Here is a 113,900-nt window from a genome sequence, read left to right on the forward strand (position 1 = left end):
GTGGCGCTCGAGGCCATGTGGACCCGGTTCCTGCCCCACATGGCGCGCGTCCGGGAGATCATCGAGTCGGGCGTGCTCGGCGAGGTGCGGACCCTGCTGGTGGACCACACCCAGGACCTGCCCGACGACCCCGCACACCGCATCAACGCCCTGGCCCTCGGCGGCGGCTCCCTGCTCGACCTAGGCATCTACCCTGTCTCGTTCGCATGGGACCTGTTCGGCGAGCCGCTCACCGTGCAGTCACACGCCACGTTCAAGGAGACCGGCGCGGACGCCACCATCGCCACGATCTTCGGGTACGACGGCGCACGGGTCGCCACGACCATCTCGGCGTCGGACACCCGGGGGCCCAACCGGGCCTCGATCCTGGGTACCGAGGGCCGCATCGAGATCGACGCCGTCTGGTACAGCCCGGCGGTGGTGCACGTCTACGACGCCGCGGGCACCGAGACCGAGACCTTCACCGGTGAGGTGATCGGCCGCGGCATGCAGTTCCAGGCCGCCGAGGCGGAGCGTCTGGTCGCGGCCGGCCAGCTCGACAGCCCGCTGCTGCCGCGTGCGGAGACGGTGGCGATCATGGGCACGCTGGACACGATCCGCGAGCAGATCGGCCTCAAGTACCCGGGAGAGTAGGGGTCAGTCGAGGGGGTGGAGGACTCGGTCCAGGAAGCGGCGGGTGCGCTCCTCGGCCGGATCGCTGAAGATCCGCGCGGGCGCACCGCGCTCGACGACCACGCCGCCGTCGAGGAACAGCACCTCGTCCGCGACCTGGCGCGCGAACTGCAGCTCGTGCGTCACCACCACCATGGTCCAGCCCTCGTCCGCGAGCTCCTTCATCACGGTCAGCACCTCGCCCACGAGCTCGGGGTCCAGGGCCGACGTCGGCTCGTCGAAGAGCAGCAGGTCCGGCGAGAGTGCGAGCGCGCGCACGATCCCGACGCGCTGCTGCTGACCGCCGGACAGCTCGTGCGGGTAGGCGTCGCGCTTGTCGGCGAGGCCGACGCGGGCCAGCAGCTCCTCGGCACGGCCGATCGCCGTCGCGCGCGGTACCCGCTTGACCTGCGTGGGGCCCTCGATCACGTTCTCCAGCACCGTGCGGTGCGGGAACAGGTTGTGGTGCTGGAAGACCATCGCGGACCGGTCACGCAGGGCGGCGCGGTTCGCCTTCACCGTGCGGGCGGCGGCGCGCCGGCCGGCCCACGTGCGGGACCGGACACCAGCGGCCTCGGCGCCGAAGTCGACGTGGGGTCCGCCGTCGAGCTCGAGCAGGCCGGCGTCCGGCGTCTCGAGGCCGTTGAGCGAGCGCAGCACAGTCGTCTTGCCGCTGCCGGACGGGCCGATCAGCGCGATCACCTCGCCCCGCCGCACGTCCAGGTCCACCCCGCGCAGGACATGGTTGGTGCCGAACGACTTCTGCAGGCCGCGGGCGGTCAGGAGGTTCTCCGTCGTGGCGTCCTCAGTGTGCGACATACCGGTCCAGCCTCTTCTCGAGGGCGTCCTGCCCGGTGGCGAGCACGGTGCAGAACAGCCAGTAGATGAGGGCCGCCTCCAGGTAGACCGTCATGAACTCGTTGGAGAACGCGGCGATCTCCTGGGCCCTGCGGAACATCTCGGTCACCAGGATCAGCGACGCGAGCGACGTGTCCTTGACCAGCGAGATGAACGTGTTCGACAGCGGCGGCACCGACACCCGAGCGGCCTGCGGCAGGATGATCCGGCGCAGCGAGCGGGCGGGCGACATGCCGACCGTCCAGCCGGCCTCCCACTGCCCCTTCGGCACCGACAGGATCGCCGCGCGGACCACCTCGGCGGCGTAGCCGCCCACGTTCATGGAGAACGCGATGATCGCGCTCGGCCACGGGTCGATGCGCACGCCGACCGCCGGCATGCCGTAGAAGATCACGAACAGCTGCACCAGCAGGGGCGTGCCGCGGATCAGCGAGACGTACGCCCGGCCGACCCACGACAGCACCCGGTTCGGGGAGAGCCGCAGCAGCGCCACGACGAGTGCCAGCACCAGCCCGATCCCGAACGACGCCAGCGCCAGCGGGATGGTGCCGGTGAGGCCGCCCAGCAGGAGCGGCCAGAACGAGTCGGCGATGAGCTGCCAGTCCATGTATCCCTTTCGCCGCCCGTCAGCGGAGAAGCGTCACTTCGTGCCTCGTGCGCTGCGTCACTCGTGCCTCACTCGCTGCCTTACTCGGAGACGTCCTCGCCGAAGTACTTCTCGCCCAGCTCGGCGAGGGTACCGTCGGCGCGCAGCTCGTCGAGGGCGCCGTCCACCGCCTGGGCGAGGGCCTCGCGCTCCGGCGTCACGACGAACGCCGACTGCGACTCCTCCTCGGTCTCCGCGGCCACCTTGATGCCGGAGGCGTCCTCGGTGTTCGCGTAGTCGAGGAAGGTCAGGCTGTCGTTGATCGTGGCGTCCACGCGGCCCTCCTCCAGCAGGGCGACGGCCTGCGCCCAGCCCTCGACGCCCTCGATCGCCGCGCCGTTCTCCTCGGCGAGGTCACGCCAGTTGCTCGTGAGCGACTGGGCAGTGGTCTTGCCGTCGAGGTCCTCGAAGCCCGCGATCTCGGTGTTGTCGGCCTGCACCACGAGCACGCCCTTGGACACGGTGTACGGCGCCGAGAAGACGTAGTCGGCCTCGCGCTCCGGGGTGATGGTCACCTGGTTCGCGATGGTGTCGAAGCGGCCGGCGTCCAGGCCCGTGAAGATCGCGTCCCACTGGGTCTCCTGGAAGTCGATCTCCAGGCCCAGGTTCTCCGCGACGGCCTCGGCGACCTCGACGTCGTACCCCACGAGCTCGCCCGTCTCGTCGTGGTAGCTGAACGGCCGGTAGGTGCCTTCCGTGGCGACGGTCAGGGTGTCCCCGGACACGAGCCCGAGCTCCTCGCCCGCGCCGCCGGGCTCGCCAGAGCTGCCGCAGCCGGTCAGGGTCAGGAGGGCGGCCGAGGCCGCGGTGACCGTGATGAGGGCGCGGTTGCGAGACATGGTGAAAGCTCCGTTCGATGGTTGACACACATCGGCCGAATCGATGCGTGCCCCCAAACTAGCCGATAGCAGGACCGAACTCACGTCTGCATCGGCGTCTGTTCCGTCACGTCCGTTCATCACGCCGCCACCGGTCCGGGGTGGTCCCGTACCTGTCCTTGAACCGCCGCACCAGATATGTCGCGTCGCGCAGGCCCGTGCGTGACGCGACGACGCCGAGCGGCAGGTCGGTGTCCCTGAGCATCCGGCGCACCTCGGTCATGCGGCGTTCGGTGATCCAGTCCAGCAGTGTGCGGCCCGTGCGCTCACGGACCACGGTGGTCAGGTAGCCAGGCGTGTAGCCCAGCGCCCGGGCGACGTCGGCTGCCGAGACCCGGTCGCGGAACGTCGCCTCGATCTCGTCGAAGACGCGCGTCACCAGCGGGTCGGGCGGCACGGGGGCCGACGGCGCGAGCCGCGCCGCAGCGATCAGGATCCGGGTCAGCAGGGCCGACGCCGCATCGCGCGCCCCGACCTGGCCGGGGTCCGCCAGCTCCTCCTCGAGCTCCGTCAGCCACGAGGCCCAGCGGGGGCGCTCGGCCTCGGGCACGTTCGCGCTCGCGGCGCGGGACACGGTCGCGGGCTCGGAACCGGTCGTGCGTTCCCCAGCGCCGGCGGAGGCCGTGCCGGCGTCCCCGGCGAATAGCGCCAGGAGCGGGTGGTGCGCCCAGGCGAGGGGTGAGACCGAGGCGAGCGAGGGGACGGCGTCGGGCGTGAAGGCCACGTTCCAGGCCCGGCAGTGCTCGAGGCCGACGATCTCCGCGGCACTGATCGCCAGCCCGGGCGGGACGGCATGCAGGTCGCCGTCGCGCAGCGGGGTGTCCTGGCCGCCGAAGGCGACCGCACCACCGCCTCGCTCGATGTAGACGAGCACGAGGAAGTCGTGCGCGTGCCGGCCGTCGGTCGTCAGGTGCGGACGGTCGACCTCGGGGTCGATCCGGATGACCTGGACCGGCGGCATGCCTGGGCGCGGTGGATACCGGTAGACGGGGGTGCCGTCCGGGCGCACTGTGCGCAGCTGAGCTCGGGACCGGTGCCTGTCCGGGGTGCTGCCCGACGACTGCGGCATCGTTACCGACCTCCTGTCCCCGTCACGGCTTCGTAGCTGATCCGACGCTATCGACGTTCCACCACGTACGGCCAACCGAGGATCGTGCCATCGTCACCGACTTCTGTGCTGTTGCCACATCGCAGGATGTCCAATGCTGGAGAACGGCGGGACCCGCGCAGCGGACCAGCATGGACTACATGACAACCGGCGCAGCATTCGACGGAAGGCACTCCGATGAGCAATAGCAAGACGGTGCGGATCTATGACCATCGCACCCCGGAGGAACATGACCGCGAGTTCCTGCCAGGCATGGGCAAGCCCTGGCTGCTTCCGCTCTACGACGCGTTCTCGCGCCTTTCCGGCGTGCGGCCTTTGCACGACCGCGCGGCGGCGCTCGCGGACATCGCTCCCGGTGAGTCCGTGCTCGACGTGGGCTGCGGCACCGCGAACCTGTCGCTGGCGGTGCTGCGTGCGCAGCCGGCCGCGCGGGTCACCGGCCTGGACCCGGACGCCGGCGCCCTGCGCATCGCGGCCCGCAAGGCATCGCGCCGCCGTGTTCCGCTCACTCTCGTCCAGGGGTTCGCCGACCGCTTGCCCACCGACGACGGCTCGCTCGACCACATAGTGTCCGCCCTCGCCCTGCATCACGTGCCCGACGAAGGACGGATCCTCTTCGGTCGCGAGACCTTTCGCGCGCTCCGCCCGGGAGGGAAGGTGACGATCGTGGACTTCGGGAGCTCGGCTGGGGGCGACGGGGGCCACGGCTCGCACAAGGGGCACGGCCATTCCGCCCTGGCCGCCAACCCGCACACCGCCCGGAATTTCGCGGGCGGCCTGGTCCAGCTCCTCGCGGACGCCGGGTTCACCGACGCCCGGGAGATCGAGCGCGTGGAGCACCGCTACGGGCCGATCACGTTCGTGCAGGCAACCCGTGCCTGAGGGAAGCTGCGCGATCGGGCCGTCACGGGGGAACTGTCACTGCCCGAGAGGGGTAACGGAGAAGTAGCAATGCTCCCTCTCCGTTACCCGTTCCCACGCGCAAACCGTTCCCCGGACCGTCACTAGGCCAGGGTCGGCTACTGCCGGCGTCGCACCCTCGGCTCCGGCAGGGCCGGGGGCGCCGCCGCCGGACGCTCCGCGAGCTGGCGGAACGCCTCGGCCATGCCCGCTTCGAGCTGCGGATCGACGTCGGAGAAGTAGTCAGCCGGCGTATGCCGCACCTCGATGTCGGGGTCGACACCGTGGTTCTCCACGTCGAAGCCCTTGCCGTCGAGCCAGAAGGCGTACCGCGGCTGGGTGATGCCGGTGCCGTCCACCAGCTCGAAACGGCCGTCGATGCCGACGACACCACCCCAGGTCCGCACACCGACGACCGGCCCGACGCCGAGCGCCTGCGCTGCCGCGTTCACGATGTCGCCGTCGGACCCCGCGTACTCGTTGGTGACGAGCACGACCGGTCCGCGCGGCGCGCGGTCCGGGTAGGAGCTCGGGCGGTCGTAGTGCCGGTTCAGGCCCCAGCCCGCGACGCGCGCTGCGAGGCGCGCGATCACGAGCTGCGAGGTGTGCCCGCCGCCGTTGAACCGCACGTCCACGACGATGCCCTCGCAGTCCGCGGCGAGCCGCAGGTCGCGGTGCAGCTGCGCCCACCCGGTGCTCATCATGTCCGGGACGTGCACGTACCCGAGCCGGCCGCCCGACTTCTCGGCGACGTACTGCCGGCGCGACCGCACCCAGTCCTGGTAGCGCAGGTCCGACTCGTTGGCGAGCGGCACCACGACGACGCGGCGGTCCCGGCCGGCTGTCTCGTTGCCTGCCGTATCGCCGTCCGGCTCACCCTCGGTGTTGCTCGCGGGCCTGCGCAGCGTGAGCTCGACCGGGATCTCGGCCGCACCGACCAGGTTCGCCGCCGGGCCGGCCACCGGGTCGACGGGCCGCCCGTCCACAGCGACGATCAGGTCACCGGGTCGTGCGTCGACGCCGGCCGCCCGCAGCGGCGACCGTGCCCCCGGATCGGACGACTCGCTCGGCAGCACTCGCTCGATCCGCCAGCCCTCGGGCGTACGGGTGAGGTCGGCGCCGAGCAGCCCTAGCTTGCGCGCCGTGTCGCCCGGCTCTTGCGGCCGTCGCACGTACGCGTGCGACGTGTTGAGCTCGGCGACCGTCTCCCAGAGCACGTCCTCGAGGTCGTCGTGCGTAGCGATCCGGTCGATGAGCGGACGCCACCGCGCCACCACGCCGTCCCAGTCGACGCCGTTCATGTCTGCCCGCCAGTAGTGGTCGCGCATGATGCGGGCGTTCTCGTCGAACATCTGGTGCCACTGTGCCCGCGGGTCCACCTCGTAGCGGACGCGGGACAGGTCGATGTCGAAGGCGCTCGGGTCGTCGTCGCCGGGCTTGCTCGTGGCCGACTGGGTGCTGAGGCTCGATCCGGACCGGATCACCACGCGCTCGCCGTCGCCCGACACGGCGTAGCTGCTCACCTTCTCCGCGATGTCCGTAGCCTTGCGCGCCTCGAACGACCAGAACTGCAGCGCGTTGGGCACGGGGTCGCCCTCCACCGCGGCGTGCCGTGAGCCGAGCGCACCCGCGTCGTCGGTCTCGTGCACCCAGAGCACACCGCCCTTGGCGGCGTGCAGGTCGCGGTAGCGGCCTGACGTGACCGGGAACGGCACCACGCGCTCCTCGGCGCCGTCGAAGTCGATGTCGGGTGATGACGGCTCGTCGTGCTTGTTCGCGTCCTGCTTCTTGTCGCCGGCTTCGCCGCCGTCCTTGCTGCCGTCCCTGATGTGGTCCTTGTCGTGGTCGCTGCCGTCCTTCCCGTCCGGCTTGCCCAGGCGCCAGCCGTCGGCGCTCGGCCCGAACGGTGCCGGCTCGGTCGCCGCCAGCGGGATGAGCCACGGCCGGGTGGCCGCGCTGAACGACAGGGCGAACTCGTGCGAGTCGTAGGACGGGTCGAACGTGCGGTCCGAGAGGAACACGACGTACTTGCCGTCGTCGCTGAACGCCGGCGAGAAGTCGTGGAATCGGCCTGAGGTCAGCGGGGTCGCCGTCGGGGTCTCGGCGTGCAGGTCCGCCACGAGGATCTGGTGGTGGTCGGCCTCCACGCCGGTCGGGCTGGACCAGGCGAGGTACCGCCCGTCCGGGGAGAATGTCGGGGACTCCGCCTCGCCGTTCGTGGACCGGCCGAGCAGGGTGATGGTGCCCGGCGCGACGGCGTCGGCGTTGCCGCTGGTCTCCCGGTCGGTCTCGCCGGCGGGCAGCGCGACCAGGCTGACCCGGCCGTCGTGCGAGATGGCCGCGACCTTGTCGCCGGAGGGGCTCGCGGCCAGGTGCAGCACCCGGCCGAGCTCTCCGCCCGCGAGGCGCTGCGGCGCGGCGTCCGGGGAGCCGCCGGAGACGCCCGGCAGAGCGTGGATCTCGAGCGCGTCCTCCCTGCTCTCGCCCTCCGCGGTGCTGCGCGGCGCGTCCGTCACGACGACGGCGCGACCAGTGTCGCCGAGGAGCACGGGCTCCCGGACGCGGATCGACGGGTCGGCGACGAGCGCCCTGGCTGGTCCCGCACGGTGGGTGACCCAGAACGCGGTGCCGAGCCAGCCCACGACGCTCGCGTCGCCGGCCTTGTCGACGGCGAGGCCGTCGATGCTGCTCGGCGACGAGTCCGGGTGGGTCGAGTACGGCTGCGGCAGCGCGCCCGTGAGCGTGATGTCGAGCCGGCGTGGTGTGCCGTCGAGCGCGTCGAGCAGCCAGAGGTCGCCGCGGCTGTGCCACACGATGCGCGAACCGTCCGACGCCGCATCGCGGACGTAGCCCTCGGCCTCGGTCTGGGTGGTGAGCTGTCGGGGCTCGGGCGTCTCCGCGCCCGTCGCGAGGCCGTCCCACACCCAGAGGTTCGCCTGCTCGTCGGCGTGGTCGGGGAAGGTGGCCCCGCGGTCGGACGTGAAGACCAGCGCGTCGCCGATCCAGATCGGGTCGTAGGCCCCGGCCTCGTCGTCGGGCAGGGGGCGCTGCCAGTCGTCCGTGCCTCGGTCCAGCCACAGCACCGAGGCCGTGCCGCCGCGGTACCGCTTCCAGTAGGCGGGGGTGCGGTAGCCGGCGGAGACGATGGCTGTCGTGCGCGCGCCGTCCGGACCGTGATGCTCGGCGACGCCCCAGGCGGGCCCGTAGCGCGGGACCTCGACGACGCCGTCGAGCCCGACCGCGCGCACCACCGTCAGCGAGCGTTCGTGCGCGCCGGCGTTTGACGAGACGAGTACCCGGCCGGCGTCGTCCCAACCGAGCACCATCGTGGTGGTGCCGCCGAGCCAGGTGAGGCGCCGCGTGGCGCCGTCGGCCAGCTCGATCACGTAGGCCTCGGGGTGGCCGTCCTTGTGGGACACGTAGGCGAGGCGCGTGCCGTCGGGGGAGAAGCGGGGCGTCGTCGCGGGTGCATGATCGCTGGTCAGACGCCATGCGCGGCCGCCGGACACGGGAGCGAGCCAGACGTCGTCGTCGGCTACGAAGGCCACCTGGTCGCCATGGATATGGGGGAACCGGAGATAGGGCTGGGTCACCGGTTCAACGTACTCGGGGCGTCTGACACCCGTCACCGGAAATCGCTCACGGCAGCGCGTCCATGGGGTGTCCATATCGTGGTCCCACATCATGAAACGGTCTGGTGCGGGCCATGTGACTTCCTGTTCCATTGGCCCATCGAGGGCGCCCGACCGGCCGGAAGGCAGGACGATGACTGAGCACACCTTCGGGTTCCGTACGCGGGCCCTCCACGCCGGCGGTATCCCCGACTCGGCGACCGGGGCACGGGCGGTGCCGATCTACCAGACCACGTCGTTCGTGTTCCAGGACACCGACGACGCCGCGAGCCTCTTCGCGCTCCAGAAGTACGGCAACGTCTATTCGCGCATCGGCAACCCGACCGTCGCAGCGCTCGAGGAGCGGATGGCCTCGCTGGAGGGCGGCATCGGCGCGGTCGCGACGGCGTCGGGCATGTCGGCCGAGTTCATCACGTTCGCCGCGCTCGTCGGCGCGGGGGACCATGTGGTCGCTTCCGCTCAGCTGTACGGCGGAACGGTGACGCAGCTCGACGTCACGCTGCGCCGATTCGGGGTCCGGACGACCTTCGTGCCCGGGACGGACCCAGCGGACTACGCCGCAGCGATCACGCCCGAGACCAAGGTCCTGTACACCGAGGTCGTGGCGAACCCGTCGGGCGAGATCGCCGACCTCGAAGGGCTCGCCGAGGTGGCCCACGCCGCGGGCATCCCGCTCGTCGTGGACGCGACGCTAGCGACGCCCTACCTGGTGCGGCCGATCGAGCACGGTGCCGACATCGTGATCCACTCCGTGACGAAGTTCCTCGGCGGGCACGGCACCACGCTCGGCGGCGTCGTCGTCGAGTCGGGCCGGTTCGACTGGGGCAACGGCAAGTTCCCGCAGATGACCGAGCCCGTCCCGGCCTACGGGAACGTGCGGTGGTGGGCAAACTTCGGCGAGTACGGGTTTCTCACCAAGCTGCGGTCCGAGCAGCTGCGTGACATCGGCCCCGCGCTCTCGGCGCAGTCGGCCTTCCAGCTGTTGCAGGGCATCGAGACCCTTCCGCAACGACTGGACGCGCAGCTGGCGAACGCCCGCGCTGTGGCCGAGTGGCTCGACGCCGACCCGCGCGTCTCCTACGTCCTCTGGGCGGGCCTTCCGTCGCACCCGCACCACGAGCGAGCGCAGAAATACCTGCCGCTCGGCCCGGGTGCGGTCTTCGCGTTCGGTCTACAGGTCCCGGCCGGGGACGGCGGGACCGCGGTCGGGGACGACGGGCGGGTCGGGGTGGGGCCACCGGACCACGTGCCGGTTCTCGACGGCCGCGAAGCCGGCCGGCTGTTTATCGAGTCGCTCCAGCTCGCGTCGCACCTGGCGAACGTCGGCGACTCGCGAACCCTGGTGATCCACCCGGCGTCGACCACGCACCAACAGCTGACGATCGAGCAGCTCGAGGCGGCGGGCGTGCCCGAGGACCTCGTCCGCATCTCCGTGGGCCTGGAGGACGTCGAGGACATCCTCTGGGATCTCGACCAGGCTCTGACCACGGCGACCGGAATGAACAGATGAGCGAGACCTGGCAGGGCCCGGGCGCCCAGGACCGGTTGCGGATCCTGCGTTCGACCAGGTCGATAGCGATCGTCGGGGCGTCGCCGAACCCGGCGCGCGCGAGCTACTTCGTGGCGACATATCTGCTCTCCTCCTCTCCGTACGACGTGTACTTCGTGAACCCGCGGGCGACCGAGATCCTGGGGCATCCCGTGTACCCGAGCCTGTCCGAGCTGCCGGTCGTCCCCGATCTCGTGGACGTCTTCCGGCGGCACGAGGACCTGCCCGGCGTGCTGGCCGAGACGCTGGCGGTGGGAGCCAGGACCCTGTGGCTGCAGCTCGGCTCGTGGCACGAGGACGTGGCGCGCGACGCTGAGGCTGCCGGGCTGAACGTAGTGATGGACCGGTGCATCAAGATCGAGCACGCGCGGTTCTATGGCGGGCTCCACCTGGCGGGTTTTGACACGGGCGTGATCAGCTCCCGCCGGGCGGACCGCTAGAGCCGGATCTCGCCGCTCGCGCGTACGGCGTTGCCGGAGCCCGACGAGATCAGCCATAGAGTCACTGCACGATGAGCACACGCGTAGAACCGGTCAGTGAGGCGCTCCTCGTCGAGCGCGTCGTCGACCTCGTCCTTGCCCGTGCTGACGGGCCGGTGGGGCAGCGGCACAGCGGCACCGCGGTCCGGCTGCTCGTCGACGGCCACCCGTCCACGCACCCGGAGCGGCTGGCCGATGCGCTCGTCGCACCGTTCGAAGCTGCGGGCCGCCCCACGGCACGCGTCAGGGTCAGCGATTTTCTCCGTCCGCGGTCCCTCCGCCTCGAGCGGGGGCGCGAGGACCCGGACAGTCTGCTCGACGGCTGGATCGACGTCGGCTCAATGAACCGCGAGGTGCTGACGCGCGTCGTCGAGCAGCAGGAGTATCTGCCCAGCCTGCGCGACCCCGAGACCGACCGCGCCACGCGTGCCGGCTATGTCCGCGCTGCACCGGGCACCGTTGTTCTGCTCGACGGTGCGCTCGCGATCGGCCGAGGGCTTGCCGTCGACATCTCGGTGCACCTCGCGCTCAAGCGTGCGACGCTCCGGCGTCGGACGCCGCCTGACGAAGCGTGGGTGCTCCCCGCCTACGAGCGGTACACCCAGGAGATCGAGAGCGCGCCCGACCTGGTGGTCCGGGTCGACCATCCGGACCACCCTGCCCTCGTGCACGCGTGACGCACTGTCAGTGAACGAGGCAGAACGGGTGCCCCACCGGGTCGGCGAACACCCGGAACCCGCTGTTCCCGCCCGGCAGGCGGGTCGCGCCGAGCGCAAGCACTGCAGCCTCGCCGGTGTCGAGGTCGGCCACCTCGACATCGAGGTGGACCTGCTGCGGATGCTCGGGATCCGGCCACTGCGGTGCGTTGTAGCCCTCCACGGATTGGAACAGCATCGGCTTGGAGCCGCCGATCATGGCGACCCCGTCGGCGTCATAGGTCACTGGCTCGCCCATGACGCCCGACCAGAACTGGGCGAGCGCGGACGCGTCAGGACAGTCGAAGGTGGTCCCCATGACGGTGATGCCGTCAGCGTCTTCCTTGAGACACAGGTCAAAGGGGTGCCCGGCGGGATCGGCCAGGGTGATCCACTGTTCGTTCTCCCGTAGCACGGTGGCCCCGAGCTCCACTGCTCGGGCGCTCGCCGTCGCAAGATCTGGGACGTACAGGTCGATGTGCGCCTGCTGCGGGCGTTCCTGTCCCGGCCACCGCGGCGCCATGTGATCGGGCGCGAGCTGGAACGCGATGCCCCACTGGTCGGGGGTCACGACGGTGATCCAGTCGTCGTCCTCCGCTGACACGGTGCCGCCTGTCAGGGCCTTCCAGAAGTCCGCCTCGGCGACGATGTCCGGGGTGTCCAGGACGACGGTGTCCAGAGAACCCACCCCACCGGGGGCGGGTCGGGTGGCGTCGGATTCCGCGGGAGTTGATTCGGTCATGGTTCAGCCCTTCGAGTGGTCGTCTCACGAAGAATGCGTCGGACTAGCTACCACCTTGCACCAAGCCACTGACATTCCCCACCGGATAGTCCCCGAGCGACGCGTTTCGCGGCTGTCACCTGCGACGAGACAGTCAGCCTGGTTGTCCACAGGGGTTGTCCACAACCCTGTGAATACGTTGGTCATCGTGCACGGACCGCAGGCACACTGGCCCGGTGCTCGACACCATCACCCTCGCCGAGAAGGCCCTCGCCGCGGCATGGGGCGCGGCACCACTCGACACCGCAGCTCCGACCGCGACACCGCATACCGCCGGGTTCGCCGGCGCGCGCCTCGTGGACCCCGCCGATCTTGGCGGCTCCGCCCGCTCGCGCGTGCTCCGCTGCCGGGTCGAGGCGCACGAAGAGCAACGGGCCGAGCACGCAGCCGCAGGCAAGCAGCTCCCGGCCACGGTGATCGTCAAGCGGTTCCTGTCCGACGACGGCGGGTTCGTGCGCGAGAGCACCGGCCTCGACCTGTGCCCGCGCACGCCGAGCCTGCTCGCGCTGGATCGGGAGCATCGTCTGATCGTCATGTCCGATCTCGGGGACCTGCCCACGCTTGCCGACCTGCTCCTCGGCGACGACCGGGGCGCGGCCTGGGAGGGCGCTCGGACCTGGGCGCGAGCGCTCGGGCAGGCGACGGGCGGCTCCCGCGGCCAGGTCGCCGAGGCTCGGCACCGACTGGCCGACGCCGAGCCCTGGAACGCGGAGGCCGAGCTTCGCAACGGCGTCGACCGCCTCCTCGAAGCCGCGACAGCACGCAGTGCCGGTACCAGTCCCGGCCGCAGCGCCCATGCCAGCCCCACCACCACACCACCGACCAGGTCCGAGATCGAGTCCGAGCTCGCCGCCACCCAGCACCTGCGCACCCCGGGCGCGGCCGCGATCGTCTCGCCCACCGACACCTGCCCCGACAACGCGGTGCTCGGCCCGGACGGCTGGTGGTTCCTCGACCTGGAGGGCACCGACGTGGAGCACGCCGCGTTCGCGGCTGCGTACGCAGCTCTGCCCTTCGCGACGTGCTGGTGTGTGTTCGACCCGCCGCCCGGCCTCACCGACATGCTCCTCACCGAGTTATCGGCAGGCCTCGCCGAGCAGGCGCCTGACATCGTCACTGACCCCGGCTGGGGTCTCGCCGTCCGGCAAGCGTGCGCGGTCTATCTGGTGCTCGTCACCGGCTGGCTGTGGAAAAGCACCGTGGAGGGACGCCCGCTCGTCGGGCCGGCAGGCCAGTCGCCGTCCTACCGGCAGCTCATGGTGTCCCGATGGCGATGGGGAGCCCTCAACCTGCGCCAGGACTTCCCGGCGCTCGCGGCAGCCATGGGCGACGCCGCGGCCTGGGCGCTCGAGACGTGGGGACTTGATGTCGAGCCAACGGGCTATCGCGCCTTTCGCTGACCTTCGCGCCGAGCGCGGTCGCGACGGCGCTCCATTGACGCCAGGCCAGGCGCGGTAGCCCGCGCCGCGCTAGTCCCGCAGGAAGCGGGTCGGCCCCCGACCCCGGCGAAGCCTCCACCGCGTCGATCTCCGCGATCAGCGCCCGCACGCGCGCGGTGATGTCGTCGACGATGCGCTCGACCTCCTCGACCGAGCGGCCCGCCGGGTCGTCCAGGGGCCAGTCGAGGTACCGGCGCCCAGGGTAGACGGGGCAGGAGTCGCCGCAGCCCATCGTCACGATCACGCCGGAGGTCCGCACGATGTCGTCCGTGAGCTCGCGCGGGAACTCGATGAGCCCGTCGAGGCCGCGGCGGGCGAGGACGGTCTCCGTCATCGCGTCGGGCTCGGCCACCGGCCTGGTCCCGGCGGTGCGCACGCGGATGCGGTCGCCCGCGAGGCGCCGGGTGACCGCGGCCGCGATCTGGGACCGGCCCGTGTTGGTGATGCAGACGAACAGCACATCGTGTGGCGAGCCGTGGGTCACCTCGGCCATGGCGGCGAGACGGTCGGTAGCGAGCCACGCGGTGAGCGCCGGCAGGTGCCCGAACGACCCGCCCTGCTTGCTCAGCGCCGAATAGCACTCGCGGACCAGCCGGTCGACGGTTTCCGCGCCCGCGTTGGCGGCGAACCCGGCGGAGAGCGTCTCGGTCAGCCGGGCAAGGAGAGCGTCGTGATCGCGCACGTCGAGCGCCGCTTCGCCCGCGTGGCGTGGGGCCGCGAGGGCCGCAGCCCCGAAGCCGGCGATCCCGCGCGACGACACGCGGTACAGCGGTGCGTTCGAGCGCGAGCGCCGGCAGCGCGACCGGTCGGAGAGCGAACGGTCAGAGAGCGACCGCTCAGCCTGAGCTCCAGGCGGCATCGGCCCGACGAGGGCGACCAGCCCCACCGCGACCAGCGCCTCGAGATCCTGTCCCACGTCCGCTCCGGCCGGCGGGGCGAGATCCTCGGCGGTGGAGCGGCCCGCGGGGTGCGTGAGCATACGCGCCAGCAGACGCAACCGCTCGGGGTTCGCCATCGTGAGCCGCTGCGCGGAGCGCAGCTCGTCGGGGTTCATGGATTCTCCTTGGCCGACGGCGGTGTGGCCGAATGCCAGGAGCGAGGCTACCTCGCCGCTTCGCTGAGCAGCGCACCGAGCCGGTCCAGCGAGCCGGGCACCACCGAGTAGTAGGCCCACTTCCCGCGCTGCTCCCGGGCGAGCAGACCGGCGTCGACCAGGATCTTCAGGTGGTGGCTCACGGTGGGCTGGCTCAGGCCGACGGGCTCGGTGAGGTCGCACACACAGGCCTCGCCGCCCTCGTGCGCCGCGACGATCGAGAGCAGCCGCACGCGAGTGGGGTCGCCCAGCGCCTTGAAGGAGCGGGCGAGGTCGGCGGCCGCAGCCGGGTCGGCCGCCTCACGCACGATGGGGGCGCAGCAGGCGCCCGACGTCGGAGCCGCGGATGTCGCGTCGGACGTCGGATCGGGTGTCGACACGGCCGGTGAGAGCTCGAGCACGATCGTCGTCATGCCCCCATCTTGCCACGCATCGAAGTTTCTGGATATGTTCGGGCTAGCAACGCATCGACGATCTTCGATCTGAAGTCGCCGAGGCACGGGTGACAGGGAAGACGGTGACGGCAAAGATGACGACAGTGGGACAGACGACAGCGCAGAGCCTTCCGGTCGTGGTGATCGGCGCGGGGCCCGTGGGCCTGGCCGCTGCGGCGCACCTCGCCGAGCGTGGGCTCAAGCCCTTGGTCCTGGAGGCCGGCGACGGCGCCGGTGCCGCCATCGCACGGTGGGGCCACGTGCGCCTCTTCTCTCCGTGGCGGTACGACGTCGACGCCGCGGCCCGCCGCCTGCTCGCGGCCGGTGCCGGGGCAGCCGCGAACCCGTGGACCGAGCCCAGCCCGGACGCGCTGCCCACCGGCGCCGAGCTCGTCGAGCAGTACCTCCAGCCCCTGGCCGAGGCGCTCGTCGACCGTGCGGGAGCGCAGGTCCGGTACGGCACGCGAGTGCTCGCCGTGACCCGGGACGGGGCGGACCGCTCCCGTTCCCTGGGGCGCGAGCGGATGCCGTACCTGGTGCGGCTGGCCACCGACCGCGGTGCGGACGGCCCTGCAGGCCGGACCAGCACCGTCGAGGAGGTCCGCGCGCTGGCGGTGATCGACGCGTCCGGGACGTTCGACCAGCCCAACCCGCTCGGGGTCTCGGGCCTGCCGGCGCTGGGCGAGGAGGAGTCGGCGGGATTCCTCGCGGGGGCCCTGCCGGACGTGCTCGGCCGTGACCGGGAGCGGTTCGCGGGACGACACACGCTGGTGGTCGGCATGGGGCACTCGGCGGCGAACACCCTGCTCAGCCTGGTCCAGCTTGCCGAGCAGGACGACGCAGGGCAGAAGACCCGGATCACCTGGGCGATCCGCGGCGGGTCGCCGCGCCGCCTGTACGGCGGCGGGACCGATGACGAGCTCCCGGCGCGCGGCCTGCTCGGCACCCGCCTGCGTGACGCGGTGGAGGCGGGCCGGGTCGAGCTGCTCACGCGGGTGGCGATCGACCGGCTGGAGCCCCTCTCCGGGGAGACCGACGGGGCGAGCGGGACCGGAAAGACGGTGCGCGTTCTCGGCACCGCCCGCCGCGACGGCGAGGACGGCGCGCTCGACCTGACCGTGCACAACATCGCGGCCGCCACCGGGTTCCGCCCCGACCTGACGATGCTGCGGGAGGTCCGGCTCGACCTCGACCCCGTGGTGGAGGCGCCGCGGCAGATCGCGTCGCTCATCGACCCCAACTTCCACTCCTGCGGCACCGTCCCCGCGCACGGCGAGGCCCAGCTGACCCACCCGGATGCCGGGTTCTACCTGGTCGGGATGAAGTCCTACGGCCGCGCCCCGACGTTCCTGCTGGCCACGGGCTACGAGCAGGTCCGCTCGATCGCGGCGGCGCTGGCCGGCGACCGCGCAGCGGCAGACGCCGTGGAGCTGAGCCTTCCGCAGACCGGCGTCTGCTCGTCCGACCTCGCGATGGCGGCCGACGAGAACGGCGTGGTCTCACCGGACGGGCTCGTCGCGGCTGCATCGGGGGAGGGCTCGTGCTGCGGCGCTCCGGCAGGCCCGCAGCAGGTATCGATCGGGGCCGCCCCGGTCGGGGCCGGTCTCGGGTTCGGCACCGGGGTCGTGCACGGCCGCTCCGGCGACTGAACCTGCCGCCGGTCCGTTCTGCCGAGGTAGCCATGACTACCTCGGCAGAACGGTCAGGAGCGACCAGCGACACCCGCCCGGGCCGGGTACAGCACGGTGGCCAGCCCCACGCCGACCGCCCCGCCGACCAGCTGCGCCAGCACGAACGGCAGCACCGAGTCCGGGGCGATGCCCGCGAAGGTGTCGCTGAACACACGGCCAACGGTGACCGCCGGGTTGGCGAACGACGTCGAGCTGGTGAACCAGTACGCGGCGCCGATGTAGGCACCCACCGCCGGTGCGATCAGCGTGTCGCGGCCGGCGCGCAGCAGACCGAAGATCACGAGCACGAGGCCGGCGGTGGCAATCACCTCGGCGAGGAGCGTCGCGCCCGACGCCCGGTCGGTGGTCGCGATGGCCGTCGGTTCGCCGAACATCGCGTTCGCCAGCAGTGCGCCGCCGATCGCCCCCGTCACCTGCCCGGCAATGTACGCGGCCACGTCGCCGAGTCCCGCGCCCCCCGGCTGGCGCCGCCCGAGGAGCCAGTCCACCAGGGTCACCACGGGATTGAAGTGTGCCCCGCTCAGCGGCCCGAGCACGGCGATCAGCACGGCCAGCCCGAGCGCGGTGGCTATCGAGTTCTCCAGCAGCTGCAGTCCGACGTCGTCCGGCGACAGGTTCGCCGCCGCGATCCCGGACCCGACCACTATCGCGACCAGCAGCCCCGTCCCGAGGAACTCACCAGACGTCCGCCGCCACAACGACGCGCTCACGCTCACAGGCGCCGACACGGGGGTGCCCGGGGCCGCGCTCACCGGTGCGCTCACGCGACGGGCTGCACGCCGAGCTCGGCGAGGAGGCCGCGTACGCGCCGCTCGATCTCGTCGCGGATGGGGCGGATAGCCTCGATGCCCTGGCCTGCGGGGTCGTCGAGCTCCCAGTCCTGGTAGTTCTTGCCCGGGTAGTACGGGCACGCGTCGCCGCAGCCCATCGTGATGACGGCGTCCGACGCCTCGACCGCGTCGTTCGTCAGGATCTTGGGCTTCTCGTCGCGGATGTCGATGCCCACCTCGAGCATGGCCTCCACGGCGACGGGGTTGATCTGCTCGGCGGGCATGGACCCGGCGGAGCGCACCTCGACGGCGCCGGCCGACAGGGCTCGGAGGAATCCGGCGGCCATCTGGGAGCGGCCCGCGTTGTGCACGCAGACGAACAGGGCTGACGGCTTGGTCGAGCTCGAGCTGGCGCTCGACGTCTCAGGAACGGATACGGGCACGGGGCTCTCCAGTGTGGTTCGGGGGTTTCTGTTCAGCCGGTAGTTCTGCTGGTAGTTCTGGTTGCCGCCCGAGAGGTTCGCGACGTCCGCGAACCCCAGGTTGCGCAGCACGTTCTGGCCCGCGTTCCCGGTGACTCCCTTGTTGCAGTAGGTGACCGTGGGCAGCGCCGGGTCGAGCTCGCCCGACCGTTGCCGCAGCTCCGCCAGCGGGATGTGCACCGAGTCCGGCACTGCGGACTTCGCGCGGTCCTTCGCGGAGCGCACGTCCACCACCTGGATCGGCTCGCCGTCGGCCCGGCGCCGGTCCAGCTCGGCCGGGGCGACCAGCGGCGCCTGCCCGTGGATGGCGTTGGTCAACGCCATGCCGGTGTAGTGGACCGGGTCCTTGGTGGTGGCGTACGTGGGGGAGTAGGCGAGGTCCAGGTGGAACAGGTCGGCGACGTCGGCCCCGTAGGTGATGGCGGTGGCGAGCACGTCGATGCGCTTGTCCGCGCCGGACGCCCCGATGGCCTGTGCGCCCAGCAGCCGTCCGGTCGCGCGGTCGGCGACCGCCTTGATGACCAGGGGCTTGCCGCCCAGGTACTCCGGCCGGTCGGGCTTGATGTTGTGCAGCACCTCGACGTCGTACCCGGCGGCGCGCGCCTGCCCCTCGGTGAACCCGGTCTGGGCGACGCCCAGGTCGAAGACCCGCACGATCGACGTGCCGAGGATCCCGCGGTGCTCGAGCGGCCCGCCGGTCATCGCGTCGCCCGCGATGCGGCCCATCTTGTTCGCGGTGGAGCCGAGCGGCACCCACACGGGCTCGCCGGTGATGACGTGGAAGGACTCGGCGACGTCCCCGACCGCCCAGACATGGTCAACGCTGGTGCGCTGCCGGCGGTCGACGGCGACGGCGCCTGTCGGGCCGAGCCGCACACCCGCCTGCTCGGCAAGGTCGACGTTGGGCCGGACGCCGACGGAGATGATCACGAGCTCCGCGTCGATGTGCGCCGTGTCTGCTCCCACCCCGCTACCGACCCCGTCGATCTCCACGCCGGCCACGCCGTCGTCGTCGGACGTGATACCGACGACCTTCGTGGCCAGCCGCAGATCCACACCGTGCTTGCGCAGCTCGGCGTCGACCCGGGCGGACATGTCCGCGTCCATGCGGGGCATGGCGTGGTCGAGCGCCTCGACGACCGTCACCGACAGGCCCCGGGCCACGAGCTGTTCCGTCATCTCGAGCCCGATGTAGCCGGCCCCGACGACGACGGCGCTCCGCACCGTCCTGCCCCTCGACTCGCTGTCCTCGATCCATGCGCGGATGGCGCCGGCGTCGCTGGGGGTACGCAGGGAGAACACGCCGGTGGCGCCCACGCCGGGGATCGGCGGAGCGACGGCGCGGACGCCGGTCGCGAGCACCAGCTCGTCGTAGCTGTCGACGAACATGCGGCCGGTGGCCAGGTCGCGGACCGTCACGGTGCGGCCGTCCGCGTCGACCGCGACGACCTCGTGCCCGGTGTGCACGTCGACGTCGTACCGGGCCTTGAACCAGGCCGGGTCGCGCGGCGTCAGGTCGTCGATGTCGGCGACCTCGCCGCCCACGAAGTAGGGCAGGCCGCAGCCGGAGTAGGAGATGTCGTGGTCGCGCTCGTACACGGTGATCTGCGCGGTCTCGGTGTTGCGGCGCGCCTTCGCGGCGGCCGACGTACCGGCCGCCACCGACCCGACGACGACGATCTTCAGATCGGGCTGCACGGGCCGTCTCGGGTGGGGCCTCAGGTCGGGCGAGGTACTCATCGGGTTCCTTCAGTCGTCGGCACAGAGGTCGGCACGGAGGTCGGCACAAAGGTCGGCGGAGGCGTCAGCAGCGATGCGAGCAGTCCGCGCACGCGCCCGTCCAGCTCGTCCCGGATGGCGGCGACCCCGGCCGGGGAGGCGAGGGCGGGGTCGCCCACTATCCAGTCCTCGTACCGCTTGCCGGGCAGCACAGGGCACGCGTCGCCGCAGCCCATGGTCACCACGACGTCGGCCGCGCGGACGGCGTCGTCGGTCAGGGGTTTGGGGTAGAAGCGGGTGACGTCGTCCACCGTGTCCGCGGCGGCCGTGTCGCCGAGCTCCTCGAGGATTGCGCGCACCGCCGCGTGCACGTCGCTCGCGGGCGCGGAACCGGCGGACCGGACCACCACCCGGTCTCCTGCATAGTGCTGCATCAGGGCGGCGGCGAGCTGCGACCGCCCGGCGTTGGCGACGCACACGAAGAGCACCTGTGGCTTGTGCCCGGCGTCCAGCGCCCGCACCTTCTCCGCGTCGATGAGGCGCTGCCGCGCGAAGTGCTCCGTGAGCGCGACCAGGTACGCGGCGTTCCCGCCACGGCGGGCGAGCGCCGCGTACGACTCCCGGACCACGCGGAAGCACTCGCTCTCGGGGGTGCCGGTAAAGCGCTCGGCGAGCGACGCCGCGAGCCGGTCGAGGGCCGGGTCCACGTTGCCGAGGCCGGTCAAGGTGCTCTGCCCGTCCGGGCCGCCGGGCCCGGCCTGGGTGATGTGCGCAGCGCGCGCCACCTCGATCGCGGCCGGGGCGAACCGGTCCAGCAGGGTCGTGACCGCGCCCCGATAGCCGGGCGCGATCCGGTACCAGACCCAGGTGCCGCGCCGGTCGGAGGTGATCAGGCCGACGTCGCGCAGCACCTTGAGGTGGTGCGACACGGTGGGTTGCAGGACGGCGGTCAGGGTCGCGAGCTCGCCCGCCGTAGTCTCGCCGGTGGGCGAGGTGGCGATGGCCGACAGCATGCGGAGCCGCAGCGGGTCGGCAATCGCCTTGAGCGTCGCGGCGAGATCGGCGGCGGCGTCGGCCCCGATCGCGTGCGCCTCGGCCGACGTCGCCGCAGCTATCCCGTCACTCCCGCGCTGTATCGACATATCTCTATGTTGACACTCGTCGATACAGTCCGCAAGCGTGGGTACGCACTCGGCAGCAGGCGTTCAGCAGACCGTCATCGTGGGTCCACCCGCTGGTCGGGCGGGCGCCAGCCCGGCCTCCGATCGTCGTGGGCATGAGTGAGCAGACACCCGGCGCCACGCCGAGCGAGATCATCCCCGGCGAGACGGCCGAGAGCCAAGCGGGCGGCGTCGACCGCCGGACGTTCCTGTCCCTGAGCAGCCTCGGCGCGGCGACCGTCGCGACGGCGGGCGTTGCCGCGCCGGCGTCGGGCGCCACGCTGCTGGGCCGGCACCCGCAGCGTTCGCTGCGGTTCGGGCGGGACGGCAAGTTCAAGATCGTGCAGTTCAACGACACGCAGGACGACGAGAAGATCGACCGCCGCACGCTCGAGCTCATGCGTGCGGTGCTGGACGACGAGCGGCCGGACTTCGTGGTCCTCAACGGCGACAACATCACGGGCGGCTGCGACACCGCGCTCGAGATGCACCAGGCGATGAACAACGTGGTGCAGCCGATGGAGGAGCGGGCGGTGCCGTGGGCCATCACCTTCGGCAACCACGACGAGGACTCGACGCCGGACAGCGGCGTCGACGAGGCCGACATGCTGGCCTTCTACCGGTCGTACCGCTACAACGTGAACGGCCCGACGGCCCGCGGCGCCGACGGCCCGATCACTGGGCAGGGCAACTCGAACCTGCTGATCGAGGGCACGAACGGTCGGCCCGCATTCAACCTCTGGCTGCTCGACTCCGGGCGGTACGCCCCCGACCTGCTGGCCGGCCAGGACTTCGAGGGCTACCCCACGTGGGACTGGCTGCGCATGGACCAGGTCAAGTGGTACTACGACACGTCGGTGCAGCTGGAGCGCCAGTTCGGGCACGCGGTCCCGTCCCTCATGTTCATCCACATCCCGCTGTGGGAGTACCGGTTCATGTGGTTCGGCTCGGTCGACGGGCGGTCCGACGCCGACCACGAGCGCGGCAGGGCGCGGCACCGGATCGAGGGCGAGCGGAACGAGGAGGAGTGCCCCGGGCCGTTCAACTCCGGCATGTTCTCGGCGATCCAGCACCGCGGCGACGTGCGCGGCGTGTTCTGCGGCCACGACCACGTGAACACCTACGTGGGCGACTACTACGGTGTGCAGCTCGGGTACGCGGGCAACACGGGGTTCGGCACGTACGGCCTCGATGGTGCCGAACGGAACCGGCTGCGCGGCGCGCGCGTCTACGACCTCGACGAGTCGGCCGACGGCGTGCTGACCGGCACGCGGATGCGGTTCGCCGGCGAGTACGGCATCGACCTCACCGCGAACGACCAGTGGATGGAGCCGCTCCCCCTGCCGGAAGGGCGCTGATCCCGAGGAGCTCAGCCTGCAGATGAGAGCATGGGCGCATGGCTGAGCTCCTCGCGGTCTGCCGCGTCTACGTGCTCCATCCCGACGCGGGCACCGTGGGTGTCACGGCGATCGACAAGCGTCCGGTCGAGGGGCGGATCAAGGTCCGTCCCCTCGGCCTGTACGCGGACGTGCAGGCCGACCGCGCGAACCACGGTGGGCGTGACCAGGCCGTTTATGCCTACGCGCAGGAGGACGCCGACTTCTGGTCGGCCGAGCTGGGCCGGGAGATCACGCCCGGCCTGTTCGGCGAGAACCTGCGCACCCGTGGGCTGGACGTGAATCACGCGGTGATCGGCGAGCGGTGGCGGGTCGGTTCGGCGCTGCTCGAGGTGACACAGCCACGCGTGCCCTGCCAGACCTTCGGCCGCCGGCTCGGCGAGCAGCGCTGGGTCCGCCGGTTCACGCAGGCGAACCGCACCGGCGCCTACCTCCGTGTGATCGAGAACGGCGAGATCGGTGCGGGAGATGCCGTCGACGTCGTGCACACGCCCGTGCACGGGGTGACCGTCTCCGACTGGTTCGCCGGGCGGTACGGCGTCGCGCGCGGGGAGGGCCCGACGGCGGGCTTGCGGCCGGAGCGCGCGGGCGACCTGGCACCCGTCGTCGGCGACGCAGCCACACTCGTGCCCGACGAGAAGGGCGCCCCCGACCCGGACACCCTGGAGGCACTGGCGCAGCGGCTGCTGAACGCGCACGCCATGGGCGAGATCCGGCTCAGCGTCGACATGCTGCGGCGCAGCGAGCAGGCGGCGGGACGCGCCGTCGTCGACTAGCCCCGCGAGCGGGAACCGGGGAGCTGACCCTGCGGGTGCTCCCGGATCCGACGCTCTACGCGGGAGCAACCGCATGCTCAGCTGCCGGGGTGCACCCCGCTTCGGCGGTCGAAGCGAGCTCGGGCGGCCTCGTGGGCCTCGCGCAGGAGCCGGAGCACGGTGTCCCCCGTCTCACGTCCGGGATTGACGACGGCGATCCAGCCGGCGGACCCGTAGACCGGGTGCGGCTGCACGACGTCGGGCGTGGCGGGGTCGACGGCGACGTCGCTGGTGAGCTCGTGGAACGTGGCACGGTCGACGTGGACGTTCACGCGCCAGCGGCCCGCCGGGTCGAGGTCCGAGGCGGTGTCGTCCGGGTAGTTCTTGGTGACGATCGTCCCGTACGGCTGGACGGTCCTGGGCATCTGCCCGTCCGGAGCGTAGTAGAAGAACGCGTCGCCCCAGGCCAGCTCAGGAAACGCGGGGTCGCCGGCCGCCGGCGCGACGACAAGGGAGCCGTCGAGCCCCCGCACGGTGCCGATGATCTGGTCGATACTCAGGTCGGTGCTCATAGTTCAAGCATCACCTTCAAGTGCTTATGTGGGGTTGGCGAATGGCACAGGACGACCGGCGACCGCTCCGCACGGCCGACGTCGCGCGGGAGTCGGGCTACTCCCTGCAGCAGGTCCGGGACCTGGAGCGGCTGGGCGTCATTCCGCCGGCCAGCCGGTCGGCTAGCGGCTACCGGTCCTACGCGCCGGCGCACGTCCAGGCGCTGCGCGCATACCGTGGGCTCGCGAGCGCGGCCGGGCCGGTGGCCGCGCGGCGACTGCTGGCCGAGCTGTTCGCCGACCGGACGACCGGGAGCCTCGCCGAGGCCGCAGCCGCGATCGGGGCCGTGCACGTCCGGCTGACGCGCGAACGCGAGGAGGCGATCCGTGCGCAGGAGGCGCTGAGCGCCATCCAGGGCGAGGTGGCCGGGACCGACGGCGGCGACCCCGACACCATGACCATCACCGAGCTCGCCGCCGCCCTCGGCGTGCGCACGTCCACGCTCCGGTTCTGGGAGCAGGAGGGACTCGCGGTCCCCATGCGCGTGACCACCCTGCGTGCTCGCCAGTACGGGTCCGCGGCCATCCGCGAGGCGCGCATCGTGGCCGCCCTGCGTGCCAGCGGTTACGGCATCCCTGCGGTCCGGGACGTCGTCGCGACCCTCCGCCGGCCCGACGGCGTCGTCGAAGGGATCATCGAGGCCCGTCGGATCCTCGATCGGCGGCTCGACCAGATCGCCGCCCGTACGGTCGCCCTGCTCCGCGCCGGCGCGGACCTCGCCGCCGTCCTGGAGCCTGCTCCTCCGGCCCGGCCGCCGGGGGCCCGGATCAGTCGTCGCTGAGCTGCTTGCCCTGCTGCACCAGGTCCTGCAGCGTGCGCTGCACCCGCTCGACGTCGGGCACGTCGTCGAGCACCATGCCCGGCTGGTCGGTGCCGTCGGAGATCACGAGGGTGCCGCAGCCCCAGAACCGGTCGCTGAGCTGCTTCTCGAACGTGACGTTGTTGATCCGGTAGAGCGGGATGTCCCGGCCGGTCTGCGTCAGGATGCCGGTGCGCAGCGCGACGCGCTGGTTGGTCACGATGTAGCGCGTGGTGCGCCAGCGCAGGAACGGTCCGATGGCGGCGGCCAGGCCCAGCACCACGAGCACGAGCGTCGCGAACCACAGCACGATCCCGTCGACGGGCAGCGGCAGCGCCCACATGGCGACCAGGACCGCGAGCAGCAGCACGAGCAGGAGGATCGGCTTGACGACCTTCTTCGGGTGGGTGCGGAGCTGCAACACGATGGTCTCGCCGTCGGCGAGGTGCTCTTGCCTCATTCCGCGAATACTGCCCTACTGGGCAGCCAGGTTCCATCCTTCTATCGTGCGGAGACTGTGTCCGTACCCCAGCAGGCAGACGGCGGCGGTGCCCAGCTCGAACCGGGCGCCGAGGCGCGGATCGACGCCGAGCCAGACGGTGGCGAGCACCCGCAGCAGGTGGCCGTGCGCGACGAGCAGCACGTCGCCGCCGGTCCCCGCTGCCGACCCTGCCTGACCGGCGAGCGTCTGCTCCGCCCGGGCCACGACGCGGGCCGCCCGCGTGGCCACCTGGTCGAGCGTCTCGCCCGGTCGGCCCCCGCCGTGCTCGACCGACGGCGGTAGCACACCGACGCCGTCGTCGAAGATGAGGAACTCGCGCCCCAGGATCTCGGAGACGTCGCGCGAGGTGCGGCCGTCGACGGGCCCGTAGTCCCACTCGGCGAGGTCCTCGTCGACGATGGCGTCCGGGTGCCCCGCGAGCTCCGCCGTCCGCCGCGCCCGACCCAGTGGGGACGTGTAGACGGCGGCGAACTCGTAGCCGGCCAGGGTCGCCCCGGCGGACCGGGCCTGCTCCTCGCCCGCAGGGGTGAGCGGGATGTCCGTGCGGCCCGTGTGCTGCCCGCTCGCGCTCCATTCGGTCTCGCCGTGCCGGAGCAGCACGAGCTGCGGGTCGCGCGTGGGCTTCAGTGTCGGGGGCCGGGAGGCGGGCCGAGCCGCCGGGTGGGTGGCCGAGTGGGTCGCGGGCATCGTCTCGTCCGGCATGGCACGAGCATCCCGTGTTCGACGGCTGAGCGCACCCCTGTCGCAGTCGTTTCTCTCTTTCGCGGCCAGGCGCTCACGCTGCACCTACTCTGATCACCGTGACCCGTGCCACACCGGCGTCGCGGGGCGCCGTCGACCACTTCTCCACGCGAGGCCTGCCCACAGCGCGGCGGATCGAGCTGTGGGAGGAGCACAACGCCGACGCCCTGGTGGCGCTGCAGTGCCGCATGCTCGAGGACGCGGTGCTCGAGGCGTCCGAGGCGAACCTCCAGCTGGACCGGCTGCACCTGGCGCACGTCGAGGCCAACCCGCACGCCGTCGAGCGCACGGCGCGCACGGTCCGCGCCCGCCCCACCGAGTCAGTGGCCCTCTACTTCACGCTCGTGGGCGAGGCGTTCTTCTATCACGACGACGGCGTGCGGATGCTGCGCCCCGGCCAGCTCCTGGTCTGCGACGCCGACCGGCCGTTCCTGCGAGGGTTCTCTCAGGGTCTGGAGGAGCTCGCGGTCAAGGTGCCCTACGACGTGTTCCGTTCCGTAGGCGGCACGATGCCGCGCACCGCCCAGGTCATCGACTTCGGTGCGCCGGGTCCAGGACCGGCGTCGGGAGCACCGCGGGGCGCGCTGTCGGCGTCGGACACCAGGTGGGGTACCAACACGTACGCGGCGGCCCTGGCCGCCCTGGTCGCGCGCGCGGTGGGGCCCCGTGGCGACGGCGCGGCCGACGAGCGCGCGGCGCTGGACCTGATCGCAGCGGTGGTCGCGCAGCCTGCGGCGTCAGGCGCGCAGGGCGCCGGCGCGCACTTCGCCGCGGCCGAGCAGTACGTGCGGCAGTGGCTGCGCGACCCCACGCTGTCCGCGCGCCGGATCGCCGACGCGATCGGCCTGAGCGAGCGCCAGCTCTCGCGTGTGTTCGCCGAGCGGGGCACGAGCGTGCCGCGGCTCGTCGCCCGCCACCGCGTGGAGATGGCGGGTCGCATGCTGCGCATGCCGTCCTACGCGGAACACACCGTGGAGGCCATCGGCCTGCGCTGCGGCTTCTCGTCGGCGGCGCAGTTCTCGCGCGTGTTCCGGGAGCAGGCGGGCATGTCGCCGTCGGAGGCCCGCCGGTACGCGTTCCCCGTCCGTACGTGAGACAGGCCGCCGCGAGACACGCCACCTTGAGACTTTCCGCCGACTTCCATGGCCTGCCCTTTTCCCAGGTGGGAGGCCACGCGATCCTGTGCGCATGCCTGAGTTCGACGACGGACAGACCCAGACCGCTCTCCCCAGCAACCCGGCCACCCCGGACCGCGACATAGTCGTCGATACCGACGTGCTGGTCGTGGGATCGGGGCCTGCGGGCGCGTCCGCGGCGCTGTTCCTGTCCAGCCTGGGGGTCGGCAACATCATGATCACCAAGTACCGCTGGACGGCGAACACGCCCCGCGCGCACATCACGAACCAGCGGACCATGGAGATCTTCCGCGACCTGGGCATCGAGGACCAGGTCCTGGCGGACGCCACGCCGCACGAGCTGGTCGGCGACACGGTGTTCTGCACGACGATCGCGGGCGAGGAGATCGGCCGCATCCTCACCTGGGAGACGCACCCCGCGCGCGAGGCGGACGCGCGGCTCGCCTCCCCGTCGCTCACGGTGGACATCCCGCAGACCTACCTCGAGCCGATCCTGGTCAAGAACGCCACCCAGCGAGGCACGCAGTCACGGTTCTCCACGGAGTACCTGAGCCACACCCAGGACGACGACGGCGTCAGCACCCGAGTGCTCGACCGCGTCACCGGCACGGAGTACACGATCCGGTCGAAATACCTGATCGGCGGCGACGGAGCGCGCTCGCAGGTGGCCGCCGACATCGACCTCCCGTTCGAGGGCGCCATGGACATCGCGGGCTCCATGAACATCACCTTCAAGGCCGATCTCACGCACCTCGTGGGCCACCGCCCCTCCGTCCTGTACTGGGTGCTGCAGCCGGGCTCCGACGTCGGCGGGATCGGCGCGGGCCTGGTCCGCATGGTCCGGCCGTGGAACGAGTGGCTCATCGTCTGGGGCTACGACATCGCGGGCGAGCCGCCGCAGCTCGACGACGTCGCCGCGGCCGAGATCGTGCGCCAGCTCGTCGGCGTCGACGACCTGGACGTCGAGATCACCGGCTACTCGCTGTGGGGCAACAACCAGATGTACGCGACGCACCTGCAGCGGGGCCGGGTCTTCTGTGCCGGCGACGCCGTGCACCGGCACCCGCCGAGCAACGGCCTCGGGTCCAACACGTCGGTCCAGGACTCGTACAACCTGGCGTGGAAGATCGCCGCGGTGCTGGGTGGGCAGGCGTCGCCGTCGCTGCTGGACACGTACTCGACCGAGCGCGCGCCCGTCGCCGAGCAGATCGTGCTGCGGGCCAACAAGTCTGGCGGCGAGTTCCGGTTCATGGAGGTGCTCGGTGTCCTGGAGGCCGAGACTCCCGAGGCGATGCAGGCCGCCATCGACGAGCGCAAGGCGAACACCCCGGCGGGCGAGGCCAAGCGCAAGGCGCTCGTGGAAGCCATGGACCTCAAGAACTACGAGTTCAACGCGCACGGCGTGGACATGGGCCAGTTCTACGAGTCTGCCGCGACCGTCTCCGACGGGTCGCCGCGGCCCGTGGACGTCCGCGACCCCGAGCTCTACTACAAGCAGTCCACCGTCCCGGGCGCGCGGTTCCCGCACGTGTGGGTGGCCGACGCCCGCGGCTACAAGCGCTCGACCCATGACCTCACCCCGTACGGGCAGTTCACGCTCGTGACCGGCATCGCGGGCGAGGCATGGGCCGACGCCGCGGCGAAGGTCGCCGAGGAGCTCGGCGTGCCGCTCGAAGCGGTGGTCATCGGGCCGGGCCGGGACGTCATCGACACCTACTACGACTGGGCGAAGATGCGCGGCGTCGAGGAGTCGGGCGCGATCCTGGTCCGTCCGGACTCGCACGTGGCGTGGCGGGCGCCGATCCTCGCCGACGACCCGGCGCGGGAGCTGGGCGACGCGCTGAGGTCGGTGCTCGGCCGGAGCGATCAGGATGGCTGAGCCAGGCCCGGGCGCGGACGAGCAGGCCGCCCGAGAGCAGGAGCTCACCGACCGGGTGGTGGCGTCGTTCGAGGGCGCCGACGACGAGCGGCTCAAGACCGTCCTGCAGGCCCTGACCCGGCACCTGCACGCGTTCCTGCGCGAGGTGCGGATCACCGAGGAGGAGTGGAACCAGGGCATCGAGTTCCTCACCGCCGCCGGCCACATCACCGATGACCGGCGACAGGAGTTCATCCTGCTCTCCGACGTGCTGGGCGCCTCGATGCAGACCATCGCCATCAACAACCAGGCGTATGCGAACGCGACGGAGGCGACGGTGTTCGGCCCGTTCTTCGTGGACGACGCGCCGCGCATCACCAACGGCGGCGACATCGCCGGCGGCGCTCCCGGCCAGCCGTGCTGGGTGGAGGGCACGGTCACCGACACTGCGGGCAAGCCGGTGCCGGGCGCGCGCATCGAGGTGTGGGAGGCCGACGAGGACGGCTTCTACGACGTCCAGTACGGCGATGATCGCATCGCGGGCCGCGCTCACCTCTTCTCCGAGGACGACGGCGGCTACCGCTTCTGGGGAACGACGCCGACGCCGTACCCGATCCCGCACGACGGACCTGTGGGCGCGCTGCTCGCGGCGTCGGGCCGTTCACCCATGCGCGCGGCGCACCTGCACTTCATGGTGACCGCCCCCGGGCTGCGGACGCTCGTGACCCACATCTTCGTCCGCGGCGACGAGCTGCTCGCCGCCGACTCCGTGTTCGGGGTCAAGGAGTCGCTGGTCATGGACTTCGAGGAGCTTCCGGCGGGCACGCCGACACCGGACGGTCGTGCGGTCGAGGGCACCTGGGCCCGCACGCGGTTCGACGTCGTCCTGGCGCCCGGCGACTGAGCTCCTGGCGGATCTCACGGCGGATCTGACGGATCGGTGAGGCCGATGTCACAGGTCCTTCAGTCGACGCCGTGACCAGGTATCGACAAAAATGGTTGATCCGCACAACAGCGGTGAACCACGTGCACCGTAGCCGTACGCCTGCACCGGAGGAGGACCATGACGGACGCCGACGACGCCCAGTACCACTCCATCGCCAACCCTCGCCGGACCACGCTCCTGCATCGGAGTGCCATCGAGGCATTCGCCCCCCAACGCGAGGAACACGAGACCTCGGCGGACGAAGCGCCTGCGGCCTGACCCGTACCGCGCTCGCGCCGAACAGCTGGTCCCTACAACTCAGGGCCCGGTCGCACGCCACCCGGTGGCGCAGCGGCCGGGCCCTCTGCGTTGCCGGCTGAGCGGGATCGTCCCGCGATGCGAGATGCGCCACGTTCTTCCAAAAGTTCACCCCCTGACCGTCCATCGGCGTCGAAACAGCAGGTCCGGGGCCGTGTGGCGGCCACGTTCGATGTGACGGACCTCACTCGCGTTACATTTCGGAAACATATCCGCTAGCCTGGAGGAGGCATGTTCTTCCACAATTCGGTACAGCAGGTCGATGCAGAGGCATTCGACACAGCGAGTACTGCGCGGCAAGCCGCCGGGCAAGGTCCCGCGGCGGCCGGGTATGACGTGGAGAAGGAACGTGCCGGCCGCCTGGTCCCAAGTGGGGACGGGCCGGCGAGAGCGTCCAGTCACCGCACGGCGACATGAACTGAGTGGGGAAACCAGGGATGAACGGCGAATCGATTCGACACTTCACTGACGGACGCGTGCCCGACGCCGGGATCGCGCACCTCTTCAGCGTCGAGAACCGATTCCAGGCGAGGCTCGACGTGGAGGCGGCGCTGGCGCTCGCCGAGGCGGAGGTGGGCCTCATCCCGGAGCCGGCAGGCGAGACGATCGCCCGTGCCGCACAGATCGAGAAGCTGGACCTCGTCCGCGTCGCCGCCGAGACGGTGTCGGCCAGCCACCCCCTGATGCCGCTCATCGAGGAGTTCGCCCGCGTGGTCGGGCGGGAGTACGGCGGCTGGGTGCACTGGGGCGCCACCACGCAGAACATCACCCAGACGGCGGACGTACTGGTGCTGCGTGACGCCCACCGTTCCGTCAAGGACCTGCTCGCCAAGGTGCTGCGCGGCATGTCGAAGCAGGCCGAGGCGTCCGCCGCGGTGCCGATGGCGGGCCGTACGCACAGCCAGCACGCGGTGCCGGTCACCTTCGGCTTCAAGGTGGCGGTCTGGATCGACGAGCTCACCGCCCACACCGACCGGCTCGAGCGCCTCGAGGACCGGCTGTTCCGCGTCCTCATGGGCGGCGCCGTCGGCACGTTCGCGTCGTTCGGGCCCGCCGGGCGCGAGGTCGAGCGCCGGGTCGCCAACCACCTCGGGCTCGGCACCATGCCGGTCCCGTCGCGCGCGATCAACGACGGCATCGTCGAGCTCGTGCTCGTCCTCGGCCAGGTCGCCGGGACTGCCGGCAAGATCGGCAAGGACATCTACTCGATGATGCAGCCGGAGTTCGGCGAGGCGTTCGAGCCCATCCCGGACGGCACCGTCGGCAGCTCGACCATGCCCCACAAGCGCAACCCGCAGCTCGCTCTCGACCTCCTGTCGATGAGCGCTCAGCTCCGCGCCCTCGCCGCCCCCGCTCTGGAGTCGATGCAGCACGACCACGAGGCCAACGGCGGCATGACCGACCTCCTGGAGGAGACCGTCAAGCGCGCCATCGTCCTCGCGGGCGACATCCTGACCCGCCTCGACGTGATCCTGGACGGCCTCGAGCTGGACGAGCAGCGGATGCGCGCCAACCTTGCCCTGAGCGAGGGCCTCATCGGCTCGGAGTCGCTCATGATGGAGCTGGGCGAACGCATCGGCCGGCAGAAGGCGCACGAGGTCGTGTACGAGGTGGCGCAGGAGTCGGCAGTCGGCGACGCGCAGTTCCTCGACCTGCTGGTGCGGAACGCGACGGTCAGCGCGTACTTCGACCGCGACGAGATCCGCCGGCTGATCGACCCCAGCGCGTACCTCGGCGAGAGCATCACCATCGCGCACGACATGGCGCAGCACGCCCGCGCCGTCGCCGACCGGCTCGAGTTCAGCGCCCGTACGGCGAAGCCCGTGCCGCTCTTCGTCCGCGACCTGGCCAAGGAGGAGGACGCCGCCGACCCGGTCACCTCCGGGCGGATCGCCCCCGACGCGCGGACCGCGGACGAGCTGCTGCTCGTCGGCCTGTAGTCCTAGGACCACAGCTCTCAGAAGAGGGTGCCTGACACCCACGTCCGCCCGGCCCCGGTCCCGACCGGGGCCGGCGGCGTCAGAGGCGGGGCGACCTCCCGTGCCTCCACTGTGAAGCCGCCGCCGCGCAGCTCGGCGTCGGGGATCATCCCGGCGTCGGGCACGAGCATCTCGCCGACGCCGCCGCGCCCCGCAGCCCACTCCTCTGCGGCGAAGCCGGCGAGCTGGTCGACCCGCTCGTTGTACGGGTTGCCCACGTGACCGCGTACCCAGTGGAACCGGACGGGACCGGTGCGCTCCGCGACCGCGCTGTCGATGCCCTGCACCAGGTCGAGGTTCGGGACGGGGTCGCCGGACGGGGAGCGCCAGTCGTTGCGCTTCCACCCCTCGGACCACTCCGACACGGACCGGATGGCGTACTGCGAGCTGGACTCCACGAGCAGCGGCTCGCTGCCGGGGTGCGCCTCGATCGCGCGGAGCAGGGCTGAGAGTGCGGCGACCTGGTCGTTGCCCTGGGCCGCGCCGCCCGAGTCGAACTGCCCGCCCGCGTGGTTGATCCACGCCCATCCGATCGCGCCGCTGGGTGCGGCCGACCCGTGCGTGCTGACGATGATCACGGCGTCCATTGTGCATCCTTCTGCCCGAGAACCCGGACGGCAGGCCGGGGAACGGGACGCCGGGAGTCGGCGGCTGAAGGTGTCGCGGAGAGTTCGGTACGGCGAAACCCGGGCCCGGGCGCCACGAAACCCACGCCCGGCGTTCCGTGGGCATGATGACGGTGTGCCTCACCCCTCGTCCGACCCGGCTCCTCGCTCGTCCGGCAGCACGCCCACGCCTGCCGAACGCGCGCAGGAGCTCCACCCGTCCCGCCGTCGCACGCGCTCCGACATCCGGCGGTGGCGGCGGCTGCTCGCCGACGAGCGAGCCGAGGCCGCGGTCTACCGCGACCTCGCGGGCCGGCGCACGGGCGAGGAGCGCGAGATCCTGCTCGCGCTCGCGCGTGCGGAGAAGCGGCACGAGTCACACTGGCTCGACCTCCTGGGTCCCGACGTCGGCGCGCCGGTGCGGGGCGACCTCCGGACCCGCGCGCTCGGGTTCCTCGCCCGCCGCTTCGGCGGCGTCTTCGTGCTGGCGCTCGCGCAGCGGGCGGAGGCCCGCTCGTCGTACGCGCACGACGCCGACGCCACCGTGACCATGGCGGCCGACGAGCAGATCCACGAAGAGGTGGTGCGCGCGCTGGCGACCCGTGGCCGGAACCGGCTGTCGGGCACGTTCCGCGCCGCGGTGTTCGGCGCGAACGACGGGCTCGTGTCGAACCTCGCGCTCGTGCTCGGGATCGGCGCCTCCGGCGTGGCGACCAGCACGGTGCTGCTGACCGGGCTCGCGGGCCTCCTCGCGGGTGCGCTCTCGATGGCCGCCGGCGAGTTCGTGTCGGTGCGCTCGCAGCGGGAGCTGCTCGAGGCGTCGTCGCCGTCGCCGGACGCCGACGCCGCCCTGCCGCACCTCGACGTCGACACGAACGAGCTCGCGCTCGTCTATCGGGCGCGGGGGATGAGCAGCGAGGAGGCGACGGCGCACGCCGACGCCGTGCTCGCTCGGCTCGCTGTCCCTTCCACGGAGTCCCGCGGCCCGATCCTGCAGGACTCGAGTCGCGGGTCGGCGGCCGGCGTCGACGATGTTGCCGGCGGCGATGATCTGGAGACGCACGGAACCGCGTGGGGCGCGGCGGTCTCTTCCTTCTGCTTCTTCGCGTCCGGCGCCGTGGTCCCCGTGCTGCCCTACCTGTTCGGGCTGGACGGGCTCGTGGCGGTGGTCGCAGCGACCGCGCTCGTCGGTCTCGCGCTCCTGGTCACAGGCGCCGTCGTCGGCCTGCTGTCGGGGACGTCTCCGCTCACCAGGGCGCTGCGCCAGATCGCCATCGGACTCGGCGCGGCGGTCGTCACATACGTGCTCGGGCTGGTTTTCGGCGCCACGGTGGGCTGACCCGGGGAAGTTCACCCACGGTTCTTTGGCGGCGAAAAATGGCCCGTATTGACCATGAATGCCCGAGATGTACGGCCTCTTCCGACATAGCCGGGCCCCAAGCACAATATTCTCGATCCGCAAACCGCAGGTATGTAGTTGCCGATCTCCGGGACCGCCCGCAGATTTGCTGTGTACATTTCTGCCGGCTCACTCGGAGCCGGAGAGCGGGAGACCGATGTCGAAGTACGCGCGGCTGAGCACGGGGGACACCCTCCGTCGCCTCGTCGCGCGTGCCGTCGGAACCTTCGCGCTCGGCGCCGCGGGCCTCGCGCTCGGCGTCGCACTCGCCACCCCTTCGAGTGCTGCCGAATCGAGTGCTGCCGAAGGTGGGCCGCTCGCCTCGCTCGTCAGCGACACGGTGGAGGTGACCGTCGGCACCGTCGCGAAGACGACGGGCACGCTCGGGCTGACCACGGTCGATCGGACTCAGGCAGTCGGCAACGAGTTGGAGCCGATCGCGCCGGAGTCCGCGGCTCCCGCGTCCGAGCCCGTGACGAAGACCGTCGAGGGTGCGGTGTCGTCGGTCTCCGACGGCCCGCTCGAGCCGGTGACGAAGCCGGTCCGGACAGCGGTGACGGAGCCCGTGGGCGAGATGGTCACGGAGGTCACCGAGAAGCCCGTGGCACAGGCCGCCGAGGTCGTCGAGCAGGTCTCCGACCCCGTGCTCGAGCCTGTCACGGAGCAGGTGGGCAAGACCCTGACACCGGTGACCGAGCCTCTTGGTGAGCAGCTCGCCCCCGCGACGGGCCTCGTCGAAGAGGTCGTCTCGCCGCTGGCGCCGGTGCTCGACTCGGTGACCGAGCCGCTGGCCCCGGTGACCGGCGGTCTGCTGGCTCCCGTGGTCGACGTCGTCGCTCCGGTGACCGACGTCGTGGGCGGCGTGGCCGCCCCGATCCTGCAGGACCTCGAGCCGGCGACGGCTCCGGTCAAAGACGCCCTTGCTCCGGTGCTCGTCCCTGTCGTCGACGTGGTCGCCCCCGTGGGTGAGGCGCTCGACCCGGTCGTGGAGCCGCTCGCCCCGCTGCCCGGCGGCCTGTTGCCGGACGGGCCCGCGACGGTGCTCCCGACCGAGCCGGTCGAGGAGCACATCGAGCCGACGTACCCGGGGTCGCTGCAGGCCTCCGGTGACGCCGCGGGCGTCGTGGTCTGGACCTCAGCCGTCCGGCACTCGATGCTCGACCTGATGCTGGCGAACGCCCCCGTGGGCCCGACGGCCGCGGACACCGCGCGGGCGCTGAGCGCCGCGACGGCGGGCGTCGTCAACGCGAGCGGTCCAGGCCTCCTCGGCGCGGGCCTCCCGCTCGCCGCCGGTGGCGTGGGGAACGCTGTCGCCGCGGGCGCCGGCGCCCTCCTGGGCGGCGGTGCGCCGCAGCTGAAGGTACCGGGCGGCGGCGAGCTCCTCGCGGTGCTCGCGGCCCTCCTGCTCTTCCGAGCCCACTCCTGGCGAGTGTCGACCGACGAGTCGCGCGCCAAGCTGTCCAGCAGCTACACGGATATCCCTGTCTCTCCTGCCTGACGTGGTTGCGCCGCGCCAACGCGCGCGGCACGACCCGACGGCGAATCTGCCGTCGGCTCCACGCCAGGCAGGGAGAGATCTTTGGACAAGAACTTCCGACGGGCGCTGTACATCGCGCTTGTTGCAGGCGGCCTCGTGGTCGTCGACGCCTCTTCGGCGTACGCCGCCGAGGAAGGTCTCCTGGATCCAGTCACACAGGGGGTCACGGACGGGGTCGAGGGAGCTGCTGCTGCAGGCAGCGCGCTCGATGCTGTCGTCGCTGACGCACCGCAGCCGGGCAAGGGAGTCGACGCGACGGCCGGGGATGGACCGGCCGAGGGCGCACCGAACCTAGACGACGACTTCGCCGACGACGCAGCCCTGCTTGGCGTTCTCGGATCTCTTGCGCGCGCTGACGTCACCTGGGTCGTCGACGGGACGCAGGGCGCGGAAAGTCTGGTCGACGACCTCCTGGAGGGCGTCCTGCCGACCGATATCGAGGTCCCGGGGCCGGATCAGCCGGGGCCGGATCAGCTGGGAACGGATCAGCCGGGAACGGGTGAGCCGGGAGCGGGTGAGCCGGGAGCGGGTGAGCCGGGTACTGACCCCGGCGTCGTCGAACCCGGAACCGACGGTCCGGGTGCGGGCAGCCCTGGGAGCGGTGGTCCGGGAGCCGATCGCCCGGGAGCCAATGGTCCTGGATTCCAGACTCGCGGCGGGGAGACGCGCGGCGTCGCGATGACCGGCCGCACCGGTGCCGCCGCCGTCGGCGCTCCTGGTTACACCACCGCCGGCTATGACACCGCCGCTGTGCCTGATTCCGATGACCCGGCCGACGCTGGTGAGTCCGCCGACGGCCCGGATGCCGACCAAGACCTCCCCGTCGGAGGCGTCGACCTCAGCTGGGGCGACAAGGCGGACGTGGTTCCGGCCGCCTACGACGGAACGATCCTGCCCGGCGGCTTCAGTGACGGCCTCCGCGGCACTTTGACTGGGCTCGATGGGCAAGCGGCGCCGGTGGTTGTCCCCGGCGAAACCCTTGCCCAGACGGGCCCCCTGATCACGGGGCAGCTCGCGCTGGTCTCGCTCCTCCTGGGGCTGGGCCTCGCGGTGCTCCGCACGCGTCGCCGTCGGATCGTGGTTTCTTCACGCATCGACGGTTGACAACGACCCGGGCTCGGTCCTGGTCGCGAGCCATCAAGGTGGATCGTGGCTGAGGGCCGCATAAGTCCCGGGTCGGCAGGTCCGAGGGTCGGGGCGCCGCTGGGGGGCGCCCCGGCCCCCGGGTCGGCAGGTTCGAGGGTCGGGGCGCCGCTGGGGGGCGCCCCGGCCCCCGGACCGGGACCGGACAGAGCGGGGGCTCAGGACATCTGGGGGTGACCTGGGCGCCCGCTCTGTCGTACGCGGCGTACGCCACATCGGAGGTACCCGGTCGGGCGTCGAACCGGGCCTACGATCGGAGCACCATGCGCCATCTGCTCGCCGACACGACGCCGCTGAAGGTGTCGTCCGACTACCGGCGCCTGTGGTTCGGCCTGTCGATCTCGAACATCGGCACGCAGGTGACCATCGTCGCGGTGGGCCTGCAGGTCTACGCGCTGACCGGTTCCACTCTCGCTGTGGGCGTGCTGGGGCTGTTCACGCTGGTCCCGCTGGTGGCGCTCGGTCTGTACGGCGGGGCGCTCGTGGACCACTACGACCGCCGCACGGTGTCGCTCGTGTCGTCGCTGGTGCTGTGGGTGGTCGTGGCGGGCATCGCCGCGCAGGCCTGGTTCGAGCTCGAGTCGGTCGAGCTGCTGTACGGGCTGGTCGCCGTGCAGAGCGCGGCGTTCGCGATCAACAACCCGGCCCGTTCGGCGATCGTCCCGCGCCTGCTCCCCAAGGAGCTCATGCCCGCGGCCAACGCGCTGACGACGCTCTCGTGGAACGTCGCGATGACCGGCGGGCCGCTGATCGGCGCGCTGCTGGTGGCCCAGCTCGGCTACGCCTGGGCCTACACGCTTGACATGGTGCTGTTCCTTGCGGCTCTCTGGGCCGTGTTCCGGCTGCCGCCCGTGCCGCCGGAGGGCAGCGCCGTCGACGGCGTCAGCCGGACCGGCAGGGGCCGAGTCGGCGCCGTCGGGCTGCGGTCCGTCCTGGACGGCCTGCGCTACCTCACCACCCAGCCCAACGTGCGCACCACGTTTCTCGTCGATATCTGCGCCATGGTCCTGTCCTTCCCGCGCGTCCTGTGGCCCGCGGCCGGCGTCATCTACCTCGGCGGTGGCGAGACGACGACGGGCGTGCTCGCCGCGGCCTTCGCGACCGGCGGCATCCTCGCGGGCGTGTTCTCCGGCGGGCTGACGCGCATGCGCAGGCAGGGGCAGGTGATCATCTGGGCGATCACCGCGTGGGGCGTGTCGATCGCCGCCTTCGGGATGGTCCTCGTGCTGGTGGGCCGAGGCTCACCGGACGGGGCGATCGTCTGGGCGATCGTCGCGGCCGGGATCGCGCTCGCGTTCGCTGGAGGCTCCGACAGCGTCTCGTCCGTGTTCCGGCAGAGCATCCTGCAGACCGCGACCCCCGATCACATGCGCGGCCGGCTGCAGGGAGTGTTCATCGTGGTGGTGGCCGGAGGGCCGCGCCTCGGGGAGATGGTCCTCGGCGCCGAGGCGACGTGGTTCGGCGAGGGCTGGGCGGCCGTCGCCGGCGGGCTCACCTGCGTGGTGCTGCTCTGGGTGATCGTCCGGCTGACGCCTCGGTTCTGGCGGTACGACTCGCGGCACCCGGAGCCCTGAGCACTGTGGCCCGCCGGTCGAGCTTGTCGAGGACAGGTTGCGACAAGCTCGACCAACGGGCGGGTGTCAGTCCTTCTTGGTGACGTCGGTGGAGCCGGAGCTGGAGCCGTTCGTCGGGCCCGCGAGGTTCGAGATGAGCTGGTGGATGTCCACGCCGGTGAGCTGCTTGATGACGCCCTGGCCCTCGCCGAGCACGGACGCCACATTCTTCGTGACCGCGGAGGCACCGTCGGTGGAGATCACGGTCATGCCCTGGATCGAGGCGATCGGCTCGGCGGCGGCGCGGACGATGTCGGGCAGACGCTCGATGAGCTCCTGCACCAGAGCGGCCTCGCCGTACTTGCGCAGCGCCTCCGCCTTGGCGTCGATAGCGGTGGCCTCGGCGAGACCCTCGGCCTCGACGGCGATGGCCCGCGCCCGGCCCTCGGCCTCGATACCGGCCGCCAGCGCCACCTGCTTGTCGCGCTCGGCCTCACCGGCTCGGCGCACCGACTCGGCGGAGGCCTCGGCGTCCTGCAGCGCGGCGGTCTTGTTCGCCTCGGCGATGGTGGTGCGCTTGAACGCCTCGGCCTCCGTGGCCGCGTTGTTGGCGTCACGGCGGGCGTTGGCGCCCTGGACCTCCGCGTAGGCCTGGGCCTCGGCGGGCTTGCGGACCTCGATGTCGAGGCGCTCCTGCTCCACGCGGGCCTTCTCGGCCATGGCCTCACGCTCCTGCTGGGCCACGAGGCGGTCCTGCTCGGCACGGGCGAGCTGGCCGGCGGCGTCGGCCTCGGCGTTCGCCCTGTCCGTCTCGGCCTTGATGGTGGCCTTCTTGAGGTCGAGGGCCTTCTGGCGCTCGGCGATCTGCTCGGCCGCCTCGATCACGGCGAACTCCGAGGCCCGGTTGGCCTCCGCCTCCGACACCTCGGCGAGCTGCCGGGCGTTGGCGGCCTCTGCGCGGCCGAGGTTCGCGAGGTAGTCCGATCCCGGCGTCGAGATGTCGGAGATGTTCAGCAGATCGACCTGGAGGCCCTGCTCGGAGAGGTCCGTCTTGGTGGACTCCACCACGCGGTCCGACAGGCCCTTACGGTCCGAGATGATCTGCTCGATGGTCATGTCGCCGACGATCGACCGCAGCGAGCCCTCGAGCGACTCCTTGATGATCTCGGTCAGCAGGTGCTGCTGGGACAGGAAGCGCTGGGCCGCCCGCCGGACGCCCTCCTCGTCGCCGCGCACCTTGAAGTTGATCGACGCCTTGATCGCGATCTTGATGCGGTTCTTGTCGACACCCTCGACGGTGATGCCGATCTGCCGCTGCTCCAGGGAGATCGCGAAGCCCTGCTGCAGCACCGGCCACACGAACGCCCGCCCGCCGACCACCACGCGCTGGCTCGCCATCTGCGCCTCGGACTTGCCCGCGCCGCGGCCCACGATGATCAGCGCCTCGTTCGGCGGCACGCGCCGGATCCGGCTCGCAATGAACGCTAGGACGAGGAAAACAGCGAGGACGCCCGCCACGACGGCAATAACGCCCACCAGTTGTCCGGTCGTTTCCATGTCGGCTCCTGGGGTTGGGGTTTCGGCCGGACCGACAGCGGTCCCAGCCGGATATGCGGTTATAGATGGGTTGGGGGAGATCGGCGGCAAGGGCGAGCGTCAGCGCACCGGCTCGACCTTTACGCGCGCTCCGTGCTGCTCGACGACGGCGATGCGGGTGCCCTGCTCGATCGGCTCGTCGGAGAACGCGAGCCGGGTCTCCAGCTCAGTGGCCGCGTCGAGGGACACCTCGCCGTGCCCGCGGTCCACGTCGGACGTCACGGTGCCCTGCACGCCCACCAGGGAGACGTGCGCGCCGTCGTTGCCGGCATTGAGGCGCCTGATCAGCACGTTGACCATGATGATCACCAGGACGGCGACCGCGAGACCGGCCGGATAGGCCACCCACAGTGGGAGCCCCGAGGAGAGCACCACCATGCCGGTCGCGCCGAACAGCAGCCCGCCTGCACCCAGCGTGGTGCCCGAGAGGGCGCCGTCGGCCAGGTCGATGAAGTCGCCGAGCACGAGTGAGGCGAGTGCGAGCGCGAGCCCGAGAAGACCGATGATGATGAAGACGAGCATCTCGGGTTCCATTCGTATTTGGGAAAGTCGGATGCAACGTATCAGGAAGCCTTTTGCTGCATGCGCGATAGAAGGGTGAATTCTTTCGACGCTAACGCTCCGACTGCCTCCGGAGTGTGCGGCTGGCGGCGAGGGTCAGCAGCGTGGCGAACCAAGCCGCGCCGACGGCGATCAGGAAGCCTGCGTGCGCACCCGCCGTGTCGACGCGCGCCCCGGCGACCGCCGCGCCGAGCGAGGCGCCCATGCCGATCGATGTGCCCACCCACGCCAGCGCCTCGGTGAGCTGGTGCTTGCCGACCATGTCCTGCACCAGGCCGTTGCCCGTGATGACAGTGGGCGCGATCGCCATCCCCGCAACGAACATCACGATCGCCAGCATCCACAGCGAGTCCGCCAGGAGAACCAGGGACACGCCGGGGCCGAACGCCGCCATCCCGATGACGAAGCGGCGCGACGCCCGGCTGGTGAAGTGCCGGGCGCCGTAGGCGAGGCCGGCGACCATCGAGCCGAGCGCGAACACCGCGAGCACCACGCCGGACAGGCCCTTGCTCCCCAGCTCCTCGGCGAACGCCACAGTGGTGACCTCCACCGAGCCGAAGATCATGCCCATCGCCACGAAGACGAGCACCATCACCGGCATGCCGGGGATGAGGATGACCGGGCGGTGCCGCACCTCGGCGTCCGGCACGACGACTGGGGGCTCGGTTGCGCGCTGCGCCACGAACAGGAGGCCGCCCACCACGGTTGCGAGGCCGGCGAGCACCAGGGCCGACGGCGCCGCGACGGCCGTCGCGAGCGTCGTGGCGAGCACCGGGCCCACGATGAAGACCAGCTCGTCGATCGATGACTCCAGTGAGTACGCGGTGTGCAGGCGACGCGGGTCGTCGAGCGCGTGGTTCCACCGGGCGCGGACCATGGAGCCGTACGAGCCCTGGCTCCCGCCGGCGATCGCGGCGAACGGCCACAGCACCCACTCGGGGGCTCCGAGCACGGCCGCGGTGATGAGGCCGCCTAGACCGACGGCGGACACGGCAAGGGTCGGCAGCAGTACCGTCCGCTGGCCGCGCCGGTCCACCCAGCGTGCGATCTGCGGGGCGAGGAACGCCTGGGCCAGCCCCAGTACCGCCGCGACCCGGCCTGCCATCGCGTAGCTGTCGTAGAGACCCTGGACCATGAGCACGGCGCCGATCCCGACCATCGACATCGGGAGGCGGGCGAGCGCGCCGGCTGCGGAAAATCTGAGTGCGCCCGGGGTGCGGAGTACTGCCGCGTACGGGTTGGAGCGGGGTGTAGCAGCGGTCTGGGGCACGGATCGAGTGTCCCATCGACCACTGACACTGGTCCTCCTGTTTCCGCGGAGCCGGCTCACCGTCCCCGGGGCGGCGAGTGGGCGGCGGGGGGCAGATGAGCAGATGTGACACTCGGCAGCTCGGTGGCTCACGATGGGGCCCATGACCGAAGAACCCCAGGTGACAGTGACCGACAACCCCGAGAAGTCGCGGTTCGAGGTGAGCGTCGACGGCACGCTGGCCGGCTTTGCCGTCTACGAGAAGGATCCGGGTGCCGTGATCTTCGTGCACACCGAGGTGTTCCCTGAGTACGAGGGCCGCGGCCTGGCGGGGCAGCTCGCGAAGTCGGCGCTCAGCATGGTGCGCGAGTCGGGCAACAGGATCGTGCCGGTGTGCCCCTTCATCCGCAGCTATGTGCGCAAGCACGCTCCCGAGTACGACGGCCTGCTGCTGCAGCCAGCCGCGGACTGAGGGGCCGTACCGGTGTGAAAAGAAGTTTCACAACTTCTATCCCACCGCAAACTTCACATCCAAGGCGACATGTGCGAGAGTTTCCCCACGGCGCCGCCCGGTGGCATTGTTCGTCACCTCAGTGTTCCCGGATCGGCGCCGGCCAACTTAGCAGCAGCACGACGCAAGACGACGTGACACCACAACACGATGCACCACGGCACCAACCCCCAGCAGCCAGTACCGGAGGCCAAGTACGTGAGGCACCCCGCCCACCAAGAGGCGACACCCATGCCCGCCTATGCGCGCACGGCGTCGCTTCCGCCGGCAAAGTTGTCAGGGGTGATGTCGGGCATCGGCCGCCGTGAGTTCCTCACGATGGCGACGGCGGGCACTGCGGCTGCGGCGATCAGCGTGACCATCGCGGCCCTCGACCCGGCCACGGCGCTCGGCGCACCGGCCATGACGGGGAACGCCACGCCGGAGCCGGCGTCGGACCTGAACCTCAAGCGCGAGCTGCGCGCCATGTGGATCGCGTCCGTGGTCAACATCGACTGGCCGTCCACGAGCGGCCTCGACGCCGCCACCCAGCAGGCCGAGTTCCTGCAGTGGCTCGACGTGGCGGAGGAGAACCGGCTGAACGCCGTGTTCGTGCAGGTCCGGCCCACTGCCGACGCCTTCTACGAGAGCCCGTACGAGCCGTGGTCGCAGTACCTGATGGGCACGCAGGGGCAGCACCCGGGCTACGACCCGCTCGCGTTCATGGTCGAGGAGGCGCACAAGCGCAACATCGAGCTGCATGCCTGGTTCAACCCGTACCGCGTCTCGATGCAGACCGACCCGGTGCAGCTCGTCCCGGACCACCCCGCGCGGCTGCACCCGGACTGGGTGTGGGCGTACGGCGGCAGGCTCTACTTCGACCCGGGCATCCCCGAGGCGCAGGAGCACATCCAGCAGGCGATCCTGCACGCGGTCGAGAACTACGACATCGACGGCGTGCACTTCGACGACTACTTCTACCCGTACCCGGTGGCCGGCCAGACGCTGCCCGACGCCGGGACGTACGAGCAGTACGGCGAGGGCTTCGACACCATCGAGGACTGGCGCCGCGGGAACGTGGACCGCTTCGTCGAGACGATGAGCCGCCGCATCAAGGAGACCAAGCCCTGGGTCAAGTTCGGGATCAGCCCGTTCGGCATCTGGCGCAACTCCTCCACCGACCCGCTGGGCTCGGAGACGGGCGGCTCGGAGTCCTACGACGACCAGTTCGCCGACACCCGCAAGTGGGTGCTCGAGGGCTGGCTCGACTACATCAACCCGCAGATCTACTGGCAGATCGGGCTCGCGGTCGCCGACTACTCGGCCCTCGTGCCGTGGTGGGCGGAGGTCGCCGCGCAGTCCGGCACGCAGCTCTACATCGGCGAGGCCCTCTACAAGGCGACGAGCGGGGTCTTCACCGACCCGGACGAGCTCACGAACCACCTCGACCTGTGCCGCGAGGTCAGCCGCGACGTCGGCCCGATCCACGGCAACGTCTACTACTCAGCGGTGCACGTGCCCGCTGACCCGCAGGGCGCGATGTCGAAGGTGGTCGAGGACCACTACCAGTACCCCGCCCTGGTGCCGCCCATGCCGCACCTGCCGGCGGCGCCCGTGGTCACCCCGGTCCTCGCCAAGGCGCGCAGGGTGTCCGACGGCGTCAAGATCCACCTCGCCGACATCGGCACCAGGGACGCCAGGGCGACGTCGTTCGCGGTGTACCGCGTGGCGGGTGCCGCGGACGCCGTGGACACGAACGACCCGGCGAACCTCGTGGGGGCGTTCCGGTCCGCGGGCGGGCGGATCCAGTCGTGGCTCGATACCTCGGCCGCGCCGGGCACGGATTACACCTATGCCGTCACGGCGCTGGACCGGGTCTGGAACGAGACGGACCCGAGCCAGCCGCGTGTCACGGAGTAGGCGTCAGCGCTCGACCGGGAGCCCCGCGCCCGTCCATGCGATGATGCCGCCGTCGAGGTTCGTCGCCTCGAAGCCCACCGCGTCGTTGAGCCACTGCGTTGCCCGCGCCGAGCGGCCGCCGGAGTGGCACATGACCAGGATCTGCGTGTCGGCGTCGAGCTCGCCGTACCGCGCCGGCAGGTCGCTCAGCGGGATGTGAACGGCGCCCGGGGCGTGGCCGGCTTCCCACTCGTCCTGCTCGCGCACGTCCAGGAGCGTGGACCCGGCGGGGACGGGGGAGGTCGAGTCGAGCTCGCTGGGGTGAACCGAGGGAACCTCGGGCAACATCGGCGGGAACATGGGCTCCAGCCTACGACGACGTCGGCCAGGTCATGGCTGACGGCGACGGACCCGCCCGGTACCTGGCAGTATCGGCTGCATGGATGCGCGTGCCGGAACCCCTGCCCAGCCCAGCGACCTCATCGACGTCGACCAGGTGGTCGGCGCCTACTACGACCTATCGCCGGACCCGGGCGACCCCGGCCAGCAGGTCGTGTTCGGCACGTCCGGCCACCGTGGGTCGAGCCTGGACCATGCCTTCAACGAGGCCCACATCGTCGCGATGACCGCCGCGATAGTGGAGTACCGGCGCGGGCAGGGCACGGACGGCCCGCTGTTCATCGGGCGGGACACGCACGCGCTGTCCCTCCCGGCCTGGCAGACGGCGCTCGAGGTGCTCGCCGCGGCCGACGTCGACGTGATGGTCGACGCGCGCGACTCGTGGACGCCGACGCCCGCCGTCAGCCAGTCGATCCTGCTGCACAACCAGACGCGGTTCGCCGAGGGGACCCCCGGCCTGGCGGCGCCCGGGGCGGGCCTGGCGGACGGGATAGTGGTGACGCCGTCGCACAACCCGCCGCGCGACGGCGGCTTCAAGTACAACCCGCCGCACGGCGGCCCCGCTGACTCCGACGCGACCGGGTGGATCGCGGACCGGGCCAACGAGATCCTGCGCACCGGCGTCGGCCAGGTGAAGCGGGTGCAGCTCGAGGAGGCGCTCGCGGCCGAGAGCACGCACCGCCACGACTTCCTGTCCTCGTACGTGGACGACCTCGCGAGCGTGCTCGACCTGGAGGCCATCCGCACGTCCGGGGTGCGCATCGGCGCTGACCCGCTGGGCGGGGCTTCGGTCGAGTACTGGGGCGCGATCGCCGAACGGTACGACCTCGACCTCACCGTCGTGAACCCTCAGGTCGACCCCCGCTGGGCGTTCATGACGCTCGACTGGGACGGCAAGATCCGCATGGACTGCAGCTCGCCGTACGCGATGGCATCGCTCGTGGAGAAGATGACCGGGCCCGACGCGGGGGCGGCCGGCGAGGCGCCGTTCGACGTCGCGACCGGCAACGACGCCGACTCCGACCGGCACGGCATCGTCACGGCCGACGGCCTCATGAACCCCAACCACTTCCTCGCCGTGGCCATCGAGTACCTCTACGGCGGTGCGCGTCCCAGCTGGCCAACGGGCGCCGCGATCGGCAAGACGCTCGTGTCGTCCGCGCTCATCGACCGGGTGGCCGGCGGCCTGAACCGGCGCCTCGTGGAGGTGCCGGTCGGCTTCAAGTGGTTCGTCCCTGGCCTGCTCTCGGGCGAGGTGGGTTTCGGCGGCGAGGAGTCAGCGGGCGCGTCGTTCCTCCGCAAGGACGGCCGCGTCTGGTCCACCGACAAGGACGGGATCCTGCTCGCGCTGCTCGCCTCGGAGATCATGGCGACGACGGGCAGGTCGCCGTCGGAGCACCACACCTCGCAGGTCGAGCGGTACGGCGAGAGCTGGTACGCCCGCGTCGACGCCGCCGCCACGCGGGAGCAGAAGGCTCGTCTCGGCGTGCTGTCGTCGTCGGACGTCACGTCCAAGACGCTCGCCGGGCAGGACATCACGGCGACGCTCACCGAGGCGCCTGGCAACGGCGCGAAGATCGGCGGGCTCAAGGTCACGACGGCCGACGCGTGGTTCGCCGCCCGGCCGAGCGGAACCGAGGACGTCTACAAGATCTATGCGGAGTCGTTCGTGTCCGCCGAGCACCTCACCGAGGTGCAGGCCGCCGCGAAGGCGCTGGTCGACGAGGCGCTCGCCTGAGCTTCGCTGGTCGAGCCTGTCGAGACCCTGATTTCGGCAGGTCGACCAGCGAGGTGCGAGCTGGTGACCGGTGCCCGACGGCTCAGTCGGCGGTCGTCACGAGGAGGTTGACGAGCTCGGTCAGGACGGCGGTGTCGGGCGCGGCATCGCCGTCCTCCGACGTGGGGTTCGCGGCCACGGCGGCCCGCGCGGAGGACTCGTAGATGCTGAGCAGCAGGTCGACCGCCGTGCGCTCTTCGACCGTGAACCGCAGGCCGCAGCTGTCGAGGATCCGGCGGATCGCAGCGCCGAGCTCGGCCCGGAGCCTCTCCTCCTGGGCGAGGAACGGCCGGCCGATAGCGGGGTCGCGCATCGCGAGCAGCTCGAGCTCGGCGCGCATCAGCGCCCACTGCCGCGCGTCCCCGGGGTCCGTGACCACCACCGAGAGGATGGTGCGGATCGCCTCGTAGTCCACGACGCCGCCACGGATGAGGTCCGGCTCGACCTCCTTGCCGACCGACTCCAGGGAGGCGAGCTGCCGGCGCATCGCCCGTTCGGCGAGCGCGAGGAACAGCTCCTCCTTGCTGCTGAAGTTCGAGTAGAAGGCTCCGCGGGTGAACCCGGCGGCCTCGCAGACCGCTTCGATCGACGCGCCGCGGATGCCGTGGTCCGCGAAGACGGCGAAGGCGGCGTCGAGCAGGCGCTCGCGGGTTCGTTCACGTCGCGGCGTCAGGGCCGTGGCGAGCGCTCGCTCGACCGACGACCCGGAGTCGACGTCGGTGGCGGACTCGGTGGTCACAAGTAGCTCCTCGGGGTCAAGAACTGAGTCTATCAATACGACGCCCGTATTCGATGCACTCATGTATCGGATACAGTGGTGCATCAAAGCGCCCTGCCGTCCCCCGCCTCGTCCCAGGAGTGTGCGTGTCCTCCGTTCTCTACTCGCTCGGCAGATGGGCCGTTCGTGCCCGTCGGCTCGTCCTCGTCGTCTGGGTCGTGGCGCTCGCCCTCGTGGGCGGGGCGGCCGGCCTGCTGCAGCAAGATCTCGACAACGCGGTGACCATCCCCGGCACGGAGTCCCAGGCGGCGCTCGACCGCCTGGCGGCGACATTCCCGCAGGTCAGCGGTGCCTCGGCGCAGGTGATCGTGGTCGCGCCCGAGGGCGAGAGCATCAAGGACGAGCCCATGCGCTCGGCCATCACCGACGGCGTCGAGGCGATCAGCGACGTCTCGCAGGTCGCCGCGGTCACCTCTCCCTTCGACAAGCTGATGCCGGCCTCGGTGTCCGACGACGAGCGCGCCACGCTGCTCACGATCCAGCTCGACGGTGACCAGGGGTCCATCACCGAGGCGACCAAGGACGCGCTCGGCGAGAAGGCCGACGCGCTCGCGCAGGCTCTGCCCGACGGCGCGGAGGCGCAGCTGGGCGGCCAGCTCTTCTCCTCCGAGCTCCCCCAGATGACGCTCACCGAGGGTGTCGGCCTGCTCGTCGCGCTCGTCGTGCTGGTCCTGACCCTCGGCTCGCTCGTGGCCGCCGGCCTGCCGCTGCTCAATGCCCTGCTCGGCGTCGGAGCGTCGATGGGCCTGCTGTTCGCTGCGACGGCGCTCGGCCCGATCAACTCGACCACGCCGCTGCTGGCCGTGATGCTCGGCCTGGCGGTCGGCATCGACTACGCCCTGTTCATCGTGTCCCGGCACCGAGAACAGCTCGGCAAGGGGCTCCCCGTCGACGAGTCGATAGCGCGGGCGACCGCGACGGCAGGCTCCGCAGTGGTCTTTGCCGGACTCACCGTGATGATCGCGCTGGTCGGCCTGGGCGTCGCGGGCATTCCGTTCCTCACCGTCATGGGCGTCGCGGCGGCGGTGACGGTCGGCATCACCGTGCTGGTGTCGCTCACGCTGCTGCCGGCACTGCTCGGGTTCGCGGGGGAGCGGCTGCGGCCCGAGCCGTCACGCCGGGCCCGCCGCGCAGCGGCCAAGGCCGCGAAGGTTCCCGCCGCGGCCTCCGACGATCCCGAGGCGACCGGCCGGCGCGGTGCCGCCGTGGCCCTGCCCGAGCACAGGCCGAACCGGTTCTTCGCCGGGTGGGTGCGGGCAGTGACGAAGATCCCGGCGCTGACCGTCGTGCTGGTCATCGCCGCCATGGGCGCGCTGAGCTACCCCGCGCTGGACCTGCGCCTAGCGCTTCCGGACGCGGGAGTGATGGGCAGGGAGGACCCTGCGCGTGTCACCTACGACCTGGTCTCGGAGCACTTCGGCGACGGCTTCAACGGCCCGCTGATCGTCACGGGGTCCATCGTGACCAGCACCGACCCGGTCGCGCTGATGGACGAGATCGGGGACGAGATCGCGGACCTGCCGGGCGTGGCCGACGTGCCGCTCGCGACGCCGAACCAGTCGGCGGACACCGGCATCATCCAGGTCGTCCCCGAGGGTGGCCCGACGTCCGCCCAGACTGAGGACCTGGTCCGCGAGATCCGGGCGCAGCACGACCACTTCCTCGACGAGTACGGCGTGGACCTCTCCGTCACCGGCTTCACCGCCGTAGGTATCGACGTGTCGGACAAGCTCGGCGACGCGCTGCTGCCGTTCGCCTTCGTCGTGGTGGGCCTCTCGCTGATCCTGCTGACCATGGTGTTCCGCTCGATCGCGGTGCCGATCAAGGCGACCGTCGGTTACCTGTTCTCCGTGGGCGCGGCGTTCGGTGTCGTCTCGCTCGTGTTCGAGCACGGCGTCTTCGCCGAGGCGCTCAACGTGACCCGCACGGGGCCGGTGATCAGCTTCATGCCTATCGTGCTCATGGGCATCCTGTTCGGCCTCGCGATGGACTACGAGGTGTTCCTCGTGTCCCGCATGCGCGAGGACTACGTGCACGGCCGCGACGCCAGGAAGGCGATCGCGACGGGCTTCCAGGCGTCCGCCAAGGTGGTCACCGCCGCGGCGGTCATCATGATCGCGGTCTTCGTGGCGTTCGTGCCCCACGGCGACATGAACCTCAAGCCGATCGCCCTCGGGCTCGCCGTGGGTGTGGCCGTCGACGCGTTCGTGGTGCGCATGATCTTCGTCCCGGCGGTGCTCGCACTCCTGGGCGAGAAGGCCTGGTACATGCCGAAGAAGCTCGACGCGTTGCTGCCGTCGTTCGACGTCGAGGGTGAGGGCCTGACCCGCGAGCTGTCGCTCGCGGACTGGCCCGAGCCGGGAGCGACCGACGCGGTGGCCACCGGTGGCCTCGAGGTGCGCGGCCGGTCGGGCGTGATCGTCGGCCCGGTGAGCGTTCGGGTGCCCGACGGCGGCACGCTGCTCGTGCACGGTGGCGCCACGGCGCCGGTCAGCGCCTTCCTGCTGGCCGTCGCGGGCCGGATCAAGCTGTCGGCCGGCGTGGCGAAGACAGCCGGGCTGGTGCTTCCCGAGCGCGCGTCGTCCGTGCGGCACAGGGTCGCGGTAGTCGACTCGGCGGCCGAGGGCGGGAATCCCGCAGAGGCGGTCCGCCGGGCGCTGCGCGACAGGCCGAGTGTGCTCGTCGTGGACGGCACCGAGACAGTGGGCGACCTGGCGGCGCGGGCCGAGCTGGCGCAGGCCGTGGCCGGCGCGCAGACCGCGGGCGTCGCGGTGCTGCTCGGCTCGACGGGCTCCGCCGCGACCGACCTGGCGCCGTTCGGCACCCCGGTGCTGGACGTCAGCCCTGGCACCCGCACGGAGTCCCCAGGCATAGAACGTGACCAGCAAGCAGACGTGACCGAGCAGGAGGTACGGGCATGACGACCGCGACGAGATGGCTGCGGCCCGAGCCCATCCGTAACCCCTGGCGCGCCGTGGCCGTGGCGCTCCTTCCGCTGATGATCCTGGGACTGCTCATCTCGGCCCTGTGGAACCCGCAGGAGCGGCTCGACACCGTCAAGGCGGCGATCGTGAACCTCGACGAGCCGGTGAAGATCAACGGTCAGACGGTGCCGCTCGGCCGCCAGCTTGCCGCCGGCCTCGTGAGCGGTGGCGAGACGTCCGACGCAGCGGCGGGTGAAGCGGCGGCGGTTCCCGCCTCCGACGCGAGCTACGACTGGGAGATCTCCGACGCCGATAGCGCCGCCGACGGCCTCGCCGATGGCACGTACGCCGCCGTCGTGACCATCCCGGAGGGCTTCTCGGCGGCGGCGACGTCGTTCAGCGGTGAGGACCCGGCGAAGGCACGGCAGGCGACGATCGACGTCGCCACGCCGGCCGACGGCCGCGTGCTCGACGACGCCCTCGCGCAGGTCGTGGCCCAGACGGCCACCGGCGTGCTCGGCAGCACGCTCACCGAGACCTACGTGGACAACGTCCTGGTCGGCTTCTCCACGCTCTCGAAGGAGCTGGGCAAGGCCGCCGACGGCGCCGACCAGCTCGCCGACGGGGCCACCGAGGCGGGCAAGGGTGCGCAGGAGCTGGCCGACGGTGCGCAGCAGACCTCGGACGGTGTGGCCGGGATCGGCGACGGCGTGTCCGGGCTGGCCGGCGGCGCAGGGGAGTGGGCCGCGGGCGCGAACGACTGGGCGGCGGGCGCCGACTCGATGGCGGGCGGCGTGAGCCAGCTGGCCGACGGCGCCGGTCAGTCCGCAGCGGGTGCCGCAGACCTGGCGTCCGGCGCGGACGAGCTCGCGACGGGCACCGAGGGCATTGCGACGGGGGTGAAGGATCTCGCGGGTGGGCTCGCGGAGACCGCCAAGAAGAGTCAGCAGCTGCCGGGCAGCGCCTCGCAGCTGGCGACCGGGGCCACCGAAGTGTCGGGTGGCATCGATGAACTGGTCGGCGGCCTCGAGCAGGCATGCGCTGTCCCGTCACTCGATCCGCGGCTCACTGCCCTGTGCGGTCAGCTACCGGACCTCAAGAAGCTGCAGGCCGGCGCAGCGGAGGTTGCCGGTGGCATGACCGGCCTCGCCGGCACGGGTGGTGCCAAGCCCACGGGCCTCTACGAGCTGACCGCTGGCATCTCCGGACTCTCTCAGGGTGCCGGCGAGCTCGCCGGCCACGCAGAGCAGGTCACGGTCGGCGCCGTATTAGCGGCGGACGGTGCGCACCAGCTCTCGGGCGGCCTCGCGGAGCTGCATGCCGGCGCGGACGAGGCGGCCAACGGCGCGGCCGGCCTGGCCAGCGGCGCGCGTGAGCTCTCCGGCGGTGCCGGTGGCCTCGCGTCGGGTGCGACGGAGCTCGCCAACGGCGTCGGCGAGCTGGAGACGGGCACCAGCCAGCTCGCGACCGGCGTGGACGGCCTGGCGGACGGCGTCGGCGAGCTGGCCGGCGGCGCGAAGGACCTGTCCAACGGTCTGGGGCAGGCCACCGAGGAGATCCCGGCGTACACCGAGCAGGAACGGCAGTCCCTGGCGTCGGTGGTCGCCGACCCGGTGGCCACGGACGGCGCGGTCACCGACCTGGACACCGGTGCGACCGGCCCGATGTTCGCCGTCCTGGCGCTCTGGCTCGGGGCGCTCGCGCTCATGAACGTGTTCACGCCGGTGCCGCTGCACGCTTGGGGCTCCACGCGCAGCGCCCTGCGGCTCACCCTGGAGACGTTCGCTGTCCCGGCCGCGGTCGGCCTGGTCACGGGCCTCGCGACGGGTGCCGTGCTGGCCGGTATCGAGGGCCTGGACGTCGGCGGATGGGCCGCGACCATGGGCTTCGGTGCGCTGGTCTCGGTCGCTTTCGTCGCGTTCAACCAGGCGCTGGCCGCGGTGCTCGGCCACGTCGGCCGGGGTCTGAGCCTGCTGGTCGCGGTGCTCGTCATCGCGACCGGCGTGGTGTCGACGGCGCCAGGCGTACTCGAAGGGCTGGCAGCGGTCCTGCCGGTCGGCGCTGGCCTCGACGGCCTCGTCGGGCTCATCGAGCCTGGTGTGGGCGGCGTCGGGATGGCGGTCGCCGCGATGGTGCTGTGGGGCATCGCGGGCCTGGCCGTGACGACGACAACGGTGGCGCGGCAGCGCACCGTCCGGGTAGCGGAGCTGCTCCGCCCGGCCTGACCTAGCGCCGCGTTGGTCGCGGCACACCGGATGAGATCGGTCCGTTGCCTTGAGATCGGTCCGTTGATGGACCGATCTCAAGGCAACGGACCGAAGTCGTTGAGCTCGCTCATGTCGCCCAGCAGGTCAGACCCGGCGCAGCCGCCCGGCGGTGTCCGGCCAGGGGACGTGCACGGACTCCAGCGGGACGAGCGCCTTCGTCAGATACGCGTCGCGCAGCACGATGCCGGCGGGGGAGAGCTCGCTGATCGTGAGCTCGGCGCCCTCGCCGTCGAGCAGCCAGTGCTCCGCGAGCTCACGCAGACCACGATCGAGCACGAGCTCCTCGGCCGCGTGGTAGTCGCGCACGTCGCCGACGGCGTGGCCGAGGCGGTTGCGCGGGATCACGTCGGCGTAGTCGTCGGTCACGGGTTCGAGGTAGCCAACGGTCTCGCCGTCCTCCCGCGTGACGGCGAGCCAGGTGTCCATCGGGGCGATCTCCGGCGTCGTCATGGACCGACCGTAAGGTCACCGGCTGCCCAGGGGCCTGCTGTTTTCGCCGCCCGGACCGGCCGAGCCCGCCCGGGCCGAGCCGCCCACCCCGAGCGCTACCGATCAGTCGAAGTACTTCTCCACCTCGACCGCGCCGCCCTCCTCGGCGAACTCCTCGTGGACGGCGGCGCGCAGCCCCGCGTCGTACAGATAGTCCAGGGCCGTCGCCGCGAGCCCGGCTGCGCTGTCGATCGCGGCGGACACCGCCGCCGGGGTCGCCGCGGCGGCCGCAAACTCGGCGGTGTGCAGCGCGACGTCCGGGTTCGAGACCTGCACGAGCGGGTGGATGCCGGGGATGCGGAACGAGAAGTTACCGAAGTCCGTGGACGCAGCGAGCGTCTCCGAGAGCACTCCCGCGGGCAGCGGGTCGCGACCCCGGCGCCGCTGGGCGGCGACCCAGCGGTCGGTGAGCGTCCGGTTGGTGCGCACCGGCAGGCTCGGGTGGGCGCCGTCGTCCCAGGTGATCTCGACGTCCGTGCCGGTCATCAGGGCCGCGCCGAGCGCGATGTCGTCGAGGCGGCTGGAGAGGTCGCGCAGGGTGTCCGGGTACTTGGACCGCGCGTACAGGTGCACGACGGCGCGCTCCGTGATGATGCTCGGCCGCGTGCCGCCCTCTGCGATCGTGGCGTGCACGCGGTCCACCGGCGGCATCTGCTGCCGCAGCAGGCCGATGCCCTGGTAGGCGAGGCTGGCGGCGTCCAACGCATTGCGGCCCATGTACGGCTGGGCGGAGGCGTGCGCGGGACGTCCGGTGAACGTCCAGGTCAGGAGGCGGCGGCCGAGCCAGACCTGGTCGGCGACGTCCAGCCCGTACGGGTGCACCATGATCGCCGCATCGATGCCCTCGAGCGCCCCGTTGCGAGCGAGCACCTCCTTGCCGGTGTGCCCCTCCTCGGCGGGCGTCCCGAGCAGGACGACGCGGCCGGCAGGGGCGTCGGCGGAGGTCATGACGTGGTGCAGGGCGAGGAACGCGCCCACGCCGGCCGCCGCGATGACGTTGTGGCCGCAGGCATGGCCGATGCCGGGCAGCGCGTCGTACTCCGCGCAGATCGCGATGGTGGGCCCGGCGGGGTCCCCGACCTCGGCCCGGAACGCCGTCGGCACGCCGTGCGCGCCAAGCTCCGCCTCGACACCGTGCCGCGCGAGCACCTCGACCAGTGTCGCCACGCTGCGGTGCTCCTCGAAGGCCGGCTCGGGGTGCTCGTGCAGCCGCTTGACGATCTCCGCGAGCTCGGGCTCGAGCTGCTCGGCGGCCCGCTCGACGGCGGAGACCAGCGCGGCGGGCGCGCCGCCGTCGGGCAGAGACGTTCCCTGATGGCCGACGGCGCCTCGGCCGCCCGCTGCGACCGTGCCGGTCAGGGCCTCCCGCCGCCCGGAGGTCTCGGCGACCAGATGGTCGAGGTAGGCGGTGCTGGGCGGGGTAGGGCGGCTCATGCGTCCATCGTATGGAAGGTGCCCTGAGCCGAGCCGGGGGTCAGTCCAGGTAGTCCTTCACCAGCTGCTCGGCGAGCCCCGTGTACGTGGCGGGGGTCAGGTCCGCGAGGCGAGCGGCGACGTCGTCGGGCAGGCCGAGGCCTGCCACGAACTCGCGCATGCGCGCGCCGTCCACACGCTGGCCGCGGGTGAGGTCCTTGAGGCGCTCGTACGGGTTCTCCATGCCGGGAACGCCCGCGACGGAGGCCGCGCGCATGGCGGACTGGACGGGCTCGCCCAGCACCTCCCAGTTGGCGTCGAGGTCCTCGCGCAGCAGGGTCTCGTTGACGGCGAGCCGGTCCAGGCCGCGCGCCACGTTGTCGATGGCGAGCAGGCTGTGCCCGAACGCCGGGCCGATGTTCCGCTGCGTCGTCGAGTCCGTGAGGTCGCGCTGCAGGCGGCTCGTCACCAGCGTCGCCGAGAGCGTGTCCAGGAGCGAGCACGAGATCTCGAGGTTGGCCTCGGCGTTCTCGAACCGGATCGGGTTCACCTTGTGCGGCATCGTGGACGAGCCGGTGGCACCCTCCACCGGGATCTGCGTGAAGAACCCGAGCGAGATGTAGGTCCACACGTCGGTCGCGAGGTTGTGCAGGATCCGGTTGAAGCGCGCGACGTCGGCATAGACCTCGGCCTGCCAGTCGTGCGACTCGATCTGCGTGGTCAGCGGGTTCCAGTCCAGGCCGAGGCCCTCGACGAACGCCTGCGACACCGCCGGCCAGTCGGCTGACGGGACGGCGACGGTGTGCGCGCCGTAGGTGCCGGTGGCGCCGTTCAGCTTGCCGAGGAACTCGGCGCCCTCTACCCGACGCAGCTGACGGCGCAGGCGGTGCGCCAGGACCGCGAGCTCCTTGCCGAGGGTCGTCGGCGTCGCCGGCTGGCCGTGCGTGCGGCTGAGCAGGGGCGCCGCGGCGTGCTCGCGCGCCATGCCGGCGAGCTGGTCGACGACGGCGGTCGCGGCCGGGAGCCACACGTCACGGACGGCGCCCCGCACCATCAGCGCGTACGACAGGTTGTTGATGTCCTCGCTGGTGCAGGCGAAGTGCACCAGCTCGCTCGCGGCGGGGAGGCTGGTCGTCCCGAGCACCTCGGGCGCGGCGGAGATGCGGCGCTTGATGAAGTACTCGACGGCCTTGACGTCGTGCACGGTCTCGCGCTCGATCTCGGCCAGCTCGGCGATCTCGTCCGCGCCGAACGTCGCGGGGATCGCTCGAAGGTAGTCGATCTCCTGCGGCGACAGCGTCGGAGCGCCGGGGACCACCGGTGCTTCGATGCCGGGCGCGCCGTTGCACAGCGTGATGAGCCATTCCACCTCGACGTGGATGCGCTCGCGGTTCAGCGCGGCCTCGCTCAGGTGGTCCACGAGCGGGGCGACGGCCTTGCGGTACCGGCCGTCCAGCGGTCCGAGCGCGATGGCCGGGCTCACCTCCGCGAACGCGACGCGGGTGACGGGGCTGGCAGGGGCGGTGGTCTCAGGCACGTGCTCCATTCTCCCACGCGAGTCGCGTGAAGCCTGCTGCGGGGCCTAGCGGCGAGATTCGTCGATGGGCCCTGCAGACCCTCCCGACGGCGTTCCGCGGGTGCGAGCCCGACCACCGGCTGCCTTCTCGACGACCTGTGCACAGGCGACCGTCCCTGGCCGACGGCGGCGTCCGGCTCGCCCCTAGCGTCGTGGTCGACGAGGGACCGGACCGACGGACACGGCCGGACGAGCAGTGAGGGAGCGTCGATGAACGACATGTATGCGCCGCCCGCGCGCGGAGCAGGGGACCCGACGGTGGCGTTCGCGGCCGCGGTGGAGCTCTTGATGCGGGGGATCGACCAGCTGCGGGCTGCCGTCGAGGTGGACTGGGAGGCACCCGCGGCGCAGCTGTACCGGGAGGAGGTCGCCGGGGTGGCGCTCGCCGTCGCGCGTGACCTGTTCCTCCTGAAGGAGGCCATGCGGCGGGCGGACGCCCTCCACGCGGCGGGCGGGCCGGGATGACGCCGTTCGTGACGCCGCCGGAGGGTCCGCGCGCGCCGTCGGACACCGTCACGGTTTTCGGGGGAGCGGGTGCCACCGCCGTCGAGTCGGACTCGGTGCGCCGCGCGGCCGCGCGGGTGGCGGGCGCCGCCGACGACCTGCGGGCCGCCGCCGCGCAGTGCTTGGCGGCGAGCGGCGACGTCGTCCTGCCCGGTTCGGCCTGGCGGCCCGAAGGCAGCACCGCCTGGGCCACTGCCGCGCTCGCACCAGCAGCGCGGGCGCTCGAGGAAGCCGCACAGGACGCGGCGCGGTGCCTCGGCGCGCGCGCCGACCTGTGCGATCTGCTGGGCTGGCGCCTGCTGCGGGCGGCCGGCCTGTACGAGGAGGCGGAGTCGACGGCGGAGCGGGCGGTCGGTGCCCTGGTCACCGCCGGGACGTTCGGTACCGGGGCGGCGGTCGGCAGCCTGGGCTGGGCGGGCCTCGCGGGCGTCGGCGTCGTGGGAGCTGCGGAGGTGGCCGGGCGCCTGGCCGGGGGAATGCTCACCGGTGGCGTCTCCTCGGCGATCACCGGCTGGGCCCTGACCGAGGCGACGCGCGGCCTCGCCCCGTTCTCGGATGAGGCGTTCGCCGGCCTGGGGAGCGGCGTCGCGCTGTCCCAGCCCGCACTCGCTCAGGGCCGCCCGGATGTCTCAGGTGGGGCCGGCGTGCTCGCGCACGTGGCCCGCGAGGTGCCGTTGCTCGGGAACGGCGACCGGGGGATCAAGGTCACGCGGCTCGGTCCCGGGGACTTCGCGGACGGCGCGGTGCCGGCCTGGTCCGACACCGGAGCCGGGTCCGTGCAGGAGGCACTGGCACGGGTCGACGATCTCTACCCGGGCAAGGGCGGCGCACCGGCGGCCACGGTCGCCGTCCAGAAGGTGACGGGCGCCGACGGCACCGTGTCGTGGACTGTGCTGGTGCCCGGAACCCAGTCGGCGCTGCCCGCGGACCACCCCTGGGACGGCCGCACCGACCTCGAGCTGGTCGCGGGCCAGGCCGACGGCGCGACAGCGGCTATCGAGCAGGTGCTGGCGGACTGCGGCGTCGGACCCGACGAGCCCGTCACCCTCGTCGGGCACAGCCTGGGCGGGATCGCGGCCGCCGCCCTCGTGTCGCGCGCGGGCTTCGCGGAGCGCTACCGGGTGGGCGGGCTGGTCACCGCCGGGTCGCCGACGGGACTGGTGCCCACGCCGCCGGGGGTGCCGGTGCTGCACCTCGAGACCCCGGAGGAGCTGGTGGCAAGCACCGACGGCCGCTCCGCCGCAGAGAATCCGCGTACCCGCGACCGGGTGACCGTCGTCCGGTCGCTGCGGGGCTCGACCGAGGCGGGCGACCGGGCGGCGTCGGGCAACGTGTCCCTGGCGCACGCGGTCACCACGCACGTCCGCACGCTGGACCTGGCTATCGGGTCCGCCGACCCGCGCGTGACCGACGTGGCCGACAGGATCGGCGCCCGACTGGACGGAAAAGTCGCGAGCACCGTGTACTACCGGGCCGAACGGGCCGGCCCGTGACCCGGCTCAGCGGGTGGCTGCCGCTCAGCCCGTGATCCGGCTCAGTCCGAGACCCTGTTGGGCAACAACGCCAGCAGGACGATCTGCACTACCGAGATCACGATAGCCGCCAGCACGTACCACCAGAAGCCGCCGGTCACCTCGAGGCCCCAGCTGGTGGTGTCGGAGAACCAGGACTGGTTCGTGATGAGCGTGGTGATCCACAGCATGAGCGCATTGACCAGCACCGACACCAGGCCGAGCGTGAGGATGTAGAGCGGCAGCGAGATGAGCTGGACTATCGGCTTCACGATCAGGTGGACCAGGCCGTAGACGATCGCGATGACCACCGTGGCGAGGATCGTGCCAAGCACGGTGTCGTTGCTGACGATGTCCATGTGAGAGCCGAGGATCAGGGCCGACAGCCAGATTGCGAGTGCGGAGATGAGGATGCGCGCCACGAGCTTCATCTCGTCATCGTGGCATGCTGACCCTCGTGGAAGAAGCATTCGTACCGCTCCGCCAGGCCGTGTCGGCACTCCCCGCCTACGTTCCCGGCGCGCGCGCCGGTGCGGGTGCCCCGATGTGGAAGCTGTCGTCGAACGAGAACCCGTACTCCCCGCTGCCGTCGGTCCTCGCCGCTATCACGCGGGCCGCCGCCGAGGTGAACCGGTACCCCGACATGTACGCCGAAGAGCTCGTCGGGGCGCTCGCGGCGCACAGCGGGGTGGCCGTCGAGAACGTAGTGGTCGGCAACGGTTCCGTCGCGCTGCTGTCGCACGTCCTGAACGCGGTCGTGGAGCACGGGGACGAGATCGTGTTCCCGTGGCGCTCGTTCGAGGCCTACCCCATCGCGGCCGCGGTGTCCGGCGGCAACGCCGTGACCGTGCCGCTCGAGGAGGGCACGGGCCGCCTCGACCTGCCCGCGATGGCGGCCGCGATCACGCCGCGCACGCGCGTGGTGCTCGTCTGCTCGCCCAACAACCCGACCGGCCCCGCAGTGCACGCGGGCGAGCTGGAGACGTTCCTGGCGGCAGTGCCGAAGGACGTCCTGGTGGTGCTGGACGAGGCGTACCTCGAGTTCGTGCGTGACCCGGAAGCACCGGACGGCATCGACGTGTTCAGGCGAAACCCGAACGTGATGCTGCTGCGCACCCTCTCCAAGGCGCACGGGCTGGCAGGGCTCCGCGTCGGCTACGCGATCGCCGAGCCGCGCCTCGCCGCCGGGATCCGCGCCGTGTCCACGCCGTTCGGCGTCTCGCACGTCGCGCAGGCCGCCGCCCTGGCGTCGCTGGAGCCGGCGACGCAGAGCCAGCTCATGGCCCAGGTCGAGGCACTGGTCGGCGAGCGCACCCGCGTCGTCGAGGGTTTGCGCGGCCAGGGCTGGGTGCTTGCGGAGACGCAGGCGAACTTCGTGTGGTTCGACCTGGGCGAGCAGACGCTGGAGCGCGCCGCCGAGGCGAAGGCGGCCGGCGTGCTGGTGCGCCCGTTCGCCGGTCACGGCATCCGCGTGAGCATCGGCGACCCCGAGGCGAACGACGCGTTCCTGAAGGTCGCGGCGTCCTGGCGCTGACCGGCCCTGGCCCGGAACGGACCAGGCGACGGGCCGCCGGTCAGCGCTCCAGGCAGCGCGCGATGTGTGCCCGGGTCGCCGCGGCGGCCCGGGCGTTGCACCACCGCGCCGCCGTTGGTGGAATCCGACAAACGGTCCCGCGAGAGATTGGGTGACATCGCGGCAGACCTACCTACGGAGCCGTAGCCTACGCTTGCGTAGGCTACGAGAGCGTAGGTTGCGGATCGGCCAAATTTGCGGCTGGACCCGTGCCAGGATGGAAAGGTCCCCGGAACGGGCCGGGCGTCTCCGCAACAGCGGGCGCCTCGCGTCCGCAGTTGAAGGAGGAGAGAGTGACTACCACCAACGGCTCCAACGAGGCGATCCCGACGTTGCAGCTACTCGATCCCCAAGGGAACCGCGCCACGACGCGCGGTACCAAGGGTTATCGCGACCGCGCCGCTGCCCTGACCCCGGAAGACCTCCGTGGCATGTATCGCGACATGGTCCTGACTCGCCGCTTCGACGAAGAGGCGACGTCGCTCCAGCGGCAGGGTGAGCTTGCCCTGTACGCGCCCTCTCGTGGCCAGGAGGCCGCGCAGGTCGGCAGCGCCTACGCGCTGCGGCCGCAGGACTTCGTCTTCCCGTCGTACCGGGAGCACGGCGTGCTGCAGGTCCGCGGCGTGGACCCTGTCGACCGGCTGCGGTTCTTCCGCGGATCGGACCACGGCGGGTGGGACCCGAACGAGCACAACGCGGGCGTCTACTCCGTGGTCATCGGTGCGCACACCCTGCACGCCACCGGCTACGCCATGGGCGTCCAGCGGGACGGCACCCCGCACGACAAGCGGGACGGCACCGCCGTGATCGCGTACTTCGGCGACGGTGCCACCTCGCAGGGCGACGTCAACGAGGCGATGGTGTTCGCCGCGGTGAACAACGCGCCAGTCGTGTTCTTCCTGCAGAACAACCAGTGGGCCATCTCCGAGCCCACCATCAGGCAGACGAAGATCCCGCTCTACCAGCGGGGCGCGGCGTTCGGCCTGCCCAGCCTTCGGGTCGACGGCAACGACGTGCTCGCCGTGTACGCCGCGACCCAGGAGGCGCTCGAGCGCGCCCGGATGGGCGAGGGCCCGAGCTTCATCGAGGCGTACACGTACCGGATGGGCGCCCACACGACGTCGGACGACCCGACCCGCTACCGCACCTCCGAGCAGGAGGAGGAGTGGCGAGGTCGCGATCCGATCGATCGCCTCGCCGCCTACCTGCGCGCCGAGGGCGAGCTCGACGAGGCCTTCGAGGCACAGGTCAAGGCAGCGGGGGACGAGATCGGCGCCCACCTGCGCACCGGCGTCCGTGCGCTCGACGGCGGCGCGCCCGTCTCGACGTTCGACCATGTCTACGCCACCCCGCACGGCGTGGTCTCCGCCGAACGGGCCTGGTACGAGGCATACGAGGCCGGTGACCCGCCGGCCCAGCAGTACGCGATCGCGGAGACGACCCAGGGAGGCGCACGATGACAACCATGGCGGAGCGTACGCACACGACGTCCGGCAGCGCCCCGGAAGCGGCGTCGAGCACCAAGACCCTCACGCTCGGCAAGGCGGTCAACGAAGGCCTGCGTGCCGCGATGCGGCACGACGACAAGGTCATGCTCATGGGCGAGGACATCGGCCCGCTGGGCGGCGTCTTCCGCGTGACCGACGGCCTGCAGGCGGAGTTCGGCGAGCAGCGGGTGGTGGACACGCCGCTGGCGGAGTCCGGCATCGTCGGCACCGCGATCGGCCTGGCGATGCGCGGCTACCGGCCGGTCTGCGAGATCCAGTTCGACGGGTTCGTCTTCCCGGCGTTCAACCAGATCACCACGCAGCTCGCGAAGATGCACAACCGCACCCGCGGCGCGGTATCGGTGCCCGTCGTGATCCGCATCCCGTACGGCGGCGGTATCGGCGCGGTCGAGCACCACAGCGAGAGCCCGGAGGCGCTGTTCGCGCACACCGCCGGTCTTCGCGTGGTGTCGCCCAGCAGCCCGCAGGACGCGTACACGATGATCCAGGAGGCCATCGCCTGCCCGGACCCCGTGGTGTTCTTCGAGCCCAAGGGCCGCTACTGGACCAAGGGGCCGGTCGACCTGGACGCGCCCGTCGGGTCGGCCACGCTCAACTCGGCCCACGTGGTCCGGGCCGGCACCGACGTCACGCTCGTCGCGTACGGCCCCTCCGTCGAGACCGCGGTCAAGACCGCCGACGCGCTCGCGGCCGAGGGCCGCTCCGCCGAGGTGCTCGACCTGCGCGCCGTCTCGCCGATCGACACCGCCGCCGTCGTGGCGAGCGTCCGCAAGACCGGGCGTTGCATAGTCATCCACGAGGCGCCGGTGTTCTTCGGGGCCGGCGCCGAGATCGCGGCCCGGGTCACCGAGGAGTGCTTCTACGCGCTCGAGGCGCCCGTGCTCCGTGTGGGCGGCTTCCACACCCCGTACCCGGTCGCGAAGCACGAACGCGAGTATCTGCCGAGCGTGGACCGTGTGCTCGACGCCGTCGACCGTGCCTTCGCGCACTGACCCAGGAGTGAACCGAGAGTGAGCTCGAACAAGCAGAGGTTCCCGCTCCCCGACGTCGGAGAGGGCCTCACCGAGGCCGAGATCGTCGAGTGGCGGGTCGCCGTGGGCGACGCCGTCGAGGTGAACCAGACGATCGTCGAGATCGAGACGGCGAAGTCGCTGGTCGACCTCCCGTCGCCCTGGACAGGGACAGTGTCAGCGCTGCTCGTGGAGTCGGGCACCACCGTCGACGTCGGCACCCCGATCATCGAGATCGAGGTGCCCGGCGTCGGCGGTGCCCCCGCCGGGCCGACCTCGAACGGCGCCGTCTCGGAAGCGGGTGACGGTTCCAGCGGTGTCGCCCCGCCCGATGGTGCTCAGGACGAGGGCTCCGGGTCGGTGCTCGTCGGCTACGGCACTGCCGAGGCGACTGCGAGCGGACGGCGCCGGCGCCACCAGGCGGTTCCGGCCGCGTCGGCGCCTCCGGCCGCGCCGATCGCTACCAGGGCGCCCGAGGCGCCTGCCCCGGTGGCGGCTCCCGCACGGCCTGCGCCCGCCCCCGCGGCTCCGCCGTCGGACACCGGGACCACGACGGCCGTGCGAGCGCGTGTGCTCGCGAAGCCGCCGGTCCGCAAGCTGGCCAAGGACCTGGGGGTGGACCTGGCGGGCGTGCACGCGTCGGGCCCGGGCGGCATCGTGACGCGCGAGGACGTGGTCTCCCACGCCGAGCGCTCGTCGGTGCAGACGCTGACGAACTACGCGGACGACGAGCCGTGGCTCGCCTCGGGCGCGGTCTCGCCGGACGGCCGCCAGACGCGTGTCCCGGTGAAGTCGGTGCGCAAGCGCACCGCTGAGGCCGTGGTGGCCAGTGCCTTCACAGCTCCGCACGTGACCGTGTTCCGCACGGTGGACGTCACCAAGACGATGAAGCTGGTGGCGACGCTCAAGGAGGACCGCGACTTCGCGGACGTCCGCGTGACGCCGCTGCTGCTCGCGGCCAAGGCGGTGCTGCTCGCGGTGAAGCGGCACCCGCAGATCAACGCCTCCTGGGACGACCCGGCGCAGGAGATCGTCTACAAGCACTACGTGAACCTGGGGATCGCCGCGGCGACGCCGCGTGGGCTCGTGGTGCCGAACATCAAGGACGCGCACACGCTCGACCTGCTCGGACTCGCGAAGGCGATCGCCGGGCTGACGGCGACCGCGCGGGCCGGGCGTACCTCGCCCACCGACATGTCGAACGGCACGATCACGATCACGAACGTGGGCGTCTTCGGCATCGACACGGGCACGCCCATCCTCAACCCGGGGGAGGCCGGGATCCTCGCCTTCGGCGCCATCAGCAAGAAGCCCTGGGTGCACAAGGGCAAGGTGAAGCCGCGGTGGGTCACGCAGCTCGGCTTCAGCTTCGACCACCGGCTGGCCGACGGCGAGCTGGGGTCACGGTTCCTGTCCGACGTCGCGCGTGTGCTCGAGGAGCCGGCGCACGGGCTGGTGTGGAGCTGACTCGTCAGACCCCCGCACGACGTGTCAGACCCCCAGGTCACCGAGTGACCTGGGGGTCTGACGCATAGAACGACCGGGGCAGTGCGCCGGTCCGGATCGGTCTGGGAGATCCGCGGTGTGGACCTGCGCACTGCTCCGGCATCTCACGGCGGCTGGACTCGGCCGCCGTGCCTCGGGCAACGTCTGGTGGTCACGTGGCTGTCAGGCCACGCGCATGCCCCCGATCGACCGCGGCCGTCCACGACGACGCTTGCGGCTCCGTACGGTGCCGTCCACGACGATCTCGCCGCCCCAGACACCCCATGGCTCGCGGCGGGCGAGCGCGCCCGCCAGACACTGCGCCTTGAGCGGGCAGACGGCGCACGCGCGCTTCGCTTCTTCAAGGTCCGCAGGATGTTCCGCGAACCAGAGCTCGGGCTGTTCCGAGCACGGCACGGAGTCGTCGGTCTCGGTGATGATGTTCGCGAGGTCCACACTGGTCACAACGCAGAAGAGGGCTAAAGGGTTGGGTTTGGTGCACAATCTGGCCGAACTTTTCCTGAACATCGTCGGAATGCCAGGTTTCGGGCGCCTCGCGGCGTGGTCAGCCGCACATCTGCGTACGGTCAGGACCGCAGCGCAGCGCGCCTAGGCTTGACGCGTGACGACCAGCAGAACTGCCCGGACGAGCACTGCGAGCGGCCCCGCGAGCCCCTCCTGGCTCGTCGCGGCGCTGCCCGCCGCGGCTCTGGTGGCGCTGGCCGCCCTCTTCGCGGCGGGCGCGTTCTCCGGTGCGTTCACCGCGTTCGCCAGCTTCACGGACCCGGGCGTCGTCGTGCGCTGGGGCATGCCCGTCGCGACGGTGACCACCGAGCTGGCCCTCGCGGTGACCATGGGCTCGCTCGCGCTGGCGGCCTGCGTCCTGCCGCGCGGGCCGCTGGTGGACCGGGCCCTCGGGGTCGCGGGCGTCTCCGCCGGGGTGTGGACCCTGGCGGCGCTGGTGCAGCTCGTACTGCGCTTCTCGTGGTCCACTTACCTGCCCCTGGACGCGCCGACGTTCGGGCCGGCGCTGATGGAGTACGTCTCGACCATCGCCGTCGGCCGCACGTACCTGGCGATAGTGATCGTGGCCGCTCTGACGGCGGCCGTCGCGCTGCTGGTGCGCGGCCCGGTGGGCGCCCTGTGCACCATCGCGCTGCCGCTCGTCGCGCTCGGCATGCAGTCCTCGACCGGCCACGCAGCCGGCGCCTCCAGCCACGACCTCGCGGTCTCCGCCCTGTTCCTGCACCTCGGCGGCGCGGCCCTCTGGATCGGCGGGCTGGGCGCCATCGTCCTCGTCGGCCTGCGGTACGCCGCGACCGCCGACGTGATCCGGCGGTACTCCGGGATCGCCCTCTGGTGCTTCGCAGCGGTAGCGGTCTCCGGCCTGGTCAGCGCATGGATCCGGATCGGCTCGCTCGACGGGCTGAGCACCGACTACGGGATCCTGCTGGTGGCGAAGGCAGCGCTGCTGGTAGTCCTCGGCAGCCTGGGCTGGCTGCACCGCAGCACGGTCGTCGCCCGCCTCTCCGCCGGCACCGCCACGAGGAACGAGGCGGTGGGGCTGTTCTGGCGGCTCGCCGCGGTGGAGATCGGGGTGATGGGTGCGGTGTCGGGCGTTGCGGTCGCCCTGGGCTCCACGGCACCCCCCGTGCCTGACGAAGCGATCGCCGACGCCACTCCCGCCGAGATCGTCACCGGCCACCCGCTGCCGCCCGAACCCACCGTGCTGCGCTGGCTCACCGAGTTCCAGTGGGACGTCATAGTCGCCTTCGCGTGCGCGGCCGCCGTCATCGTGTACGTCCGATGGGCGCTGCGCCTGCGGCGTCGGGGGGACGCCTGGCCCGTGGGCCGCACCATCTCCTGGTGCCTCGGCATCCTGGTCCTCTTCTGGGCCACGAGCGGCGGGGCGGCCGCCTACGGGCACGTCCTGTTCAGCGCGCACATGGTGCAGCACATGGTCCTGGCGATGGTCGTGCCGCTGTTCCTCGTGCTGGCCGCGCCGGTCACGCTGCTCGCGCGAGCGGTCCCGGCGCGCAAGGACGACTCGCGCGGCCCCCGCGAGTGGGTCCTGCTGCTGGTCCACTCCGCCCTGGGCCGGTTCATGGCGAACCCGGTCGTGGCCGCCGTCCTGTTCGCGGGCGGGATGGTCGTCTTCTACTTCACGCCCCTGTTCGAGCTGGCGCTGACCACTTACGCGGGCCACCTGTGGATGATCGCCCACTTCACGCTCGTGGGATACCTCTTCGCGAACGCGCTGGTCGGCGTCGACCCCGGGCCGTCCCGCCCCGGGTACCCGCTGCGGCTCGTGCTGCTGTTCGCCACGATGGCGTTCCACGCGTTCTTCGGCGTCACGCTGACCTCGGGCACCGCGCTGCTCGTGCCCGACTGGTTCGGGCTCATGGGCCGCCCGTGGGGCCCTAGCGCCATCGAGGACCAGCAGAAGGGCGGCGCAGTCGCCTGGGGCATCGGCGAGCTGCCGACCCTGCTGCTCGCCATCGGCGTCGCGATCTCCTGGACGCGGTCCGACGAGCGCGAGGCCAGGCGGAGCGACCGCAAGGCGGAGCGCGACGGCGACGCCGAGCTCGAGGCGTACAACAAGATGCTGGCCGAAAAGGCGGACCAGGCGGCAAAACGCGGCGAGGGCTGACGGGCCCCTGGTTGTGGGCGGGATCATTGCGCCTAAAACGGTCTCGTAGCCGTAAAAATCGCGCCCACAACCCGGGGCGCACGTGATAGACGTGTCGCGTGAGCGAATCTCCGCAGACCCCGTTCCACGACCTCGACCACTACGTCGCCATCCCGCGCCTCACCGGCCTCACGGCCAGCCATGACGGCACCCGCCTCGTCGCAGGAGTCCAGACGCTCGACGGCGAGCGCACCGGGTACCGCACCGCCCTCTGGGAGGTCGACCCGGCGGGTGAGGCGCCCGCCCGGCGGCTGACCCGGTCCGCGAAGGGCGAGTCGTCGGCCGTCTTCACGCGGTCCGGCGACCTCCTGTTCACCTCCGCCCGGCCCGACCCGGACGGCAAGGAGGGCGACGACCCCAAGTCCGCCCTCTGGCTCCTGCCGGCGGGCGGCGGCGAGGCCCGCGTGATCGCGGCCCCGCCGGGCGGCGCCTCGGGCGCGCTCACGGCGCGCGACGCCGACACGGTCAGCGTCGCCGCCGCCCTCCTGCCCTCCGCGAAGGACATGCCCCAGGACGCCGAGCTGCGCAAGGCCCGCAAGGACCAGAAGGTCTCCGCGATCCTGCACACCGGGTACCCGGTGCGGTACTGGGACCACGACCTCGGCCCCGACCAGGAGCGACGTTTCGTGGGCGACCTCGCGGCGCTCGCGGACGAGCCGGCGTCGCCGCTGCCCGGGGCCACCGGCGAAACGCCGGACGAGACGCCGGACGAGACGCCGGGTCAGCACCTCGGCCTGCGCGACCTCACCGGCGCCGGCCGGCACCTGCTGAACCACTCCGCCGACCTGTCGGCGGACGGCACGACGCTCGTCACCAGCTGGAGCGTGAACGACGGGGCGGCGGTCCGCAGCACCCTCGTCGCGTTCGACACGGCGACGGGCGAGCGCCGCACGCTCGTGGACGACCCGGACGGCGACGCCGAAGGGCCGCGCATCTCGCCGGACGGCGCCTGGGTCGCCTACGTGACCGAGTCGATCTCGTCGCCGACCGAGGCGCCGGTGATCCGCCTCGCCCTGGTGCCGACCGACGGCTCCGCTGAGCCGGTGGTGCTCGCTGACGACTGGGACCGCTGGCCCGGCCGCCCCACCTGGCTCCCCGACGGCAGCGGCCTGCTGGTCCAGGCCGACGACGACGGCCGCGGCCCGGTCTTCCTGCTCACGTTCTCGGGGGCACTCCCGGGCAGTGACGTGGCCGTCGAGAAGCTGACCAGCGACGACGCCGTCTTCTCGGACCTCTCTGTCACGTCCGACGGCGCAACCCTGTTCGCGCTGCGCACCTCCTACCTGGCTCCGGCCGAGCCGGTGCGCATCGACCTGGCGGCGTTCCTCGCCTCCGGCGCCGCGGGGGAGCGGACGCCGGTCGCGGCGACCGTCCTTCGTTCGCCGGTGCCCGCCCCGGAGCTGCCGGGCACGCTCACCGAGATCGAGACCACCGCCGAGGACGGCACGCGCGTGCGCGCCTGGCTCGCGCTGCCGCACTCGGTGGCGGCCCTACGGCAGTCTCAGGACCCGTCTGTCGAGTCCCAGACGCGGGCCCCGCTCCTGCTGTGGATCCATGGCGGCCCGCTCGGCTCCTGGAACGCCTGGAGCTGGCGCTGGAACCCGTGGCTGATGGTCGCCCAGGGCTACGCCGTGCTGCTGCCGGACCCGGGACTGTCGACCGGGTACGGCCAGGAGTTCATCCAGCGCGGCTGGGGCAGCTGGGGCAAGCTGCCGTTCACCGACCTGATGGCGATCACAGATGCGGCCGAGGCGCTGCCCGAGATCGACGAGACCCGCACGGCCGCGATGGGCGGCTCGTTCGGCGGATACATGGCGAACTGGGTGGCCGGCCACACAGACCGGTTCAAGGCCGTCGTCACGCATGCAAGCCTGTGGGCGCTGGACCAGTTCGGCCCGACCACGGACGCCGGGTACTACTGGGCGCGCGAGATGACGCCCGAGGCGGCCCTGGAGAACAGCCCGCACCTGGCCGTCGGCGACATCCGCACCCCGATGCTCGTGATCCACGGGGACAAGGACTATCGCGTCCCGATCGGCGAGGGCCTGCGTCTCTGGTACGAGCTGCTGACGAAGTCGGGCCTCCCGGCGTCCGACGACGGCGAGACGGTGCACCGGTTCCTGTACTTTCCGGACGAGAACCACTGGGTGCTCACACCGCAGAACGCCAAGGTCTGGTACCAGGTGGTATCGGCGTTCCTCGCGGAGCAGGTGCTGGGCGAGACGCCGGAGCTGCCGACGACCCTCGGCTGACGGACGGTGCTCCGCGGCGATCTTCGCCGTGGTGGAGGCCGAGGTAGAGCGGTCGGACGGCCGCTCTACCTCGGCGTGGCGCGCTCAGCCGGCGCGGACCGCGCCCACGACCCGCACGCGCACTGCGACGTCGTCGATCTCCTCAGGGATCTTGTCCACGAGGCGGGGGTCCGTCACGTTCACCTGCAGCACCCAGCTTCCGCCAGGTCCAGCTACGTGCGCCACCAAGACTTCCTCGGCGAGCACTTCGACGGGCGATCCGCCGGACGTGTCGGGTCCCGCGTGCTTTCGTGCTGGGTACTCGCGTGGTGGCTGTCCGAGTGACGTCGTGAACTCAGGGGCGACGCCAACCCCGATCACACCGTCGAGCCCGGTCACTTTTTGCCGTAATGCGGCTTTTGCCGACCGAGCCTCGTCGAGTGTTGCCATCCAGATCACCTCCTGGTCATCCATTGTGTCCCCCGTGTCTACCCCCTTCCACCGCGTTCGGAGGGGTCGCAGGTCGCTTCTGGGGGCCTCGGGTACCGCCGCAGGTCAGCCGGGTTGCGACGTGCGCCGCGCCGCGAGAACACGCCCATGGTCCAGACCGCCGAAGGCGACACGCCCGGCACTCGAAACGCTGGTGCGCATACCGAACGTCGCCCCGGTGGGCGCGAAAGTCGTCCAGGTGGAAGCGAATGTCACCCGAACGGATGCGTCGGTTCCCTGGCCAGCTCTACCCCCAGGATATCCAGTACCTGGTCGATCGGGTTGGCGTACGTGAGCCCCTTCCCGCTGCGCCCGCCGGACTCGGAGCCGGCGAACAGGAGACCCAGCGCCACGCCGTCCTCCCGGTAGACGAGCGCACCGGAGTCGCCGCCGCGGGAGAACGGGCCGTCGTCGAGGCTCTCGATCTCGATCTGGTCGTCGAAGTTGAGCGCGCCCAGATCCTCGTAGCCCACTATGACGTCGTCCAGCTCGATGGCCGTGACCCGCCCGCGCGTGATCGCCGTCGTGCGGCCCACCTTGCCGACGACCTCACCGCCGAGGGCCCGGGCGGTCTTCACCACGCGTCCCACGGGGTACTCGAAGTCCACCGGGACCCGGTCGAGCCGGGCGATGGCGGCGTCGGTGAAGGACGGCTCGACAGTGTCCAGGTCCACCACCTGCGTGAGCTCGCCGATCCGGTCTCCGGGCGCCAGGCCGCCGTCGGCGGGGCCGGGCTGGAGGACGATGTCGCCCGGCCGTGCCTCCGGGGACCCGGCCAGAACGTGATAGTTCGAGAGCGCATACAGGTGGCCGTCGCGGTCCACGGGGCTCGCGCGGGTCACGAAGGCACCAAGGGTGCCGGCCGTGACGCCCACATGGCCGATGGAGATTCCGGGCCGCAGCGGCCTGCGCCGGTCCGTATCGCCGTCGGCCTGCGACGTCGGCGCGGGCGGTCGCGGGCCGAGCTCGCTCACGGGGCGGATGCGACCGGTGCGGCGGATGTCGGCGTCGGGCCCGATCTCGGCCGAGACCTTGCGCACTATCGAGCGGGCCCGGGGGATCCCGAGCCGGTAGCGGACGGCGATGCCGAAACCACCCTCGGCCTGGGGCACCAGACCGAGCGCGAGTGTGGGGGCGCGCACGACGTCGGCGGCGTGGGCCATCGTCTGCGCACCCACCGACCGCGGCGTTGCCACGACTCCGTGCTTCTCGGCTAGCTCTCGGGCGAAGGCTGCGAGCTGCTCCTTCATCTTCCTGGCCTCGTCGCGGTCCATGCCCTGATCCTCTCCTCACCCACCAACACGACACGGCACACAAGGTGGCGACACGCCGATCTGTCAGTAAAAGTCATCCGATAGATGGATATCGCCGCGTCAGGTTTGCGCGGTACGTTCCTCTGCTACACCCAACCATGGTCGGGTGAAAGCCAGGAAGACCCGAGGTGTCACAAAACATCCTCGTATTCCTCCTAAATCGTTGGCGGCGCCCGCACTGGGCATCGAAGGACACGAAACGGCGAGAATTGATCGGGACGATGGATGAGACGCGGAGCGCGCGGGTGACTCGCGCCGACGTGCGCGCGGCCCTCATGTGGGCCCTCGAGCTGGACCGCGTTGCTCTGCTCGCGCACCGTGCGGCCGTGCACTCCAGCAAGAGCGACCTCACGCGTCGCCGGGCCGACAAGGCCCTGGTCGAGCAGTGGCGTGCTCGCAGGCCGGACGGCGGCACATCGGCCGGGGAGTGACAAGTTCCCGCGGGCAGCAGCGGGCCGTCTACGGCCGCCAGGCGTCGCCGCGAAGAAGGCCGCGTCCAGCCCTGAGGCAGGCGCCGTGAGGTCAGCGACCCCGCTGGCGTGACTCGTTCAGGAGGCCGAGCTCGTGGGCGCGAGCGAGCGCGGCGGCGCGCTTGGAGACGCCGAGCTTCTTGTAGAGGCTGCGGACCTGGCTGCGCACGGTGGTAGGAGCGACGCCGAAGGCGGTAGCGGCCTGCTCGGCGGTCTTTCCGCTGTCCAGGGCCTCAAGGACTGCGTGCTCGCGGCGGGTCAGCCGGACGATCGGGCCCGTGCTCGGCGGGTTCGTGCGGATGGAGACGCGGGTGCGCCTCAGGGGATTGGGCACGCCGGCCAGCCGCGCGAGCTGCTCCAGGTCCTCGCTCGGCGCGGACAGGAAGGGCCTGATGAGCGCCGGGCTGGACCGCAGCCGGACGGCGGTCTCGAAGGTGTGTGCGGCTCGGTCGTGGTTGCCCTCGCGCAGGTGCGCGATCGCCAGGACGAGATGGAGGCTGACCGTGTCCGGCCCGGGGAGGCGTGCCCGGTTGAGTGTCTTCGCCGCGACGCGGATCGCCTGCAGATGGTGTCCGGCGAGCAGGTAGACCCATGCGGCATGGTGCTCGAGGTAGTCCTCGCCGGGGTTCTCTTGTGCGAGGGTGAGGACGCGGTGCCCTGCTTGGGCCCGCAGCAGCAGCTTGGCCTCGGCGTGGAGGGTGAGCCGGTCGGCGATCGACCGACCGCTCGTCGGCGCGTGTGCACTGTGGGCAAAGCGCGCCTCCTGTAGCCGCTGCAGTCCCTGGTGAGGATCGCCGAAGTGGGCGTCGTGGCTGGCGTGCGCGAAGGCGGCGAACGGCCACAGCTCGATGGCCTGTGTAGCGGGTCCCACCGTGACCAGGTGGTACGACGCCCTCTCGGCGTCACCCTCTTCGATGGCGATCTTCGCTCGAGCGATCTTGGCGCCGACGTAGGTCAGGTGCTCGATCCAGTCGGGGACGTCGCCCATCTGGTCGAGCGTCTGGAGCCACCGCCGGGCGAGGTCGAGGTGGCCCTGGAAGGCGGCGAGCATTGCCAGGTTCGCCACCGCGTTGGCTCCCTCGTAGTGCACGGCCGGTGCCCGGCCGACCTCGGCATGAGCACGCGTGTAGTGGTCGACAGCGCTGCCGAGGTTCCCGGCGAGCATCGCGGTGACGCCGCGCTGGCCGGACAGCCAGCCAGGTCTCGCGGCGGTGCCCGTGCTGCCCCACGACAGCATGTGGTTGCCCACCCGTAGTGCGAGCTGCTGGTCGACCCAGGACCCCAGTCGTTCGGATTCTTCGAAGGCGCCACGTATCCGGGCCGAGATGACCGCGAGGGTCCCCGCGGACAGGAGGTCGCTCGGGTCTTGGTACGAGGAGAGCCGACTGGCGAAGCGCCGCCCATAGATGGCGAAGTGGTGGCCAACCTTGCGCAGCTCGGTATCGCCCGTGGTGAAGTGCTGCTGACCGTGAGCGAGCAGGGTCGCGTGCAGAAGGCGGGGTCGCCGGTCGAACTCGTGTGGGCCGAGGCTGCTCGTCGCGCTGATGATCTCGGGAGCAAAGCGGGTCGGCAGGTCGTACCACATCCGGTCGAACAGGTCCTCGAGGTCATCAAGCTTCCCGGAGCGCAGGGCTTGCCGGATGTCCCCACTGCGCGGGGTTCGCTGGTCACCGAGTGAGGTCACTTTGTGAGCGTGCACTCGGAAGTCCTTCTTCGCCTGAGCGCGAAGAGTTTTTTCGGAGGGGGTGAAAAACTCGCCAAATTGAGGAAGGAGTTGATGAACTTTCACGATCCACTCGGCGCCCCTGGCCCCCGACCGGTTCTAGTCAAGACACATGCGCACCGGTGTGCATGAAGCAGAAGGGGGACATCATGCGAACCGGTTTTCCGGACAGAACAGGCGCAAACGGCGCCGGCGGCAGGCGACCGCAGCGAGGCGGCTCGGCCCGACACGGACACAGCCGTCCGGGAACCGGGACGGTGAGGCGTGTCGTCGCGGGTGCGCTCGCGTTCGCGTTGGGGGGCACCGGGCTTGCCGCGGCGGCGGCGGTTCCCGCGGCTGCCGACACGGCGTACGAGGTCACGGGGCAGTGGGAGGCGGGTACGCCGGACACGGCGGGCCGTGGCGACGTGGTCAACGCGGTATGGCGGGTCAACGTCAACGACGACGCTCCGGCCAACGACCCCGTGAACGACGTGACCTTCACTGTCACGCTGGAGCACGGGCTGTTCAAGGAGCTCCCCGACGTCTGCCAGACCACTGACGTGGACCCTGCGTCCGTCATCTCCGACGACGACGCGACGCTGACCTGCAACCTGGGCACGGTCCAGCCCGGCGCCGAGGTCGTGGTCCGGACCCCGGTGATCGCTGATGGGGAGACGGGCGTCGAGATCACCGCTGTGGGCGAGATCGACGGGGAGCAGGCGCAGCTGTCCCCGATCGCGGTCGTGGTGGCTGAGGAGGAGACCTCCGAGGACGCGTCACCGAGTGCGCCGAAGCCGTCCGAGTCCGCGGAGCCGGAGCCGAGCGACGCGCCAGAGTCCGAGGAGCTGCCGGCCCAGAAGTCAGAAGTGTCGGAGAGCGCGGAGGATCCGGAGCCCGCCGCACCCGAGGCAGAAGGCCCGATCACGCCGCTGTCGACGAACCCGACCGACACGTTGATCCGGGTCTCTCAGACCTTCTCCGCGTATGTCGGCCCGGGGGAGAACCTGGACATCGCATTTGAGAAGGTGTTCGACGATGTCGACGGAGTCGATGCCGTCATCACGGTGCGTGGTCCCGACGGCTCCGAGGTGGACTGCACGGTCACCGACGCCGAGCCCGCTGGGTCCGGCTGCGACTGGGCGAACCTGACGTCCGGGACGCCCGGCGTCTGGGAGATCGATTTCGCCACCGCGGGTGGTGCGTCGGCAGATGACCAGTACGCGTGGGACATCACGGTCCAGACCGCTGTCAGCGTCGACGTGCCCGGCCGGGTGTGGTCCGAACACTATTGGATGACCCAGCAGGGCACAGATTCCAGCGCTGATATCGGGTTCTGGTACCTGAGCGAGCAGGGCTTCCTCTATGACGTCGAGTACGACGATTACCACGGCATCGACTCGCTCTTCACCGCCAACGCCACCGGCAACGCGCTGGACGGCACCTGTGTCTCGGCCTACGAGAGCTACGACCTTATTGGACCGTTCGCCGACCCGGAGTTCTACACGCCGACCGATGAGTGTGGACCGCCATTCCGGATCTTCTTCGAGGAGCCGGACTCCTCGATGCCGGCGACCGCCACCACGCCGGACGGCACCACCTGGCTGAATCCAGAGCTCACGCTGCCGAGCCTGGAAAACCTCGACTTCGCCCAGGACCCGGTCTCGGACATCCGGGAGGGCGAGTTCACCGTCGACAGCACGAACTTCGTCGGCAACGCGTCGCTGCAGATCGACGCCAACAACGACGGCGACTACGACGACCCGGTGGACCGGACGATTCCGTTCGGCGTCACGGCCGATGGCAATCAGACCATCCCGTTCGACGGGATCGACGGGCAGGGCAACCCGATCTCTCTGCTCGACGAGATCGGTGCCAGGGTGCTGATCGACCGGGTGGGTGAGATCCACTTCACCAACTTTGACGTTGAGCGGCGAGCCGGCGGCGTCTTGGTGGAGGCGCTTACCGGGCCCGCGGCCGGCACGCCCGACGCGACCACGATCTACTGGAACGACACCAACCTGCTGACCGCGGATCGCGACTGTCTGACCCCTGAGCTCGACGGCGTGGCTGGCGTCGACAGCTCCGGTGGTGTGCACGACTGGGACTGTGAGCCGTTCGCGAGCAACGCCAACGACGGCGTGAACGGATCGTGGGGCGACCAGCGCTGGATCGACGACTGGACGTTCCACCAGGTCGAGCTGCAGGACGAGATGGCGATCGATGAGCCCCATGACTTCGGTGACGCGCCGGACAGCTACGGCACCACGATCGGCGCGGATGGGGCCTTCCACGGGCTGTACGACGGGCTCACGCTGGGTACCGAGCTCGACGACGAGTCTGACGGGCAGCCGTCGGGTGACGCGACAGCTGATGGTGGCGATGAGGATGGTGTGGCTGGGCCGGTCTACGTCGCGGTCGGTGTCGACAGCACCATCGAGGTGACGGCCACCAACGAAACCGACGACCCGGCCACGCTGGCGGGTTGGGTCGATCTCGACAACAGCGGCACGTTCGAGCCGGGTGAGCTGGTGACCGTGCCGGTGCCGGCGAACTCGGGGACGGCGGCGTATTCGTTGTCGTTCCCGGGCGGTGCGACGGCCACGGGCGACGCGTTCGCGCGGTTCCGGCTCTACGCGGGCACTCCCGGCCAGATCGGAGAGATCCTGCCCACCGGCCCCGCCGCCTCGGGTGAGGTCGAGGACTACCTGGTGCAGCTGTACTCCGACGAGGTCGTCAAGGAGCCGGTCGGCGTTCCGTTTGCGAACGCGGACGGCACCCACACCGTGGAGTTCAGCATCACGGTGACCCGGGAGGGCACCGGTCCGGACTACGACCTCAGCGACGTGTTCACGGTCGGCGACTCGATCACACTGAACGAGGTGACCTCGGCCAACACTGAACCCGGCGGCATCACGACGCTGGACAACTGGGACGATGCGTCGAGCACTCTGGAGATCGTGGCGGACGAGCCGATCGCGGACGGTGTGACGCATGAGTATCTGGTGACGGTGAACGCGACGATCGACGGCGAGGCGATGAGCTTCGACGCTTCCGACTGCTCGTTGACCGGCGGCGAGTCGGGCACCGGATTCCTCAACACCGCCGAGCTGGTGTCGGGCGGCAACGTGGCCGAGGACGATGCGTGTGTCGAGGCGACCGTTCCGCAGATCGAGAAGACGGTGTCCTCCGAGCCCACGCCTATGGGCGGTGGGGAGTACGAGGTGGTCTACCAGATCGACGTCACCAACCCGCACGCCGGCGCCACCGAGTATGACCTCGACGACGACCTGATGTACGGCGACGCGGTCACGGTGGTCGGTACGCCGACCGCCGAAGCGATCACCGGCGGACTGAGCTCGCTCGAGAACGACTGGGACGCCTCGACGGAGACGTTGCTGATCCAGACCGACGAGCCGATCGACGCCGCCGCGGACGCGGACTCCCCGACGGTGCACTCCTACCTGGTGACCGTGCGGTTCACGGTCGACCTCGACGAGGTCACGGTCGAGAACAGCGACTGCACGCTGACCGACGGCGAGTCGGGGACCGGTCTGCTGAACTCGTCCAGCATCGAGGTGGACGAGCAGACCTCCACGGACCAGGCGTGTCCCTCGATCCCGTTGATCGGCGTGTCCAAGACGGTTTCGGACGGTCCGGTCGCGAACGGTGACGGCACCTGGACGATCACCTATGACGTGGTGGCGACGAACACCGGTGACGCTGACGGGGTGTACACGGCCACGGACATGATGACCGCAGACGGCGACCTCGTCGTCGAGTCGGGCACGATCGTGTCCGCTCCGGACGGGGTCACGGTGTCGGAGGACTGGACCGGTCTGGGTACCGATCAGAGCGACGCCGAGAACGTGATCGCGGCGGATGTGGTTCTGCCGGCCGGGGGCACCCACACCTATCAGGTGGAGGTCGTCGTCTCCGTCGATGACGCCGATGGTGTTCCGATCCTCACCGACTGCTCGGAGCTGGGTGAGGACGGTCCCGGTGGGCTGTCCAACATCGCCGAGGTCGAGCACAACGAGCTGACCGACGACGCCGAGGCGTGCGTCATGATCGCGTTCATCACGGTCGACAAGACGGTGAGCTCGGGTCCGACCCCGAACGGGGACGGGACCTGGACGGTGCTCTACGACATCGTCGCGGAGAACATCGGCGGGGCTGCTGGTGAGTACGAGCTGGCCGACCGCCTGCTCTTTGGTGAGGGCGTCGTGGTCGAGTCGGCCGACGTCGTGACCACCCCGGACGGGGTGGCCGACCCGGCCGGGTGGACAGGTCAGGGCGCTGACCTCGCCGCGGCGGAGAACCAGGTCGCTACCGGCGTCACGCTCGACGCGGGCGGGGAGCACACCTACCAGGTGCAGGTCGTGGTCTCGCTCGACAGGGCGACTGTCACGCCGGACACCCTGATCTGCCCCGAGCCCGGTTCGGGCGATTCCGGTGGGCTGGCGAACTCGACGGAGCTCACGCACAACGGTGAGGTCCAGGACGACGACGCGTGCGCCACCCTGCCGCTGATCGACATCACCAAGGAGGTTGTTGGTGACCCGGTCGCGGGCGAGGACGGTACGTGGACGGTGACCTACGAGATCACCGCGGTCAACGACGGCGCGGCCGAGGGTGTGTACACCCTGACCGACCGTCTGCGGTTCGGCGCCGGCATCACGGTCGACGAGGCCACGGTGACGGACACGCCCAGTGGCGTCACGGCACTCACGTCGTGGACGGGTCAGGGGGCGGTGCAGGCTTCGCCGGCGAATGTTGTTGCCGACGGCGTCACCCTGGGGGCCGGCCAGACCCACACCTACCGGGTGCAGGTCCTGGCCACGGTGAACGAGTCTGGGACGAACCTGTCCGCGTTCACCTGCCCCGAGCCCGGGTTCGGTGAGCCGGGCGGGTTCGCCAACGTTGCCGGCATCGATCTCAACGACCTGACCGACTCCGCCGACGCCTGTGCAACCCCGCTGGCGGACACGTCCCCGCCCGGGGATACGGCCCCGCCGCTGGCGCCAACCGGCGCTGACGTCGGCTGGCTGGTCGCGGGTACAGCACTCCTGCTGCTCCTCGGCGCAGCCGCAATGATCGTCGCCCGTCAGCGACGCTCCACCGACTGACGTCCGACAGCGAAGGGCCCTGCCCACGACCGGTCATCCGGTCGTGGGCAGGGCCTTCTGCAACACGCCCTACGGGACCAGATCGCTGCAATGCGAAACTGCTGTCATGCCTGCTGCATCAACGAGCCTCCCCCGTGTCCGCGCGTCCGAGCTGGTCGGTCGCGGCTGGCTGAACACCGGCGGCCGCAGCGTGACGCTCGCGGAGCTGCGGGGCAAGGTTGTCGTCCTGGACTTCTGGACCTTCTGCTGCATCAACTGCCTGCACGTCCTCGACGAGCTGCGCGAGGTCGAGGAGCAGCACCGCGACGAGCTCGTCATCGTGGGCGTGCACTCGCCCAAGTTCGAGCACGAGGCCGATCCCGACGCGCTCGCCGCCGCCGTCGAGCGGTACGAGGTGCGGCACCCCGTCCTCGACGACCCGGAGCTGGTCACCTGGGGCGCGTACACCGCGCGGGCCTGGCCCACGCTCGTGGTCATCGACCCCGAGGGGTACATCGTGGCGCAGATGGCGGGCGAGGGGCACGGCTCCGCGATCGCCGCGCTCGTCACCGACCTGATCGCCGAGCACTCGGCGAAGGGCACTCTGCACCGTGGTTCGGGACCCTACGTGGCGCCCGCTCCGGCGTCGGGCACGCTGCGGTTTCCCGCGAAGGCGCTCGCCCTGCCGAGCGGGAACCTCCTGGTCGCGGACGCCGGTCACCACTCCCTCGCCGAGCTGGCGCCGGATGGCGAGACGCTCGTGCGGCGCATCGGCTCGGGCGAGCGCGGCCTGGTCGACGGCGCACCGGACGAGGCGCGGTTCAGCGAGCCGAACGGCCTGTGCCTCGTGCCGGAGGACCTCGCGGCGAGCCTTGGATACGACGTCGTGGTCGCCGACACGGTCAACCACGCACTGCGCGGGGTGCGTCTGTCCGACGGCTCCGTCTTCACCGTTGCGGGCACGGGCCAGCAGTTCATGGTCGGCGGCCAGGAGAACGTCGGCGGACGCGGCAGCGAGCCCCTGGCGCCCTACGAGCCCGGCGCCGCCGTCGCGCCGCTCGCCCTGCGCCTCAGCTCCCCGTGGGACGTCGCGTGGTCGGCGGTGCGCGGCGCCTTCGTCGTGGCGATGGCCGGCAACCACACCCTGTGGGAAGCGGACCTGCTCCAGGGTTCAGCGAGCCTGCTGGCCGGCACCATGAACGAGGGCCTCGAGGACGGCCCGGGTGACAGCGCCTGGTTCGCCCAGACCTCTGGCGTAGTGCAGTCCGTCGACGCCGACGGCAGGGCCGACGGGCACCTGTGGATAGCCGACTCCGAGACGTCGTCGCTGCGCCGCGTCGAGCTGTCCGACGGTGCCGACGGCACGCCCGCCGCGACGATCACCACCGTCGTCGGCCAGGGGCTCTTCGACTTCGGGCACCGGGACGGCGCGGCCGAGCAGGCGCTGCTGCAGCACCCGCTCGGCGTGGCCACGCTGCCCGACGGCTCCGTCGTCGTCGCCGACACGTACAACGGGGCGCTGCGCCGGTACGACCCCGCCTCCGGCGAGGTGACGACCTTGGCGAAGGACCTGGCCGAGCCGTCGGACGTGCTCGTCGAGGTAGCGGCCGGCGCCGTGCACCTGCTGGTCGTGGAGTCGGCGGCCCACCGGCTCACGCGGATCGCGCTCCCGGCGAGCCTCGCCGGCGAGGTGCTCGACGGCGGCGCGCACCGGGTCGCCCGGCCCGCGACCGACGTCGGCGCCGGGGCGCTCCGGCTGGACGTGCCGTTTGCGCCCGCGCCGGGCCAGAAGCTCGACGACCGCTGGGGACCGTCGACGTCGCTCCAGGTCAGCGCCACCCCGCCAGGGCTGCTGCTGTCGGGGGCGGGAGACGGGACCGACCTGTTCCGGGACCTGGTGATCAACCCCGAGGTGACCGAGGGCGTGCTGCACGTGACCGCGAAGGCGGCGTCGTGCGACGAGGTGCCGCTGCTGCCGAACGGCGAGCCGGACCCCGACGTGTTCCCGGCCTGTCACGTGGCGCAGCAGGACTGGGGCGTCCCGGTCCGCGTGGTGCCGGACGGCGGTGCCGAGCTGACGCTCCCGCTGCGGGGCTAGCTACCAGCCAGACTCAGCCGGCGAGCACCCCGGGCAGCTCGGTCAGTGAATCGATGACCGTCGCCCGCGCGGCCTCCGGCCGGAGCGCGTGCAGGTAGCCCCACGGGCCGCGGCGGAGCAGGATCGGCCGCATCCCTGCGTCGGCGGCGGGCAGCACGTCGTTGTCGAGCCGGTCGCCGACGTAGGCGATCTCCTCCGGCTCCACGCCCGAGAGCGCGGCGACCTTGGCGAAGAATCCCGGTTCGGGCTTCTGCACCCCCCACTCGTCCGAGGTGCGGATCGCGCTCGCCGGCAGGCTCATCGCCTCCAGCGCGGCACGCGCCTCCGGCGGCTGGTTCCCGGCGATGACGACGTCGAAGCCCGCCTCGCGCAGTGCTCTCAGGGCGGGGCGGACGTCGGGGTAGAGGTCGTCGGCGTCGAACCCGTTGCGCAGGCCGTCCGGGTCGTCCTGCGCCCAGCGGGCGATCTCGGCCTCGAAGTCCAGCCCCGGCCGGACCATCTCGAACGCGTCCCGGTGCGGCAGGTCGAGGGCGGCGCAGCCGCCGAGCAGGCCGAGGAACGTGAGCGGCGGGACGCCCAGCCGCTCGGCCCAGCGGAGCCAGATCCGGGACTCGTCGATGAGCGTCTCTCCGACGTCGAACACCACTGTGCGCACCATGAGCCCGACCCTAGGGCGTGTCGGACCGACAGGTCACCCGGGCGTCCGACGCGCCCGAGGCACGCGACCGGCCTCACGCCAGGTGGAACAGGGCGTCTCCCGCCTGGACCCGCGTGCCCGGGCGGACCAGCTCCTCGAGGGTGCCGGGGCCCAGGTCCAGGGCGACGACGGGCACCAGGGGCGAGCGGCCGCCGTCGGACACCGCGACGGGGGACCAGGCGACGAGGTCCTGGCCGGCCGTGACGGTGTCGCCCTCGGCGACGAGCAGGGTGAAGCCGTCGCCCTTCAGCTGGACCGTGTCGATGCCGAGGTGGACCAGGACGCCCCGGCCCGCCGCGGGCGCCGCTTGTGCAGGCGACACGCCGGCGGGCGCTCCGGCAGCGGCCCCGTCCGGCCCGGGCGGATCCGCGGGCGGCGCCAGCAGGACAAACGCGTGCGGGTGCAGCTTCACCACGACGCCGGCGCACGGCGCGACGACGCGCCTGCCGAGCTCGGGGTCGGGATCGACGGCGAGACCTGGGCCGACGATGCTCTCTGCGAAGACGGGATCGGGCACGTCGCGCATCGCGACCACCCGTCCTGCGACGGGGGATCCGACGATCAGGGCCTCGGCCATGGGGTCATCTTGTCAGATCGCCGACCCCCACGAGGTCGGCCCTTTGCCTTGAGCGCCTCGAGATCGGTCCGCGCCGTCCCGGCCCGCCGAGCCGCGCCGGCAACCGAGCCTCGCCCGGCCGGGCGGTCGCGTGTAACGTTCCGAGCGCACTCGACGACGAGCCTTAGGGGAGCGTACGTGATGACGAGCGAGAGGCTCACGGGGGTCCCGGCGAGCCCAGGTCGCGCAGTGGGGGTCGTGGTGCGGATGCCGGCCCGCGTCCCGGAGCCGAGCACGAGTCGCCTGTCGGGCTCCGCGGACGCCGCCGTCCGCGCGGTCAAGGAGGCCGCCGCCCAGGTGGAGGCGGACCTCGCGGAGCGTGCCGGTCGCGCGTCGGGCACGGCTGCCGACGTCCTCGCGGTCACCGCGGCCATGGCCGCCGACCCGACTCTCGTCGCAGCCGCCGCCCGCCGCGTCCGGGAGGACCGCCTCACCCCGGAGCGCGCGGTGTGGGACGCCGCGGGCTCCGTCGCGACCCAGCTCGAGGCGCTCGGCCCGCCCATGTCGGAGCGCGCCCGCGACGTACGGGACGTGCGGGACCGCATAGTCGCCGCCCTCACGGGCGCGGTCCCGCCCGGCGTTCCCGACCCGGGGCACCCGTTCGTCCTGGTCGCGAGCGACCTCGCCCCGGCGGACACAGCGATGCTCGACCCCGCGGTGGTCACCGCGATCGTCACGGCGCGCGGCGGCCCCACCTCGCACATGGCGATCCTGGCCCGGGCCCTCGGCATCCCGGCCGTCGTGGCGCTGCCCGGTGCGACCGACCTCGCCGACGGCGAGGAGGTCGTGGTGGACGGCATGGCCGGCACGGTCGTGCGCGCCCCTACCGCGGACGACGTGGAGGGGGCCCGACGCCGGGTCACCGCCGCCACGTTCGACGGCCGTGGCATGACCCGCGACGGGACCGAGGTGGAGCTGGTGGCGAATGTCGCCGACCCCGCGGCGGCAGAGGCCGCGGCGGCCGCCGGCGCGCGGGGCGTGGGCCTGTTCCGCACCGAGTTCTGCTTCCTGGGCCGGGGCGAGGAGCCCAGCATCGAGGAGCAGGTGACCGCATACCGGGCGGTGCTGTCCCACTTCCCGGACCGTCGCGTGGTGGTCCGCACGCTCGACGCAGGGGCCGACAAGCCGCTGCGGTTCCTCACGCCCGAGCACGAGGACAACCCGGCGCTCGGCGTGCGTGGGCTGCGCACCGCCGTCGCGCACCCGGACGTGCTGGACCGGCAGCTGGACGCGATAGCGCAGGCGGCCGCCGCGGAGTCGGCCGAGGTCTGGGTGATGGCGCCGATGGTCGCCACCGTCGACGAAGCCCGCGACTTCGCTGCGGCGTGCGCGGCGCACGGCCTCGAGCAGTCGGGAGTCATGATCGAGACCCCGGCCGCCGCGCTGCAGGCGCGGCACCTGCTGGCGGAGGTGTCGTTCGCGAGCCTGGGCACCAACGACCTCACGCAGTACACGATGGCGGCCGACCGCGACCTGGCCGGCGTGGCCGCCCTGTCCACCCCGTGGCAGCCCGCCGTCCTGGAGCTCGTCCGGGTGGCGTGCGAGGGCGGGGCGATGCATGGTGCTCCCGTGGGCGTGTGCGGCGAGGCGGCGGCTGATCCCCTCCTCGCGCCCGTCCTGGTGGGGCTGGGCGTAACGTCTCTGTCTATGACACCCCGCGCGCTGGCCGACGTCGCGAGCACCCTCGCTGGCGTGTCCCGCGACGAGTGCGCGGAGCTGGCACGGACAGTTCTCGAGTGCTCGACGGCGCAGGCCGCGCGCGACGCGGTACGGGAACGTCTCCTCACCTGAACCTCATCTGAACCCATAGGTCACATCACAGTCACGTAGGCGCTTTAAGGTGGCCCGCATGCACGAACCGATCCGGACCGAACCGCAGGAGCCCCCCGCACCCGATGTGCAGGTGACGCTCTCGACGGCGTCGGTCTTCCCCCGTCGTGTCCCGTTGGCCTTCGAGTCGGCGGCCGAGCTCGGCTACGACGGCGTCGAGGTCATGATCTGGTCCGAGGAGGTCACCCAGAACCCGCGCTCCCTGGCGAAGCTCGCCGCCGACACCGGTATGCCGGTGCGATCGGTGCACGCGCCGACTCTGCTGGTGAGCCAGCGGGTCTGGGGCCGGTCCCCGGTCGCGAAGCTGGAGCGGACCACCGACATGGCCCTCGAGCTCGGAGCCGAGACGGTGGTGGTGCACCCGCCGTTCCGCTGGCAGTACAAGTACGCGCGGCAGTTCCAGGACCAGGTGCGCGCGCTGAGCGAGACGACGGGCATCACGATCGCCGTCGAGAACATGTATCCGTGGCGCGGCGGCCGGCGGGAGTTCCAGGCCTACCTGCCCGGCTGGGACCCGGCGGACCACGACTACGACGCCGTGACCCTCGACCTGTCCCACGCGAGCGTCGCGCAGCAGGACGCGCTGACGCTGCTCCACACGTTCGGCGACCGCCTGCGGCACGTGCACCTCGCGGACGGCAACCACGGCCCGCGGGACGAGCACCTGGTGCCCGGCCGCGGCAGCATGCAGGCCGAGAAGGTGCTCCAGGAGCTGGTGGCGCGCCGCTGGAGCGGCGACGTCTGTGTGGAGATCTCGACCCGCGCGGCGCGCACGGCCGCCGAGCGCCACGACGACCTGGCCGCCTCGCTCCAGTTCGCGCGGGCCTACCTGTCGCCGACGCCGCGCGAGTTCCACACTCCGCCCGGGGTGCACCACCGGGCCCACGACGCCTGGTAGTACGTTCTGTGACCTTGGTCTCGAATGGGTTCGAATCTGCTCCTCGACGCGGTTAGACTGGCGCACGTCGAGAACGTATGGCGCGGCGCTCTGCCGCAGGGACGAAGGAGGTGGCGCGCATGACCCGTAGCGAGCCTCCGAGTAGTCCGAGCCGCAGCTGAGCTGACGGTTCCCCCGCCCGCGGTTTCGCGGGCCCTCGCGCGCCGGTGCGCTCCGCCCTCTTCCAGGGCGTGAGGTCCACCGGTCGTCCGGCCGTCCCTGCTGCGGTGTCCGTTCGCAGTCCTTTTTCCTGCGCTCGACCCCAGGAGTTCCCCATGGCCACGTTCCTGCCCTCCCGCCCTGCCCGTCCGCTGCTGGGTGCGCTGCGCCCGCGCCGCGCCGTCGACGTCGTGCCCGTCGTCGCCCCGCGCCCGGCCGCGCCCGCGCCCCGCTCGTCGGTGGTCGCCGCCGCGGTCTACGACGACGGTGTCCGCACCGCCGCGTACGACAACCTCGCGGAGACGTTCAGCGCGCTCCGCTCCCGCTCCGGCGGTATGGCCTGGATCGGGCTGGAGCGGCCGGAGGAGGCCGAGCTGACGTCGCTCGCGCGCGAGTTCGACCTGCACCCCCTCGCCATCGAGGACGCCATCCAGGCGCACCAGCGCCCCAAGATCGAGCGGTACGGCGACACCCTGTTCGTGGTGCTGCGCGCGGCCCGCTACCTGGACGACGCCGAGGAGGTCGAGTTCGGCGAGCTGCACGTGTTCGTGGGGCCCGACTTCGTGGTGACCGTGCGGCACGGCGCCTCGCCCGACCTCGCTGCGGTGCGCGCCCGGCTGGAATCGGACCGCGAGATGCTCTCGCGCGGGCCCGAAGCCGTGCTGTACGCGATCCTCGACAGCGTCGTGGACGGGTACGCGCCGGTCGTCGCGGGGCTGGACCACGACATCGACGAGATCGAGTCCGACGTCTGGGGCGGGGCCCCCGACGTGTCGCGGCGCATCTACGAGCTGTCCCGCGAGGTCATCGACTTCCAGCGCGCCGTCCGGCCCGAGCAGGGCCTCTGCGCCTCGCTCGCCAAGGGCGCGGACAAGTACGGCGTGGACCCGGAGCTGCAGGCCTACCTGCGCGACGTCGCCGACCACCTGGCCGAGGCCGCCGACCGCATCGAGGTTTTTCGGGCCGCACTGCGCGACATCCTCACCGTGGCCGCGACCCTCGTCGCGCAGCGGCAGAACGAGGAGATGAAGCACCTGTCGGAGGTCAGCATCCGGCAGGGCGAGGAGGTCAAGAAGATCTCGGGCTGGGCGGCCATCCTGTTCGCACCGACCCTCGTGGGCACGGTCTACGGCATGAACTTCGACGTCATGCCGGAGCTCGACTGGGCGTACGGCTACCCGGTGGCCCTGGTCGCGATGCTGGCCGTCAGCGTGGGCCTGTTCGGCGTCTTCCGCTGGAAGCGCTGGATCTGAGCCGGCGCCCCCGGCGAACTGCCTCGGCCCCGCCTCAGGCGGGGTCGAGCTTCTCCGGGTCGGGCAGGGACACGATGTACCGGTGCCCGACGGCGGAGATCATCAGGCCCGCGGTAGCGCCGACGATCAGCGGCGTGCTGTAGCCGTCGCGCGCCAGCAGGCCACCGATCAGCGACCCGAGCGGCATAGCGCCCCACAGGGCGGTGCGCCACGTGCCGTGCACCCGGCCCAGCAGCTGGTTCGGCACCGCGGCCTGGCGCAGCGACATGACCAGCACGTTCCACGCCGTCGTGCAGCCGAACGACACGAAGATCGCGACCGCTCCCACCCAGGCCAGCGGGAACGCTCCGGCCAGGAACCACGCCCCGAGGCCGATGGCGTTCGCGGCGGCCATGACCGGCCCCGTCCCGAAGCGCGTCTTGAGCCGGTTGGTGGCGGCAGCGGCGCTCAGCGAGCCCACGGCGCCGGCCAGCATGAAGGCGCCGTACCAGGCCTCGGGCACGTGCAGCCGCTCCAGGATGAAGAGCACGAGCGTGGACATGATTGCGGCGTGGCAGACGCCGATGAGCACGCTCACCACCCACAGCGGACGCAGCATCGCGCTGCCCCAGATGAAGCGGAAGCCGGTGACCAGTTCGGCGCGCCAGCCGGCTGCCATCGGGGCCGCGCCGTAGCTCGGGCCGCCTTCGGGGGCTTCTGACGCCCCGGGCGTGGCACCCCGGCCCGGCGCCGCGCGTCCGCCGAAGCGACGGCCGGCCAGACCGGACGCGACCGCGGGCAGGGTCAGGGCCAGCCCGCCCGCAACGGCGTACGCGGCAGTGTTGAGCCCGAGCGCCCAGACCGCCGAGAACGCGAGCAGCCACGACGTCAGCGGCTGGGACAGGAACTGCTGCACCACGATCTCCGTGGCCTCGATGCGCGAGTTCGCGCGCGGCAGGTCGCGCCTGCCGACAAGGGACGGGATGACGGCGCGGATGGCGCCGTCGTACACCGTCTCCTGGATGCCGTAGAGGAACACGACCAGCAGGAGCCACCAGATGGTGAGCGCACCGGTGACGTGCAGGGCGAGCAGACCCGCAGCCACGAGGGCACGGACGCCGCCCGCGAGACCCAGCGCGAGGCGCCGGTCGATCCGGTCCACGAGCACGCCCGCTGGGATGGCGAAGAGGAGCCAGGGGAGCAGCGCGGCGACCGCGACGAGCGAGACGAGCAGCGGGTCGTTCGTCAGCCGCGCGGCCAGGAGCGGCGCGGCGACGCGCGCGATGCCGTCGCCGAGGCTCGAGCTGAGGTTGGCCGCGACGACCCGGGTGAACGCGCCACCGAGGGGTCCGGGCGTGGGCTCGGAGTGGGCGGCAGTGGACACGCGCCGAGGCTACCGCTTTTCACCCCGCTCAGGCCCTATGGGTACGGCCTGGCTCAGGCCGGGACGCGCTCCGGCACGCGCGCCCCGACCGCGCGCAGCACGAACGACTCGGCGGCGCGGATGGTGCGTTCGCGCGCTACGGGCTCGTCGGGGATGAGGCGGCCGGACAGGCACGCGTTGACGAGGTGCACCGTGGGCTCGATGTCCTGGGGCGGGAAGGTGCCCGCATCGATCCCCGCAGTGAGGATCCGGCGGAGGATCGCCTCCACGATGTCGGCGTGCTCGCGCAGGCGCTGCTGCGTGGCGCGGGACAGGACCGTACGCAGGTCCGGGCCGGGGGCGAGGTGGAACACGCGGGTGAGCTGGGCCTGCTGGCGGATGTAGGTACGCAGCTGTTCCACGGGGTCGGTCACGCCGTCGAGGGCGCGCTCCAAGGTTTGGGCATACTGCTCGGTCTCGTGCGTGATGAACCCGAGGAGCAGCGCTTCCTTGTCGTGGAAGTGGTTGTAGACGGCGGTCCGGCCGACGTGCGCCGCTGCGGCGATGTCGGCGAGGGTGATGGTGTCGAACCCGCGCTCCGCCATGAGCATCGACAGAGCGGTGAACAGCTTGTGCCTCGTCATCTGGCGGTGCTCGTGCAGGCTCTTGCCGATGATCTTGGGCATGCTGACATCATATGCCCGCGTCGTCAGGTAACTGGAACCCAGGATCGAGGGTGGTTAGGGCTGGAAGGCCGCTTCTACCGACAGGTGATACTAAGCACCGACACATCGCTTTTGCGAAGTTCGGATATCGCCCTCCTCACCCTTCTTGCACTGAGACTCAGTCGCCCCTGAAATGTTTCACGAGGTGCGTGTTTGAGGGGAACCGAACCAGCCCGCCACCCGGGGAAACATGTGCGCGGGCTGTCACGAACGTGTTTCCTCTCGGTAACCTGCCTGCATCATGGGCGAAAGTGCGCGGCAGTAAGGTGCGCGCATGACATTTCTGGCGGGCGTGATCCCAGCGGAACACGCTTCGGGTCACATTCTGATCCTGCCGAGCACCAACGGCCCCGTCGCAGTGAGCGAGCTCGCTGCGGCGTGGTTCTCCGACATCGCGTGGCTCCGAGAGCCGTCCCGTAGCTCCGGATCGCGCCGGCAGGCCGGAGCGCGGTTCCGGGGCATGGCGCAGCCCGACACGCTCGTTCCCGGCGTCATGCGCCTGGGGGACGGGCACATCGCGACCGGCCCGTTCGAGGTAGGCGAGGCGCATCTCGCCGAGCTGGAGATCTCCGCCGCCAAGGCGGAGGCGTACTCGATCGCGCGCGGTGACGGTCTGCGGGACGTGCGCGGCGCGGCCCCGACGTCGTACGACGACCGGGACGGCATCGCTCGCGTCTTCCCGCACGCGCTCCCCCAGGGCGAGGAGCTGCGCATCGTCCAGTGGATGGTCGCGGCCGCCCGCAAGACCGGCGGCGGTGTGCTCGCCGACGGGCGGCAGCCGCTGGTCCCGGACGCTGCCGCGTCCGTCAACCTGTCGCTCTACGCCGCGCACGCCCTCGTGCCGGGCGAAGTGCTGCCCATGCTCCGCTCCCTCATCGCGACCGCCGACGTGTCCGCCGAGCAGGTCACGCCCGACGGATCGCCGCGCTACACGCTCGTGGGCAGCACCGCGTACGACGGATCGCTCGTCATCGACGTGGAGCGCGTCGACCGGGTGCCGCGCGCGCTCGGATCGCTGGACTGGCGTAGCTACGGGCCGTTCGCGTACCGCATGAGCTGGATGCCGGCGGACCCCTACGAGCTCGAGCTGGAGCACGCGTCCGGCCTGCACGTCATCGCCCGGGCGCGCATGCGCGCCTCGCTCGCCCGTCTCGCGGTAGCTCTCCAGAGCCGGATCGCCGGAATTCTCGTGGACGACGGTGGCTTCATCGCCAGCCCGGAGGAGATGGACGGTCGCAACAGCTCGACCGCCGGTGGCGCTTCAGGTTCACGCGCCTGGGTCTGATCCCGCTCGGTTATCCACAGATTTCATCCACAGCCCTGTGTGTTGTGTGGGAATTCCGGGACTGTTCCTGTGGACAGAACTGTGGGTAGCGAGAGGGTGAAAATTACAACGGTGGAGCGGTTGCCGCTCCTGCGACACGCGGATAGAAACGTGGCAATGGTTCGACGATCCGGGTGCAGATGCGGTGCGCTGCAGCAGTACCGACCGGCCTGGACATCGGACACATGGTTGACCGGAGAACGACAGGACTTCCCGTACCGCGGTGCGGGCTGTGGATGACGCCACAGGGGACTGTACGGGGCCGGAAGACCGCCCGTGTCCGAGGTGTCCGTGAAGAACAGGCCTGGCGATCCGGGTCTGACGGGTGCGTCGGGGTCGTGACGTCGACACGACGCCCCTGGTCCTCGCCAAGTGTGGACCACGGGTGCGCGGTTCGCCAGGGCCCCCGGCCTGCCCCGGGGGCCCTGGCCCATACCCCGGGATCTAGGCTCAGCGCATGAGCAATCTCGAGACCCGCCCGGACGAGCAGGTCTGCACCGCGGGCGCGCAGGGTGACGGCGTCGAGCTCCTCACCCCGCGCGACGTACCGCTCGGCGGACCGCGGGCGATGAACGTGCGGCGCACGATCCCCCAGCGCGCCCGGTCCCTCGTGGGGGCGTGGTGCTTCAGCGATCACTACGGCCCCGACGACGTCTCGTCGAGCGAGGGCATGCAGGTTCCGCCGCACCCCCACACCGGGCTGCAGACGGTGAGCTGGCTCTTCGAGGGCGAGATCCTGCACCGCGACTCCGTGGGGTCGCTCCAGACGGTCCGCCCGCGCGAGCTCAACCTCATGACGGCGGGTCTGGGCATCTCGCACTCGGAGGAGTCACCCGAGCAGGGGCGCCCGCCCCGGCTGCACGGCGTCCAGCTGTGGACGGCGCTGCCAGGTTCGGCCCTCGGCATCGAACCGCACTTCGAGCACCACGGCGACCTCCCGGTCGCCCGGTCCGACGGTGCTGTCGTGCAGGTCTTCATCGGCCGCCTCGCGGTGGCCGGCGAGGAGCTGGCCTCGCCCGCGACCACGTACACGCCGCTCGTGGGAGCACAGGTCGACCTGGAGCCGGGCGCGGAGGTGCGGCTCGACGTCGACCCGACGCACGAGCACGCCCTGCTCGTGGACACGGGCGACGTGACGTTCGAGGGTCGCGTGGTGCCGCCGTCGAACCTCGGCTACGCCGGGCCGGGCCGGCCGGCGCTCGTGGTGCGGGCCGGTTCCGGGGGGCCCGCCCGGGTGGTCCTGATCGGCGGGCTGCCGTTCGCCGAGGACGTCATCATGTGGTGGAACTTCATGGGCCGCACGCACGAGGACGTGGTCCGGGCGCGCGACGACTGGATGGCGCAGATCGCCGAGCTCGACCCCTCGGGGCCGGGCGGCGGGGCGACGGGATATGCCGCCGGCGCCGCCGGACGCCGGTTCGGCCAGGTCCAGGGCTACCCGAGCGGGCCGCTGCGCGCGCCGACGCTGCCCGACCTGCGGCTCAAGCCGAGGGTGCGGCCCGACCAGGGCTGACCGGGCGCAGCAGCGGCGGGTGCAGCACGGCCGCCGTCGGGTCGACGCCGGGCGCGAGCCGGTAGAGCTCCGCCGGCCGCCCGGGGCCGCCTCCGCCGAGGCGCCCGGTCGGCTCCAGGAAGCCTGGCGTACCGGTCGCCTTGCGGTGGAAGTTGCGCGCGTCCACCTGCGTGCCCCAGACCGCCTCGTACACGCCGCGCAGCTCCGCGACCGTGAACTCGGGTGGGCAGAACGCTGCCGCGAGGGGTGAGTACTCGATCTTCGCGCGAGCGCGCTCCACGCCGTCGGCCAGGATCTGGCCGTGGTCGAAGGCCAGCCGTTCGTCCTCCTCGCCGACGGGTACCCAGCGCGCCTCGGCCGCGTCGCCGCCGGCTGCCGGCAGCCCGAACGCGGGTGCGAGCAGCAGGTATGCCACCGACAGCACCGGCCCGCGAGGATCCCGGCCGAGCGGGCCGTAGGTTCGCAGCTGCTCCAGGTGCCACGGCCCCGCGCCGGTTGCCCGGGCCGGGACCGTCAGCCCCGTCTCCTCCTCGAGCTCCCGCCCTGCCGCCTGCTCCAGGGTCTCGCCCGGCAGCACGAATCCGCCCGGCAGCGCGGACTGCCCACGGAACGGCTCAAGGAGCCGGTCGACGACGAGGACGTGCAGCGCTCCCGCGCGCACGGTGAGGGCCACGACGTCGACGGTCACGGGGAACGAGCCCGCCGTTTCGGGTACGGCGGAGGAGGCGTGCGCTGTTCGGGCCATGACTCGACCGTACATTCTCGTCACCTTGACGAAAAGCGGAGACGGCGGATATCGTCAAACTGACGACAACCCAATGAGAGGTCGACGATGGCAACGATCAAGCGCTACCCCTGGATCCGTCAGTTCCTGGGCTCCGCGAGCGACTATGTGGTGCACCTCAGCAAGGGCCGCGTACAGCACGAGGGCGTGGGGCAGGCCTTCTGGTTCCGCCCGGACACGTCGGTGCTCAGCGAGGTGCCCGCCACCGACCAGGAGCTCCCGGTCCTCTTCCACGCGGTGACGCGCGACCAGCAGGACGTCAGCGTGCAGGCGAACGTCACCTACCGGTTCGGTGACCCGGTCCTCGCTTCCCAGCGGCTGGACTTCGGCATCTTCCCCGTCACCGGTGCTGGCCAGGAGGCGAGCGGCCGCCAGCAGGTGGGCGCCATCGTGGGCCAGCTCGCCCAGAGCCTCACGGTCGACCTGATCGCCACGCTGGACCTGGCCGACGCGCTCGAGTCCGGCATCGGACGGGTCCGGACGGCGCTCGGCGGGCTCGGTGACGACGCGCGCCTGGCCGCGACCGGCATCGAGGTGCTGGGCGTGCGCGTGCTGGCGGTCCGGCCGGAGGGCGACGTCGAGAAGGCGTTGCGCACGCCGGTGCGCGAGCGGCTCCAGTCCGAGGCCGACCGTGCGACCTACGAGCGTCGCGCCGTCGCCGTCGAGCGGGAGCGCAAGATCGCCGAGAACGAGCTCGCGAGCCAGATCGAGCTAGCCTCCCGGCGTGAGCAGCTCGTCGCCCAGGAGGGTGCGAACAAGCGCCGCGAGGCCGAGGAGGCCGCGGCGGCCGCACTGGTGGCGGCGAAGTCGGATGCCGAGCGTCGCGAGATCGCGGCGGCCGCTCAGGCGGCCTCCCTGCGGCAGCTCGGCGAGGCCGAGGCGGCCAAGGAGGCGGCGCTCATGAAGATCTATGCGAACGTCGGGCGTGACGTGCTCGCGGCTCTCGCCCTGCGCGATGCCGCTGCCCACCTGCCGAACGTGGGCTCGCTGACCGTCACGCCGGACCTGGTGAGCGGGCTGCTGGGCGCGCTGGCCGCACCCGGGGCGCGTGGACCCGCGGTGGACGGCGTCCCGGCCGCGGAGCGCTGACGTGGCGCTCCGTACCCGAGCGGTGCTGGTGCATCGCCGGACCGAGCTCGACGAGCTGCTCGACCGGCACGCCACGCGCGGCCAGGCGGAGTTCTTCCTCCGCACCCGGGGCCGCACCCTCGCGGACGTCGAGTCCCGGCACGAGGCCGCCGTGTCTGCGCGGCGGGCGGTAGCGGCGAGCGTGCCGTCCGACTGGGCTCTCGCGGAGGTGGAGCGGGCAGACCTGGACCGCTTCCTGTTCGCGCCAGAGGACGTCGTGCTCGTGGTGGGCCAGGACGGCCTGGTCGCGAACGCGGCCAAGTACCTGGACCGGCAGCTCGTGGTCGGTGTGGACCCGGAGCCGGGTACCAACCTCGGCGTCCTGGTCCGGCACGACGCCGACGCGGTCGCGGGGATCATTGCCGCCCTGACGAACCCGCCGGGCCGGGCCGGCGCGGCGCCGTCCGCCGTGCGGTGCGACGAGCTCACGATGGTCCGCGCGCGGCTCGACGACGGCCAGGAGCTGCGCGCGGTCAACGAGCTGTTCCTGGGGCACGCGAGCCACCAGTCGGCGCGCTACGTCCTGACCGTCGACGGCACTGCGGAGCGACAGTCGTCGTCCGGCCTGATCGTCAGCACCGGTACCGGCGCCACCGGGTGGAGCGCCTCGATAGCGCACGACCGCGGCGGGCGCAGGCTGCCGGGACCCACCGAGCAGGCGCTGGCCTGGTTCGTCCGGGAGGCCTGGCCGTCGCCCGCGACCGGCGCCACGCTCACGGAAGGCATGCTCGGGGACGACGGCGAGCTCGTGGTCACCGTCCAGTCCGACCGGCTCGTCGTGTTCGGGGACGGGATGGAGGGCGACCGGCTCGAGGTCTCCTGGGGGCAGGAGGTCCGGATCGGGGTCGCCGAGCGGCGGCTCCGGCTCGTATAGGCCGGGGCCGCTCGTCACCGTGACGGAGCGGCCTCAGCTGCCGATGTCGTACCGGAGCATGAACTCGCCGGCGTCGAGCACCACGTGGCTGATCTCGACGGGCGATCCGTCCTCGGTGAACGCGGTGCGCGTGACCGACAGCACTGGCGTGCCGGGCTCGATCCGGAGCTCCTCGATCTCCTCGATCGTCGGCATGCGGCCCACTACGTCCTCGCGGAACTTCACCGGCGCGTGCCCGGCCTCGGTCAGGCGCGCGTGCGTGCCGCCCGGCCCGACCTCCTGGTCAGCGATCGGCGTCCCGGCCGCGATCGACGCGGGCAGGTACGACGTCGCGAACAGCACGGGCTTGCGCTCCCGCAGGTGCAGGCGCTCGCGCACGGTCACCTTCTCGCCCTCGGCAAGGCCGAGTGACGCGCGGATCTTCTCGGACGGTTCGGCCTCCGCTGTGACGGCAAGCGTGCGGACGGTGAGCCCGGCGCCGGTCTCGTCGACCTCGGCGGTCACGGTGGAATCGTCGGCCTGGCCGCCCGTGCTGTCCCGCACGATCGGCTCGAAGGCCCGGACGAACACACCGGAGCCGTGCCGGGTCACGGTCAGGCCCTCGTCCTTGAGCATGGACAGGCCGTGGCGCGCGGTCATCCGCGCCACGCCGTAGTTCGACATGAGCGCTGCTTCGCTCGGAAGACGATCGCCCGGTTTGTAGGTCCCGGAGCGGATCGCGGCACGAAGATCCTTGGCGATGCTTGCGGCAGTCACACGTCCCTCTCTAGACACGGAACCCACCTAACCCGCAGCCAGTGCGTATACGCAACTTTTCGGCGTAGCGGTTGCGACCTCCAGTTAACCCCCAACAGGCTGTCTACGCGCCTAGAGGTAGGTGCAGAGAGGTGGGAGAGATGGCGACGATTGCGGGCAACCTGACCGATTCTGCGGCTGGGGTGACGGCACTGCTGGCGGAGGTCGGGGACGCGCGGATCAAGTGGGTGGAGGTGTTCCGGGATCACCTGGTGGTGCATCCGGCGCGGCAGTCGGAGGGCGCGGCGATCGCCGCGCAGCTCGGCATCACGGTCGCGACGGACTACCCGGCCACGCAGCCCGGCTTCACGATGTGGACCGGTCGGTGGAACGGCATGGACATGTACGTCTACGGCGACCTGCGCGGAAGCACCCGGGCAGTCCGGTCGTGGCCGGTCTGATGGCCTGCTCGTGCACCGGCTTCGGCGACGACAGCTGCCCGACGCCGGGGGCGCACCTCGCCGAGCTCGTCGGGGTCACGGCGCTGATCGCCCACATCTTCGACATCCACACGCTGGACGTCCGGGCGGGCGTGGACCACCTCGATCTCGAGGAGGACGTCGTCGGCGTGCTGACGGTCGACGTCGTCGCGGCACGGGTGCCGGACGCGATGAAGCTTGCCGGGATGCTCCACCTCACCGAACGACTGGGCCACCACGACAGCGATGCGCGGGGGCCCATGGTGTGGCGGTGCTGGAGCGGCTGGGTGCCGGCCGCCGAACGCGGCCTGCCGGTCTCGCTGCACGTGGCTGCGCCGATCCGGGGCTGAGCGCATGTCGGTGGTCAGGGGCAGCATGGGGTTACTGGAACCGACCTGGAGAACGTCATGGCTGACACACCCACTGCTCCCCGCACGTATCCGCACGGCGTGCCCAGCTGGATCGACCTCGAGGTGCACGACGTCGACTCGGCGCTCGGCTTCTACGGCGACCTGTTCGGCTGGAGGTTCGAGGACAAGCTGCCGCCCGAAGCGCCGGGCCGCTACGTCGTCGCGTCCCAGGACGGGACCGACGCCACGGCCGTCGCCGCGATCGCCACACCGGACGAGGGCTTCGACGGCGAGACGGCGTGGCATACGTACCTCGCCGTGGACGACATCTACGCCGCGGCCGGCTGGGTGAGGGACCTGGGCGGCGTCGTGAGCTCGGCACCTGAGGCTGTCGGGCCGCCGGGGCGTCCCGCGGGCCGGATGGCGAGGATAGTCGACCCGCAGGGGGCGCCCAGCAGGCTGTGGCAGGCGGGTACGCGGCTCGGTGCCCAGGTCGTCAACGTGCCGGGCACCTGGAACTTCAGCAACCTGCTCACGCCGGACGTGGACGCCGCGCTGCGGTTCTACGGCCCGCTGCTCGGCTGGGAACGCAGCGACGACCTCGGGGCCGGCATGGCGCGCGTCCCTGGGTACGGCGACCACCTGGCCCGCACGTCTGACCCCGGCATCCACGAGCGGCAGGAGTTCGTGCCACCCGGCTTTGCCGACGTCGTCGCAGGGATCCTGCAGGCGGACGGACCGGCGCGCTGGTCGGTGGCCTTCGCCGTGGCCGACCGTGACGAGTCGGTCGCGGCAGCGGAGCGTGCCGGCGCGAGGGTGCTGGCGACGGAGGACGGCGAATGGTCCAAGGAGGCGACGGTCCGGGACCCGTTCGCCGCGGAGCTCGTGCTCGCGCAGTTCGACCCGCCGGAGTCGTTCCTCGAGGCAGAGGCGCAGGCACGCGAGGGCTGACCCGGCCCCCACTTGAAGCGGACTCCGCATCCCGGCGTCACCCGGTGCTCAATCTTCCAGGTGCTGTTGGCAGAAGTCCTTGCTCTCTTGGTCGACGGTGGTGCAGAGCAGGATCGCCCACTGGACGTCGAACTCGCCGGTGTTCCCGTCGGCCTCCCAGTGAATGGTCAGGTGGTCGGCTCTCGCCGATCTGTCGTCCTGGGCGACTACCTCGATCAGCAGGGTTGCGACCTGGATCGCGCCTGTTTCTCCTTCCGCGCGGCACTTCCGCTCGACCGTGTGGCTGGTTGTGTCCGCGCCCAGACTTTCGAGCCGGCCGCGGAGGCCGCCGATGTCGCTGGGCTCGTTGGCCACGGAGTAGGCCACGACCTCGACGCCGGAGCCCGGGGGCGTCGTGACTGCCGTGATCTCACCAGCTCCGGTGTTCTCGGTGCACAGCGTCACTGTGCCGATCGAGTTGTGCTCCCCGGGTGCCACATCGATGACACCTGACTCGACACGTGACGCGTCCTCAGCCCCCGGTCGCACCTGTGGTCCGGCGGCCGTGCATCCTGACACGGCGGTGGACAGCGCCACCAGCAGCACTGTCCACCGCCACGCCGGGTCGCGGCCCATCACGGCTTCGTGATCACTCGTGCAGATCCGTTTGGGCCGCCGAAGCCCGCGATCAGTGGTGGTGGCGACGACGGTGAGCACGTCGAGCATCCTGCCGCTACCGGTTCGCCGGTGTACACCAACCACGCCGCAGCAGTCAGGTCACCACGCGGGACGGGCTCCGCGTGGTGACCTGGGCCGTCAGCGGATCCACGGCACAGATGAGCCGGACCAAGCGGCGTTTGGGGCCAGATTGGTGCCCCCGCCTCTCCGGCAACCCTCTGGAAACGACGAAGCCCCGGGTCAGGAAACTTCCTCTGACCTGGGGCGGAACCTATGGAGCGGGTGACGGGAATCGAACCCGCGCTATCAGCTTGGGAAGCTGAAGTTCTACCATTGAACTACACCCGCGTCGTCCGGTTCTGTCCGAGTATCTGCTGTTTCGGAATCCCGCTAGGGTTCCCGCAACAGCGCCCGTGAACCTGGCGCGCGACCCGATCATACCCAACCTCGCCCGGATGCCCGAACCAGGTCCCGCGCGAGTGTCGCCGAGCAGCCGGAGCAGCCGTGAGCGAGCACCCCAGCGAGAAGCCGACCGAGCCGATCTACCAGGAGACCAAACCCCTGCCCCCGCGGGCGTCGAAGCCTCCACAGCCGCCGCGGCCGCCGCGCGAGACGCGCGCGATGCAGACGTCCAAGACCCCCGGGGGTACGCCCCTGGGCGGTCCGGCGAACTATCAGCAGCAGTACGACTACGACCGGCCGACCCCGCCGCCGGAGCACGTGCCGGGACGCAAGTCCCGCATCACTGCCGGCCTGCTCGGAATCCTGCTGGGCGTGGTGGGCGCGCACCGGTTCTACCTGGGCTACAAGGGCCTGGGCTGGATCATGCTGCTCATCACGGTGGTGTCACTGGGGCAGGCGTGGTTCGTGCCGGCGATCTGGGGCGCGATCGAGGGCATCCTGTACTTCGTGATGCGCCGGGGCTACTGGTCGGTGGACTCGAAGCACCGGCCCCTCCAGTGGTGACCGCCGTCTGCTGACTCCGCGGCGCCGCCCTGGACGGGGCGGGACGGGGCGGCGCCGCCCCGCAGTGCCCAGTACCGTATCCGGGTGCTCCTCTCCGACCGCGATATCCGTGCCGAGCTCGAGGCCGACCGCGTAGTCCTCGACCCGTACGAGCCGTCGATGCTGCAGCCGTCGAGCATCGACGTGCGCCTCGACAAGTTCTTCCGGCTGTTCGACAACCACAAGTACCCCTTCATCGACCCCGCTACCGACCAGCCCGAGCTGACCCGTCTCGTCGAGGCCGACGACGGCGAGGCGTTCGTGCTCCACCCGGGGGAGTTCGTGCTGGGCAGCACCTTCGAGGCGGTCACGCTGCCCGACGACGTCGCCGCCCGCCTCGAGGGCAAGTCCTCGCTGGGCCGGCTGGGCCTGCTGACGCACTCCACGGCCGGCTTCATCGACCCCGGCTTCAGCGGGCACGTGACCCTGGAGCTGAGCAACGTCGCGACGCTGCCGATCAAGCTGTGGCCGGGCATGAAGATCGGGCAGATGTGCTTCTTCCGGCTCTCGTCGGCGTCGGAGCACCCGTACGGGTCGGACCTGTACGGGTCCCGCTACCAGGGCCAGCGCGGCCCGACGGCGTCCCGCTCCTCGAAGAACTTTCACCGCACTGCCGTGTGACGGACGGGGCCGGCCGGCGCCTCGACGGGCGTCCGCCGGGCGGTAGGCTCCCGGTGCCCGGCGCGAGCCGGGTATCCGGACGTAGAAGGGACACCGATGGCCTCTCCCCAGCTGCCGCTCTTGCCGCGCACGGTCGCGCAGGCACACCAGGCGCGACACGTGCTGACCGTGCCCGGTGATGTGGAGCTGGACGAGATCGAGGTCCTCGCGCTCTCCCGCTTCTCCGCCACCCGCTGGGACGTGGTTCCCGCAGGCATCCTTCCGGGCAACGTGGCAGGTGCTCCGCAGGGCCGGCGCGCGCAGGGCCGGGAGCCGGGCGTGCTGCGGGTCTCCCGGCACGCGGTGATCAACGGGCCGTACCAGCCCTCGGGCGACGGGTTCGACCTCGGCATGCCGCCGGGCGCGGCGCTGGCGTTCGACGTCGTCTGCCACCGGGAGCGCGGGGACGTGCCGTTCCCGGCGGGCGACCGCGACGGCGTCGGGCGGGCCTTCGCCGCCGGGATACCCGAGCGCGAGGAGCGCCGCCTCGTCGAGTGGCTCGTCGCCGTCGCGCGCCGGCTGGGCGGGTCCCTTCGCCTGGACGTCGGCGGCATGTGGGACACCAAGGTCGCCCCGGGCAGCCCGGTCGCGAGGCCCGGCGCCGGCGTCGTGCTCACCCCGGACGCCGGGGCCGCGATCGACATGACCGTGTACTCCGACGTCTGGCTCGACCCCCAGGCCACGCACACGATCCTGCAACGGGTCCACCCGCGCGCGCGTCTGCACATGGACGGCAAGGAGTGGGGCGGGCCGCCGTCAGGCATCGGGGACAAGCCGCTGTTCCCGGGCGAGAAGCTGGATCCCGAGCTGCGCAAGAAGCTGCACGCCGCCGCGGACGACTACGACATCAAGGCACTCACCGGCCCGCGCGTCCTGGACGGGTACGGCCTGGTCGTGGACCTCGGCGTCGACGGGATCGTCGCCGTCGAGATCAGCGGTGAGGAGAAGCTGCCGCGGCTGCTCCGCGGCCTGCCGTGGGCGGAGCAGGGCGCGGTGCGCTACTGGGTGCACTGGGAGCCGCAGGACCTCGTGGAGTCGCAGCGTGAGTTCCCCGCCATGGAGCTGCGGGTCGCGCGCAAGCGCGCCGCTGAGCTGGTGGCGCGGCTCGCGCGCGCGATCCACGACGCCGCTGGAGGCGAGATCGCCGACGAGGATGGCTTTCTGGTAGACCCCGTGGACCTCTGAGCGCCCGGACCTTTACCCGCGTGCTCCTGGCGGCGGGGTCAGAGGTACTGCCCCGGGGTCCGGCGCTCCCCGCCCGACTCGTCTTCCTGGTGGCCCGGCATGCTCGGCCCGCTGGGACCGGCCGGGCCGAATGCCACGCTGCCGGGCGGTAGGGCACGGCGCATCTGCGAGAGCTGCGCCTGGGCAGCCATCTGCTGCGCCACGAGCGCCGTCTGGATGCCGTGGAACAGGCCCTCGAGCCAGCCCACGAGCTGCGCCTGAGCCACGCGGAGCTCGGCCTCGGACGGTGTGGAGTCGTCGGTGAACGGCAGTGTGATGCGGTGCAGCTCATCGACCAGGTCCGGAGAGAGGCCGTCCTCGAGCTCATGGATCGAGCGCTCGTGGATCTCGGCCAGGCGCGTGCGTGCGGCCTCGTCCAGCGGGGCGTCGCGGACCTCGTCGAGCAGCCGCTTGATCATGCCGCCGATGCGCATGACCTTGGCCGGCTCCTCGACCTGGCCGACAACCGCCTCGGCCTCGTCGATCTCCCTGTCGCCGCCGGCGTCCTCGGGCTCGGGCTCCGGCGGAACGGCCGCGCCGTCGGGCGTGACGATCTGGGGGTGCACGGTGGGAGTCCCGGCCTGGGGGCGATCGGAGCGATCGTCGCGTCGCGCGTCGGACAGGGGGGTGGCTCGCTCGTCGGTCATGGGTCCAGTCTTGCCCGAATCGGACGTTGCCCGCATGGCAGCCTGCGCCCTGGGACGAAATTGTCGGCCATGCCTATATATAGGCACAGTTTGATCAGGGGACCAGGAGCACTTTGCCGAAGGCCTCGCCGGACTCCAGCAGGTCGTGCGCCGACTGCGCCTCCGAGAAGGGGACGCGGGCATGCACCACCGGCCGCACCCGGCCGTCGGCCACCAGTGGCCAGACGTGCTTTTCGGTGTCGGCGACGATGCGCGCCTTCTCGTCCACGGGTCGTGACCTGAGCAGCGTTCCCGTGACAGTCCCGCGCCTGGCGAGGAGCGCGCTGAGGTCGAGCTCGCCACGCCGGCCCTGCTGCATCCCGATGACGACCAGGCGGCCGCCGCGGGCCAGGGCGCGGACGTTGTCGCCCAGGGCGCCCCCGCCGAGCAGGTCGAGCACGACGTCGGCTCCTCGGCCGTCGGTCGCCTTCCGCACCTCGTCCACGAAGTCCTGCTCCCGGTGGTCGATGGCGAGGTCTGCCCCGAGCTCGATGCACCGCGCCGTGCGCTCCGGCCCGCCCGCGGTCGTGGCCACGTGCGCGCCCAGCGCCCGGGCGACCTGGATCGCGAAGGTGCCGATGCCGCCGGACCCGCCGTGGATCAGCACCCACTCGCCGGAGCGCAGGCGGCCGACGTCGACGAGGTTGCTCCAGACGGTGCACGCGGCCTCGGGAAGGGCTGCGGCATCGACCAGGTCGACGCCGTCGGGCACCGGCAGAACCTGCGTCTCGCGGACCGCCACCTCCTCGGCGTACCCGCCGCCTTCCAGCAGCGCGACGACTCGGTCTCCGGCGCGCCATCGCGACACGCCGAGTCCGACACGCTTCACAGTTCCCGATATCTCAAGACCTGGCCACTCGGGGGCATTCGGTGGAGCAGGGTAGTATCCGGCCCGTTGTAGCAGGTCAGCGCGGTTTACTCCGGCGGCGGCGACAGTGATCAGAACGTCGCTTTGGCCAGCAATCGGGTGATTCAGGGATGAAAGGGAGAGTTTCCCTGAGGGCCCGCGTCCGGATATCGTGACGGCTCGCACATCGATGAAGCCTACTTCCGTGTGGCCTTACGAGGGTCGCCAGCGGAAACAAGGTGCCGGTAACTTGTACGCACCACCGAGGGTTGTTCGGCGGGCTCACGCACGCCACCCCCTTCCGGATCAGTGATGGAGAGAGGTACGCATGTTCCGCAGGTTGGGAGTGCGCGGGAAAGTTCTTGCGACACTGGTCACGCCTGCCATCGTCCTGGTCATCGCAGCGGCGTACATCATCGGCCTGTCTGTGGTCGACGCGATGCGCGCGCAGCAGACGAGCGATCTCGTCGCCGCGCTGGAGTACCAGGACGCGGCAGGAACGACTTTCGCGCAGGAGCGGTCGTACAACATCGTGGCGATGATCGACGACAGCAAGTCCGGCGACCAGGCCCGTCTCGCCCTTCTGCAGGGGACGCCGGAGCTGGACGAGAACGGCAAGCCGGTGACGGACGACAGCGGCAACCCCGTGTGGGCCGCCCCGGCCGCCCAGGCGCAGACGATCACTGCCCTCGACCAGCGCGACGAGGCGCTGCTGGGCATCGACATCTCGATGCTGGACCAGCGCGTGAAGACCGCCGTCGCCGAGACCATCGAGGACCGCGCGGCCATCACCGAGGTTCAGAAGAAGGTGGCCGACGAGCGCCTCACGGAGCAGGTCGCGACCAGCGCGTACGGCGGGTACATCGACGGCGCCCTCGAGGTGCTGGACGCTATCGCGGACACCTCCGAGGACCGCGACCTGGGTACCCGCCTCGAGGCGTACCAGTCGATGGACGAGCTGATGTTGACGAACACCTACGAGCGCCCGGTCGTCGCCCTGGCCCTGGGCCTCTACGCGAGCCACCCGGACCCTGACGCGTCCCGGAACATGGCGCTGCGCGCGGCGGACCTGGTGAACCTGGGCGACCGCGAGTGGGACGCCACGCAGGACCTCTTCGACCGGATCCCCGGCGACTACCAGGTGCCCGGTATGGACGGCGTGTACGGCACCGTCCGCGGTCAGGTGGCACGCGGGGACCTCTCGACCATCCAGCCGGCGCAGGCCGAGGCGTTCTCGGCCGAGTCGGCCAAGTGGGTCGACGAGGGCCGGATCGTCCGTGACGCGGTCCGCGAGGACGCCTCGGCGTTCGCGCAGGAGCGGGCCGACGTCGCCGCGAACCGCGCCTACCTCACCGGTGGCGTCGCGATCGCGGCCCTCGGCTTCTCGATCATCACCGCGCTCGTCATCGCCCGCCGTCTGGTCTCCCCGCTGCGCCGCCTCACCCAGGCCGCCGGCGTGGTCCGGGACCGCCTCCCCACCCTGGTGGAGCAGGTGTCGGTGCCCGGTCAGGGGCCGAGCATCGACCTCGACCCGATCACCGTCGAGTCGTCGGACGAGATCGGCCAGCTAGCTGCGGCGTTCAACGACGTCAACCGAACAACCATCGACGTCGCCCGCGAGCAGGCAGCGCTCCGTGGCTCCATCGCCGAGATGTTCGTCAACGTGGCCCGCCGCGACCAGGTGCTCCTCAACCGGCAGCTCGCGTTCCTCGACGACCTCGAGCGTTCCGAGGAGGACCCGTCGACGCTGTCGAACCTGTTCCGCCTCGACCACCTCGCGACCCGTATGCGACGCAACGCGGAGTCCCTCCTGGTCCTGGCGGGCATCGACTCCGGTCGTCGCGTGCGCCAGCCCATGCCGGTCTCCGACGTCATCCGTACGGCGTCGTCCGAGATCGAGCTGTACGACCGCGTGCGCCTGAACCTCGTGGTCGACCCGATGATGCTGGGCCACAACGCGCTGAACGCGGCGCACCTGCTGGCCGAGCTTCTCGAGAACGCGACGATGTTCTCCGAGCCGCACACGCCGGTCGAGGTCACCACGGCCCGTGACGAGCAGTTCGTCACCGTCGTCGTCCGGGACCACGGCCTCGGCATGAACCCGCAGGAGGTCGCGGAGGCGAACCGCAAGGTGCTCAGCCACGCCGCGTCGGATGCCGTCGGTGCCCAGCGCCTCGGCCTCTACGTGGTCGGCCGCCTGTCGGACCGCCTCGGCGCCCAGGTGGCGTTCGGCGTCGGCGAGGGCGGCACAGGCACCGAGGTGACCGTCCGCTTCCCGTCGGTGCTGTTCATGCCGGACAACGCGATGCCGCTGCCGATGCCGACGGACCCGCTGGAGGCCAACACGCAAGCGGCCGCCTCGCAGTTCGGCGGCGGTATGGCCACCGGCCCGGGTACCGGCGCGATGCGGGGCGCGGGGGTGCCCACCAACGGCTTCGGCTCGCCCGCCGTCACGGCGGCCTCGCCGGCCACCACGTCCGTCCCACGGCAGAGCGGCATGCCGGTTCCGACCGGCACGTCGCAGATCGCCGCGGCCGCGTTCGCGGCCCAGCCGGCCCCGTCCGCCCAGCAGGTCGACCTCAACGCCCTGACGGACGGTACGACCGCGCTCGGCCTGGCCCGACGTCGCAGCTCGACGGCGGCGCACTCGACAGCGGAGACGACGCCGACCGGCTCGATCGTGCTGCCGGAGATCCAGACGCCGTCGCTCCCGCAGGAGTACCAGGGCGACGACAACGCGTGGGCCCCGCCGTCGAACGTGTCGGAGGGCAGCTCCCTCCCGAGCCGCCAGCGCGCACCGCAGCAGCGCGAGGAACCGGTCGCGCCGGTCTTCGAGGACACAACGCCCGCCGCGGTGGACGTCGACCAGCGCAGCGCGCTCTTCTCGAGCTTCCGCTCGCTGAACACGATCGATCCGGTCGGCTCCACGCAGTCGCTCCAGCTCGACCCCATCACGCAGGACCCGGCCGCGCTGCCGGGGATGTCCGACACCGACGTGATGCGGTTCCCGGCTGCGGGCGACGCTCAGGCGCCGGCGGCCCCCGCCCCCGCCCATAGCTTCGGAAGCACCCAGGCGGGCTTCGGCGGCCCGTTCCAGGGCGACGGCGTGCAGGCGCAGGGCTTCGGGGCAGACGCTCCTGAGGGGCCCGACTCGTCGTTCGAGGCGCTGCCCGCGTTCGAGGAGCTCATGGCGGATCTCCCGAGCCGTCGTTCGACCGGCTCGGGCGCCCAGCAGGGTGCCAAGCCGGCTCAGCAGAGGCGCGGTCTGTTCGGCCGCCGGCCGGGCCAGCCCGCAACCGGCGAGCTGCGTGCCTACCAGCCGCAGGAGCGTCCGGCGTCGCGACCGATCCAGACCGTCGCTCCCACCGCCGGTGTGCCGACCTTCGGCGCGCCGAGCGTCGAGACGCAGGGCTTCCAGGCACAGAACTTCCAGCCGCAGAACTTCCAGGCACCGAGTGGTCCGCCGCAGGGCAACCCAGCCCCGTTGACCGGAGCGTTCCCGGCCCAGGCTCCGCAGCAGCCGACGTCGGACCCGACGTACCAGCGGGGCTACCAGGAGGGCTACCAGAAGGCGGTCCAGGAGTCGCTGACGTCGGCGGTATCGGCCGTGCCGAGCGCCCCGGCGGGCGGCACGGTTCCCGTGCCCGTCGCGCAGGTGTCGGCTCCCGCAGCCCCTCGTCCCGCCGTCACCCCTGGCACCAACCCGTTCGTGGATGCGGCACCCCGCGCGGCGTCGGCCCCGGCGCCCGCTCCGGAGCGGGCGCCCACCTCGTACGAGCAGGCACCCAGCTCGTACGCGTCGGCCCCGGCCACCCAGGCCGTGCCGATGGCGGCCGTGCAGCAGTCCTTCGAGGCTCCCGCCCGGGAGTTCGAGGCTCCCGTCCGGGAGTTCAGCGAGCCGTACCCGACGGGCGCCGTGTACGACCCGTCGTACGGTTCGGCGGCGCCGCTCACCAAGCGGGCGGCCGGCACGGACGGCGACGGGAAGGACCCGCTGGACCCCGAGTACGTACGTGACTCGGTGGAGGCCCGGTCGGAGTGGACGGCGTCGGCTGTCCTCTACGAGGAGATGACGAGCCTCCTTCGTCGGGGAGCTTTCCAGGAAGACGATGTGAAAGAGAACGACTCGTACCGTCCGGCGGCCGTTAACACCGAGGTCGCCAACGGCGGGCTGACCCGCCGCACCCGCGGTGCCTCCGGCACCGGGGCGGACCCAACTGTCGAGCGCCTCTCAGCTCGCATCGACCGTGATCCTGAGCAGCTTCGCTCACGTCTCTCGGCGTTCCAGTCGGCCACCGCACGTGGCCGGTCGGAAACCGTGGACGGGGGCGGATCGGAGCACGAGAACGGCAAGAAGGCCGATGGGGACTCGACGTGGGCACCCTCGACCGTGAATCATGTCCCTGACTCAGCGCCGCAGTCGCGGTGACACGCGCGCGCGTCTGTGGATTCTGACTAGGAGGAACAGAGAGTGACCCTCAGTACCGAAGCTACGAATTTCGGGTGGCTGCTCGACAACTTCGTGCGTACCGTTCCCGGCAGCCGGCACACGCTCGTCGTGTCGGCAGACGGTTTGCTCATGGCGATGTCCGACCAGCTCGACCGCACCAGTGGTGACCAGCTCGCGGCGATCGTCTCGGGCATGTCAAGCCTCACGCGTGGAGCTTCTCGGCAGCTCAACGGCGGTAATGTCCGTCAGGCGATCATCGAGATGGACAACGGGTTCCTCTTTCTGATGAACGTCTCGAACGGGTCCGTGCTCGGTGTGGTCGCGGAGGCCACGTGCGACATCGGCCTCATCGGCTACGAGATGGCTCTCCTGGTGTCCCGCACCGAGGCCACGCTCACGCCGCAGCTGATCTCGGAGATGCGTGGCAGCCTCCCGGTCGACGGGCAGACCCGAGCCGCCAGCGTGGGATGAGGACTCGACCATGACGTACGCACCTTTCGGTTCCCAGGGGCAGGGGGATGTCCGTGAGACGTCCACCGTGCGCCCCTACGCGGTCACCGGAGGCCGGGTGCGGTCGGAGCTGTCCGACCTGCCGCTCGAGGCCCTCGTGGAGGTATTGCCCGGGGCGGTCAGCAGTTTCGGTCTGCCCCCCGAGAAGCGCGCGATCCTCCAGCACGCCGCGCACACGTACGTGTCGATCGCCGAGCTCTCGGCCCTTCTGCGGCTGCCTCTGGGTGTCGTCCGGATCCTTGTGTCGGACATGCAGGAGGAAGGGCACGTCACAGTGCATACCTCGACACCGGTTAACGTCCACACAGGCCACGGCAGCTCGAACTCGGGCCTGTCGCTGAGCGTCTTGGAGAGTGTTCTGAATGGCATTTCCGCCCTCTGACGGCGGGGCCCGTAGCGGTCCCAACTGGGCCCCGGTGTCGGGTAACGCCGGCACCGCGACCGCTTCCTCGAACGCGCCCGCGCGCCAGAGTGTGCTGGGTGGCGGCGGTGGCGCTCCCGCGCCCACCGCGCAGGCGTCCCGTCCGGCGCAGACGCAGCCCGCACCGCCGGTGATGCAGCAGGCGCCGGCCGCCAATGCCGGGGCGCAGAGCGCTCCGGGTGCCCAGCCCGCAGCCGAGCGCACAGCGCCGACGGTCGTCAAGATCGTGGTCGCCGGCGGCTTCGCGGTGGGCAAGACGACGTTCATCGGCTCGATCTCCGACGTCGAACCGCTGAACACCGAGGCCGCCATGACGGAGCACTCCGTGGGCGTGGACGACGCCGGTGGTGTCACCGACCGCAAGACCACCACCACGGTGGCCATGGACTTCGGCCGTGTGGAGCTCCCGGGCAACCTGTGGCTCTACCTGTTCGGTACCCCGGGCCAGGACCGCTTCCTCTTCATGTGGGACGACCTGGTGCGCGGCGCGATCGGTGCTGTCGTCCTGGTCGACACCGACCGCCTGGAGCAGTGCTTCCCGGCGATCGACTACTTCGAGTCGCGCAACATCCCGTTCGTCGTCGGCGTGAACTGCTTCGACGGTGTGGCCAAGCACCGGCTCGAGGATGTGCGGGAAGCGCTGCAGATCCCGGCGCACGTGCCGATGCTCTACACGGACGCTCGTTCCCGTGCAGCGACCAAGCAGACGCTCATCGCGCTGGTCCAGCTCGCGATGCGCCAGCTCCGGTCCGGCGCACAGGCGCAGGGCTGAACCACTCTTCAGCACTCCGCGGACGGCGGGCCTCCCAGAGGGCGGCCCGCCGTCGCTGTGCCGTCGGGCGCTAGACTGTGTGGCCGCGCCGCCCCCGCCCCGGAGCGTGGGTGCGGGCGCGAGGAGGGCTGACAGAGCGGCCTAATGTGACGGTCTTGAAAACCGTTGTGGGGCAACCCACCGGGGGTTCGAATCCCTCGCCCTCCGCTCGCTGGGGACAGGACGATGGCTGGAATCCGACCCGGATTCCAGCCATCGTCGTACTCGGACCCCCACCGCGAAGCTAGCTGATGCCCACGATCGGCAGGCGCAGCGCCGCCGGCGCCGCTTCGGGCACTACCGGGGCGACGGGTCGAACAGGCTCCACGGGCGTGTAGGCCGAGCCGAGGGCCGGCCGCTCGTCCCGCGCGCCGGCGTTGGGCCACAGCGCGCACGCGCGCTCGGCCTGCGCCGCGATGGTGAGCGACGGGTTGACGCCCAGGTTCGCGGTGACGGCGGAGCCGTCCATGACGTGCAGGCCCTCGTGCCCGAACACCCGCAGGTACGGGTCGACGACGCCCCCGGCGGCGTCGGAACCGATGGCGCAGCCGCCGAGGATGTGCGCGGTGAGCGGGATGTTGAACGGGTCGCCGATCGTGCCACCGGCGATGCCTTCCACATCGCCGCCGCCCAGCTTGTCGGCCATGCGGCGTACGGCCTCGTGGCCCTCGGGGATCCAGCTCGGGTTCGGGGCGCCGGTGCCCTGCTTCGACGTCATGAACCGGCCGAAGAGCGTGCGCCTGGTCACCGTCGTCAGCGAGTTGTCCTGTGCCTGCATGACCAGGGCGATGACCGTCCGTTCGGACCAGCGGCGCCAGTCGAGCAGCACGGGCAGCCACTTCAGGTTCTTGCCCAGCTCGCCCAGCCAGCGGACGAACCGGAACGGCCCCCCGTCGACGAGGATGTGCTGCAGGGCCGCCATGACGTTGGAGCCGTGGCCGTAGCGCACGGGCTCGATATGCGTGTTCTCGCTCGGGTAGAACGACGAGGTTATGGCGACGCCGCGGGAGTAGTCGGTCGCGCCGACCTTGTGCGTCATCGCGCCGAGCAGGGCCTCGGAGTTGGTGCGCGTGAGGTGCCCGAGCCGGTCGGACAGCCGCGGCAGCGTGCCGGCGTCCTTCATCGCGTGCAGCAGACGCTGCGTGCCGAGCGTGCCCGCAGCGAACACGACCTGCCGAGCGGTGAACGTCCGCTTCCCCGCCCACCTCTTGCCGGTGCGGTGGGTGCGGATCTCGTAGCCGCCGCCCCGACCCCACGCTTCGCGAGGGCCCAAGGAGTCGGGCAGCGGACGGACGACGTCGGCCGTCGTGAGCGGGTGCACCTCGGCACCCGCGCGCTCGGCGAGGTAGAGGTAGTTCTTGACCAGGGTGTTCTTGGCGCCGTGGCGGCAGCCGGTCATGCACTCGCCGCACTCGGTGCAGCCGGTGCGGTCCGGTCCCACGCCGCCGAAGAACGGGTCCGCGGCCCTGCGGCCCGGCGACGGCTCCTCGGCACCACCAGGGCCGAAGTAGACGCCCACGCGGGTGGGGCGGAACGTGTGGCCCACCCCCATGTCCTCGGCGACGCCCCGGATGATCTCGTCGGCGGGGGATCGGCCGTGGTACTGGACCACGCCGAGCATGCGCTCCGCCTGGTCGTAGTACGGCGCGAGCTCCGACTTCCAGTCGGTGATGTGGGACCACGCCGGGTCCGCGTAGAACGGGTCGAGGGGGCGGTAGAGCGTGTTGGCGTACACGAGCGACCCGCCGCCGACGCCGGCTCCCGTCAGGCAGAGCACGTTGCGCAACAGACTCACTCGCTGGATCCCGTAGCAGCCCAGGGCAGGCGCCCACAGGAACTGCTTGAGGTGCCAGGAGTTCTTGGCGAACTCGTGATCCTCGAACCTCCGGCCGGCCTCGAGCACGCCCACCCGGTAGCCCTTTTCGGTGAGGCGGAGGGCGGCAACGCTGCCGCCGAAGCCCGAACCGATCACCAAGACGTCGTAGTCCATGGCGCGAATGTACCCCTTATTGATGCGGCGTGAAATACGCTGCCCGACGCCGTCCGGGTCTCCTCCGGGGCGGCTCGCCCGGCTCGCGCGCCGCCCAGTATGGGCAGGAAAAACGGCGGTATGACGGCGATGTGGGGTGCCTCGGGGAGCTGCCTGACCCTCCGCTTTGCTCAGCCCGCCGTGCGCCAGGTACCCTGGGCCGCGCGGCATCGCCCTGCCTGGGTAGAAGCTGTCGCGAGGAGACGTCGCATAGTCAGGTCTAGTGCGCCACCCTGCTAAGGTGGTAACGGGGCAACCCGTTCGAGGGTTCAAATCCCTCCGTCTCCGCCAGGAAGGTCCCGGCCGCGCGTGACGCCCGGGGCCTTTTCTGTGGGAGGCTTCGGAACGTCGGTTCGGCTCGCCGGCCGAACCTCCGGAGGGCTGTGACGGAGTTCTCCTCCGTAAGCGCGGATTTGAGTTTGGGCCCGCGCCGAACAGGCGGTAATGTTCTCGTCGGTCGGCCGTGTGAACGGTTGGCCGGTAGCACGCAGTACGACCAGCGCCCGTAGCTCAACGGATAGAGCATCTGACTACGGATCAGAAGGTTGGGGGTTCGAATCCCTTCGGGCGCACAGTAGAAACGAAGCCCTGACCAGCGGAAACGCCGGTCAGGGCTTCGTCGTTTGCGGGCGTCGAGACCGGATTTCGGGTCACTGCCCCCGTTGGGTGCCCCAACAGGGGCCACGGACTAGGGCGTGTCCTGTGAATCGCGGAGCCAGCGGACGATGGCTGTGAGGGTGAGCTCGGCGCGGTAGGAGGCGGCTCGTCTGGGTGTATCGAGAGCGCCGCGGGCGCCCCAGCGAGTTTCACCCGGCCGGACGGCCCCGGGAAATCCCGTGGCCCACCGGCACCCGGTGGCCCACGATGTGCAGATGGCCTTGCCGACACCCGAACTGCATACCTCTCGCCTGCACCTGCGACCCTTCACGGCGGTCGACGCCGACCACCTCTTCGCGCTGCACACAAGCGCCGAGGTGATGCGCTACTGGGACTCCCCGCGCTGGACGGACCGCGCTCGCGCCGACCGTTTCGTCGCGGTCTGCGAGAGACTGGCGGAGGAAGGTTCCGGCGCCCGGGTCGCGATCGACCAGGTCTCTGACGGGGCCTTCGTTGGGTGGTGCGCCGTGACGGGGTGGGACCCCGACTTTCGCAGCGCGTCGCTGGGCTACTGCCTGGACCAGTCCGCGTGGGGTTACGGCTACGCGACCGAGGCGGCGCACGCCCTGCTGCGGTGGGCTTTCGACACGCTGGACCTGAACCGGGTCCAGGCAGAGGCGGACACCCGCAACCTCGCCTCCGCGCGGGTCCTGGAGAAGCTGGGATTCGTACGCGAGGGGACGCTGCGGGAGGACTGCATCGTGGACGGCGACGTGTCCGACAGCTGGGTGTTCGGGCTGCTCCGGCGTGAGTGGCGGCCGTCGGACGCGCCTTTGCCTGCCCCTTAGGTCATGCGCAGGACGGGGCCCAGCCGCCTAGAGCCTCGTCCATCGCGTCAGCGGCGTCCCGGAGCGTCGTGGGCATGACGTGGCTGTACAGGTCCGTCGTAATGCTCATCTGGGCGTGTCCGAGCACTTCATCACGATCCGGGCCGCGACTCCCTGACCGAGCAGCATCGACGCACAGGTGTGCCGCAAGTCGTGGAACCGGATCCGCCGGACCTCGGCCCTGCCCTCGAGCGTGTCGAACAGCGTGTTCACGTAGCGGGGCTCGACTTGGGCTACCCCTGGTGACCGAGACCGACGCGCTATGGGGGCCGAGGGTTCACTCGTGAAGACATTCGCTGCAACTCTTGCCGGTGCATCTCGAAACCAGGACCGCTACGTCACTGGAGACGGGTTCGCCGCAGTGCTGGACGGGGCGACCTCCGTAGCTGGCGATCGATCCCACGACCCTGGCTGGTACGCGGAACAGCTCGCGGACACCATCAAGCAGACGGTGCCGCAAGGCGACTCGCTCGCGGGCGCCGTGGAGGAGGCGATACGCGCCGTGCGCGACGCTCACGGGCTGACCCCTGAGACCACACCCACCAGCACCGTCGCTCTGGCCCGCTGGTCGGACGACACTGTCGAGATGTACATGCTGGGCGACAGCTACGGCGTCATCTTCTACGCGGACGGCACCGAGGCCGTTCACACCGACGACCGCCTGGACTGCGTCGCCGTCAACGAACGGGCCGCCTACCGAAAGCGCCTGGCCGAAGGGCACGGGTACGACGATGGCCACCGTGCCCTGATGCTCGACCTCCAAGCCGAGCAGGCCCGACGCCGCAACCGGCCCAGCGGCTACTGGATAGCCGGAGCCCAACCGGAAGCCGCACGTCATGGGATCACGAGCGTCGATCGCCGAGCGGGAGTTTCAGCGCTCGTGCTCGCAAGTGACGGCGTCGACCCTGCACGCCACCCCGATGCCACGACCTGGCGTGACCTCTACGAGGAAGCGAACGAGTACGGCCCCGCGCGGACGCTCCACCGGATTCACGACGCCGAGACCGACGATGTCGACGGCCGACGCTGGCCGCGCTCCAAGCCCCACGATGACAAGACCCTTCTTGCCATCGAGCTCGGCTGTCATGAAGCCACCTGAACTGGTCCTCCCCGAGGACTTTGGGGAGTACGCCTGGGAGGTAGAGGCGAAGGGCTGGTTCCAGTGCCCGGTTCGGGCTGGTGGCCAAACAGCGAATGTGACGTTCTATGACCCAGCCAGGCTCGCGCAGGACGTTAGCGCTGATCATGCGTCGAGAGTCCCTTTCACCGTCACGCGACTCGTGGTGATCGAGCGTGTAACTGCGGACCTGATGCGCGAAGCGCTGGGACTCCTCCCCGAGGAGTTCTTCGCGGACCCGACATCGAACCAGCCAGATGCCTGACGTGGACGGCCGGGGCATCACCCGTGAGGACTCTCTTTACTGGCTCAAGGCGCGCCTCCGGCGCGCTGGGCCGTCCGGCCGGCTGGGCCCCGCACTGCGGGCGCTTCGTGCCCTCCGCGCACCCCACCGCACCCCGACGGCCTACCGGCCCGGTCCGCCAACCTCCCGCTATGGCAGAAGCGGCAGGCCATGAGGGCGAGCAAATGACAGGCACCGGATGGTCCCGATGACGTTCCGCTACCCCACTGAGAGCCCAGCGGAGAGCGTGGCCTACTGGAGACGCCTGCGGCCCCAAGGCGCGTTCGTGGTCGGTCGCTTCGGTCCTGTTCTTCGCAATCGCAGGCTCGCCCTGGTGGTGGGTTGCGATCGCCATCGCACTCTCAGCTGTCTCAGGTATCCCGGCGTTCACCGTCTGGATCACCGACCGACGCTGGGCGCGCGGCCTAGCTGGCATCGGGGCAACCTGCGACCCCGCTTGATCGCACTGGGCTTCGCCTTCGGAGCCGCGATCCTGCTGCAGGGAATCGTCGGCGTGACACTCGGCACCTGGCCTGCGACAGCCCTTGCACCTGTGGCCTTCGCCGTCGAATTCCTCATCGCACGGGAACGTCTCCGCACACGAGCAGCGAACAAGGACAAGCGGTAGGGCACGGGCCTCCGGCGGGCACCCGGGAATCAAGAGGATCGAGGGACGGCGGTGCCCCTGCCCCTCCGTCATCCATTGGCTTGACCGGGACCCTGACACCGAACCCGCCGTCAGTGCAACAGGTCCCGCCGACACCGAGCACCACCGCACCACACCATGACGGGCGGGACCTGTTGCACTGACGACAGAACCGATGTCTGAGACGTGCCCCGCGCCAACGGATGACGGAGGAACAGGGACCCCCGAAGCAGGAGCATGGTGAGGTCACAGGCCCGCCCGGCCGAGTGAGCGAATCCCCGTCAGTTCCCTCGCCAAATCCTCCCGACCGCTCGCGCGAGCACCAATCTCCCGGGCGTTCCGGGTCAACCGACCCGCAGAAACATGCGGATCGCACCCCCTGCGAGTCCCTACGGATCAGAAGGTTGGGGGTTCGAACCCCTTCGGGCGCACAGTGCAGGAAGAGGGTCCTTGGCCAGGCGGCAAGCCTCGGCAGGGAACTCTTTCGTTCCGCCACGCGGTCCGTCGGTCGGGCGATCCGCACATCGCGATCCGGTCACGGTCGTGACCCAGGCCACTCAGCTGTTGACCGCGGCTCCGAGCGGTCGCTACGTTCACCTGCGGCACACCCGTTCGGAAACGACCAGGGCTTTGCGTCGGAGCTCAACGGTGCACTCCGACGTCGGACCTGTGGAGACCCGGGCGGGCGTGCTGCCCAGGTGACGCCCTCCTCGGTCGCACGTGTGCGAGCTGGAGCAGCCGGCCGGATGCTCGGCCGAGGATGCGAAGCGGACGCGCGGACCGCAGGTAGGACCTCGGATGAGCGAGACCGTTCATGCCGGCACCCGATCGGTGAGTTCGTGCAGTCCCTGGAGCACGGGCTGGCGGTGATCCGCGCGTTCGGCACGGACCGGGCTCGGATGACGCTGAGCGAGGTGGCCCGCGAGGCCGCGCTCAGCCGGGCGTCGGCGCGGCGGTCCTGCATACCCTGGTGGAGCTCGGGCATGCCGTGACCGACCGGCGCGTGTTGGCCCTGCGCCCCCTGGTGCTCGAGCCCGGTACGCCTACCTGTCGAGCCAGTCGCTGCCGGAGGTAGCGCAGCCCCACCTGGACCAGCTCGCTGAGGAAGTCGGGGAGTCGTCGTCGGTGGCCGCTCTCGACGGCGCCGACATCGTCCACGTCTCCCCGGGGTCGCGACACACTGGATCACGCCGGCGGCCATCCAGGTGCGCACGCGGTTCCCGGCGGCGGCCACCTCGATGGGGCGCGCGGTGCCGGCCCATCTGCCTCGCGACGACCGCGATGCCTTCCTGGCCGTCGTCGTGCTGGGGCCGCTCACCCTGCACACGATCACTGACAGGGAGCTGCCCCGCGCCGAGCCGGGCATGGTCCGGGGCGAGGCGCAGCGCACGTCGACGAGGCCTACGGCGTCACGCACCGGGAGCTCGAGGAGATGCTGGGGCCGTGGCTGGGGTCCGTCGGAAGCCAGAGCGGGGAAGCGCCGGGCCCCTGTTCGGGGAGCTCGGCCACGGATGGCGAAATCTGAACCAAAGATTACGCAGACATGGCCGGGCGGCGGGCTTCTTGGCCTGGCCACGCCCATCCGGGCGCTCTGCAGGGCGGCAAAGGCTGTCCAGCATGGCTTCGGACCGGTCGGGGCTGAGGGCTTCTTGGAAAAACATGCGGTGAACAGCGGTTCTGTGTCCGCTGTCACGCGCCCCGGCTTTGACGCACCCTGCCACCTGACGTACTGTTCTGGATGTCAGCCCGACGGGCCGACGGACACGCAGACCGGAAACGGTCCGGGTGGCCGCGCCGGGGCTGGATCCCATCTCTGATGCAGGACAGTTCAGCTGTTCTGTGGGTCATCGGGTGTGGATCCTCTCTTGTAAGTTCGCCAGGCCTTCAAGGCCAGCGGGTTTGCGAGGCGGGTTCGGGTCTGGTAAGTTGAAGAGGTTGCCCCGGATGGGGTCAGCATCCAGCGGATGATGACTCTGACGGTGTGCGTCGGTTGTTTGAGAACTCAACAGTGTGCTTGATAGTCAATGCCAATTGATTAAC

Annotated in this window: 95 protein-coding genes, 4 tRNA genes and 1 pseudogene (1 of these 100 only partly in view); 59 read left to right on the forward strand and 41 right to left on the reverse strand. The window is 71.3% G+C overall.

What is annotated here, in order from left to right:
* Nucleotides 1-633, forward strand: the 3' portion of a protein-coding gene (locus IE250_RS09600) for a Gfo/Idh/MocA family protein (protein ID WP_189669020.1). The gene continues 348 nt to the left of window position 1, outside the view; the window shows 633 of its 981 coding nt (coding positions 349-981); its start codon lies off the left edge, out of view; it ends in the stop codon at nt 631-633.
* 3 nt (nt 634-636) lie between these two features.
* On the opposite strand, the gene IE250_RS09605 is transcribed toward IE250_RS09600, so the two are convergent.
* The 4 genes from IE250_RS09605 to IE250_RS09620 form a co-directional block, all read right to left on the reverse strand.
* Complete coding sequence (locus tag IE250_RS09605) at nt 637-1,470, reverse strand: amino acid ABC transporter ATP-binding protein (RefSeq protein WP_189669021.1); 834 nt, start codon at nt 1,468-1,470, stop codon at nt 637-639.
* Complete coding sequence (locus IE250_RS09610; RefSeq protein ID WP_189669022.1) at nt 1,457-2,116, reverse strand: amino acid ABC transporter permease; 660 nt, start codon at nt 2,114-2,116, stop codon at nt 1,457-1,459. The genes IE250_RS09605 and IE250_RS09610 overlap by 14 nt, the downstream gene beginning before the upstream one ends.
* An 80-nt stretch (nt 2,117-2,196) precedes the next feature.
* Nucleotides 2,197-2,994: an amino acid ABC transporter substrate-binding protein gene (locus tag IE250_RS09615; protein ID WP_189669023.1), complete on the reverse strand. Its 798-nt coding sequence runs from the start codon at nt 2,992-2,994 to the stop codon at nt 2,197-2,199.
* Between the two features lie 106 nt (nt 2,995-3,100).
* Entirely contained in the window at nt 3,101-4,102 is a 1,002-nt protein-coding gene (locus IE250_RS09620; RefSeq protein WP_189669024.1) for an AraC family transcriptional regulator, read from the reverse strand.
* Between the two features lie 216 nt (nt 4,103-4,318).
* Here IE250_RS09620 and IE250_RS09625 point away from each other — a divergent pair, with 216 nt between their 5' ends.
* On the forward strand, nt 4,319-5,023 hold the full coding sequence (locus IE250_RS09625) for a class I SAM-dependent methyltransferase (protein WP_189669025.1): 705 nt from the start codon (nt 4,319-4,321) through the stop codon (nt 5,021-5,023).
* A 137-nt stretch (nt 5,024-5,160) separates the two neighbouring features.
* On the opposite strand, the gene IE250_RS09630 is transcribed toward IE250_RS09625, so the two are convergent.
* Nucleotides 5,161-8,634: a S41 family peptidase gene (locus IE250_RS09630; RefSeq protein WP_189669026.1), complete on the reverse strand. Its 3,474-nt coding sequence runs from the start codon at nt 8,632-8,634 to the stop codon at nt 5,161-5,163.
* Between the two features lie 172 nt (nt 8,635-8,806).
* Between IE250_RS09630 and IE250_RS09635 the strand changes: the two genes are divergently transcribed.
* The 3 genes from IE250_RS09635 (at nt 8,807) to IE250_RS09645 (ending at nt 11,378) form a co-directional block, all read left to right on the forward strand.
* Nucleotides 8,807-10,183 (forward strand): O-acetylhomoserine aminocarboxypropyltransferase/cysteine synthase family protein, encoded by a 1,377-nt coding sequence (locus tag IE250_RS09635; protein ID WP_189669027.1) that lies wholly within the window; start codon nt 8,807-8,809, stop codon nt 10,181-10,183.
* On the forward strand, nt 10,180-10,662 hold the full coding sequence (locus tag IE250_RS09640) for a CoA-binding protein (RefSeq protein ID WP_189669028.1): 483 nt from the start codon (nt 10,180-10,182) through the stop codon (nt 10,660-10,662). Before IE250_RS09635 ends, IE250_RS09640 begins: the two co-directional genes overlap by 4 nt.
* A gap of 71 nt (nt 10,663-10,733) precedes the next feature.
* Nucleotides 10,734-11,378, forward strand: coding sequence for a nucleoside/nucleotide kinase family protein (locus tag IE250_RS09645; RefSeq protein ID WP_189669029.1), 645 nt, complete (start codon nt 10,734-10,736; stop codon nt 11,376-11,378).
* 7 nt (nt 11,379-11,385) lie between these two features.
* Here IE250_RS09645 and IE250_RS09650 read toward each other — a convergent pair whose 3' ends face one another.
* Entirely contained in the window at nt 11,386-12,138 is a 753-nt protein-coding gene (locus IE250_RS09650; protein WP_189669030.1) for a VOC family protein, read from the reverse strand.
* A gap of 215 nt (nt 12,139-12,353) precedes the next feature.
* Here IE250_RS09650 and IE250_RS09655 point away from each other — a divergent pair, with 215 nt between their 5' ends.
* Entirely contained in the window at nt 12,354-13,577 is a 1,224-nt protein-coding gene (locus tag IE250_RS09655; RefSeq protein ID WP_189669031.1) for a hypothetical protein, read from the forward strand.
* Here IE250_RS09655 and IE250_RS09660 read toward each other — a convergent pair.
* Nucleotides 13,462-14,670: an arsenate-mycothiol transferase ArsC gene (locus tag IE250_RS09660; RefSeq protein ID WP_229872293.1), complete on the reverse strand. Its 1,209-nt coding sequence runs from the start codon at nt 14,668-14,670 to the stop codon at nt 13,462-13,464. The two genes, IE250_RS09655 and IE250_RS09660, sit on opposite strands and share 116 nt — an antisense overlap.
* A gap of 47 nt (nt 14,671-14,717) precedes the next feature.
* The gene (locus IE250_RS09665) at nt 14,718-15,122 is read right to left on the reverse strand and encodes an ArsR/SmtB family transcription factor (RefSeq protein ID WP_189669032.1); all 405 of its coding nucleotides are present in this window, start codon (nt 15,120-15,122) and stop codon (nt 14,718-14,720) included.
* 116 nt (nt 15,123-15,238) lie between these two features.
* On the opposite strand from IE250_RS09665, the gene IE250_RS09670 reads away from it, so the two are divergent.
* Nucleotides 15,239-16,792 carry an FAD-dependent oxidoreductase gene (locus IE250_RS09670; protein WP_189669033.1) on the forward strand — a complete coding sequence of 518 codons (1,554 nt, stop codon included), beginning with the start codon at nt 15,239-15,241 and terminating at the stop codon, nt 16,790-16,792.
* Nucleotides 16,793-16,845: 53 nt separating this feature from the next.
* On the opposite strand, the gene IE250_RS09675 is transcribed toward IE250_RS09670, so the two are convergent.
* From IE250_RS09675 to IE250_RS09685, 4 genes and pseudogenes are all read right to left on the reverse strand, one after another.
* Nucleotides 16,846-17,532, reverse strand: a complete 687-nt coding sequence (locus IE250_RS09675) for an aquaporin (RefSeq protein ID WP_189669186.1) — start codon at nt 17,530-17,532, stop codon at nt 16,846-16,848.
* 62 nt (nt 17,533-17,594) lie between these two features.
* Complete coding sequence (locus tag IE250_RS24475; protein ID WP_268247807.1) at nt 17,595-18,047, reverse strand: arsenate reductase ArsC; 453 nt, start codon at nt 18,045-18,047, stop codon at nt 17,595-17,597.
* A 57-nt stretch (nt 18,048-18,104) separates the two neighbouring features.
* Nucleotides 18,105-19,826: pseudogene (locus IE250_RS09680) on the reverse strand (FAD-dependent oxidoreductase); the annotation flags it as partial.
* Entirely contained in the window at nt 19,823-20,947 is a 1,125-nt protein-coding gene (locus IE250_RS09685; RefSeq protein WP_189669035.1) for a metalloregulator ArsR/SmtB family transcription factor, read from the reverse strand. The pseudogene IE250_RS09680 and the gene IE250_RS09685, both read right to left, overlap by 4 nt.
* 134 nt (nt 20,948-21,081) lie before the next feature.
* Here IE250_RS09685 and IE250_RS09690 point away from each other — a divergent pair, with 134 nt between their 5' ends.
* Together IE250_RS09690 and IE250_RS09695 are read left to right on the forward strand one after the other, a co-directional pair.
* Nucleotides 21,082-22,323: a metallophosphoesterase family protein gene (locus IE250_RS09690; protein ID WP_189669036.1), complete on the forward strand. Its 1,242-nt coding sequence runs from the start codon at nt 21,082-21,084 to the stop codon at nt 22,321-22,323.
* Nucleotides 22,324-22,361: 38 nt separating this feature from the next.
* Complete coding sequence (locus IE250_RS09695) at nt 22,362-23,138, forward strand: MOSC domain-containing protein (protein ID WP_189669037.1); 777 nt, start codon at nt 22,362-22,364, stop codon at nt 23,136-23,138.
* Nucleotides 23,139-23,215: 77 nt separating this feature from the next.
* Here IE250_RS09695 and IE250_RS09700 read toward each other — a convergent pair whose 3' ends face one another.
* Nucleotides 23,216-23,689, reverse strand: coding sequence for a DUF6194 family protein (locus tag IE250_RS09700; protein WP_189669038.1), 474 nt, complete (start codon nt 23,687-23,689; stop codon nt 23,216-23,218).
* A gap of 41 nt (nt 23,690-23,730) precedes the next feature.
* On the opposite strand from IE250_RS09700, the gene IE250_RS09705 reads away from it, so the two are divergent.
* On the forward strand, nt 23,731-24,510 hold the full coding sequence (locus tag IE250_RS09705; protein WP_229872295.1) for a MerR family transcriptional regulator: 780 nt from the start codon (nt 23,731-23,733) through the stop codon (nt 24,508-24,510).
* Here IE250_RS09705 and IE250_RS09710 read toward each other — a convergent pair.
* Both IE250_RS09710 and IE250_RS09715 read right to left on the reverse strand, forming a co-directional pair.
* A complete protein-coding gene (locus IE250_RS09710) occupies nt 24,497-24,988 on the reverse strand; it encodes a PH domain-containing protein (protein WP_189669039.1) in 492 nt (163 codons plus the stop codon). The genes IE250_RS09705 and IE250_RS09710 overlap by 14 nt on opposite strands.
* Before the next feature lie 15 nt (nt 24,989-25,003).
* Nucleotides 25,004-25,732, reverse strand: a complete 729-nt coding sequence (locus tag IE250_RS09715; RefSeq protein WP_229872296.1) for a histidine phosphatase family protein — start codon at nt 25,730-25,732, stop codon at nt 25,004-25,006.
* A gap of 98 nt (nt 25,733-25,830) precedes the next feature.
* On the opposite strand from IE250_RS09715, the gene IE250_RS09720 reads away from it, so the two are divergent.
* The 5 genes from IE250_RS09720 to IE250_RS09740 all read left to right on the forward strand — a co-directional run bounded on the left by IE250_RS09720 (nt 25,831) and on the right by IE250_RS09740 (nt 31,948).
* Nucleotides 25,831-26,865, forward strand: coding sequence for an AraC family transcriptional regulator (locus tag IE250_RS09720; protein WP_229872297.1), 1,035 nt, complete (start codon nt 25,831-25,833; stop codon nt 26,863-26,865).
* Nucleotides 26,866-26,959: 94 nt separating this feature from the next.
* Nucleotides 26,960-28,786, forward strand: a complete 1,827-nt coding sequence (locus tag IE250_RS09725) for an FAD-dependent oxidoreductase (protein ID WP_229872298.1) — start codon at nt 26,960-26,962, stop codon at nt 28,784-28,786.
* Complete coding sequence (locus IE250_RS09730; RefSeq protein ID WP_189669040.1) at nt 28,779-29,669, forward strand: hydroxyquinol 1,2-dioxygenase; 891 nt, start codon at nt 28,779-28,781, stop codon at nt 29,667-29,669. Before IE250_RS09725 ends, IE250_RS09730 begins: the two co-directional genes overlap by 8 nt.
* Before the next feature lie 159 nt (nt 29,670-29,828).
* A complete protein-coding gene (locus IE250_RS09735) occupies nt 29,829-29,969 on the forward strand; it encodes a hypothetical protein (RefSeq protein WP_189669041.1) in 141 nt (46 codons plus the stop codon).
* Between the two features lie 476 nt (nt 29,970-30,445).
* Nucleotides 30,446-31,948, forward strand: coding sequence for a class-II fumarase/aspartase family protein (locus IE250_RS09740; RefSeq protein WP_189669042.1), 1,503 nt, complete (start codon nt 30,446-30,448; stop codon nt 31,946-31,948).
* 17 nt (nt 31,949-31,965) lie between these two features.
* Here IE250_RS09740 and IE250_RS09745 read toward each other — a convergent pair whose 3' ends face one another.
* Nucleotides 31,966-32,574, reverse strand: a complete 609-nt coding sequence (locus IE250_RS09745) for a ribonuclease H family protein (protein WP_229872299.1) — start codon at nt 32,572-32,574, stop codon at nt 31,966-31,968.
* A 154-nt stretch (nt 32,575-32,728) separates the two neighbouring features.
* Here IE250_RS09745 and IE250_RS09750 point away from each other — a divergent pair, with 154 nt between their 5' ends.
* The 4 genes from IE250_RS09750 to IE250_RS09765 all read left to right on the forward strand — a co-directional run bounded on the left by IE250_RS09750 (nt 32,729) and on the right by IE250_RS09765 (nt 38,245).
* Nucleotides 32,729-33,931 carry a VIT1/CCC1 transporter family protein gene (locus IE250_RS09750; protein WP_373301646.1) on the forward strand — a complete coding sequence of 401 codons (1,203 nt, stop codon included), beginning with the start codon at nt 32,729-32,731 and terminating at the stop codon, nt 33,929-33,931.
* Nucleotides 33,932-34,148: 217 nt separating this feature from the next.
* Nucleotides 34,149-35,489: a hypothetical protein gene (locus IE250_RS09755; protein ID WP_189669043.1), complete on the forward strand. Its 1,341-nt coding sequence runs from the start codon at nt 34,149-34,151 to the stop codon at nt 35,487-35,489.
* A gap of 81 nt (nt 35,490-35,570) precedes the next feature.
* Nucleotides 35,571-36,632 (forward strand): hypothetical protein, encoded by a 1,062-nt coding sequence (locus IE250_RS09760; protein ID WP_189669044.1) that lies wholly within the window; start codon nt 35,571-35,573, stop codon nt 36,630-36,632.
* A gap of 302 nt (nt 36,633-36,934) precedes the next feature.
* Nucleotides 36,935-38,245, forward strand: a complete 1,311-nt coding sequence (locus IE250_RS09765) for an MFS transporter (protein WP_189669045.1) — start codon at nt 36,935-36,937, stop codon at nt 38,243-38,245.
* A 66-nt stretch (nt 38,246-38,311) separates the two neighbouring features.
* Here the strand turns inward: IE250_RS09765 and IE250_RS09770 are convergent, their stop codons facing one another.
* From IE250_RS09770 to IE250_RS09780, 3 genes are all read right to left on the reverse strand, one after another.
* On the reverse strand, nt 38,312-39,781 hold the full coding sequence (locus IE250_RS09770) for a flotillin family protein (protein ID WP_189669046.1): 1,470 nt from the start codon (nt 39,779-39,781) through the stop codon (nt 38,312-38,314).
* Between the two features lie 99 nt (nt 39,782-39,880).
* Nucleotides 39,881-40,342 (reverse strand): NfeD C-terminal domain-containing protein, encoded by a 462-nt coding sequence (locus IE250_RS09775; protein ID WP_189669047.1) that lies wholly within the window; start codon nt 40,340-40,342, stop codon nt 39,881-39,883.
* Nucleotides 40,343-40,433: 91 nt separating this feature from the next.
* Nucleotides 40,434-41,651, reverse strand: a complete 1,218-nt coding sequence (locus tag IE250_RS09780) for an MFS transporter (protein WP_189669048.1) — start codon at nt 41,649-41,651, stop codon at nt 40,434-40,436.
* A gap of 142 nt (nt 41,652-41,793) precedes the next feature.
* On the opposite strand from IE250_RS09780, the gene IE250_RS09785 reads away from it, so the two are divergent.
* Together IE250_RS09785 and IE250_RS09790 are read left to right on the forward strand one after the other, a co-directional pair.
* The gene (locus IE250_RS09785; RefSeq protein ID WP_189669049.1) at nt 41,794-42,102 is read left to right on the forward strand and encodes a GNAT family N-acetyltransferase; all 309 of its coding nucleotides are present in this window, start codon (nt 41,794-41,796) and stop codon (nt 42,100-42,102) included.
* A 270-nt stretch (nt 42,103-42,372) separates the two neighbouring features.
* Nucleotides 42,373-44,040 carry a glycoside hydrolase family 10-like protein gene (locus tag IE250_RS09790; RefSeq protein ID WP_229872300.1) on the forward strand — a complete coding sequence of 556 codons (1,668 nt, stop codon included), beginning with the start codon at nt 42,373-42,375 and terminating at the stop codon, nt 44,038-44,040.
* Between the two features lie 3 nt (nt 44,041-44,043).
* Here IE250_RS09790 and IE250_RS09795 read toward each other — a convergent pair whose 3' ends face one another.
* On the reverse strand, nt 44,044-44,379 hold the full coding sequence (locus tag IE250_RS09795) for a rhodanese-like domain-containing protein (RefSeq protein WP_189669050.1): 336 nt from the start codon (nt 44,377-44,379) through the stop codon (nt 44,044-44,046).
* A gap of 79 nt (nt 44,380-44,458) precedes the next feature.
* Between IE250_RS09795 and pgm the strand changes: the two genes are divergently transcribed.
* Complete coding sequence (pgm, locus tag IE250_RS09800; protein ID WP_189669051.1) at nt 44,459-46,156, forward strand: phosphoglucomutase (alpha-D-glucose-1,6-bisphosphate-dependent); 1,698 nt, start codon at nt 44,459-44,461, stop codon at nt 46,154-46,156.
* A gap of 82 nt (nt 46,157-46,238) precedes the next feature.
* Here the strand turns inward: pgm and IE250_RS09805 are convergent, their stop codons facing one another.
* Nucleotides 46,239-46,934 (reverse strand): TetR/AcrR family transcriptional regulator, encoded by a 696-nt coding sequence (locus tag IE250_RS09805; protein WP_189669052.1) that lies wholly within the window; start codon nt 46,932-46,934, stop codon nt 46,239-46,241.
* A 125-nt stretch (nt 46,935-47,059) separates the two neighbouring features.
* Here IE250_RS09805 and IE250_RS09810 point away from each other — a divergent pair, with 125 nt between their 5' ends.
* Nucleotides 47,060-49,894, forward strand: a complete 2,835-nt coding sequence (locus tag IE250_RS09810) for an MMPL family transporter (RefSeq protein WP_189669053.1) — start codon at nt 47,060-47,062, stop codon at nt 49,892-49,894.
* Nucleotides 49,891-52,122, forward strand: a complete 2,232-nt coding sequence (locus tag IE250_RS09815; RefSeq protein ID WP_189669054.1) for a YhgE/Pip domain-containing protein — start codon at nt 49,891-49,893, stop codon at nt 52,120-52,122. The genes IE250_RS09810 and IE250_RS09815 overlap by 4 nt, the downstream gene beginning before the upstream one ends.
* Nucleotides 52,123-52,248: 126 nt before the next feature.
* On the opposite strand, the gene IE250_RS09820 is transcribed toward IE250_RS09815, so the two are convergent.
* From IE250_RS09820 to purB, 3 genes are all read right to left on the reverse strand, one after another.
* Nucleotides 52,249-52,614 carry a hypothetical protein gene (locus IE250_RS09820; protein WP_189669055.1) on the reverse strand — a complete coding sequence of 122 codons (366 nt, stop codon included), beginning with the start codon at nt 52,612-52,614 and terminating at the stop codon, nt 52,249-52,251.
* Between the two features lie 102 nt (nt 52,615-52,716).
* The gene (locus IE250_RS09825) at nt 52,717-54,087 is read right to left on the reverse strand and encodes a M20 family metallopeptidase (protein WP_189669056.1); all 1,371 of its coding nucleotides are present in this window, start codon (nt 54,085-54,087) and stop codon (nt 52,717-52,719) included.
* A gap of 40 nt (nt 54,088-54,127) precedes the next feature.
* Complete coding sequence (purB, locus tag IE250_RS09830) at nt 54,128-55,612, reverse strand: adenylosuccinate lyase (protein ID WP_189669057.1); 1,485 nt, start codon at nt 55,610-55,612, stop codon at nt 54,128-54,130.
* A 240-nt stretch (nt 55,613-55,852) separates the two neighbouring features.
* Between purB and IE250_RS09835 the strand changes: the two genes are divergently transcribed.
* On the forward strand, nt 55,853-56,107 hold the full coding sequence (locus IE250_RS09835; protein WP_189669058.1) for a hypothetical protein: 255 nt from the start codon (nt 55,853-55,855) through the stop codon (nt 56,105-56,107).
* Nucleotides 56,104-57,639: a hypothetical protein gene (locus IE250_RS09840; protein WP_189669059.1), complete on the forward strand. Its 1,536-nt coding sequence runs from the start codon at nt 56,104-56,106 to the stop codon at nt 57,637-57,639. Before IE250_RS09835 ends, IE250_RS09840 begins: the two co-directional genes overlap by 4 nt.
* Nucleotides 57,640-57,680: 41 nt before the next feature.
* Here the strand turns inward: IE250_RS09840 and IE250_RS09845 are convergent, their stop codons facing one another.
* Nucleotides 57,681-58,088, reverse strand: a complete 408-nt coding sequence (locus IE250_RS09845) for a phage holin family protein (protein ID WP_189669060.1) — start codon at nt 58,086-58,088, stop codon at nt 57,681-57,683.
* A 14-nt stretch (nt 58,089-58,102) separates the two neighbouring features.
* On the opposite strand from IE250_RS09845, the gene hisC reads away from it, so the two are divergent.
* The 4 genes from hisC to IE250_RS09865 all read left to right on the forward strand — a co-directional run bounded on the left by hisC (nt 58,103) and on the right by IE250_RS09865 (nt 63,215).
* The gene (gene hisC / locus IE250_RS09850; RefSeq protein ID WP_189669061.1) at nt 58,103-59,191 is read left to right on the forward strand and encodes a histidinol-phosphate transaminase; all 1,089 of its coding nucleotides are present in this window, start codon (nt 58,103-58,105) and stop codon (nt 59,189-59,191) included.
* 332 nt (nt 59,192-59,523) lie between these two features.
* On the forward strand, nt 59,524-60,690 hold the full coding sequence (pdhA, locus tag IE250_RS09855; RefSeq protein ID WP_189669062.1) for a pyruvate dehydrogenase (acetyl-transferring) E1 component subunit alpha: 1,167 nt from the start codon (nt 59,524-59,526) through the stop codon (nt 60,688-60,690).
* 5 nt (nt 60,691-60,695) lie between these two features.
* Nucleotides 60,696-61,730, forward strand: a complete 1,035-nt coding sequence (locus tag IE250_RS09860) for an alpha-ketoacid dehydrogenase subunit beta (protein WP_189669063.1) — start codon at nt 60,696-60,698, stop codon at nt 61,728-61,730.
* 18 nt (nt 61,731-61,748) lie between these two features.
* Nucleotides 61,749-63,215 (forward strand): dihydrolipoamide acetyltransferase family protein, encoded by a 1,467-nt coding sequence (locus IE250_RS09865; RefSeq protein WP_189669064.1) that lies wholly within the window; start codon nt 61,749-61,751, stop codon nt 63,213-63,215.
* A gap of 201 nt (nt 63,216-63,416) precedes the next feature.
* Here the strand turns inward: IE250_RS09865 and IE250_RS09870 are convergent, their stop codons facing one another.
* Nucleotides 63,417-63,698 carry a WhiB family transcriptional regulator gene (locus IE250_RS09870; protein WP_308434123.1) on the reverse strand — a complete coding sequence of 94 codons (282 nt, stop codon included), beginning with the start codon at nt 63,696-63,698 and terminating at the stop codon, nt 63,417-63,419.
* A 157-nt stretch (nt 63,699-63,855) separates the two neighbouring features.
* On the opposite strand from IE250_RS09870, the gene IE250_RS09875 reads away from it, so the two are divergent.
* Both IE250_RS09875 and IE250_RS09880 read left to right on the forward strand, forming a co-directional pair.
* The gene (locus tag IE250_RS09875; RefSeq protein ID WP_189669065.1) at nt 63,856-65,883 is read left to right on the forward strand and encodes a bifunctional copper resistance protein CopD/cytochrome c oxidase assembly protein; all 2,028 of its coding nucleotides are present in this window, start codon (nt 63,856-63,858) and stop codon (nt 65,881-65,883) included.
* Between the two features lie 98 nt (nt 65,884-65,981).
* On the forward strand, nt 65,982-68,174 hold the full coding sequence (locus IE250_RS09880) for a prolyl oligopeptidase family serine peptidase (protein ID WP_189669066.1): 2,193 nt from the start codon (nt 65,982-65,984) through the stop codon (nt 68,172-68,174).
* Nucleotides 68,175-68,258: 84 nt separating this feature from the next.
* On the opposite strand, the gene IE250_RS09885 is transcribed toward IE250_RS09880, so the two are convergent.
* Together IE250_RS09885 and IE250_RS09890 are read right to left on the reverse strand one after the other, a co-directional pair.
* Nucleotides 68,259-68,399: a hypothetical protein gene (locus IE250_RS09885; RefSeq protein ID WP_189669067.1), complete on the reverse strand. Its 141-nt coding sequence runs from the start codon at nt 68,397-68,399 to the stop codon at nt 68,259-68,261.
* Nucleotides 68,400-68,854: 455 nt separating this feature from the next.
* A complete protein-coding gene (locus IE250_RS09890) occupies nt 68,855-69,916 on the reverse strand; it encodes a chymotrypsin family serine protease (RefSeq protein ID WP_189669068.1) in 1,062 nt (353 codons plus the stop codon).
* Between the two features lie 284 nt (nt 69,917-70,200).
* Here IE250_RS09890 and IE250_RS09895 point away from each other — a divergent pair, with 284 nt between their 5' ends.
* On the forward strand, nt 70,201-70,386 hold the full coding sequence (locus tag IE250_RS09895) for a hypothetical protein (protein ID WP_189669069.1): 186 nt from the start codon (nt 70,201-70,203) through the stop codon (nt 70,384-70,386).
* Nucleotides 70,387-70,477: 91 nt separating this feature from the next.
* Here IE250_RS09895 and IE250_RS09900 read toward each other — a convergent pair whose 3' ends face one another.
* The gene (locus IE250_RS09900) at nt 70,478-72,109 is read right to left on the reverse strand and encodes a LuxR family transcriptional regulator (protein WP_189669070.1); all 1,632 of its coding nucleotides are present in this window, start codon (nt 72,107-72,109) and stop codon (nt 70,478-70,480) included.
* A gap of 296 nt (nt 72,110-72,405) precedes the next feature.
* Between IE250_RS09900 and IE250_RS09905 the strand changes: the two genes are divergently transcribed.
* Entirely contained in the window at nt 72,406-77,256 is a 4,851-nt protein-coding gene (locus IE250_RS09905; protein ID WP_189669071.1) for a GEVED domain-containing protein, read from the forward strand.
* Between the two features lie 106 nt (nt 77,257-77,362).
* A complete protein-coding gene (locus tag IE250_RS09910; protein WP_189669072.1) occupies nt 77,363-79,333 on the forward strand; it encodes an NHL domain-containing thioredoxin family protein in 1,971 nt (656 codons plus the stop codon).
* A gap of 13 nt (nt 79,334-79,346) precedes the next feature.
* Here IE250_RS09910 and IE250_RS09915 read toward each other — a convergent pair whose 3' ends face one another.
* Together IE250_RS09915 and IE250_RS09920 are read right to left on the reverse strand one after the other, a co-directional pair.
* A complete protein-coding gene (locus IE250_RS09915) occupies nt 79,347-79,991 on the reverse strand; it encodes an HAD family hydrolase (protein WP_189669073.1) in 645 nt (214 codons plus the stop codon).
* 73 nt (nt 79,992-80,064) lie between these two features.
* Nucleotides 80,065-80,607, reverse strand: a complete 543-nt coding sequence (locus IE250_RS09920; protein ID WP_189669074.1) for a PTS sugar transporter subunit IIA — start codon at nt 80,605-80,607, stop codon at nt 80,065-80,067.
* A gap of 180 nt (nt 80,608-80,787) precedes the next feature.
* On the opposite strand from IE250_RS09920, the gene ptsP reads away from it, so the two are divergent.
* The 3 genes from ptsP (at nt 80,788) to IE250_RS09935 (ending at nt 84,825) form a co-directional block, all read left to right on the forward strand.
* Complete coding sequence (gene ptsP, locus IE250_RS09925) at nt 80,788-82,437, forward strand: phosphoenolpyruvate--protein phosphotransferase (protein ID WP_189669075.1); 1,650 nt, start codon at nt 80,788-80,790, stop codon at nt 82,435-82,437.
* 58 nt (nt 82,438-82,495) lie between these two features.
* On the forward strand, nt 82,496-83,374 hold the full coding sequence (locus IE250_RS09930) for a sugar phosphate isomerase/epimerase family protein (RefSeq protein ID WP_189669076.1): 879 nt from the start codon (nt 82,496-82,498) through the stop codon (nt 83,372-83,374).
* A gap of 314 nt (nt 83,375-83,688) precedes the next feature.
* Entirely contained in the window at nt 83,689-84,825 is a 1,137-nt protein-coding gene (locus IE250_RS09935; protein WP_189669077.1) for a magnesium and cobalt transport protein CorA, read from the forward strand.
* A gap of 34 nt (nt 84,826-84,859) precedes the next feature.
* On the opposite strand, the gene IE250_RS09940 is transcribed toward IE250_RS09935, so the two are convergent.
* Both IE250_RS09940 and IE250_RS09945 read right to left on the reverse strand, forming a co-directional pair.
* A complete protein-coding gene (locus IE250_RS09940) occupies nt 84,860-86,188 on the reverse strand; it encodes an MFS transporter (RefSeq protein WP_189669078.1) in 1,329 nt (442 codons plus the stop codon).
* Nucleotides 86,189-86,241: 53 nt separating this feature from the next.
* Nucleotides 86,242-86,853 (reverse strand): TetR/AcrR family transcriptional regulator, encoded by a 612-nt coding sequence (locus IE250_RS09945; RefSeq protein ID WP_189669079.1) that lies wholly within the window; start codon nt 86,851-86,853, stop codon nt 86,242-86,244.
* 313 nt (nt 86,854-87,166) lie between these two features.
* On the opposite strand from IE250_RS09945, the gene IE250_RS09950 reads away from it, so the two are divergent.
* Entirely contained in the window at nt 87,167-88,177 is a 1,011-nt protein-coding gene (locus IE250_RS09950) for a hypothetical protein (RefSeq protein WP_229872301.1), read from the forward strand.
* A 496-nt stretch (nt 88,178-88,673) separates the two neighbouring features.
* Nucleotides 88,674-89,729, forward strand: a complete 1,056-nt coding sequence (locus IE250_RS09955; protein WP_189669080.1) for a pirin family protein — start codon at nt 88,674-88,676, stop codon at nt 89,727-89,729.
* On the opposite strand, the gene IE250_RS09960 is transcribed toward IE250_RS09955, so the two are convergent.
* Nucleotides 89,698-90,474 (reverse strand): NUDIX hydrolase, encoded by a 777-nt coding sequence (locus IE250_RS09960; RefSeq protein ID WP_189669081.1) that lies wholly within the window; start codon nt 90,472-90,474, stop codon nt 89,698-89,700. The two genes, IE250_RS09955 and IE250_RS09960, sit on opposite strands and share 32 nt — an antisense overlap.
* Nucleotides 90,475-90,561: 87 nt before the next feature.
* On the opposite strand from IE250_RS09960, the gene IE250_RS09965 reads away from it, so the two are divergent.
* Both IE250_RS09965 and IE250_RS09970 read left to right on the forward strand, forming a co-directional pair.
* Nucleotides 90,562-91,602 (forward strand): SPFH domain-containing protein, encoded by a 1,041-nt coding sequence (locus IE250_RS09965; protein WP_189669082.1) that lies wholly within the window; start codon nt 90,562-90,564, stop codon nt 91,600-91,602.
* Between the two features lies 1 nt (nt 91,603).
* The gene (locus IE250_RS09970; RefSeq protein WP_189669083.1) at nt 91,604-92,515 is read left to right on the forward strand and encodes an NAD(+)/NADH kinase; all 912 of its coding nucleotides are present in this window, start codon (nt 91,604-91,606) and stop codon (nt 92,513-92,515) included.
* 33 nt (nt 92,516-92,548) lie between these two features.
* Here IE250_RS09970 and IE250_RS09975 read toward each other — a convergent pair whose 3' ends face one another.
* Complete coding sequence (locus tag IE250_RS09975; RefSeq protein WP_229872302.1) at nt 92,549-93,271, reverse strand: GntR family transcriptional regulator; 723 nt, start codon at nt 93,269-93,271, stop codon at nt 92,549-92,551.
* Nucleotides 93,272-93,411: 140 nt separating this feature from the next.
* Here IE250_RS09975 and IE250_RS09980 point away from each other — a divergent pair, with 140 nt between their 5' ends.
* Genes IE250_RS09980 through IE250_RS09990 form a run of 3 tightly spaced genes read left to right on the forward strand, consistent with a single transcriptional unit; the run spans nt 93,412 to nt 95,030 of the window.
* Nucleotides 93,412-93,711 (forward strand): hypothetical protein, encoded by a 300-nt coding sequence (locus tag IE250_RS09980; RefSeq protein ID WP_189669084.1) that lies wholly within the window; start codon nt 93,412-93,414, stop codon nt 93,709-93,711.
* Nucleotides 93,699-94,079 (forward strand): hypothetical protein, encoded by a 381-nt coding sequence (locus tag IE250_RS09985; protein ID WP_189669085.1) that lies wholly within the window; start codon nt 93,699-93,701, stop codon nt 94,077-94,079. Before IE250_RS09980 ends, IE250_RS09985 begins: the two co-directional genes overlap by 13 nt.
* Nucleotides 94,080-94,136: 57 nt before the next feature.
* A complete protein-coding gene (locus IE250_RS09990; RefSeq protein WP_189669086.1) occupies nt 94,137-95,030 on the forward strand; it encodes a VOC family protein in 894 nt (297 codons plus the stop codon).
* A 48-nt stretch (nt 95,031-95,078) separates the two neighbouring features.
* Here the strand turns inward: IE250_RS09990 and IE250_RS09995 are convergent, their stop codons facing one another.
* A complete protein-coding gene (locus IE250_RS09995) occupies nt 95,079-95,726 on the reverse strand; it encodes a hypothetical protein (protein WP_189669087.1) in 648 nt (215 codons plus the stop codon).
* A gap of 235 nt (nt 95,727-95,961) precedes the next feature.
* Nucleotides 95,962-96,035 (reverse strand) — tRNA-Gly (locus tag IE250_RS10000).
* A 156-nt stretch (nt 96,036-96,191) separates the two neighbouring features.
* Here IE250_RS10000 and IE250_RS10005 point away from each other — a divergent pair.
* From IE250_RS10005 to IE250_RS10015, 3 genes are all read left to right on the forward strand, one after another.
* Nucleotides 96,192-96,653 (forward strand): TM2 domain-containing protein, encoded by a 462-nt coding sequence (locus IE250_RS10005; RefSeq protein ID WP_229872303.1) that lies wholly within the window; start codon nt 96,192-96,194, stop codon nt 96,651-96,653.
* An 84-nt stretch (nt 96,654-96,737) separates the two neighbouring features.
* Nucleotides 96,738-97,313 carry a dCTP deaminase gene (gene dcd, locus IE250_RS10010; protein ID WP_189669088.1) on the forward strand — a complete coding sequence of 192 codons (576 nt, stop codon included), beginning with the start codon at nt 96,738-96,740 and terminating at the stop codon, nt 97,311-97,313.
* A gap of 96 nt (nt 97,314-97,409) precedes the next feature.
* A complete protein-coding gene (locus IE250_RS10015; RefSeq protein WP_189669089.1) occupies nt 97,410-98,537 on the forward strand; it encodes a hypothetical protein in 1,128 nt (375 codons plus the stop codon).
* Between the two features lie 38 nt (nt 98,538-98,575).
* Here IE250_RS10015 and IE250_RS10020 read toward each other — a convergent pair whose 3' ends face one another.
* Nucleotides 98,576-99,223 carry a bacterial proteasome activator family protein gene (locus IE250_RS10020; protein WP_189669090.1) on the reverse strand — a complete coding sequence of 216 codons (648 nt, stop codon included), beginning with the start codon at nt 99,221-99,223 and terminating at the stop codon, nt 98,576-98,578.
* A 94-nt stretch (nt 99,224-99,317) separates the two neighbouring features.
* Nucleotides 99,318-100,295: an NAD(P)H-quinone oxidoreductase gene (locus IE250_RS10025; protein WP_189669091.1), complete on the reverse strand. Its 978-nt coding sequence runs from the start codon at nt 100,293-100,295 to the stop codon at nt 99,318-99,320.
* Nucleotides 100,296-100,437: 142 nt separating this feature from the next.
* On the opposite strand from IE250_RS10025, the gene IE250_RS10030 reads away from it, so the two are divergent.
* The 5 genes from IE250_RS10030 (at nt 100,438) to IE250_RS10050 (ending at nt 106,469) form a co-directional block, all read left to right on the forward strand.
* Nucleotides 100,438-104,538: an ATP-binding protein gene (locus IE250_RS10030; protein WP_189669092.1), complete on the forward strand. Its 4,101-nt coding sequence runs from the start codon at nt 100,438-100,440 to the stop codon at nt 104,536-104,538.
* Nucleotides 104,539-104,580: 42 nt separating this feature from the next.
* A complete protein-coding gene (locus tag IE250_RS10035) occupies nt 104,581-105,030 on the forward strand; it encodes a roadblock/LC7 domain-containing protein (RefSeq protein WP_020017525.1) in 450 nt (149 codons plus the stop codon).
* A gap of 10 nt (nt 105,031-105,040) precedes the next feature.
* Nucleotides 105,041-105,451 carry a DUF742 domain-containing protein gene (locus tag IE250_RS10040; protein ID WP_189669093.1) on the forward strand — a complete coding sequence of 137 codons (411 nt, stop codon included), beginning with the start codon at nt 105,041-105,043 and terminating at the stop codon, nt 105,449-105,451.
* A 172-nt stretch (nt 105,452-105,623) separates the two neighbouring features.
* Nucleotides 105,624-106,262 (forward strand): GTP-binding protein, encoded by a 639-nt coding sequence (locus tag IE250_RS10045; RefSeq protein WP_373301654.1) that lies wholly within the window; start codon nt 105,624-105,626, stop codon nt 106,260-106,262.
* A 122-nt stretch (nt 106,263-106,384) separates the two neighbouring features.
* Nucleotides 106,385-106,469: transfer RNA gene (locus IE250_RS10050), tRNA-Ser, on the forward strand.
* A gap of 76 nt (nt 106,470-106,545) precedes the next feature.
* Here IE250_RS10050 and IE250_RS10055 read toward each other — a convergent pair.
* The gene (locus tag IE250_RS10055) at nt 106,546-108,291 is read right to left on the reverse strand and encodes a GMC oxidoreductase (protein ID WP_189669095.1); all 1,746 of its coding nucleotides are present in this window, start codon (nt 108,289-108,291) and stop codon (nt 106,546-106,548) included.
* Nucleotides 108,292-108,529: 238 nt separating this feature from the next.
* Between IE250_RS10055 and IE250_RS10060 the strand changes: the two genes are divergently transcribed.
* From IE250_RS10060 to IE250_RS10070, 3 genes are all read left to right on the forward strand, one after another.
* A tRNA-Ser gene (locus IE250_RS10060) sits at nt 108,530-108,621 on the forward strand.
* A 208-nt stretch (nt 108,622-108,829) separates the two neighbouring features.
* Nucleotides 108,830-108,902 (forward strand) — tRNA-Arg (locus IE250_RS10065).
* A 300-nt stretch (nt 108,903-109,202) separates the two neighbouring features.
* Nucleotides 109,203-109,775 carry a GNAT family N-acetyltransferase gene (locus tag IE250_RS10070; RefSeq protein WP_189669096.1) on the forward strand — a complete coding sequence of 191 codons (573 nt, stop codon included), beginning with the start codon at nt 109,203-109,205 and terminating at the stop codon, nt 109,773-109,775.
* A 105-nt stretch (nt 109,776-109,880) separates the two neighbouring features.
* On the opposite strand, the gene IE250_RS24480 is transcribed toward IE250_RS10070, so the two are convergent.
* Nucleotides 109,881-110,078 carry a tyrosine-type recombinase/integrase gene (locus IE250_RS24480; RefSeq protein ID WP_268247808.1) on the reverse strand — a complete coding sequence of 66 codons (198 nt, stop codon included), beginning with the start codon at nt 110,076-110,078 and terminating at the stop codon, nt 109,881-109,883.
* Between the two features lie 19 nt (nt 110,079-110,097).
* On the opposite strand from IE250_RS24480, the gene IE250_RS10080 reads away from it, so the two are divergent.
* From IE250_RS10080 to IE250_RS24485, 3 genes are all read left to right on the forward strand, one after another.
* Complete coding sequence (locus IE250_RS10080; RefSeq protein ID WP_189669097.1) at nt 110,098-110,913, forward strand: PP2C family serine/threonine-protein phosphatase; 816 nt, start codon at nt 110,098-110,100, stop codon at nt 110,911-110,913.
* Entirely contained in the window at nt 110,900-111,196 is a 297-nt protein-coding gene (locus IE250_RS10085; protein WP_189669098.1) for a hypothetical protein, read from the forward strand. Before IE250_RS10080 ends, IE250_RS10085 begins: the two co-directional genes overlap by 14 nt.
* A gap of 1,503 nt (nt 111,197-112,699) precedes the next feature.
* The gene (locus IE250_RS24485) at nt 112,700-112,852 is read left to right on the forward strand and encodes a helix-turn-helix domain-containing protein (RefSeq protein WP_229872305.1); all 153 of its coding nucleotides are present in this window, start codon (nt 112,700-112,702) and stop codon (nt 112,850-112,852) included.
* Nucleotides 112,853-113,900: the final 1,048 nt, after the last annotated feature.

Origin of the sequence: Promicromonospora soli (assembly GCF_014653785.1) — a bacterium.
Taxonomy (GTDB): domain Bacteria; phylum Actinomycetota; class Actinomycetes; order Actinomycetales; family Cellulomonadaceae; genus Promicromonospora; species Promicromonospora soli.

What these genes read in the sequence shown, in the direction of transcription:
- IE250_RS09935 (WP_189669077.1), top strand. Translation starts at nt 83,689, where the DNA reads ATGGCCACGTTCCTGCCCTCCCGCCCTGCCCGTCCGCTGCTGGGTGCG.
- IE250_RS09705 (WP_229872295.1), top strand. Translation starts at nt 23,731, where the DNA reads ATGGCACAGGACGACCGGCGACCGCTCCGCACGGCCGACGTCGCGCGG.
- IE250_RS09660 (WP_229872293.1), bottom strand. Translation starts at nt 14,670, where the DNA reads ATGAACCCCGACGAGCTGCGCTCCGCGCAGCGGCTCACGATGGCGAAC.
- IE250_RS09915 (WP_189669073.1), bottom strand. Translation starts at nt 79,991, where the DNA reads ATGGTGCGCACAGTGGTGTTCGACGTCGGAGAGACGCTCATCGACGAG.
- IE250_RS09710 (WP_189669039.1), bottom strand. Translation starts at nt 24,988, where the DNA reads ATGAGGCAAGAGCACCTCGCCGACGGCGAGACCATCGTGTTGCAGCTC.
- IE250_RS09740 (WP_189669042.1), top strand. Translation starts at nt 30,446, where the DNA reads ATGAACGGCGAATCGATTCGACACTTCACTGACGGACGCGTGCCCGAC.
- IE250_RS09815 (WP_189669054.1), top strand. Translation starts at nt 49,891, where the DNA reads ATGACGACCGCGACGAGATGGCTGCGGCCCGAGCCCATCCGTAACCCC.
- IE250_RS10085 (WP_189669098.1), top strand. Translation starts at nt 110,900, where the DNA reads ATGAAGCCACCTGAACTGGTCCTCCCCGAGGACTTTGGGGAGTACGCC.
- IE250_RS09610 (WP_189669022.1), bottom strand. Translation starts at nt 2,116, where the DNA reads ATGGACTGGCAGCTCATCGCCGACTCGTTCTGGCCGCTCCTGCTGGGC.
- IE250_RS09730 (WP_189669040.1), top strand. Translation starts at nt 28,779, where the DNA reads ATGGCTGAGCCAGGCCCGGGCGCGGACGAGCAGGCCGCCCGAGAGCAG.
- IE250_RS09615 (WP_189669023.1), bottom strand. Translation starts at nt 2,994, where the DNA reads ATGTCTCGCAACCGCGCCCTCATCACGGTCACCGCGGCCTCGGCCGCC.
- IE250_RS09945 (WP_189669079.1), bottom strand. Translation starts at nt 86,853, where the DNA reads ATGCCCAAGATCATCGGCAAGAGCCTGCACGAGCACCGCCAGATGACG.
- ptsP (WP_189669075.1), top strand. Translation starts at nt 80,788, where the DNA reads ATGACGAGCGAGAGGCTCACGGGGGTCCCGGCGAGCCCAGGTCGCGCA.
- IE250_RS09785 (WP_189669049.1), top strand. Translation starts at nt 41,794, where the DNA reads ATGACCGAAGAACCCCAGGTGACAGTGACCGACAACCCCGAGAAGTCG.
- pgm (WP_189669051.1), top strand. Translation starts at nt 44,459, where the DNA reads ATGGATGCGCGTGCCGGAACCCCTGCCCAGCCCAGCGACCTCATCGAC.
- IE250_RS09665 (WP_189669032.1), bottom strand. Translation starts at nt 15,122, where the DNA reads ATGACGACGATCGTGCTCGAGCTCTCACCGGCCGTGTCGACACCCGAT.
- IE250_RS09765 (WP_189669045.1), top strand. Translation starts at nt 36,935, where the DNA reads ATGCGCCATCTGCTCGCCGACACGACGCCGCTGAAGGTGTCGTCCGAC.
- IE250_RS09950 (WP_229872301.1), top strand. Translation starts at nt 87,167, where the DNA reads ATGACATTTCTGGCGGGCGTGATCCCAGCGGAACACGCTTCGGGTCAC.
- IE250_RS09930 (WP_189669076.1), top strand. Translation starts at nt 82,496, where the DNA reads ATGCACGAACCGATCCGGACCGAACCGCAGGAGCCCCCCGCACCCGAT.
- IE250_RS09920 (WP_189669074.1), bottom strand. Translation starts at nt 80,607, where the DNA reads ATGGCCGAGGCCCTGATCGTCGGATCCCCCGTCGCAGGACGGGTGGTC.
- IE250_RS10055 (WP_189669095.1), bottom strand. Translation starts at nt 108,291, where the DNA reads ATGGACTACGACGTCTTGGTGATCGGTTCGGGCTTCGGCGGCAGCGTT.
- IE250_RS09990 (WP_189669086.1), top strand. Translation starts at nt 94,137, where the DNA reads ATGGCTGACACACCCACTGCTCCCCGCACGTATCCGCACGGCGTGCCC.
- IE250_RS09770 (WP_189669046.1), bottom strand. Translation starts at nt 39,781, where the DNA reads ATGGAAACGACCGGACAACTGGTGGGCGTTATTGCCGTCGTGGCGGGC.
- IE250_RS09695 (WP_189669037.1), top strand. Translation starts at nt 22,362, where the DNA reads ATGGCTGAGCTCCTCGCGGTCTGCCGCGTCTACGTGCTCCATCCCGAC.
- IE250_RS09690 (WP_189669036.1), top strand. Translation starts at nt 21,082, where the DNA reads ATGAGTGAGCAGACACCCGGCGCCACGCCGAGCGAGATCATCCCCGGC.
- hisC (WP_189669061.1), top strand. Translation starts at nt 58,103, where the DNA reads ATGCTGACCCTCGTGGAAGAAGCATTCGTACCGCTCCGCCAGGCCGTG.
- IE250_RS09755 (WP_189669043.1), top strand. Translation starts at nt 34,149, where the DNA reads ATGTCGAAGTACGCGCGGCTGAGCACGGGGGACACCCTCCGTCGCCTC.
- IE250_RS09825 (WP_189669056.1), bottom strand. Translation starts at nt 54,087, where the DNA reads ATGAGCCGCCCTACCCCGCCCAGCACCGCCTACCTCGACCATCTGGTC.
- IE250_RS09820 (WP_189669055.1), bottom strand. Translation starts at nt 52,614, where the DNA reads ATGACGACGCCGGAGATCGCCCCGATGGACACCTGGCTCGCCGTCACG.
- IE250_RS09910 (WP_189669072.1), top strand. Translation starts at nt 77,363, where the DNA reads ATGCCTGCTGCATCAACGAGCCTCCCCCGTGTCCGCGCGTCCGAGCTG.
- IE250_RS09960 (WP_189669081.1), bottom strand. Translation starts at nt 90,474, where the DNA reads ATGGCCCGAACAGCGCACGCCTCCTCCGCCGTACCCGAAACGGCGGGC.
- IE250_RS10020 (WP_189669090.1), bottom strand. Translation starts at nt 99,223, where the DNA reads ATGACCGACGAGCGAGCCACCCCCCTGTCCGACGCGCGACGCGACGAT.
- IE250_RS09735 (WP_189669041.1), top strand. Translation starts at nt 29,829, where the DNA reads ATGACGGACGCCGACGACGCCCAGTACCACTCCATCGCCAACCCTCGC.
- IE250_RS09645 (WP_189669029.1), top strand. Translation starts at nt 10,734, where the DNA reads ATGAGCACACGCGTAGAACCGGTCAGTGAGGCGCTCCTCGTCGAGCGC.
- IE250_RS09835 (WP_189669058.1), top strand. Translation starts at nt 55,853, where the DNA reads ATGAACGACATGTATGCGCCGCCCGCGCGCGGAGCAGGGGACCCGACG.
- IE250_RS09790 (WP_229872300.1), top strand. Translation starts at nt 42,373, where the DNA reads ATGCCCGCCTATGCGCGCACGGCGTCGCTTCCGCCGGCAAAGTTGTCA.
- IE250_RS09840 (WP_189669059.1), top strand. Translation starts at nt 56,104, where the DNA reads ATGACGCCGTTCGTGACGCCGCCGGAGGGTCCGCGCGCGCCGTCGGAC.
- IE250_RS09980 (WP_189669084.1), top strand. Translation starts at nt 93,412, where the DNA reads ATGGCGACGATTGCGGGCAACCTGACCGATTCTGCGGCTGGGGTGACG.
- IE250_RS09635 (WP_189669027.1), top strand. Translation starts at nt 8,807, where the DNA reads ATGACTGAGCACACCTTCGGGTTCCGTACGCGGGCCCTCCACGCCGGC.
- IE250_RS09725 (WP_229872298.1), top strand. Translation starts at nt 26,960, where the DNA reads ATGCCTGAGTTCGACGACGGACAGACCCAGACCGCTCTCCCCAGCAAC.
- IE250_RS09845 (WP_189669060.1), bottom strand. Translation starts at nt 58,088, where the DNA reads ATGAAGCTCGTGGCGCGCATCCTCATCTCCGCACTCGCAATCTGGCTG.
- IE250_RS09625 (WP_189669025.1), top strand. Translation starts at nt 4,319, where the DNA reads ATGAGCAATAGCAAGACGGTGCGGATCTATGACCATCGCACCCCGGAG.
- IE250_RS09700 (WP_189669038.1), bottom strand. Translation starts at nt 23,689, where the DNA reads ATGAGCACCGACCTGAGTATCGACCAGATCATCGGCACCGTGCGGGGG.
- IE250_RS10015 (WP_189669089.1), top strand. Translation starts at nt 97,410, where the DNA reads ATGGCCTCTCCCCAGCTGCCGCTCTTGCCGCGCACGGTCGCGCAGGCA.
- IE250_RS09685 (WP_189669035.1), bottom strand. Translation starts at nt 20,947, where the DNA reads ATGTCGATACAGCGCGGGAGTGACGGGATAGCTGCGGCGACGTCGGCC.
- IE250_RS10045 (WP_373301654.1), top strand. Translation starts at nt 105,624, where the DNA reads ATGCAGCAGGCGCCGGCCGCCAATGCCGGGGCGCAGAGCGCTCCGGGT.
- IE250_RS09745 (WP_229872299.1), bottom strand. Translation starts at nt 32,574, where the DNA reads ATGGACGCCGTGATCATCGTCAGCACGCACGGGTCGGCCGCACCCAGC.
- IE250_RS10070 (WP_189669096.1), top strand. Translation starts at nt 109,203, where the DNA reads ATGGCCTTGCCGACACCCGAACTGCATACCTCTCGCCTGCACCTGCGA.
- IE250_RS09955 (WP_189669080.1), top strand. Translation starts at nt 88,674, where the DNA reads ATGAGCAATCTCGAGACCCGCCCGGACGAGCAGGTCTGCACCGCGGGC.
- IE250_RS09620 (WP_189669024.1), bottom strand. Translation starts at nt 4,102, where the DNA reads ATGCCGCAGTCGTCGGGCAGCACCCCGGACAGGCACCGGTCCCGAGCT.
- purB (WP_189669057.1), bottom strand. Translation starts at nt 55,612, where the DNA reads ATGGAGCACGTGCCTGAGACCACCGCCCCTGCCAGCCCCGTCACCCGC.
- IE250_RS09605 (WP_189669021.1), bottom strand. Translation starts at nt 1,470, where the DNA reads ATGTCGCACACTGAGGACGCCACGACGGAGAACCTCCTGACCGCCCGC.
- IE250_RS09965 (WP_189669082.1), top strand. Translation starts at nt 90,562, where the DNA reads ATGGCAACGATCAAGCGCTACCCCTGGATCCGTCAGTTCCTGGGCTCC.
- IE250_RS10040 (WP_189669093.1), top strand. Translation starts at nt 105,041, where the DNA reads ATGACGTACGCACCTTTCGGTTCCCAGGGGCAGGGGGATGTCCGTGAG.
- IE250_RS09670 (WP_189669033.1), top strand. Translation starts at nt 15,239, where the DNA reads ATGACGACAGTGGGACAGACGACAGCGCAGAGCCTTCCGGTCGTGGTG.
- IE250_RS09860 (WP_189669063.1), top strand. Translation starts at nt 60,696, where the DNA reads ATGGCGGAGCGTACGCACACGACGTCCGGCAGCGCCCCGGAAGCGGCG.
- IE250_RS09650 (WP_189669030.1), bottom strand. Translation starts at nt 12,138, where the DNA reads ATGACCGAATCAACTCCCGCGGAATCCGACGCCACCCGACCCGCCCCC.
- IE250_RS09890 (WP_189669068.1), bottom strand. Translation starts at nt 69,916, where the DNA reads ATGGACCGCGACGAGGCCAGGAAGATGAAGGAGCAGCTCGCAGCCTTC.
- IE250_RS09640 (WP_189669028.1), top strand. Translation starts at nt 10,180, where the DNA reads ATGAGCGAGACCTGGCAGGGCCCGGGCGCCCAGGACCGGTTGCGGATC.
- IE250_RS09795 (WP_189669050.1), bottom strand. Translation starts at nt 44,379, where the DNA reads ATGTTCCCGCCGATGTTGCCCGAGGTTCCCTCGGTTCACCCCAGCGAG.
- IE250_RS09715 (WP_229872296.1), bottom strand. Translation starts at nt 25,732, where the DNA reads ATGCCGGACGAGACGATGCCCGCGACCCACTCGGCCACCCACCCGGCG.
- IE250_RS10030 (WP_189669092.1), top strand. Translation starts at nt 100,438, where the DNA reads ATGTTCCGCAGGTTGGGAGTGCGCGGGAAAGTTCTTGCGACACTGGTC.
- IE250_RS09775 (WP_189669047.1), bottom strand. Translation starts at nt 40,342, where the DNA reads ATGCTCGTCTTCATCATCATCGGTCTTCTCGGGCTCGCGCTCGCACTC.